Origin of the sequence: Actinopolymorpha sp. B11F2, from assembly GCF_040195635.1 — a bacterium.
Lineage (GTDB): Bacteria > Actinomycetota > Actinomycetes > Propionibacteriales > Actinopolymorphaceae > Thermasporomyces.
Map to the genome: position 1 here is coordinate 57,672 of NZ_JBEFTX010000016.1, position 114,374 is coordinate 172,045.

Annotated in this window: 104 protein-coding genes, 1 tRNA gene, 1 other RNA gene and 2 pseudogenes (1 of these 108 only partly in view); 71 read left to right on the forward strand and 37 right to left on the reverse strand. The window is 68.9% G+C overall.

The genetic code is table 11. The features are described from left to right. Positions 1-111 carry the final stretch of a GlxA family transcriptional regulator gene (locus ABN034_RS25350; protein ID WP_349693481.1) on the forward strand. 1,020 nt of this gene lie to the left of the window's left edge, so only the last 111 of its 1,131 coding nucleotides appear in the window; its start codon lies beyond the left edge, outside the window; it ends in the stop codon at positions 109-111. 132 nt (positions 112-243) lie between these two features. On the opposite strand, the gene ABN034_RS25355 is transcribed toward ABN034_RS25350, so the two are convergent. Next, complete coding sequence (locus ABN034_RS25355) at positions 244-1,263, reverse strand: LacI family DNA-binding transcriptional regulator (RefSeq protein ID WP_349693482.1); 1,020 nt, start codon at positions 1,261-1,263, stop codon at positions 244-246. Positions 1,264-1,454: 191 nt separating this feature from the next. Beyond that, positions 1,455-3,374 (reverse strand): acyl-CoA dehydrogenase family protein, encoded by a 1,920-nt coding sequence (locus ABN034_RS25360; RefSeq protein ID WP_349693483.1) that lies wholly within the window; start codon positions 3,372-3,374, stop codon positions 1,455-1,457. Between the two features lie 257 nt (positions 3,375-3,631). Between ABN034_RS25360 and ABN034_RS25365 the strand changes: the two genes are divergently transcribed. After that, positions 3,632-4,576 carry a hypothetical protein gene (locus tag ABN034_RS25365; RefSeq protein WP_349693484.1) on the forward strand — a complete coding sequence of 315 codons (945 nt, stop codon included), beginning with the start codon at positions 3,632-3,634 and terminating at the stop codon, positions 4,574-4,576. Positions 4,577-4,644: 68 nt separating this feature from the next. On the opposite strand, the gene ABN034_RS25370 is transcribed toward ABN034_RS25365, so the two are convergent. After that, a complete protein-coding gene (locus tag ABN034_RS25370; protein WP_349693485.1) occupies positions 4,645-5,628 on the reverse strand; it encodes a phosphatase PAP2 family protein in 984 nt (327 codons plus the stop codon). A gap of 155 nt (positions 5,629-5,783) precedes the next feature. Here ABN034_RS25370 and ABN034_RS25375 point away from each other — a divergent pair, with 155 nt between their 5' ends. Further along, the gene (locus ABN034_RS25375) at positions 5,784-6,398 is read left to right on the forward strand and encodes a cellulose binding domain-containing protein (RefSeq protein ID WP_349693486.1); all 615 of its coding nucleotides are present in this window, start codon (positions 5,784-5,786) and stop codon (positions 6,396-6,398) included. A gap of 249 nt (positions 6,399-6,647) precedes the next feature. Here the strand turns inward: ABN034_RS25375 and ABN034_RS25380 are convergent, their stop codons facing one another. Next, positions 6,648-9,059, reverse strand: coding sequence for a beta-galactosidase (locus ABN034_RS25380; RefSeq protein WP_349693487.1), 2,412 nt, complete (start codon positions 9,057-9,059; stop codon positions 6,648-6,650). Between the two features lie 132 nt (positions 9,060-9,191). Here ABN034_RS25380 and ABN034_RS25385 point away from each other — a divergent pair, with 132 nt between their 5' ends. The 6 genes from ABN034_RS25385 (at position 9,192) to ssrA (ending at position 16,709) form a co-directional block, all read left to right on the forward strand. Further along, positions 9,192-10,259 (forward strand): LacI family DNA-binding transcriptional regulator, encoded by a 1,068-nt coding sequence (locus tag ABN034_RS25385; protein ID WP_349693488.1) that lies wholly within the window; start codon positions 9,192-9,194, stop codon positions 10,257-10,259. Further along, on the forward strand, positions 10,256-11,941 hold the full coding sequence (locus ABN034_RS25390; RefSeq protein WP_349693489.1) for an ABC transporter substrate-binding protein: 1,686 nt from the start codon (positions 10,256-10,258) through the stop codon (positions 11,939-11,941). The genes ABN034_RS25385 and ABN034_RS25390 overlap by 4 nt, the downstream gene beginning before the upstream one ends. Positions 11,942-12,163: 222 nt before the next feature. Next, positions 12,164-13,159: an ABC transporter permease gene (locus ABN034_RS25395; protein ID WP_349693490.1), complete on the forward strand. Its 996-nt coding sequence runs from the start codon at positions 12,164-12,166 to the stop codon at positions 13,157-13,159. Beyond that, positions 13,156-14,088, forward strand: a complete 933-nt coding sequence (locus tag ABN034_RS25400) for an ABC transporter permease (RefSeq protein ID WP_349693491.1) — start codon at positions 13,156-13,158, stop codon at positions 14,086-14,088. Before ABN034_RS25395 ends, ABN034_RS25400 begins: the two co-directional genes overlap by 4 nt. 5 nt (positions 14,089-14,093) lie before the next feature. Continuing rightward, on the forward strand, positions 14,094-15,956 hold the full coding sequence (locus ABN034_RS25405) for an ABC transporter ATP-binding protein (protein ID WP_349693492.1): 1,863 nt from the start codon (positions 14,094-14,096) through the stop codon (positions 15,954-15,956). A 379-nt stretch (positions 15,957-16,335) separates the two neighbouring features. Then, positions 16,336-16,709, forward strand: a transfer-messenger RNA (tmRNA) gene (gene ssrA / locus ABN034_RS25410). A gap of 73 nt (positions 16,710-16,782) precedes the next feature. Here the strand turns inward: ssrA and ABN034_RS25415 are convergent. Next, complete coding sequence (locus ABN034_RS25415; protein WP_349693493.1) at positions 16,783-17,073, reverse strand: hypothetical protein; 291 nt, start codon at positions 17,071-17,073, stop codon at positions 16,783-16,785. 341 nt (positions 17,074-17,414) lie between these two features. Between ABN034_RS25415 and ABN034_RS25420 the strand changes: the two genes are divergently transcribed. Then, positions 17,415-17,873: a peptidoglycan-binding domain-containing protein gene (locus ABN034_RS25420; protein WP_349693582.1), complete on the forward strand. Its 459-nt coding sequence runs from the start codon at positions 17,415-17,417 to the stop codon at positions 17,871-17,873. Between the two features lie 4 nt (positions 17,874-17,877). Here ABN034_RS25420 and ABN034_RS25425 read toward each other — a convergent pair whose 3' ends face one another. Both ABN034_RS25425 and ABN034_RS25430 read right to left on the reverse strand, forming a co-directional pair. Beyond that, entirely contained in the window at positions 17,878-18,825 is a 948-nt protein-coding gene (locus tag ABN034_RS25425) for an anti-sigma factor RsbA family regulatory protein (RefSeq protein ID WP_349693494.1), read from the reverse strand. Beyond that, entirely contained in the window at positions 18,822-19,652 is an 831-nt protein-coding gene (locus ABN034_RS25430) for an MEDS domain-containing protein (RefSeq protein WP_349693495.1), read from the reverse strand. Before ABN034_RS25430 ends, ABN034_RS25425 begins: the two co-directional genes overlap by 4 nt. A 596-nt stretch (positions 19,653-20,248) precedes the next feature. Between ABN034_RS25430 and ABN034_RS25435 the strand changes: the two genes are divergently transcribed. The 3 genes from ABN034_RS25435 (at position 20,249) to ABN034_RS25445 (ending at position 22,694) form a co-directional block, all read left to right on the forward strand. Beyond that, positions 20,249-20,836, forward strand: a complete 588-nt coding sequence (locus ABN034_RS25435; protein ID WP_349693496.1) for an HdeD family acid-resistance protein — start codon at positions 20,249-20,251, stop codon at positions 20,834-20,836. A 1-nt stretch (position 20,837) separates the two neighbouring features. Further along, positions 20,838-21,398 (forward strand): hypothetical protein, encoded by a 561-nt coding sequence (locus ABN034_RS25440; RefSeq protein ID WP_349693497.1) that lies wholly within the window; start codon positions 20,838-20,840, stop codon positions 21,396-21,398. Between the two features lie 114 nt (positions 21,399-21,512). Further along, complete coding sequence (locus tag ABN034_RS25445; RefSeq protein ID WP_349693498.1) at positions 21,513-22,694, forward strand: esterase-like activity of phytase family protein; 1,182 nt, start codon at positions 21,513-21,515, stop codon at positions 22,692-22,694. On the opposite strand, the gene ABN034_RS25450 is transcribed toward ABN034_RS25445, so the two are convergent. The 3 genes from ABN034_RS25450 to ABN034_RS25460 form a co-directional block, all read right to left on the reverse strand. After that, positions 22,666-24,459, reverse strand: a complete 1,794-nt coding sequence (locus ABN034_RS25450; RefSeq protein WP_349693499.1) for a sulfatase — start codon at positions 24,457-24,459, stop codon at positions 22,666-22,668. The two genes, ABN034_RS25445 and ABN034_RS25450, sit on opposite strands and share 29 nt — an antisense overlap. A 37-nt stretch (positions 24,460-24,496) precedes the next feature. Next, positions 24,497-25,288, reverse strand: coding sequence for an NAD-dependent epimerase/dehydratase family protein (locus tag ABN034_RS25455; RefSeq protein ID WP_349693500.1), 792 nt, complete (start codon positions 25,286-25,288; stop codon positions 24,497-24,499). Between the two features lie 153 nt (positions 25,289-25,441). Beyond that, a complete protein-coding gene (locus tag ABN034_RS25460; protein ID WP_349693501.1) occupies positions 25,442-26,161 on the reverse strand; it encodes a class I SAM-dependent methyltransferase in 720 nt (239 codons plus the stop codon). Between the two features lie 204 nt (positions 26,162-26,365). On the opposite strand from ABN034_RS25460, the gene ABN034_RS25465 reads away from it, so the two are divergent. The 4 genes from ABN034_RS25465 (at position 26,366) to ABN034_RS25480 (ending at position 30,639) form a co-directional block, all read left to right on the forward strand. Then, entirely contained in the window at positions 26,366-27,742 is a 1,377-nt protein-coding gene (locus tag ABN034_RS25465) for a sensor histidine kinase (RefSeq protein WP_349693502.1), read from the forward strand. Further along, on the forward strand, positions 27,739-28,467 hold the full coding sequence (locus tag ABN034_RS25470; RefSeq protein ID WP_349693503.1) for a response regulator: 729 nt from the start codon (positions 27,739-27,741) through the stop codon (positions 28,465-28,467). The genes ABN034_RS25465 and ABN034_RS25470 overlap by 4 nt, the downstream gene beginning before the upstream one ends. A 249-nt stretch (positions 28,468-28,716) precedes the next feature. Beyond that, positions 28,717-29,784, forward strand: a complete 1,068-nt coding sequence (locus ABN034_RS25475) for an alpha/beta hydrolase (RefSeq protein WP_349693504.1) — start codon at positions 28,717-28,719, stop codon at positions 29,782-29,784. Positions 29,785-30,012: 228 nt separating this feature from the next. Then, positions 30,013-30,639 (forward strand): DUF1707 and DUF4870 domain-containing protein, encoded by a 627-nt coding sequence (locus ABN034_RS25480; protein WP_349693505.1) that lies wholly within the window; start codon positions 30,013-30,015, stop codon positions 30,637-30,639. A gap of 34 nt (positions 30,640-30,673) precedes the next feature. On the opposite strand, the gene ABN034_RS25485 is transcribed toward ABN034_RS25480, so the two are convergent. After that, entirely contained in the window at positions 30,674-31,147 is a 474-nt protein-coding gene (locus ABN034_RS25485) for a VOC family protein (protein ID WP_349693506.1), read from the reverse strand. Between the two features lie 157 nt (positions 31,148-31,304). Between ABN034_RS25485 and ABN034_RS25490 the strand changes: the two genes are divergently transcribed. Then, on the forward strand, positions 31,305-32,549 hold the full coding sequence (locus ABN034_RS25490; protein WP_349693583.1) for an MFS transporter: 1,245 nt from the start codon (positions 31,305-31,307) through the stop codon (positions 32,547-32,549). 176 nt (positions 32,550-32,725) lie between these two features. Here the strand turns inward: ABN034_RS25490 and srmL are convergent, their stop codons facing one another. Further along, on the reverse strand, positions 32,726-33,862 hold the full coding sequence (gene srmL / locus ABN034_RS25495) for a PheS-related mystery ligase SrmL (protein ID WP_349693507.1): 1,137 nt from the start codon (positions 33,860-33,862) through the stop codon (positions 32,726-32,728). A 490-nt stretch (positions 33,863-34,352) separates the two neighbouring features. Here srmL and ABN034_RS25500 point away from each other — a divergent pair, with 490 nt between their 5' ends. From ABN034_RS25500 to ABN034_RS25520, 5 genes are all read left to right on the forward strand, one after another. Further along, positions 34,353-35,456 carry an ABC transporter ATP-binding protein gene (locus ABN034_RS25500; protein ID WP_349693508.1) on the forward strand — a complete coding sequence of 368 codons (1,104 nt, stop codon included), beginning with the start codon at positions 34,353-34,355 and terminating at the stop codon, positions 35,454-35,456. Next, positions 35,453-36,250 (forward strand): ABC transporter permease, encoded by a 798-nt coding sequence (locus tag ABN034_RS25505; RefSeq protein WP_349693509.1) that lies wholly within the window; start codon positions 35,453-35,455, stop codon positions 36,248-36,250. The genes ABN034_RS25500 and ABN034_RS25505 overlap by 4 nt, the downstream gene beginning before the upstream one ends. 234 nt (positions 36,251-36,484) lie before the next feature. Continuing rightward, positions 36,485-37,924, forward strand: coding sequence for an NAD-dependent malic enzyme (locus tag ABN034_RS25510; protein ID WP_349693510.1), 1,440 nt, complete (start codon positions 36,485-36,487; stop codon positions 37,922-37,924). Between the two features lie 56 nt (positions 37,925-37,980). Then, positions 37,981-38,544, forward strand: a complete 564-nt coding sequence (locus ABN034_RS25515) for a YqgE/AlgH family protein (RefSeq protein ID WP_349693511.1) — start codon at positions 37,981-37,983, stop codon at positions 38,542-38,544. 64 nt (positions 38,545-38,608) lie between these two features. After that, positions 38,609-38,878, forward strand: coding sequence for a DUF3039 domain-containing protein (locus ABN034_RS25520; RefSeq protein WP_349327193.1), 270 nt, complete (start codon positions 38,609-38,611; stop codon positions 38,876-38,878). A 170-nt stretch (positions 38,879-39,048) separates the two neighbouring features. Here the strand turns inward: ABN034_RS25520 and ABN034_RS25525 are convergent, their stop codons facing one another. Continuing rightward, positions 39,049-39,201: a hypothetical protein gene (locus tag ABN034_RS25525; RefSeq protein WP_349693512.1), complete on the reverse strand. Its 153-nt coding sequence runs from the start codon at positions 39,199-39,201 to the stop codon at positions 39,049-39,051. Positions 39,202-39,454: 253 nt separating this feature from the next. Between ABN034_RS25525 and ABN034_RS25530 the strand changes: the two genes are divergently transcribed. After that, on the forward strand, positions 39,455-39,850 hold the full coding sequence (locus ABN034_RS25530) for a VOC family protein (RefSeq protein WP_349693513.1): 396 nt from the start codon (positions 39,455-39,457) through the stop codon (positions 39,848-39,850). Between the two features lie 143 nt (positions 39,851-39,993). On the opposite strand, the gene ABN034_RS25535 is transcribed toward ABN034_RS25530, so the two are convergent. After that, entirely contained in the window at positions 39,994-40,329 is a 336-nt protein-coding gene (locus ABN034_RS25535) for a hypothetical protein (protein ID WP_349693514.1), read from the reverse strand. A gap of 291 nt (positions 40,330-40,620) precedes the next feature. Here ABN034_RS25535 and ABN034_RS25540 point away from each other — a divergent pair, with 291 nt between their 5' ends. The 6 genes from ABN034_RS25540 to ABN034_RS25565 all read left to right on the forward strand — a co-directional run bounded on the left by ABN034_RS25540 (position 40,621) and on the right by ABN034_RS25565 (position 45,767). Further along, positions 40,621-42,399, forward strand: coding sequence for a DEAD/DEAH box helicase (locus tag ABN034_RS25540; protein ID WP_349693515.1), 1,779 nt, complete (start codon positions 40,621-40,623; stop codon positions 42,397-42,399). Positions 42,400-42,548: 149 nt separating this feature from the next. Then, positions 42,549-43,193: an O-methyltransferase gene (locus ABN034_RS25545; protein ID WP_349693516.1), complete on the forward strand. Its 645-nt coding sequence runs from the start codon at positions 42,549-42,551 to the stop codon at positions 43,191-43,193. Between the two features lie 75 nt (positions 43,194-43,268). Further along, positions 43,269-43,607 carry a hypothetical protein gene (locus ABN034_RS25550; RefSeq protein ID WP_349693517.1) on the forward strand — a complete coding sequence of 113 codons (339 nt, stop codon included), beginning with the start codon at positions 43,269-43,271 and terminating at the stop codon, positions 43,605-43,607. Next, a complete protein-coding gene (locus ABN034_RS25555) occupies positions 43,607-44,614 on the forward strand; it encodes a WXG100-like domain-containing protein (protein ID WP_349693518.1) in 1,008 nt (335 codons plus the stop codon). The genes ABN034_RS25550 and ABN034_RS25555 overlap by 1 nt, the downstream gene beginning before the upstream one ends. Continuing rightward, the gene (locus ABN034_RS25560) at positions 44,614-45,246 is read left to right on the forward strand and encodes a pentapeptide repeat-containing protein (RefSeq protein WP_349693519.1); all 633 of its coding nucleotides are present in this window, start codon (positions 44,614-44,616) and stop codon (positions 45,244-45,246) included. The genes ABN034_RS25555 and ABN034_RS25560 overlap by 1 nt, the downstream gene beginning before the upstream one ends. 29 nt (positions 45,247-45,275) lie before the next feature. Continuing rightward, positions 45,276-45,767 carry a YbaB/EbfC family nucleoid-associated protein gene (locus tag ABN034_RS25565; RefSeq protein WP_349693520.1) on the forward strand — a complete coding sequence of 164 codons (492 nt, stop codon included), beginning with the start codon at positions 45,276-45,278 and terminating at the stop codon, positions 45,765-45,767. 160 nt (positions 45,768-45,927) lie between these two features. Here ABN034_RS25565 and ABN034_RS25570 read toward each other — a convergent pair whose 3' ends face one another. Beyond that, the gene (locus tag ABN034_RS25570) at positions 45,928-46,422 is read right to left on the reverse strand and encodes an Lrp/AsnC family transcriptional regulator (protein ID WP_349693521.1); all 495 of its coding nucleotides are present in this window, start codon (positions 46,420-46,422) and stop codon (positions 45,928-45,930) included. 195 nt (positions 46,423-46,617) lie between these two features. Between ABN034_RS25570 and hppD the strand changes: the two genes are divergently transcribed. From hppD to ABN034_RS25620, 10 genes are all read left to right on the forward strand, one after another. Then, entirely contained in the window at positions 46,618-47,937 is a 1,320-nt protein-coding gene (hppD, locus tag ABN034_RS25575; RefSeq protein WP_349693522.1) for a 4-hydroxyphenylpyruvate dioxygenase, read from the forward strand. Between the two features lie 70 nt (positions 47,938-48,007). Further along, positions 48,008-48,541: a CHRD domain-containing protein gene (locus tag ABN034_RS25580; protein WP_349693523.1), complete on the forward strand. Its 534-nt coding sequence runs from the start codon at positions 48,008-48,010 to the stop codon at positions 48,539-48,541. Between the two features lie 206 nt (positions 48,542-48,747). Further along, positions 48,748-49,710: a quinone oxidoreductase family protein gene (locus tag ABN034_RS25585; protein WP_349693524.1), complete on the forward strand. Its 963-nt coding sequence runs from the start codon at positions 48,748-48,750 to the stop codon at positions 49,708-49,710. 269 nt (positions 49,711-49,979) lie between these two features. Next, positions 49,980-51,374, forward strand: coding sequence for an FAD-binding oxidoreductase (locus tag ABN034_RS25590; protein ID WP_349693525.1), 1,395 nt, complete (start codon positions 49,980-49,982; stop codon positions 51,372-51,374). Positions 51,375-51,726: 352 nt separating this feature from the next. Further along, positions 51,727-53,511, forward strand: coding sequence for an ABC transporter substrate-binding protein (locus ABN034_RS25595; protein ID WP_349693526.1), 1,785 nt, complete (start codon positions 51,727-51,729; stop codon positions 53,509-53,511). A 55-nt stretch (positions 53,512-53,566) separates the two neighbouring features. Continuing rightward, entirely contained in the window at positions 53,567-54,574 is a 1,008-nt protein-coding gene (locus ABN034_RS25600) for an ABC transporter permease (RefSeq protein ID WP_349693527.1), read from the forward strand. Next, positions 54,574-55,608: an ABC transporter permease gene (locus ABN034_RS25605; RefSeq protein WP_349693528.1), complete on the forward strand. Its 1,035-nt coding sequence runs from the start codon at positions 54,574-54,576 to the stop codon at positions 55,606-55,608. The genes ABN034_RS25600 and ABN034_RS25605 overlap by 1 nt, the downstream gene beginning before the upstream one ends. An 8-nt stretch (positions 55,609-55,616) precedes the next feature. Continuing rightward, on the forward strand, positions 55,617-56,630 hold the full coding sequence (locus tag ABN034_RS25610) for an ABC transporter ATP-binding protein (RefSeq protein ID WP_349693529.1): 1,014 nt from the start codon (positions 55,617-55,619) through the stop codon (positions 56,628-56,630). Further along, positions 56,627-57,487: an ABC transporter ATP-binding protein gene (locus ABN034_RS25615; RefSeq protein WP_349327216.1), complete on the forward strand. Its 861-nt coding sequence runs from the start codon at positions 56,627-56,629 to the stop codon at positions 57,485-57,487. The genes ABN034_RS25610 and ABN034_RS25615 overlap by 4 nt, the downstream gene beginning before the upstream one ends. Positions 57,488-57,626: 139 nt before the next feature. Next, positions 57,627-58,904 (forward strand): acyltransferase family protein, encoded by a 1,278-nt coding sequence (locus tag ABN034_RS25620; protein WP_349693530.1) that lies wholly within the window; start codon positions 57,627-57,629, stop codon positions 58,902-58,904. 19 nt (positions 58,905-58,923) lie between these two features. Here the strand turns inward: ABN034_RS25620 and fahA are convergent, their stop codons facing one another. Both fahA and ABN034_RS25630 read right to left on the reverse strand, forming a co-directional pair. Next, positions 58,924-60,180 (reverse strand): fumarylacetoacetase, encoded by a 1,257-nt coding sequence (gene fahA, locus ABN034_RS25625; RefSeq protein WP_349693531.1) that lies wholly within the window; start codon positions 60,178-60,180, stop codon positions 58,924-58,926. Between the two features lie 40 nt (positions 60,181-60,220). Beyond that, entirely contained in the window at positions 60,221-60,457 is a 237-nt protein-coding gene (locus ABN034_RS25630) for a type 2 periplasmic-binding domain-containing protein (protein ID WP_349693532.1), read from the reverse strand. A gap of 516 nt (positions 60,458-60,973) precedes the next feature. On the opposite strand from ABN034_RS25630, the gene ABN034_RS25635 reads away from it, so the two are divergent. Continuing rightward, complete coding sequence (locus tag ABN034_RS25635) at positions 60,974-62,500, forward strand: MFS transporter (protein WP_349693533.1); 1,527 nt, start codon at positions 60,974-60,976, stop codon at positions 62,498-62,500. 263 nt (positions 62,501-62,763) lie between these two features. Continuing rightward, the gene (locus ABN034_RS25640; RefSeq protein WP_349693534.1) at positions 62,764-63,969 is read left to right on the forward strand and encodes a homogentisate 1,2-dioxygenase; all 1,206 of its coding nucleotides are present in this window, start codon (positions 62,764-62,766) and stop codon (positions 63,967-63,969) included. A 7-nt stretch (positions 63,970-63,976) separates the two neighbouring features. Here ABN034_RS25640 and ABN034_RS25645 read toward each other — a convergent pair whose 3' ends face one another. Next, the gene (locus ABN034_RS25645; protein WP_349693535.1) at positions 63,977-64,939 is read right to left on the reverse strand and encodes a lysylphosphatidylglycerol synthase domain-containing protein; all 963 of its coding nucleotides are present in this window, start codon (positions 64,937-64,939) and stop codon (positions 63,977-63,979) included. Positions 64,940-64,984: 45 nt separating this feature from the next. Between ABN034_RS25645 and ABN034_RS25650 the strand changes: the two genes are divergently transcribed. Beyond that, positions 64,985-66,115 carry a glycosyltransferase gene (locus tag ABN034_RS25650; RefSeq protein ID WP_349693536.1) on the forward strand — a complete coding sequence of 377 codons (1,131 nt, stop codon included), beginning with the start codon at positions 64,985-64,987 and terminating at the stop codon, positions 66,113-66,115. Beyond that, positions 66,112-66,855, forward strand: a complete 744-nt coding sequence (locus ABN034_RS25655; RefSeq protein ID WP_349327227.1) for a class I SAM-dependent methyltransferase — start codon at positions 66,112-66,114, stop codon at positions 66,853-66,855. Before ABN034_RS25650 ends, ABN034_RS25655 begins: the two co-directional genes overlap by 4 nt. 35 nt (positions 66,856-66,890) lie before the next feature. On the opposite strand, the gene ABN034_RS25660 is transcribed toward ABN034_RS25655, so the two are convergent. From ABN034_RS25660 to ABN034_RS25685, 6 genes are all read right to left on the reverse strand, one after another. After that, positions 66,891-67,949: an ABC transporter ATP-binding protein gene (locus ABN034_RS25660; protein ID WP_349693537.1), complete on the reverse strand. Its 1,059-nt coding sequence runs from the start codon at positions 67,947-67,949 to the stop codon at positions 66,891-66,893. Continuing rightward, complete coding sequence (locus tag ABN034_RS25665) at positions 67,942-68,991, reverse strand: ABC transporter ATP-binding protein (protein ID WP_349693538.1); 1,050 nt, start codon at positions 68,989-68,991, stop codon at positions 67,942-67,944. Before ABN034_RS25665 ends, ABN034_RS25660 begins: the two co-directional genes overlap by 8 nt. Further along, entirely contained in the window at positions 68,991-69,968 is a 978-nt protein-coding gene (locus ABN034_RS25670; protein WP_349693539.1) for an ABC transporter permease, read from the reverse strand. The genes ABN034_RS25665 and ABN034_RS25670 overlap by 1 nt, the downstream gene beginning before the upstream one ends. Then, positions 69,961-70,884, reverse strand: a complete 924-nt coding sequence (locus ABN034_RS25675; protein ID WP_349327233.1) for an ABC transporter permease — start codon at positions 70,882-70,884, stop codon at positions 69,961-69,963. The genes ABN034_RS25670 and ABN034_RS25675 overlap by 8 nt, the downstream gene beginning before the upstream one ends. 147 nt (positions 70,885-71,031) lie before the next feature. Next, the gene (locus tag ABN034_RS25680) at positions 71,032-72,708 is read right to left on the reverse strand and encodes a peptide ABC transporter substrate-binding protein (RefSeq protein WP_349693540.1); all 1,677 of its coding nucleotides are present in this window, start codon (positions 72,706-72,708) and stop codon (positions 71,032-71,034) included. Positions 72,709-73,023: 315 nt separating this feature from the next. Beyond that, positions 73,024-74,037, reverse strand: a complete 1,014-nt coding sequence (locus ABN034_RS25685; protein WP_349693541.1) for a glycosyltransferase family 2 protein — start codon at positions 74,035-74,037, stop codon at positions 73,024-73,026. A gap of 267 nt (positions 74,038-74,304) precedes the next feature. On the opposite strand from ABN034_RS25685, the gene ABN034_RS25690 reads away from it, so the two are divergent. Both ABN034_RS25690 and ABN034_RS25695 read left to right on the forward strand, forming a co-directional pair. After that, positions 74,305-75,924 carry a hypothetical protein gene (locus tag ABN034_RS25690; RefSeq protein ID WP_349693542.1) on the forward strand — a complete coding sequence of 540 codons (1,620 nt, stop codon included), beginning with the start codon at positions 74,305-74,307 and terminating at the stop codon, positions 75,922-75,924. Between the two features lie 163 nt (positions 75,925-76,087). Then, positions 76,088-76,282 carry a tail-anchor membrane protein gene (locus ABN034_RS25695; RefSeq protein ID WP_349327238.1) on the forward strand — a complete coding sequence of 65 codons (195 nt, stop codon included), beginning with the start codon at positions 76,088-76,090 and terminating at the stop codon, positions 76,280-76,282. Between the two features lie 16 nt (positions 76,283-76,298). Here ABN034_RS25695 and ABN034_RS25700 read toward each other — a convergent pair whose 3' ends face one another. Then, a complete protein-coding gene (locus tag ABN034_RS25700) occupies positions 76,299-77,627 on the reverse strand; it encodes an aminotransferase class I/II-fold pyridoxal phosphate-dependent enzyme (protein ID WP_349693543.1) in 1,329 nt (442 codons plus the stop codon). A 138-nt stretch (positions 77,628-77,765) separates the two neighbouring features. Between ABN034_RS25700 and ABN034_RS25705 the strand changes: the two genes are divergently transcribed. Together ABN034_RS25705 and ABN034_RS25710 are read left to right on the forward strand one after the other, a co-directional pair. Next, positions 77,766-78,584, forward strand: a complete 819-nt coding sequence (locus ABN034_RS25705; RefSeq protein ID WP_349693544.1) for a GNAT family N-acetyltransferase — start codon at positions 77,766-77,768, stop codon at positions 78,582-78,584. Positions 78,585-78,701: 117 nt separating this feature from the next. Further along, entirely contained in the window at positions 78,702-79,358 is a 657-nt protein-coding gene (locus ABN034_RS25710; RefSeq protein WP_349693545.1) for an FMN-binding negative transcriptional regulator, read from the forward strand. A gap of 118 nt (positions 79,359-79,476) precedes the next feature. Here ABN034_RS25710 and ABN034_RS25715 read toward each other — a convergent pair whose 3' ends face one another. Next, positions 79,477-81,366: an ABC transporter ATP-binding protein gene (locus tag ABN034_RS25715; protein WP_349693546.1), complete on the reverse strand. Its 1,890-nt coding sequence runs from the start codon at positions 81,364-81,366 to the stop codon at positions 79,477-79,479. Next, positions 81,359-83,236 carry an ABC transporter ATP-binding protein gene (locus tag ABN034_RS25720; RefSeq protein WP_349693547.1) on the reverse strand — a complete coding sequence of 626 codons (1,878 nt, stop codon included), beginning with the start codon at positions 83,234-83,236 and terminating at the stop codon, positions 81,359-81,361. Before ABN034_RS25720 ends, ABN034_RS25715 begins: the two co-directional genes overlap by 8 nt. A 212-nt stretch (positions 83,237-83,448) precedes the next feature. Between ABN034_RS25720 and ABN034_RS25725 the strand changes: the two genes are divergently transcribed. Next, positions 83,449-83,643 carry a tail-anchor membrane protein gene (locus ABN034_RS25725; RefSeq protein WP_349327248.1) on the forward strand — a complete coding sequence of 65 codons (195 nt, stop codon included), beginning with the start codon at positions 83,449-83,451 and terminating at the stop codon, positions 83,641-83,643. Positions 83,644-83,819: 176 nt separating this feature from the next. Beyond that, a pseudogene (locus tag ABN034_RS34585) lies at positions 83,820-83,969 on the forward strand (methyltransferase domain-containing protein); the annotation flags it as partial. 60 nt (positions 83,970-84,029) lie between these two features. On the opposite strand, the pseudogene ABN034_RS34590 reads toward ABN034_RS34585, so the two are convergent. Continuing rightward, a pseudogene (locus ABN034_RS34590) lies at positions 84,030-84,431 on the reverse strand (pentapeptide repeat-containing protein); the annotation flags it as partial. Between the two features lie 335 nt (positions 84,432-84,766). Between ABN034_RS34590 and ABN034_RS25735 the strand changes: the two are divergent. Continuing rightward, positions 84,767-87,523 carry a molybdopterin cofactor-binding domain-containing protein gene (locus tag ABN034_RS25735; protein ID WP_349693549.1) on the forward strand — a complete coding sequence of 919 codons (2,757 nt, stop codon included), beginning with the start codon at positions 84,767-84,769 and terminating at the stop codon, positions 87,521-87,523. A 14-nt stretch (positions 87,524-87,537) separates the two neighbouring features. Here the strand turns inward: ABN034_RS25735 and ABN034_RS25740 are convergent, their stop codons facing one another. Beyond that, complete coding sequence (locus tag ABN034_RS25740; protein ID WP_349693550.1) at positions 87,538-88,152, reverse strand: isochorismatase family protein; 615 nt, start codon at positions 88,150-88,152, stop codon at positions 87,538-87,540. 24 nt (positions 88,153-88,176) lie between these two features. Beyond that, on the reverse strand, positions 88,177-89,499 hold the full coding sequence (locus ABN034_RS25745) for a nicotinate phosphoribosyltransferase (protein WP_349693551.1): 1,323 nt from the start codon (positions 89,497-89,499) through the stop codon (positions 88,177-88,179). 140 nt (positions 89,500-89,639) lie between these two features. On the opposite strand from ABN034_RS25745, the gene clpS reads away from it, so the two are divergent. From clpS to rdgB, 11 genes are all read left to right on the forward strand, one after another. Beyond that, the gene (clpS, locus tag ABN034_RS25750) at positions 89,640-89,939 is read left to right on the forward strand and encodes an ATP-dependent Clp protease adapter ClpS (RefSeq protein ID WP_349327255.1); all 300 of its coding nucleotides are present in this window, start codon (positions 89,640-89,642) and stop codon (positions 89,937-89,939) included. A 49-nt stretch (positions 89,940-89,988) separates the two neighbouring features. Then, a complete protein-coding gene (locus ABN034_RS25755) occupies positions 89,989-90,546 on the forward strand; it encodes a DUF2017 domain-containing protein (RefSeq protein WP_349327256.1) in 558 nt (185 codons plus the stop codon). A 75-nt stretch (positions 90,547-90,621) separates the two neighbouring features. Continuing rightward, positions 90,622-91,065 (forward strand): M67 family metallopeptidase, encoded by a 444-nt coding sequence (locus ABN034_RS25760; RefSeq protein ID WP_349693552.1) that lies wholly within the window; start codon positions 90,622-90,624, stop codon positions 91,063-91,065. A gap of 170 nt (positions 91,066-91,235) precedes the next feature. Continuing rightward, the gene (locus ABN034_RS25765; protein WP_349693553.1) at positions 91,236-92,198 is read left to right on the forward strand and encodes a putative endonuclease domain-containing protein; all 963 of its coding nucleotides are present in this window, start codon (positions 91,236-91,238) and stop codon (positions 92,196-92,198) included. A gap of 533 nt (positions 92,199-92,731) precedes the next feature. Continuing rightward, positions 92,732-93,004, forward strand: a complete 273-nt coding sequence (locus ABN034_RS25770; protein ID WP_349327259.1) for a MoaD family protein — start codon at positions 92,732-92,734, stop codon at positions 93,002-93,004. A 17-nt stretch (positions 93,005-93,021) separates the two neighbouring features. Beyond that, positions 93,022-93,969, forward strand: coding sequence for a PLP-dependent cysteine synthase family protein (locus tag ABN034_RS25775; protein WP_349327260.1), 948 nt, complete (start codon positions 93,022-93,024; stop codon positions 93,967-93,969). 446 nt (positions 93,970-94,415) lie between these two features. Then, the gene (murI, locus tag ABN034_RS25780; protein WP_349327261.1) at positions 94,416-95,210 is read left to right on the forward strand and encodes a glutamate racemase; all 795 of its coding nucleotides are present in this window, start codon (positions 94,416-94,418) and stop codon (positions 95,208-95,210) included. Between the two features lie 9 nt (positions 95,211-95,219). Further along, entirely contained in the window at positions 95,220-95,981 is a 762-nt protein-coding gene (locus ABN034_RS25785; protein ID WP_349693554.1) for an MBL fold metallo-hydrolase, read from the forward strand. A 146-nt stretch (positions 95,982-96,127) separates the two neighbouring features. Next, positions 96,128-96,931 carry an SGNH/GDSL hydrolase family protein gene (locus ABN034_RS25790; protein WP_349693555.1) on the forward strand — a complete coding sequence of 268 codons (804 nt, stop codon included), beginning with the start codon at positions 96,128-96,130 and terminating at the stop codon, positions 96,929-96,931. Positions 96,932-97,040: 109 nt separating this feature from the next. Continuing rightward, positions 97,041-97,784 carry a ribonuclease PH gene (rph, locus tag ABN034_RS25795; protein ID WP_349693556.1) on the forward strand — a complete coding sequence of 248 codons (744 nt, stop codon included), beginning with the start codon at positions 97,041-97,043 and terminating at the stop codon, positions 97,782-97,784. Between the two features lie 71 nt (positions 97,785-97,855). After that, positions 97,856-98,533 (forward strand): RdgB/HAM1 family non-canonical purine NTP pyrophosphatase, encoded by a 678-nt coding sequence (gene rdgB, locus ABN034_RS25800; RefSeq protein ID WP_349693557.1) that lies wholly within the window; start codon positions 97,856-97,858, stop codon positions 98,531-98,533. A 124-nt stretch (positions 98,534-98,657) separates the two neighbouring features. Here the strand turns inward: rdgB and ABN034_RS25805 are convergent, their stop codons facing one another. The 4 genes from ABN034_RS25805 to bcp all read right to left on the reverse strand — a co-directional run bounded on the left by ABN034_RS25805 (position 98,658) and on the right by bcp (position 101,902). Beyond that, the gene (locus ABN034_RS25805; RefSeq protein ID WP_349693558.1) at positions 98,658-100,325 is read right to left on the reverse strand and encodes a hypothetical protein; all 1,668 of its coding nucleotides are present in this window, start codon (positions 100,323-100,325) and stop codon (positions 98,658-98,660) included. A 65-nt stretch (positions 100,326-100,390) separates the two neighbouring features. Further along, positions 100,391-101,083 carry a glycosyltransferase family 2 protein gene (locus ABN034_RS25810; protein ID WP_349693559.1) on the reverse strand — a complete coding sequence of 231 codons (693 nt, stop codon included), beginning with the start codon at positions 101,081-101,083 and terminating at the stop codon, positions 100,391-100,393. 165 nt (positions 101,084-101,248) lie between these two features. Further along, positions 101,249-101,329: transfer RNA gene (locus ABN034_RS25815), tRNA-Leu, on the reverse strand. A gap of 99 nt (positions 101,330-101,428) precedes the next feature. Then, complete coding sequence (bcp, locus tag ABN034_RS25820; protein WP_349693560.1) at positions 101,429-101,902, reverse strand: thioredoxin-dependent thiol peroxidase; 474 nt, start codon at positions 101,900-101,902, stop codon at positions 101,429-101,431. 166 nt (positions 101,903-102,068) lie between these two features. Between bcp and ABN034_RS25825 the strand changes: the two genes are divergently transcribed. The 5 genes from ABN034_RS25825 to ABN034_RS25845 all read left to right on the forward strand — a co-directional run bounded on the left by ABN034_RS25825 (position 102,069) and on the right by ABN034_RS25845 (position 105,494). Further along, complete coding sequence (locus tag ABN034_RS25825; RefSeq protein WP_349693561.1) at positions 102,069-102,776, forward strand: energy-coupling factor ABC transporter permease; 708 nt, start codon at positions 102,069-102,071, stop codon at positions 102,774-102,776. After that, a complete protein-coding gene (locus tag ABN034_RS25830; RefSeq protein WP_349693562.1) occupies positions 102,773-103,216 on the forward strand; it encodes a PDGLE domain-containing protein in 444 nt (147 codons plus the stop codon). Before ABN034_RS25825 ends, ABN034_RS25830 begins: the two co-directional genes overlap by 4 nt. Positions 103,217-103,219: 3 nt before the next feature. Continuing rightward, entirely contained in the window at positions 103,220-103,990 is a 771-nt protein-coding gene (cbiQ, locus tag ABN034_RS25835) for a cobalt ECF transporter T component CbiQ (protein ID WP_349693563.1), read from the forward strand. After that, positions 103,987-104,775: an energy-coupling factor ABC transporter ATP-binding protein gene (locus ABN034_RS25840; RefSeq protein WP_349693564.1), complete on the forward strand. Its 789-nt coding sequence runs from the start codon at positions 103,987-103,989 to the stop codon at positions 104,773-104,775. The genes cbiQ and ABN034_RS25840 overlap by 4 nt, the downstream gene beginning before the upstream one ends. Before the next feature lie 242 nt (positions 104,776-105,017). After that, the gene (locus ABN034_RS25845) at positions 105,018-105,494 is read left to right on the forward strand and encodes a DUF3618 domain-containing protein (protein ID WP_349693565.1); all 477 of its coding nucleotides are present in this window, start codon (positions 105,018-105,020) and stop codon (positions 105,492-105,494) included. A 34-nt stretch (positions 105,495-105,528) separates the two neighbouring features. Here the strand turns inward: ABN034_RS25845 and ABN034_RS25850 are convergent, their stop codons facing one another. Beyond that, complete coding sequence (locus ABN034_RS25850) at positions 105,529-106,194, reverse strand: hypothetical protein (RefSeq protein ID WP_349693566.1); 666 nt, start codon at positions 106,192-106,194, stop codon at positions 105,529-105,531. 222 nt (positions 106,195-106,416) lie between these two features. Between ABN034_RS25850 and ABN034_RS25855 the strand changes: the two genes are divergently transcribed. Beyond that, the gene (locus ABN034_RS25855) at positions 106,417-106,713 is read left to right on the forward strand and encodes a GroES family chaperonin (protein WP_349327334.1); all 297 of its coding nucleotides are present in this window, start codon (positions 106,417-106,419) and stop codon (positions 106,711-106,713) included. A 77-nt stretch (positions 106,714-106,790) separates the two neighbouring features. After that, positions 106,791-107,945, forward strand: a complete 1,155-nt coding sequence (locus ABN034_RS25860) for an FUSC family protein (RefSeq protein ID WP_349693567.1) — start codon at positions 106,791-106,793, stop codon at positions 107,943-107,945. A gap of 16 nt (positions 107,946-107,961) precedes the next feature. On the opposite strand, the gene ABN034_RS25865 is transcribed toward ABN034_RS25860, so the two are convergent. Continuing rightward, positions 107,962-109,491: a restriction endonuclease gene (locus ABN034_RS25865; RefSeq protein WP_349693568.1), complete on the reverse strand. Its 1,530-nt coding sequence runs from the start codon at positions 109,489-109,491 to the stop codon at positions 107,962-107,964. 609 nt (positions 109,492-110,100) lie between these two features. Here ABN034_RS25865 and ABN034_RS25870 point away from each other — a divergent pair. Further along, positions 110,101-112,038 carry a CocE/NonD family hydrolase gene (locus tag ABN034_RS25870; protein ID WP_349693569.1) on the forward strand — a complete coding sequence of 646 codons (1,938 nt, stop codon included), beginning with the start codon at positions 110,101-110,103 and terminating at the stop codon, positions 112,036-112,038. Between the two features lie 5 nt (positions 112,039-112,043). After that, positions 112,044-113,198 carry a M20 family metallopeptidase gene (locus ABN034_RS25875; protein ID WP_349693570.1) on the forward strand — a complete coding sequence of 385 codons (1,155 nt, stop codon included), beginning with the start codon at positions 112,044-112,046 and terminating at the stop codon, positions 113,196-113,198. A gap of 144 nt (positions 113,199-113,342) precedes the next feature. Here the strand turns inward: ABN034_RS25875 and ABN034_RS25880 are convergent, their stop codons facing one another. Next, the gene (locus tag ABN034_RS25880) at positions 113,343-114,185 is read right to left on the reverse strand and encodes an ANTAR domain-containing protein (protein WP_349693571.1); all 843 of its coding nucleotides are present in this window, start codon (positions 114,183-114,185) and stop codon (positions 113,343-113,345) included. Between the last annotated feature and the right edge of the window lie 189 nt (positions 114,186-114,374).

The window sequence follows — 114,374 nt, forward strand, 5'->3', positions numbered from 1 at the left end:
GTGGCGCGTGACGCCGGATTCGGTACGCCGGCGTCGATGCGTCAGCATCTACGGACGGCGCTCGGTGTGGCACCGCTGGCCTACCGGCGTACCTTCCGCGGCGTTTCATGATCATTCATCACCCATGGCCGTTTTGCGACGCTCGGAAGTACCTCTCGTGACGCATGACCATGGTCGGAACCTGACCACCCGGCGCTTGGTGGAGGCGTCCGGGCGGTAGTCGCGCGGGCCGACGCGTCCGGGTCAAGGGTGGCTTGACGTGGTAGCTGCTCGCTTGAGGGAGCTCGCGCGGACGTGCAGCTCGGTGGGCAGCACGGTGACCGACGGCGCCCGGGTGGGCTCGGCGATCCGGCGCAGCAGCAGCTCCGCCGCGGTCCTGCCGATGTCGTACGTCGGCTGGGTGATGGTCGAGAGCGGGGGCCGGATCAGGGCCGCACAGGGTACGTCGTCGAAGCCGAAGATCCCGACGTCCTCGGGAACCCGGACGCCCCGGTCGGCCAGGCACTCCAGGACGCCGACCGTCATCAGGTTGTTCGTGGGGAACACCGCGTCGGGTCTGGGCGTGTGGTCGAGCAGGTCGGCCATCGCGGTGTAGCCGCCGGTCTCGCGAAAGTCGGCGTACTTCACCAGGCGCGGGTCGACGGCGCGTCCGGCCGCCTCGAGGGCACGGTGGTATCCCTCGAGTCGCTGCCGCGCCGTGCTGATGTCGCGGGGGCCGGTGATGCAGGCGATCCGCACGAAACCCTCGTCGATCAGGTGGGTGGCGGCGAGCTGGGCGGCGCGTTCGTTGTCGACCGTGACGATGTCGACGGAGGCGCCGCGTACCTGCCGATCGATGGCGACGATGGGCACCGAGGCGTCCACCAGGTCGCGGACGTGTTCGCCGTGGCTGGTCGGGGAGATGATGACGCCAGCTATCTGCTCGGCGAGGATCGCGGCGACATAGCCCGCCTCCTTCGCGGGATCCTCGTCGCTGTTGCAGAGCACGACGGAGTACCTCGAGGTCTGGGCGACGTCCTCCACACCGCGCACGAGGGCGGTGAAGAACGGGTTGTTGATGTCGGAGACCAGGACGGCCCAGAGGTTGGTCTGGCTCCGGCGAAGGCTCCGCGCGAGGGCGTTGGGCCGGTAGTCGAGCGCCTCGGCCGCCGCGCGCACCCGATCGGCCAGGGCCTGGTCGACCGTCTGCTTGCCGTTGAGGACGCGGGAGACGGTCGAGGGCGAGACCTGGGCGTGGCGGGCGACATCGTAGATCGTGGGCATCGCAAGGGCAGCGTAAAGCATCCCGCGGGCGCGCACCGCCGCGCCGTCCCTGCTGCCGGGGCGAATGACCACGCTGCCCATGCCCCTGGGGCGAATGACCGCGCTGCCCATGCCTGCGGTACCCCAGCCAGGCGTACACGCCTGTCCTGGGCCCACTGGCATGGGCAGCGTGGTCATTGCCGCCGCCGCCGTCAGATCATCCGGCGGGCGAGGTTCTCCTTCTGCGAGTCTCCCGGTGTCCAGGACGCGATCCACGGTGCGTCGGGATACAGATGGAGTACGCCTTCCTCGAGCCAGGTGTAGCGGCCTTCGAGGATCTGCTTGGCCAGCGCGTCGTCACTGGAGTCGGCGTTGCGCCAAAGCCGCGTCAACAGCTCCTTGACGCGGACCCGTGCCTGGGCGCAGAAGGCGTCCGCCAGCTCGTAGGCCTCCTCACCGCGGGCGGGATCCTCCCGCAGGAGCATCTCGGCGCGTACGCATGCCGCGGTCATGGCGTAGAGCTCCGCCCCGATGTCGACGACCCGCGCGAGGAAGCCCTGGCGGAACTCCAGCTTGCCCTGCCAACGTGCCATTCCGTAGAACGTGTTGCGGGCCAGCTTGCGCGAGGAGCGTTCGACGAACCGCAGGTGCGGTGCCAGCGTCCCGAACTCGTCATAGGAGAGCGGGAACTGCCCCTTTCCGGCGATCAACCGTGGCAGCCACTTCGCGTAGAAGCCGCTCGCCTTCGCCGCCGCCCGGAACTTCGCGTCCGCGTGGGCGTGCGGGTTGGCCAGCTCGCCGGCCGCCTGCAGGTGGGCGTCCACCGCCTCCCGCGCGATGAACAGGTGCATGATCTCGGTCGATCCCTCGAAGATCCGGTTGATCCGCATGTCGCGGAGCATCTGCTCGGCCGGGATGGCACGTTCGCCCCGTGCGGCAAGGGACTCCGCGCTTTCATACCCGCGGCCGCCCCGGATCTGGACGAGTTCGTCGACCATCGTCCAGGCCTTCTCACTTGCGTACAGCTTGGCGATCGCCGCCTCGAGCCGGATGTCGTAGGTTCCGGCGTCGGCCATGTTGGCGGAGAGTTCGAGAATGCTCTCCAAGGCGTACGACGTGGCCGCGATGAACGAGATCTTGTGCGCGACCGCGGCGTGCTGGCCGATCGGTCGTCCCCACTGCTCGCGCTCGGCGGACCACTCACGCGCGATCTTCAGGGCCCACTTGCCGGCGCCGGCGCACAGTGCCGGGATCGAGAGCCGGCCGGTGTTGAGTGTCGTCAGGGCGATCTTGAGGCCCTGGCCCTCCTTGCCCAGCCGGTTCGCGGCAGGCACCCGCACCTGGTGGAAGCGGGTCACGCCGTTCTCGATGCCGCGCAGCCCCATGAAGGCGTTGCGGTTCTCAACGGTGATGCCAGGCGAGTTCGCTTCGACGACGAACGCCGTCACACCACCCCGGTGCCCCTCCCTCTCGGGCACCCGGGCCATGACGACGACCAGTTCGGCGACGACGCCGTTCGTCGTCCAGAGCTTCACGCCGTCCAGCACGTACTCCGAACCGTCCTCGGAGGGAATCGCGGTCATCGACAGCCGGGCCGGGTCGGAACCGACGTCGGGTTCGGTGAGCAGGAACGCGCTGATCGCGCCCCGCGCGCAGCGGGGGAGGAACTCGCGCTTCTGCTCCTCGGTCCCGAACATCTTGACCGGCTCGGGGACCCCGATCGACTGGTGGGCCGAGAGCAGCGCACCGATGCTCGGGTGGACCGAGCCGGCGAGCATGAGGCCCCGGCCGTAGTCGAGCATCGACAGCCCGAGGCCGCCGTACTCCTCGGGAATCTTCATCCCGAAGACGCCCAGCGCGGCCAAGCCCTTGGCGTACTCGTCGGGGATCCGGGACTCGCGCTCGATGACCTGGCCGTCGAGAGTCGCGCAGTACGCCTTGAGGCGTTCGAGGAAGGCCGCTCCCTTCGCCGCCTTGTCCTCCGGAACGCGAGGTGCCGGATGGACGAGGTCGAGGCGAAATCGGCCGAGGTACAGGTCCTTCGCGAAGCTCGGCTTGACCCAGGTGGCCTCGCGGGCCGCCTCGGCGACAGCGCGGGCGTCGACTTCGGAAACGCGGCGGGTCTGGCTCATGGCTTCTCACCCTTTCGCCTGTTGCTACCCACCAGTGTTACTCGCTGGTAGCACGCCGCCAAGCGCTTTCGTCAAACCTCCTGGCGATGCGTGGTGCGTCCGCATGGCGAGACGCTGCGGCAGGCGTCAACCGCGTGAGAGCGTGGTGACAAAGGCCGCCATTGACAGCTCGCCCCCTCTGCCCGATTCTGCCGAGAAGATGGCGGAATCACCGACATGTCTGTCTGACGTCGTAATCGGTGGGTAGGTGAGCAGGCATGGGGTCGCAGGGAACCGAGGGACCTGAGGGGTCGGCCGTGGCGACGATGGTGTCCCATCTCGACCTCGCACCGGGGATGCGTGTGCTCGAGGTGACGGCCGGCCCGACGCACCCAAGCGCGGAGCTGCACGACCATGTTCATCGCGGATCCGTCGACGTGATCCCGGTCGACCATCTCTCGGCCGGCCGCCTGTCGGCGCCGGACCTGGGACCGCCCGAGCGTGCCGGAGGCGGCTCTCCCACCGATCCAGCGTTGCCGGGCTGTACCGACTACGACCGCGTGCTGGTCAGTGTGCCGCTGGCGGTCGTTCCCTACGCTCTGGTCGAGTCCGTCCGCAACGGTGGCACCCTGCTCGTGCCGTGGGCAAACCCGCTTGCCGGACCGAGCCTGGCCAGGCTCACGGTTGAGGACGAACGTGCGTACGGACGGTTCGTCACTCCACTTCCAGCCATGGGCGAGCAGGCGGACGCTCGCGCCGGTGACCGCGCGAGCGACCGCAGAGGTGCGCACTCGGGCGAAGCCACAGCTGGTGAGAGCAACGTGTTCGACGTCCACGCCGACACGTTGCTTTCCGGCGCGCCCGCCTCCTGCGGACTCGACCCGGACGCCCTCTGGTCGGACCGCGATGCCCTGTTCGCGTTGGGAATGCAGCTTCCGGATCTCCGGTTCACCCAGGCCGAGTTCCCGGACGGATCCGGCCGGATCATGCGCTGGGTGTACGACCAGGACGCGTGGGCCGGCGTCAGCGTCTCCGCCGATGGCGGTGACCCGCACTGGGAGCACTACGGCCTCTCCACGTTGTGGGGAATGGTCGAGAAGGCGTACCGCTGGTGGGTCGACAGCGACCGTCCGTCGCCCGACCAGTTCGGTATGACAGTCGCGTCGTACGGACAGTTCGGCTGGCTCCGCGACCGGTACTCCGGCCGGATGTGGCGGCTCTGACGCGCTGCCGGGCCCTGAGACCATGACGCTTCGGCGGCTTCGGCGGCTTCGGCGGCTTCGGCGGAGGATCAGTGCGGGCCTGTCGTGACGGCGTTTCGCCTCGACGGTCCGGGTGGCTGTGACGTGTCCCGGCTCGGCACCACATGGTGCACCGTCGCGAGCACCATCACCATCACCATGCACGCGGTGCCGGCGATCCCCGCGGCTGCTCCGGAGTACGCGGCGAAGAGGCGGCGCCAGCTCAGGTTCTCCGGAGCGGGGTGAGGGGTCTGATCGGTGATGCCGAGCGCGACCGCCGCGACCGTGAGCATGGCCAGGCCGGCGACGAACAGCAGGGTCAGCGCGTACGGATGAGTGCCGTCTGACCAGGACGTCCCTGATGCCGGTGAACAATGCCTTTCCCTGCCGGACGGCGGAGTCGAGCGCTCTGACTCGCGCTCGGTGACGACCAGGACGAAACCGGCAGCCGCGGACCACGCACCGACGACGAGGAACGCGGCGACGGCGTCGCTCGGCCGGTGCCACCCCTCGGCGAGCGTGGCGATTCCGACGAGGGCGGCGTAGCAGGTGCCGGCGAGTGCCACCCCGCCACGGAGCCGCGGCGGTAGGACGAGCACCGCGGCGACCGCCATCGAGGCGGCGACCGTGGTGTGCCCACTGGGCAGGCTGTTGAGGTTGGTCTCCACCCCCTCGACGCCCAGATCCGGTCGTTCGATGACTGAGCGTTTCAGCAGCTGGGTGGTGACGTTGGCGCCCACGATGAGCAGGGTGGCGACGACGGCGAGCCGGTACCGACGTCGGGCGAGCGCGACGAACCCGATGGTGACCGTCGCGGCGATGACGGAGACCACCGTGATGGTGTTGAGGGCCCTGGTGACCAATCCGTCGACCCTGGTCTGTCCGATGGATCTGCCCAACAGGGCCACCGCGTCGAGGGTCTGACCGCCCGCGGTGCGTACGAACACCCACCAGATAACGGCAAGCGCCCCGACCTGGGCGAACGCCAACAAGACCAGCCAGACGGCAAGTGGCCAGCGGGTGCGGGACGGCATACCGCCACGCTAGACGAGCCTGCGCGCGAGAAGTGCCACCATCGACGCCGTGGCACAATCGTCCGTGTTCGGCGCATGCGGGTCCGGCTGGGGGGTTTGGGCCCGGTCAAACGTCTGGCGGAAACCGGCTCTGCCGGTCCAGGGGAGGGACCACCATGGAGCGCCGCAAGGTGCCCACGCTGTCGACGCAGGAGCGCACGATCATTCTCGTGGGCGTGATCGCGGCCGCGATGGCCACGACGTTCGTTCTGGCCGCCGTCTTCGCCAGCAGCGGGTCGAGCACACAGGCACGTCTGGACGCCACGGCGGCGACGCCCACCGCGTCGACCACACGGGCGACACCCGCTGCCGACTCCGCACGTACTCGCAGCACCGCGAGGGCGACCTCACCCTCACCCACCGCGTCCCGTCGGTCCTCCGCGGCAGGTGTCGCACCGGATCGCGGTCGTGACCGGCCCACCGTGACCTTCCGGCCGGCGAGCAGCTGGGACGACGGATACGTGGGCGTCGTCACGATCACCAACACGACCGCGGCACCGTTGACGTGGCAGCTCAGCTTCGAGCTCCACGATGCCGAGATCGACGACGTGTGGCAGGCCACCCTGGACCAGTCCGACTCCGGTGTCGTGGTCGCGCAGGGCCTCGACTACAACGCGGTCGTCGCGCCCGGCGAACGAGTGGAGTTCGGCTTCCGCGCCGAGGGCACCGACCGACCACGGGTCGGTGACTGCACCCTCAACGGCCAGTCCTGCCGCATCCGACGCGGCTGACTGACAGAGCTTTGCTCGCCGGGCAGACGAGCCTCTCCTGAGCGGTGAATGACCACGCTGCCCATGCCTGTACCACCATGCACAGGTGTCGACGCCTGTCTGGATACCGCAGACTCACTCAGCGTGGTCATTTGCGCGGGACAGGCATGGGCAGCGTGGTCATTTGCGCGGGACAGGCATGGGCAGCGTGGTCATTCGCCCGGCTTTGCGGCGGTCAGGCATGGGCAGCGTGGTCATTTGCGGCGGCCGTCAGGTCCAGGTCACGGTCACGCCATCGCCAACCTCCCCGGACGTGGCGCGGACGAGCTGCAGACCGGCTTCCGTCCACACCTCGGCCGGCCCGTCGACGGCGAGCTTCCGGTCGGACTCGAACGCCGCGACAAGAGAGCCTTGACGCGGAGTGAACCGCACCGAATCCCCTTGCAGGGAAGCGATCTCACTCGTGGCATAGGCGAGCCGCGCACCGTCGAACGCCAGGTCGACCGGCAGCATGAGGCCACGCCGTCCCGGCAGCGAAACCTGATGCCCGCCGAACAGCGGCCGGCCGTTCTCGGTCAGCCCGAAGACCGCGTCGTAGCCCTCGAGGTTCAACGCGTGGATGAAGCGCTCGCCGGCGTCGTTCGCGGTCGAGGTGATGAGCAGGCTCGCCCGTTCGGCGTCGTGGCGCAGGGCTGGCGCGCAGCCCAACCGTTCGACGGCACTGCGGTAGAACCCGATGTCGCTACCGGGATAGCTGGTGGTGAGGACGACCGCCCGGCCGTTGCCGACGGGAATGTCGAAGCCGCATCCGTGGCCGGAGTCGTACTCATACACCACGACGTCACCGCGCTCGGCGTCGAAGAGTTGCGCGTAGGAGACCGCCACCTCCGGGCGCGGTGCCGCCCAACCCCTGGCGCAGACCGAGAGGAAGTACGCATGGTCGCCCTGACGGAAACCCTGCGGGACAAGGCCGAGCGCGTCGCGCAGGACCGTGCACTCCCGACCTTCCAGGTCGTACGACGGAACCTCGCCGACGAGCAGCAGCTTCCCGCCACCGGACAGGTACGCCGCGAGCGACTCCTGTACCCGCGCGTCGAGATAGCGCGCGGTCGCGAGCACCAGAACGGGTACGGCCTCCGTCCCGAGGGGTGTGTTCTGCAGGTCGACAGCACCGTGCCGGTAGCCGGCGAGCAGCAGCGCGCGCGCCATCAGCTGGCCCGGTCCGCCGAACCGGTACCGGGAGAGGTTGTCGACGATCTCCCGCATCGCCGTGCCCTGCGGGTAGACCGACTCGGTCATGAAGTAGTCGGGGATGAACCCCATCGCGAGGTCGTCGTGTTCCTCGTCCATCGTGGCGAGCTTCGCCGCGACCGCGCGCACGGCGTGCACGACCTCGGCCGTACGCGGATATGTCAACCCCAGTTGGCCTTCCGGGCCCACCGGCGCTCCCACGCCGTGCCGTTCGCCGGTGAAGCTGATCCGGTCGTTGCCGTCACCGACCGGCATGTCGAGGCGTGGGTTGATGCCGCCTGCGAACAGGTAGTAGTTGATCAGCCGGTTGCCCTGGGCAACGCAGAGCCGGGTCTTGAGGTCGATCGTCGAGGGGTCGTGCAGGTGGGTGAGGTCGCGACCGTAGTCACCGTCCCCGGCTTCGAACTCGAGCGACGTGAGCGGCTGGTCGGAGTCCTGCACGGCGTCGCCGAACGCGTTGATCAGGTAGAGGTCCGCGGCGTTACGGGTCGTGAGGTCGCCGAGGTAGTGGTCGGAACCGGCCAACATGCCGGGTAGCCCGGAGTAGCTGTCCATCAGTTGGCTGATGCCGATCGGGTAGTCCCAGGCGCGTCCGTGTCCGGTGCCATGGATGTTGACGAAGAACGGGACGCCCGTGACGCCTTCGGCCTCGGCGTACTCCCGCAGCGTCGCGAAGTAGCGCGCGAACCGATCGCGCATGTAGGTGCCGAGATCGGCCATCAGGGCGGGTGCGTAGTCCTCGCGCGGCGACCTGATGCCTTCGGCGCGTGCGGCGGCGTCGGTGAGGTCGAAGGGGTAGCGCGCGGCGAGTGCGTCCGCGTCATACCGCTGACCCAACCAGCGGGCGAGGTCGTCCAGCAGGTGGTCGGTGAGGTCGGGGGAGTTCGTCACCCATGACAGCATCCCGACCTCGTTGTCGAGTTGGACGCCGATGATGGGCCCACCGTTCGTCACCAGGCGCGATGCCAGCACCGGCATGACCGCGGCGTACCACTTCCTGGCTTCGGCGAGGTACGCCGGCGCGAGGTAGTCAACAGTGCGGCTCGTCACCCGCGCTCCGTCCCAGGTCACCGGGTGGATCTCGGGGTTCTCGGTGTAGAGCCGGAACGGCAGGCCCTCGTTCTTGAGCTCGGCCATCAGGAACGGCCCGGGACGGGCGAGGAAGTACAACCCGCGTTCGGCGCACATGTCGATGAACGCGCCGAGGTCGAGCTCTGGCCGGGTCCGGCCATCGAGGTCGAAGCTGCCGTCGGGCTTCTCGTGACAGAGCCACGGAATGTACGACGCCGCGGTGTCGCAACCAGCCGCCACGAGCTTGTCGAGTCGGTCCCCCCAGTCCTCGCGGGCCAGGCGGAAGTAGTGCACCTCCCCACCGAGCAGGACGCGAGGTGAACCGTCGATCACGATGCGCTTGCGGCTGATCTCGATCACGAAACGCTCCTTCACAGCCTCTTGCGGGTGCATTGCTCGGTCGTTACGATCCTGAAAACTTTGCACTGCAAACGTTTACCGCAACACGTTACACGGCCGCCTGACCGGCCTGTGAACGTCGACAGGATGGCGATGGGCAAACGAGGTCCGACCTTGCACGAGATCGCGGCGGATGCCGGGGTCTCGATCGCGACCGTGTCGCGGGTCGCGCGAGGAGTGGGCCAGGTGTCACCCGCCACCCGGCGCAAGGTCCAGGAGGCGATCGACAAGTACCACTTCCGGCCGAGCCACGCCGGACGCGCGCTCGTCGAACGTCGGCACTCCGCGCTCGGCATCGTCTTCCCCGGCTTGTCCGGGCCCTACTACTCCGATGTCATCAACGGCTTCGAGGAAGAGGCCATCAACGCCCGAGTGAGTGTCCTCATCATGGGCACACACTTCCTGCGGCAGTCCGTCGACATGGTCCTCGACATGGCCGACCGCGTGGACGGTCTCGCGGTCATGGGCGGAGTGATCCCGGAAAAGGCCGTCCGTCGCCTCACCGACCGCGGTGAACCCGTTGTCCTGTTGGCGAGCGGCCCGATGGTCGGCGTTGCGACCGTACGTACGGAGAACACCGCCGCAATGGCGCGGCTCACCACCCACCTGCTGGCCGACCACGGCTACGAGCAGCTGGTCTTCGTCGGCAACCCCGACGGGTCACCGGACGCCACTGCGAGGTGGCAGGGTTTCCTGCAGGCGCACAGGCGTACCGGGGCCGAACCCCCAGGTGAGCCGATCCGGACGGGACTCCAACAGTCACACGGGTTCATCGCTGTCAGCAGGTTGCTCGACGACGGCGAGCAACCACGCGCGATCGTCTGTGCGAACGACGAAACCGCCCTTGGCGCCGTCGTCGCCGTCATGGACCGCGGGCTGCGGGTGCCCGAGGACATCGCGGTCACCGGGTTCGACGACATCCCGATGGCTGGGCTCATGGCGTCCGGCCTCACCACCGTCCACCAACCCATGCGGGAGCTCGGCGCCGAGACGGCGCGACAACTCCTTCGCCATGTGGAGGGACAGATCGATGCGTCACTCGACCGCGTGCTCGAGACGCAGGTCGTGATCCGCGGCAGCTGCGGCTGCGGTGCGGACGAGTACGGGGATGCACGGCTCCACGGGGGATCGTTAGCAAAGCGATCCAGGAGGACTACGTGAATAGACGAGCTCGGGCACGATGGACGGTCGCCGGCTTGCTGTCACTTGCGGTGACGGTGGCGGGCGCCGCGTGTGCTTCGCCAGGTAGTGAGCAGAAGCCGGAATCGGCCGCCAAAGGCATGATCCCCCAGCTCAGCCTTGGGAAGTTCAGCGAGCTGGAAACCCCGCAGCGCATCTTCAATCCGTATCTACCGACCACGAGCACCACCTCGTGGACCTTCGAGTCGTTGTTCGACATCAACGAAATAAGCTGTGAGGCCAAGCCCCTGCTGGGCACGTCGCACGAGTGGCAGGACCCGGCCACTCTCGTCGTCGAAACCCGATCGGGAGTGAAGTGGTCCGATGGGCAGCCGTTCAGCGCAAAGGACGTCGAGTTCACGTTCAACATGCTCAAGGCCGCGCCGGCGTTCGACTTCCAAGGTCTCTGGCAGAAGCTCGAGAGCGTCACCGCGGACAGCGACAGCCAGGTGACGTTCTCCTTCAAGGATGCCGCGGTACCGACGTTCAACCAGATTGCCGAAGGCGTGCCGATCGTCCCTGAGCACATCTGGTCGAAGCAGGACGACGTGGAGAAGTTCACCAACCCGGATGCCGTCGGGACTGGTGCGTTCAAGGTCAAGAGCATCAACCCACAGCAGCTCATCCTCGAACGCAACCCGGACTACTGGCAGGCGGACAAGATCAAGGTCCAGCAGCTGAAGTTCACCAAGCCGACCGGTAGTGCCGAGGTCGAGAAGCTCCAGCTCAGTCGGGGAGAGTTCGACTGGGCTGCGATGTTCGTACCGGACATCGAGAAGACCTATGTCGCGAAGGATCCCGAGCACAACAAGTACTGGTTCGCCTCGGGCGGCAACATCAGCCTCTACATGAACCTCACCAAGAAGCCGTTCGACGACGTGGAGTTCCGTCGCGCGCTGACCTACGCGATCGACAAGGACGAGATCAAGGAGAAGCCGCAGTTCGGCTATGTCGAGACCGCGAGCCAGACCGGTCTGACCTACTCCCTGCACGACGAGTGGATGGCGCCGGGCATCGAGGACAAGGGCTACGTGCCCTTCGATCCTGAAGAGGCCAAGCGGATTCTCGCCGAAGCGGGATACGAGGCCGGCCCTGGCGGCAAGTTGCTCGGCAAGGACGGCAAGCCGCTGCCCTCCTTCACGTTCAAGGTGCAGGCCGGCTGGGTCGACTGGATCCAGGCGGCGCAGATCATCGAGAAGAACCTCAAGGCCATCGGCATCACCATGAGGGTGCAGAACTCCAACCCCGATGTGGTGGGGGAGGACGTCGGGTCCGGCAACTTCGACATGGCGTTTGGCGTGTTCGGCGGCGACTGCAACCTCTACAGCGCCTACCACGACCCGTTCGCAAGCAGCCAGACCGCGCCGATCGGTAAGCCGGCGCCGACCAACATGATCCGGTGGAAGGACGCCGAAACCGACGAGCTGCTCGACCAGCTCGTCAAGGCCGAAGATGAGGCCGCACAGAAGGAGATCGTGCACGGACTCCAGCAGATGATGGTGGAGAAGGTGCCGACCATCCCGCTCTGGTACGGCGCCAAGTGGTTCGAATACCGCACGGAAAATGCGGTGGGGTGGCCCAGCGAGGAGGATCCGTACGCCGGGTCGGGTGACTCCCTCGAGATCATGACTCACCTGCGTCCCCCGGGAGACAGCGGTAGCTGAGGATCCTGGACATGAGGCCGGGCGGCATCCGGCCGGCCTCATGTCGGTCGCCCAGACACTCGGCCGCTGCGCAGGCGGACCCGAGGCTGTGCTCGTAGCGTTGGGCACAGCTCGGGCCCGCCGCCTGCGAGGTCGTCGTGCGCTCTGGACAACACGCGAATCCCGCGACAGGGCGACCAAGGGAGTGCGAGCTATGAGAGCGCGAGCAATGAGAGGGAGCGCATGCGCTATTTCTTGAGCCGATTGGGCTTCTTCGTCCTGACGTTGTGGGCGGCCGTGACGCTGAACTTCATCATCCCTCGCCTGCAGCCCGGTGACCCCGCGAAGAACATGGTCCAGCGGCTCACCGGTCAGACCGAGGCGGTCGATCCCGCCGCCGTGAAGGCGGTCCAGATCATGCTCGGACTGCCGACCGGCTCCCTTTTCGAGCAGTACATCGAGTACCTCAAAGCCCTCGCTCATCTGGACTTCGGGGTCTCCTACACCTACTTTCCGTACAGCGTGACGCACGTCATCGTCCAGGCGCTGCCCTGGACGATCGTGCTGGTGGGCGTCACCCACGTGCTGGGATTCATCATCGGCACGTTTCTCGGTGCGGCCGCAGCATGGAGGCGCAACACCAAGTTCGACGCCGTGGTCAGCCTGGGCTCGACCTTCCTGGGAACCATTCCGTTCTTCTGGACAGCGCTGATCCTCATCTATGTGTTCGCGTTCTCCGTGCAATGGTTCCCGCCCGTCGGGGGCTACAGCGGAGCGATCGAGCCTTCGCTGTCGTGGCCCTTCCTGTACGACGCCCTCTATCACAGCCTGCTGCCCGGACTCGCGTTGCTCCTCACGGCGCCGATCGGCTGGATCCTGCAGATGCGCAACAACATGGTGCACACGCTCGGGGAGGACTACACGCGGTTGGCCCAGGCAAAAGGGCTCCGGACGCGTCGGGTGATGCTGACCTACAGCGCCAGACTTGCGATTCTGCCCAATGTCACCGGCTTCGCCCTGGGCCTCGGCGCGATTCTCGGCGGCACGCTCATGGTCGAGATGATCTTCGGATATCCCGGCATGGGGCAGCTCTTCTTCACTGCGATCACCAACCGCGACTATCCGCTGATGCAGACCATCTTCCTTTTCACCACGATCGGTGTGCTGCTCGCCAACCTCTTCGCGGACATCCTGTACGGCATCCTCGACCCGCGGGTACGACGGGAGGCACAGGCATGACCACCCCTTTCGGCCAGGTGCAGACGGCTGAGGAGTCCAGCGCCGAGATCGCCCGCGAAGCCGCCGTGGTTCGCGCGTCACGGATGCCTCGGTGGCTCACCATCCTGTGGGCCAACAAGAAGAGTCGGCTCGGTCTCATCGTGTTGGGCATGTTCGTGCTCGTGGCCGTCCTGGCGCCGCTGGTGGCGCCCCACGATCCGCGGGTGAGCGACTTCGCGGGGACCCTTCCGCCCAGCGCGACGCACCCGCTGGGTACGACGGCCAACGGGAACGACATCCTCTCGCAGTTGGTCTACGGTGCTCGCACGTCGATCGTCGTCGGACTCCTTGCCGGCCTTCTGGTCACCCTCATCGCCTTGCTGATCGGACTGACCGCCGGCTATCTGCAAGGCGTTGTCGATGAGGTCCTGTCCTTCCTCATCAACCTTGCGCTGGTCGTGCCCGTGTTGCCCCTGATGGTCACGTTGGCGGCGTACTCACCAGAAGGCGTACGCGGACTCTGGCTGATCATCTTCGTGATCTCGGTGACCGGCTGGGCGTGGGGAGCACGGATCAAGCGAGCACAGATTCTCACCCTCCGGGCACGTGACTACATCACAGCCGCAAAGTTCGCCGGCGAGGGCATGGGTCGGATCGTCTTCGCCGAGATCATGCCGAACATGATGTCGCTCGTGGTGGCGGGATTTCTCGGTGCGGCCGGTGGTGCGATCGGGGCCGAAGCGGGCCTTGCGTTCCTCGGCCTCGGGGATCCGACCACGGTCAGCTGGGGAACCATGCTCTTCTGGGCGAACAACTCCGGAGCCATGTCGACCGGACAGTGGATCTGGTTGGGAGCTCCCGGGCTGGCGATCGCATTCCTGTTGACGTCGTTGACGCTCGTCAACTTCGGTGTGGACGCCCTGAGTAACCCACACTTGCGGGAAGGGTGACACTGGTGACGACAGTCCAGTCGAGGCCGAGCACGTCGAGTCTCATCGACATCCGCGAGCTGTCGGTGTCCTATGGCGCCACCCGAGCGGTGCGGGAGGTCTCGTTCCAGATCGGCGATGGCGAGTTCGTCGGCCTGCTCGGGGAGTCGGGAAGCGGCAAGACCACACTCGGCAACGCAATCCTGCGGCTGCTTCCCGCGCCTGGCACGATCAGTGGCGGCACCATCAGCTTCCTGGGAAACGACATCACCACCGCTTCGCAGGAGGAGTTGCGAAGGCTGCGGTGGCGCGAGATGTCGACCGTGTTCCAGAGCAGCATGAACTCTCTCAACCCGGTGTTGACCATCGAGACGCAGTTCCGCGACGTCATCGAGGAACACACGTCGACCCGCGGGTCGGACGTCCGGCGACGGGTCGCCGAACTGCTCGAGACCGTGATGATCGACCCGTCGTACATGCGGTTCTATCCGCACGAGCTCTCCGGTGGGATGAAGCAGCGGGTCGCGCTCGCGTTGGCCCTCGCGCTGGAACCGCGGTTCGTCCTGCTCGACGAGCCCACCACGGGCCTCGACGTGATCGTGCAACGATCGATCCTGGACAACGTACGAGCCCTGCAACGCAAGCATGGCTTCGCGGTCCTGCTCATCAGCCACGATCTGGGCACGGTGATGGAGGTCTCCGACCGGGTGATGGTGATGTACGCCGGCAAGATCGTCGAGGACCAGACCTCGGCGACGATGCTGGCCGAGCCGATGCATCCGTACACCCGCGGGCTGTTGGGCGCCTACGCCGATCCGCGGTCGGAGACGGTGGAGATCGCCTACATCCCGGGACGGCCGCCGGACCTGTCGCTGCCCGGGAGTGGGTGTCTCTTCGCGCCTCGCTGTCAAGAAGCGATTGACAGGTGCAGCGTCGACGAGCCGGCGCTGCTGGCGATGGGCCCGGGCGAGGCGGCATGCCACGTCGCCGAGGCGGGTTACGCCGGGGGAGACGGGCTGCGTGAGGGCGCACTTCGGGCGGGAGAGATCTTCACCAAGTCAGTCAACCGCGAGGCCCGGATCGACCAGCGTACGCCGATTCTGGAAGTCGACGGCGTGCACAAGCAGTACCGCACCCGGCGTGGGTTCAAGGTCACCACGACCGACGCCTTGATCGACGTGTCGCTCACCCTGCGGGCGGGAACCGTGACGGCGTTGGTCGGCCAGAGCGGTAGCGGAAAGACGACGCTCGCGCGGATGGTCACCGGTGTCGAACGCCCGACGACTGGCACGGTGAGTTTCGGCGACCTGCGGGTCGACCGGCTTCGCGGCCGCGGTCTCCGGGCGTACCGCAAACACATCCAGCTCGTCTTCCAAGATCCGTTCGCCGCCCTGAACCCGACCCACACCGTCGGGTACACCCTGAGTCGCCCGTTGGCGAACTACCGCGACGTTCGACGCCGCGATCTGGCGGGCCGGGTCGCGGACCTGCTGGAGTCCGTCGGGCTCTCGCCGGCCTCGATGTACGTCGACAAGTACCCGCACCAGCTGTCCGGCGGGCAGCAACAGCGGGTCGTGGTGGCGCGGGCGCTCGCGCCGGATCCGGAGATCATCGTCGCCGACGAGCCGATCTCGATGCTCGACGTGTCGATCCGGGCGGAGATTCTGGAGCTTCTCGACGGGCTCGTCCGCGAACGTGGTATCGCGATGCTCTACATCACCCACGACCTGCTCAGTGCGCGGGTGCTGGCTGACGAGGTGTTCGTCCTCCACCAGGGCAAGCTTGTCGAAACCGGACCCACACTGCAGGTGATCCGCGAAGCACGTGACGACTACACCCGCAAGCTGCTCGACGCCATCCCGAACCCGTTCGCCGCACAACGTGGATAGACGTGGCAGGGAAGCGTGGGTACGCGGTGCGGGCCGGCGCACCGCGAGTGCCATGATCAAGCGCGGGAAATCGGGGGATTTGCCGGGACAGATTGCCCGGTATCCCACGCATGATCATGAACCCACTCGCTTGCCGGCCTGCGCCCCCGCCTCCAAGCGCTGGCGGGACTACTACCGCCCTCTGCCGGACGGGCTGGCCACCGCTGCCATACCACGTGCTGAGGCCACGGCCGCGGACATGCCGACCCCGCCCGCTACGGCCTGCCGCCGCGGCTTTGGCGCCGGCGGCGGGAATGCGGGTGATCCTCGGGCGCGTTGACGATATGGTGGGCTCGTCGGAACGGTTCGTCCGTCCTCGGCGGGTTTGACAACTCAACAGGGGGGTGAATGGTTTCGACTTCGCTCGATCGCTTCAGGAGAAGCGGGCCGAGGACCCAGGGTCATCTCGTTAACGATCCTTGGAAACCAATAACTGCCGATTCCAAGCGCAGTGACTTCGCCCTCGCCGCTTAAGGCGAGCTAACGCGAAGGGTCAGCCCGGGGACGCCTCCGACCCGGATCCTGGCCTCATGAAGGAGGCTCACCCGCACGGATCGGCCGCGGGGCCGTGCGGGGACATTCACTGCGGCTGGGCCTGTCGGCGACTTGCCTGCGAGAGCGCCGGGGCCGAGTAACACGACTATGCAGGCTGCGCCCGGAGAAGTCCTGGAACATCGACGAAGGACGCGGGTTCGAATCCCGCCACCTCCACCGTGTGAAAGCCGCGGCCGGCACCTGCCGGCCGCGGCTTTCGCGTGTGCGCCGCTGCTTGCCTGAGCGACGACCGTCAGCTGGCGCAGATCGTGACCGCCGTGAGGTCGTTCGCCGACAGTGACTCGACGTTCTTCGCGGTGATCCTCGTAGACGAGCGGGCCGTACGACCTGGGTCTGCGACCAACTGCGCCAACATCGCTTCGAAGATGACGGTGTGGTCCGTCTCGTCCTGCTTGGAGAAGCCAGCGCAGTGGGCGATCGTGTCGCCGGGGCAGGAGATGATCTTGACGGATGTGGTGCCGGACTGCCGGCTGACCACCTCGTAGCCGTCCGGAGCGACCGCGTACACGGCAACCCCCGGCATCCGTGTCCGTACTCCGGCCCGCCAGCACCAGGTCGGCGACACTGCCGTCGGTCAACCCGGCGGGCACCACGACGGCTGCGACCAGTCCGGCCGCGATGCCGAGCAGGGCCAACCGGGTGACGCTTCGTGCCTTCATGATCTGCTCCCACTCGCTCGAGGCTTGGGTGATGTTCCCCGTACGCCAGAAGTCGTCGAGGGGTTCTCAATCGGGTCGGATCCGCGGGTCCCAGTCGGGCGTAACCGAAACAAGATCAGCCGGACCTGTGGGTGAAACGGTCGTGCACTTTGGCGGGGGGATTATGAGCAATGTCCTGGTAGCGGTCGCCGTGAGCGTCCTCGTCATGCTCGGCGGCTGTTCCGATCGTCAGGACCGGTCGTCGAGTGGGCTTCCTGCGGCGGACCGCACGGCGTCCCCCTCGACGACATCGGCGCCCGCCACAGCCACGCCCGGCCCGCCTTCGCAAGTTCCCCGGACAGGGTCGCCGTCGGCCCGCGGGACGGCGACGCCGCAGTCCGAGCCCGCGCCTCCACGTGTCACTCCGCGGGAGGCAGATCCCAAGCTAGGTGTCGGATCCCTCCGGCGTGGTTCGCAGGGCGAGGCGGTCAAAGGGCTGCAACGTGACCTGAACGCCGTCATGGGATGCGGATGGCTGGCCGTCGACGGCGACTTCGGGCCGCTGACCGAGTCAGCCGTACGGGTCTTCCAACAGACATTCGGGCTTGTCGTCGACGGCGTCTACGGCCCGCAGTCGGCCGCGATGATGACGTTACTGAGAGGCGACGGGCCAGGTTGCCCGTAGCCCGTCATCGTCCGGTGGTCAAACGTACGCAGAATCCTTCGGAGGTACGGGCCGCGTCCACGTGGTCGGAGAGCCGCCGGGCGAGCCAGAGTCCCTGGCCTGGCTCGGCGGCGTCGGAGGAACCGGGCAGGTATCCGGCGAGGGGGTCGTTGAATCCGGTGCCGTGGTCGGTGACGGTGCACAGGAGCCGTTCCGGCGAGGTCCACAGCCGGACCGACACCGGCCTGCGCCCGTGGCGGACGGCATTGGTCGCGACCTCGTTGATGGCGTAGACGAACTCCGCCACGGAGCTCTTCGGAACGGCCGAACCGGCCAGGCAGGCGCGATGGATCCTCCGCCGCGCGTCCGCGAGGTTGGTGAGGTCGGGGATGTGCACGTCCGGTGGAGCGGACGCCAGGGGATCGGGTCCGGGTGGGGGCATGCTGCGCAGGAAGTCGGTGGGGTCCACGTACTGCGGGTTCGCGATCCGCTCCTTCGTCGTCATGAGGTGCGGGTGGGTGCGTTCGCCGGCATGCACGATCTCCTCGGGGAGTACGCGGGTGTCGTACATGCAGACGCCCCACAAGGGATACCGTGCCAACGCCTGGTTGATGACCGACTCGAAGCGCGCCCATTCCGCCCACTGCGCGGGCGTGGGACCGAAGTCGACCTCCCCGACTCCACGCACCTGGCTGATGCCGGCGTCAACCTCGGCTTGCAGGGTCTCCTGGTACCACGCGATCGTTGCGGCGGGTCGGCCGCTGGAACCGGGCCGGGGGAAGCACACGACGCGCGGATCGTCGTCGAGCGCGGTGGTGAGCAACCGGTTGATGTGGTCGCGACATTCCACCAGGACGGTCTCGTCCCGGGCGAGACCTTCTGAAAGGAACGGAACCGCAGCGGTGAGCAACTCGTCGTCAGAGGCGTAGAACAGGGCGTCGTGTACGTAGTTGGACGGCTTGGGCTTGGTCATAGTGCCGCCTCCCCCGCCAGTTCGACGCGGACGCGCCGGTCGACTCCGAGGGCCCGGATGAACCACTCGATGTCGGTAGGTGGCGCGACGAGCAGCACCCTGCCCCCGCAGGCGCGGAAGCCCTGCGTGCCTTCGACGAGGGCACGCGCGGCGACAACGCTGAGGAAGGTGACCCGACTCAGGTCGAGCCTGAGCACACCGGGCGAATCCGTCCCGGCCGCGCGAAGGACCGCGGCGAGCAGGTCGGAGGTCGAGGCATCGAGCTCGCCGGCGAGGACCAGGTGGTCGGACTGGCCACCGGTGTGCAACTGGGACGCGCGGACGCCTCTCACATGGGTGGATGCCACCTCATGGAGACGGTCGTCGGTCAGCATCGCCCGGTCGTACTGGCACAGTGCCGAAACCGGGTGGGTCCGGCACATTTCCTCCATGGCGGATTCCAGTTCGTGGTGCCTCGTCTTGGGAAGAATCGACAGTGCGGCGTTGGCCTCAGCTGACAGCCGAACCGCCCGATAGCCCTCGGCAAGTGCCATTTCGACGAGCGGTAGCTGACCATCGGGTGAATAAAATTCGTGAAGTGGCAGCAATTCGAATTGCTTGCGTCGGAGAGCGCCGTTGATGTTGATGTTCTGGTTCGCCAGCAGCGTCAGAATTGAGCGGGCCGGCGGCTCGTCCTCGAGTTGGGTGTAGATGATTTTCTCGTCGCGCTTCAGGCCATGCCGTACCCACGCGGCGAGTTCGAGATGCCGCTCCGGCTCCGTCTGGTGCAGCAGCAGAAGGTGGCCGTCCCAGCCGAGAGCGCTTTGGAGTTCCTCGCTAAACACCACAGCTTTTACCCGTTTCGTGGCGTGACGCGGAGCCTGTGCCTCACGCTGTCACTAGCATACGACGCTCACCTGAGCGTGACAGTGACTGCCAGGCCCAGCCGATTGGTTCATCGCCTTCGTGCCTGCCGTTACCTCTTCGAATCGTCAGCGGGCTCACCCCGGGTGGATGACATTTTCGCTCCGGAATATCGCCAACCTGAGGGCGCCGATCCGTGAAAATGGATGAGGTTCTTGTCGGATCGACAACGGAGATCTCGTCGTACGCACGCATTCAGTCCGGTCGTACGACCTGAGGGGACGCCAGCAAAGGCGACCCGCACCAAAAGGGGGCGAAAGCGATGCCGTCTGATCCAGTCTCGGGTGGCTCGACCGGATCGGGACGCCCGTCCGAACCGTCCCGGCCCAGCTCGGACGAAGCGCCGCACGGCACCCGCCGTGACATCCCGGAACAGACATCTCCGCAGCAGTCGTCCGGAAGCGAACGACGCGCGGCCGAAGGGGCCATTCCCGCTCAGGACGAACGCGGACGGGAACAGCCGAGAGCGCGGGACCGCAACCGTCGTCCGCCGACGACCGGCCGCGGCCCGAGTCGCGGCATGGCGACCGTGCTGTTGGCGATGGGCGACAGTTGGGGTTCGGTCATGTTCCTCGGCGTCGCGAGCATCGTGCTGGGCGTGCTCGTGATGGTCTGGCCGGGGGCGACGCTCGGCGTGGTCGCGATCCTGGTGGCCCTGCAGATCCTGCTTTTCGGCGTGTACTGCGTGGCGCACGCCATCACCGCGGAAGACGGTGAGGGGGGCGGACGCGTCCTGGCCGCTGTGATGGGTGTGGTGGCCCTCATCGTCGGCGTGCTCGCCCTGCGCGACCTGACCCACACGGTCGTGGCGCTGGCGACTCTCCTCGGGTTGTTCTGGATCGCCGTCGGCGTCATCACCGTCATGTTGGCCTTCTTCGGACGGGCCCGACCAGGGCGTGGCCTCACGGTCCTCTCCGGGTTCCTCGCGATCGCGGCCGGGATCGTCGTCCTCGTCTACCCGAGCCCGTCGTTGGTCGTCCTGACGGTGATCTTCGGCTGCTGGCTGGTGGTGTTCGGTGCGCTCACCGCGGGTGTCGCGTGGCAGATGCGGCGCGTCGGGAGAGGCGACGGCCGGACCCCGAACCAGCACGCGGTAGCTACCGGCTGACGTGGCCGGCTCCGTCCGTACAGGTTCTGTCCGGACCGGTCGCGTCCGGAAGGAGACCGACTACGCCGGTGCCGTCTACGGATCGCTTCTCGCCGCCGCGGTGGTGGTGGGCGCGGGCGCCGATGGCACCCCGCTCGCGCCGACGGATCTGGCGATCGCCCTGGTCGGGACCGGCGTGGTGTTCTGGGCCGCCCACGTCTACGCACGCGTGGTCGGGGAGCGGCCGCGCTCGGGTTCACCAGGCGCCGGTTCGCGGAGTGACTCGCGAACTGAAGCTGTCAGTCTGACCGCGCAGCGAGTGGGTGACGTCGCCCGCAGGGAGTGGCCGATGGTCGAGGCTGCTCTGCCGCCGGCGGCGGTGGCGCTGATCGGCGGTTTCGCCGGCTTCTCGGCCGGGGCGGTGACGTGGGCCGCGCTCGGGATCGCCGTGGCTGGCCAGGTCGGGTGGGCGATGGTCGCGGCGGCGGCCGCGGGAGTACGCAGGCGAGGGGTCGCCGCCTCCGGCGTGGGCAACCTGGTGCTCGGCCTGCTGATCGTCCTGCTGGAGGTGGGCCTGCACTGAGACCTCGTAAGCGCTGCGCCCAAGCGCCGCGAGAGTGTCCGGAGGATGAATGCTGTGACACGTTCGGGCTCGGGTGATGGCCACCTGTCGGCGGGCTCCGGTTGGATGGGAGCCATGAGACTTCGCGTCCCCTTTGCCGTACGAAGACTGGTCGTCGCCGTCGCTGTTGTCGCCGTGACGGCGGTCCTGGCAGCCGTGCCCGCGACCGCGGCTCCGGCGGAGTCCGCGGAACGCCCGGACCGGACGCCCGTCCGCGTCCTCGGCGAGGAGACCATCCCGAAGGGCCTCGCCGTCGACGGGATGCCGATCGGCGAGTTGTCCGGGATCGACTACGACGCCCGCAACGACCTGTGGTATGTCATCTCGGACGACTCCGAGGAAGCACCGGCACGCTTCTACACCGCCGACCTCGACCTCGATGCCCACGGCCTGTCACGGGTGCGCTTCGTCGGCGCCACCCGGATCCTGCGCACGGACGGCACGCCGTTCCCGCCGCTCGCGAGCGACGACTCCGAAGTGGCCGATCCCGAGGCGATCCGGCTCGACCCCCGCAGCCGCACGCTCTACTGGTCGAGCGAGGGCAAGCGGGACGTTCCCACCGACGGCTCACCGGCGGCGCTGGTCGATCCGTGGGTACGCCAGATGACACTCGGCGGGCGGCACCTTCGTGAGTTCGGCCAGCCGTCGCAGTTCACGATGAGCGCCGGGGAGCAGGGCCCTCGCCGGAACGCCGTCCTCGAAGGGCTGACGCTGACCGCCGACCGCCGGGAGCTCGTGGCTTCCCTCGAGGGGCCGTTGTACGACGACGGCCCGCTGCCGACGCCGACGACCGGTGCGGTGAGCCGGTTGACGTGGTACGACAAGCGGAGCGGCGCGCCCGTACGGCAGTTTGGCTACGACATCGATCCGATCCCGGCGGTGCCGGACCCGCCGACGGCCGGAGCGGACAACGGCGTCGTCGAACTGCTCCCGATCGACCAGCACCGGCTGCTCGTGCTGGAGCGGGCGTTCATCTCCGGTGTCGGCAACAGCATCCGGCTCTACGCGATCGACGTGCGGGGCGCGACCAACACCCTCGACGACACCAGCCTCGCCGACGGTGACTACCGACCGGTCCGCAAGCGGCTGGTGGTCGATCTCGCCGACCTGGACCTGTCCCACATCGACAACGTCGAGGGCATGGCGTGGGGCCCGCGCCTCCCGACCGGCGAACGTACCCTGGTCCTCGTGTCCGACGACAACTTCAACTCCCCACAGGTGAGCCAGGTCATCGCTCTGGCTCTGCGCGTGCGCTGACCGACGCCAGTCCGGTGGCGAGCGTACGCAGGCGCACGCCGTCGAGGACGCCTGGTGCCATGGCGGCGACCTCCCGAAGGGACAGGTGGGCGAGCGTCGCCAGCCGGGGGTTGTCGAGCAGGCCGGGAACGGCGGCACGCATCGCGGTGACCGCGTCGGGATCGGCCAGGAGATCCGACACCGGCGTGTGCAGGTCGTAGCGCCCGACCGGCAGGTCGTCGAGGTCGGGGAGGGGCGCGCGCACCTGTGTCACCCGTTCGTACTGCTGCCGCAGCAGTAGGTGCTCGGGACCGACGTCGCCAGTCGCGGGCAGGCCGAGCCGCTCGAACTGGTCGGCCGGTGCGTCGTTGGCCCGCATCAGCGCGACCATGAGCCCGGCCATCCGTAGCTCGACGGCGTCGTCGACCAACGGATGATCCTGGTGCGGGTCGGTCTCGAGGTCGAACAGCATCGACCCGTGTGCGAACGTGTTGACCTGCGGCTGTCCCGCGACCCGCATCAGCCGACAGCCCTTGGTGAAGTCGAACGGCTCGGCGAGCTCGATGTCGCGCAGCTCCTCGGGGGAGAACCGACGCCGCATGTGGGTGGGCATCAGCGTGTGCTCGTAGAGGGGACCGTTGGTCTCGTCGACGCAGGCGCGCATGTAGACGTGGCGGCCGTCGGTGACGTTGACATGACCGCCGAAGCTGCCGAAGAGCCCCGCCTCGCGCACCGGTACGTCGGTGGCGATCGTGTCGCGCAGGGGAACGCCCTGGATGTCAGGCGGGCGTACGACGTCGAAGTAGTCCAGCAGGGTCGGCGCGAGGTCGATCGTCTGCACCAGGCTGCGCCTGCTCTCACCCGCGTGGCCGACCCGGGGATCCCAGACGAACAAGGGGTTGTGGATGTTCTCGTCGTACCACGGTTGGACGTTCTTGGCCCACCAGCCGTGCTCACCGAGCAGGAAACCGTGGTCGGTGCAGACGATCAGCATGGTGTCGTCCCACAGCTCGAGCGCGTCCATCTGGTCGAGCAGCCGGCCGAGGGAGTGGTCGCACATGCTCAGCAGGCTGGCGTACTCGTACCGCACGTGCTCGACGACGTCTGGCCGTTCGGTGACCCGCTTGTAGTCGGGCCAGTCGTGGTGCGGGCCGGCGTAGGCGTGCGGGTAGAGATCCTTGTACTGCTTGTACGTGAAGAACGGCTCGTGCGGGTCGAAGGTCTCCAGGTGCAGGAACCAGTTGTCGTGGCCCGCGTTCGTCCGCAGGAACTCGACCCCCGCATCGAAGGTCCGCGTCTGCGGATGGTCCTCCTCGGTCTGCAGGTAGCCACGGTTGATCCAGTCCTGCCGCCAGGTCTCGCCGCGGGCAAGTTTCACGGCGTCGGGGATGTCCGGGTCGCCGACGTGGCCCTTCCAGGCGTCGCCCTCCTGGCCGCGGAAGAACTCCCAGGAGTTGTAGCGTCCGTGGTAGGTCGCGCCGCCGTCCTCCCAGTAGTGCTGGTGGTCGGTGGCGAGGTGGGTGTAGATCCCCTTGCCACGAAGGAGTTCCGGCATCGAGTCGTCGAAGGGTTCCAGCGGGCCCCAGCCGCGGTGCAGGAAGTTGTAGCGCCCGGTGTGCAGCTCCCGGCGGGCGGGTACGCACGGCATGCTCCCGCCGTAGCAGTTGTCGAACCGCACCGAACGCTGCGCCAGCCGGGCGAAGTTGGGTGCGTGCACCCAGTCGTTGCCGTAGGGCGGGAGATAGCGCCGGTTCAGCGTGTCGAACAACACCAGGATCGCTTTCATGGGATCGCCTTCATCGGTAGTCCTTTCTCGGCGCGTGTCAGGTCGTACGGTCGAGCGGCTGCCAGCCCAGGACCTCGCCTGCCTTGCGGATGGAGACCGTCCGCCCGGCCGCGTCGCCGGAGATGCCGAACGCCTCGAAGCCGTGTCCGCGATACTCCAGCCCGGCGAGGATGGCCGCGGCCGTGTCCCGAGCGGACGTACAGATGGTCTGCCGGATCGGGCTCTCGGTCCGTGGGAACTCGGCGTCGGCCGTCGGATGGCAGAGTCGGAGGGCGACCACGCTCATACCCCAGGCGGCGACCGCGTTGCGACAGACCTCCTCGCCGAGCCGCTTCGCCAGGCCGTAGAAGTCGGTGGCGTCGGGCGGCGTCGACTCGTCCGGATAGCGCGGCAGTCGGGCTGGCGCTCCATCGTTCGTACCGACCGGTTGTCGCTCCTCGGTGCCGTGCGCGTCCGCGTCCGCGTGGCCGTCGTGTCGCAGGGCGAACACCGACATGCTGCTGGTGTAGACGGCGTGGTCGACTCCCGCGTCGTGGGCCGCTGCGAGTGCGGCATAGAGGCCGGGGACCGCGACGTCGAGGTGTGCCTGGGCGTTCTCGGGGCTTCCCCAGCCCGAGAGCGGCCCCATCGCCATGAACACCAGGGCGTCGATCCCGTCGAAGGACCGGCGTACGGCGGCGACGTCGCGCAGGTCACCCGGAAGGTACTCCACCTCGACACCCGCGATCGGTGGCTTCAGATCGAACACGGCCAGGTCGTGATGCTCGGCGAGATAGGGGAGTACGAGACTCCCGACATGGCCCGACCCACCGATGACGAGGACTCGCACAAGGTCTCCCTCCGCCGGTCAAGGCGGACCAGTGGTCCACCGGACGATGATCGCGAACTGCCGACACTCGACCGTACGACGGGACCGACCCCCCGCGACAGGGGCCGTCCCGCGACGGGCTCGTCCCCGCCACGGGCGAACCCCGCGACCTGCTCATCGCGGCGCAGGGGGCCGGACCTGGCCGGCGCGGAAGAACACCATGGGGTTGGCGGTACGTGTGCCGATCGGCTCGACGAGGCCCAGTCGGACCCGGTGCCCGTCCAGTCGGGCCTGGACGTCCGGCGCCTTCGCCCGCGCCGCCGTGAAGAACGGCATCCCTCGGTCGGCGAGCCGCTTGAGCAGCACCGCTCCCTCGCTGAACGGCCAGGGCCTCCTGCCGTGGAACACGTCGTGCACACCCACCGGCGTCTCGGGTGCGATCCGCGGCAGGAGCCGGTCCAGATACCACCGGGCGAACCGACCGCTGTGTGCCGCGTCGATGAACAGGTAGCCGATGTCGTACGGAAGCCGATCGACCTGCCCGCGGACATTACCGTGCACGAACGTCCACCGTCCCGCCGACAGCTCGGGCGGCACATTGCGTACCGCATGGTCGACGCGGTCGTAGGTGTGCAGGTGCCCGCGGCCGCTGTCGCGGAGCGCCCGCAGGATCCAGGTCGTGGACCAGCCGTGCAGGGCGCCGATCTCGACGACGCTGCTCGGCCGGAACTCGCGGAGCAGCAGGTAGGTGATCTCGGCCTCGATGTCGTCGAGTTGGGCCTTCAGGTGGGGCAGCGATGAACGGAGTTCCTGCTGTTCCTTGCGGGCGACCAGCAGCGCGTCGGCGTACTTGTCGTACAACCTGGCGACGAAACTTTCCGTGATCTCCGGCATGGGATCCTCCCGTGGCGTCCAACGGACTCGTCGGTCCGGCTGCCGGGACGCTAGGGCGGTGGTGGGGCCGATCTCGTCGTACGACGGAGGGAAAGAGCACCCCCGACGGGAGGCGGTGCTCACCGTGGCGAGGTGATACCTCGGAGCTACGGGACATCCCCTGGGTGGGGGTTGGGGTTGCCCCCGAGCTCTAGGCTGGCGCCGATGACAAGGCAACGGCGGGCAAGAACGCTGGCCGGTGTGGGATTGACCACGACCGGCTGGTGGCGTCGCCCCCTGCTGACGACCGCCGCGATCGCGTTGACGCTGATCCTCGGTGCCGCCGGGGCGACGTTCACCCGGACCAACTACGAGCTGGTCGGCTATGCGCCGGAGTTCGCGATCTGGTTCGCCGTGTGGCAGGCGATGCCGGTCCTCATCTCACTGTTCCGTCCGTTCGTCGGCTGGTCGGCGTTCATCGCCTCGGTTTTCGTCGTGCCGTTTGCCATCGAGCCGATCGATCGTTCCGAGCCGTGGCCACTGATCCCGACCGCACTGATCGCCTACCTGGTCGTGCAGTACGCCGTCGCGCGTCGCCACGGCCTCCTGGTCACCGTCTCGACCTGGCTCCTGGGCGTCATGTCCGTGATGCTCGCCTCCAGCGCTGGCGGCGGGGCACACCGGCAGGAGGCCAGTCAGGATGTCACGCTGTTCACGCTGTTGTCGGCGTTCGCGCTCGTCGTGGGCACGTCGGTGCGGCTCTGGGAGCGGGCCCAGGTGCGCCTCGCCGAGGAGGAACGCCTCACCGAGGGCGAACGCTCGCGCCGGCTCCTGCTCGAGGAACGCGCCCGCATCGCGCGCGAGATGCACGACATCGTGGCGCACCACATGTCGATGATCGCCGTGCAGTCCTCGACCGCGGAGTACCGCCTGGACGGCCTCACGCCGTCGGCCCGGGAGGAGTTCGCGTCGATCGGTCGGGCGGCGCGGGAGTCGATGACCGAGATGCGCCGGCTCCTGCGGGTCCTCCGCGACGAGGACGACGACCGGCCGCGTACCCCGCAACCCGGGGTCGACGATCTCGCTCAGCTCGTCGACGCGACGATCCGGGCGGGTACGCCGGTGAACCTGGCTGTCGGCTCCCTGCCGCCCGGGCTGCCCGAGCTGGTCGGTCTGACGGCGTACCGCATCGTGCAGGAGGCGCTGAGCAACGTCGTACGACACAGCCCGGGTGCGACGACTCGCGTCGGCATGACATGCGACGACGGTGGGCTGGTCGTCGCCGTCGAGAACGATCAGCCGCCTGACCCGGTCGCCCCCGTGGAGGCGCCCCGGTCCGGTCACGGGCTGGCCGGGATGCGGGAACGTGTCCAGATCCTCGGTGGCGATCTCGAGACCGGCCCGCGCGCGGGCGGCGGTTTCGCCGTCAAGGCGACCTTGCCCCTGCGTCCGGCCGCCGATCGGTCCGTGCTGGCGGACGGAGAGGTCGTGGGGAGCCGAGTTTCCGGCAACGCTGGCGGGACGAGGGCGGTCAACGAGGAGACCAGCTTCCAGCGGGCAACCTCCGGCGGCCGATCCATCGGCGAACGGAGGCGACCGTGAACATCCGGGTACTCGTCGTCGACGACCAGGCGATGGTCAGGGCAGGTTTCGCTGCGCTTCTCGCCGCGCAACCCGACCTCGAGGTGGTCGGAGACGCCGGAGACGGCCGCTCCGGGGTGGCGATGGCGCGACGGCTGCGTCCTGACGTCGTCCTCATGGACGTCCGGATGCCTGAGCTCGACGGGCTCGAGGCGACCCGGCAACTCCTCGACCCTCCCTGTGGCGTCGAGCACCGGCCGCGGGTCCTGATGCTCACGACGTTCGACGTCGACGACTACGTGTACGAGGCGCTTCGGGCTGGCGCGAGTGGGTTCCTGCTCAAGGACGCTCCACCGGCGGACCTCATCGGTGCCGTCCGCGTCGTGGCCGCCGGAGAGGCACTGCTCGCGCCGACGGTGACCCGGCGGCTCATCGAGGAGTTCGCCCGCGCCAGGCCGGCCGTGCGTACCCGCTCGCCGCGGCTCGCCACGCTGACCGCCCGCGAACGGGAGGTGCTCACCCTCATCGCCCGCGGCTGCTCCAACACCGAGATCGCCACTCAACTCGTCGTCGCGGAGCAGACCGTCAAGACACACGTGGGCCGGATCTTCACGAAGCTGGACCTGCGCGACCGGGCGCAGGCGGTCGTCTTCGCGTACGAGAGCGGGCTGGTCGCCCCGGGCGCGGGCGAGGTCGGGACGGGTTCGGCGCGTGGTGTGCGTAGTGTGCGTGGGGTACGTGGCTGACGGCGGCCCCGGCACGATCATCGCCAAGGCGGCGGTTGCCTTGTGGCGATTCGTACCGTATGAGGGGGCGGATCTTGATCATCGGCCGAGCCTGGACGCCGCCCTGGTGGGTGAAGGTGCGGCTGGCCTAACCTTGCGGCGCTACGCCGAAGGCAGCACTCCAGGGGGATTTCTCGGCACCTACCCGGTCCGTACCGTTCCGATGCGGGTCGTACTCGACGGCCGGCAAGGGAACGGAGGACGTAGCCGATGGCCCGGACACGACGAATCGTGATGGCCGCGCTGGCGACGGTGGTACTCGCCAGCGGTGCGGGTCCCAGTGCACAGCCCACGATCTCCGGCGACGTCCTGACCAGCTTCCCGGGAGCCGCGGCGTGGCGTGCGGCGCGCCAGGCGGGCCTGCCGATGCCCGCGGCCGTCAGCGCCTCCCCGGCAGCGGTGGCCGACTTCTTCGACTCGCTGCCACTCACCGAGGGCGGAGCCCTTGCTCGCCGGTTCCCGGCCATCGTCGGAAACCTCGACGGAGCCCCTCCCGGACTCCGGTACGCCGCCAACCAGAAGGAGGCCGCGAGCCACGGAGTCGACCACCGGATCGATCTTCGCGGCCGGCAGTTCCTGGCCCTCGATCCGCGGGATCGCGGCCTGGCGGTGGAGGTCGTCGGTGACCTGCGTACCGCCGACCGCGTTGCCGTCATCGTGCCTGGCGCGGGAGCAGACCTGGACCATCTGGACACCCGCGGCGGGGTCGCCGCCAGTGCGCGTGCGCTGCTGGCCGAGGCGGAACGCCAGGAGCCGGGCACCAACCTCGCGGTGGTCGCGTGGGCGGGTTATCCCACGCCGAACGAGCCGGATCCGTCGGCCATGCAGGGAGATCTCGCCCGTGACGGGGCCAGGCGTCTGCATCGTTTCCTTGCCGGGTTGGCGGCCTACACTCCCGCGCAGATCGGGCTCTTCTGCCACAGCTACGGTTCCGTGGTTTGCGGGATGACCCCGTTGCCGAAGCAGGTCAGCGACATCGTGGTGTACGGAAGTCCCGGCGTACGTCATGCCACCGCGACCGGACTCTCCCGGACCGCACGGGTCTGGGCCGCCCTCGCCGACAGTGACCCGATCCGGTGGCTTCCGGCGATGCGGTTCGGCGACTATGGGCACGGTCCCAACCCGGTCGATCCGGCGTTCGGCGCGCGGGTGATGGCGACATCGGGCGCGCAGGGCCACAGCGGCTACTTCGACATCGGAAGCGAGTCACTTCGCAACTTCGCCCGGATCGCCCTCGACCGGACCACGGAGGTCAGTCTCACGGCGCCCAACCGATGAGCCGCGCTCGGCTGTGCCAATCGCGGAGACGCCAGGAGACCGGCGTCGGCATCCATGATCATCAACGGGTCGCCGCCCGGCAGACCCCTCGACGTCCATGAGCAATGGTGATCCTGCCCGCCGGCGAGGTTCGCCTGCGCCGGGCCGTCCGTCGGTGGTGTCGTGGTCAGGGAAGCGTTCAGGGACTTACCGGATGTCCGCGCGGCCGGTCGCGGCGACGATGGGGGCATGAGCCAGCCTCCACCGTCGCCGAGGCGCGACAATCCACTCGGGCCGACCGCCCAGGCGCTGCGGGTCTCTGACGAGGAACGCGAGCAGGCGGTGCAGATGGTGCAGAACGCCTATGCCGAAGGACGGATCGACCACGCCGAACTGGATCATCGCGTGGGGGAGGCGTTGAACGCGCGCGACCGGTCCGACCTGTCCGGCGCGTTGCGCGGGCTTCCCCCAGCGCCTCAGCGGACGGCTACGCGGAGCGCGGGGGTCCCTGCGCCTGGCCCCGACACTTCCCGGCCCGCTCCGTCGGGGAGCGAACGACTGTGGGCCCTCGCGGCACACTGGTCCGGCATCTTCACGTTGTTTCTCGTACCCGCGTTGATCGCGATGACCAAGGGCAGAACGTCGGAGTTCGTGCGTACGCAGGCATGGGAGGCCACGAACTTCCACCTCACGTTCATCGGCGCCAACATCGCGGTCGGGATGGCGACCGCGTTCACCTTCGGGCTTGCCGGCCTGCTCTTCGTCCCGCTCGCGATGGTGTGGCTCGTCCTCACGGGCATGGGTGGGTTGTCCGCCGCCGTGGGCAACCGCTGGCGCTACCCGTGGAATGTCCGCGTCCTCGGCTCAGGACACTAGACGGTACGCAGAGGCCTCAGCCTCTGCATACCGTCTAGCTTGTCGAGGACTCGCTCTCGCGTCGGCCGGCGTACTGCTCCTCGAACCGCTGGGCATCCGCGCGCAGATCCTCGGACCACCGATCGGCGGGCAGGGGTGAGTTGAGCTCGACGACGTTGCCGTCGGGATCGCGCAGGTGCAGGGTGCGAATGCCCCAGCCTGGTTGATCCTTCGGGCCTGCGATGACCGCCACACCCATGGCGCGCATGGCCTGTGCGGTCCGGTCTACGTCGTCGACGCGGAACACCAGTGCTACCCGGTCGCGATCACCGCCACCGAGCGATCCGCTGACCTCGACCTGGGCCGAACGGCTGAACAACGCGAGGTCGCTACTGCCCTCACCGGCCTTGAAGTCGGCGTAGCCCGAACCTTCCTCGCCCCAGAATGGCCGAAGACCGAGGACGTCGCGGTACCACCGAAAGCAGGCGTCGAACTCATCGACAAGTAAGCGGAGGTGGGTCATGCGCATCGGTGGGACCGTCCTTCCGTGGACCGCCGGCAGGATCACGAGCGCCAAACACGGTGCAGACCGTACGCCTGCCCACCGACAGCCCAGGCCGTGCCGGACCACGGGCAGCCCAGGCCGTGCCGGACCACGGGCAGCGCAAGGTTAGGGTCGCCAGGTGATGCGCGCGACCTCGCCGTCACGTGAGGTACGACGTGCACGCCTCGCGGTGACCGTGACCTTCCTCGTCCACGCGGCGACCTTCGCGACGTGGGCTCCCCGCATCCCGTCCATCAAGCAGGGGCTCGGGCTCGACCACGACGATCTGGGCATCGCGCTCGGTGGGCTCGCGGTGGGCCTGCTCATCGGCACGCGTCTCACCGGCCGGATGGAGAAACGTGGCCGGACGGGTCTGGCGATCCGGATCCTCGTGCCCGCGCAGTCGGCCGCACTGATCGCACCGGCGTACGCCATCGACCTCCTCACCCTGACCGTCGCCCTCGCGTTCCTGGGGCTGCTCGGCGGCATGCTCGACGTCGCCATGAACGCCCACGCCGTTGCGGTCGAACGCCTCTACCGCCGGCCGATCATGTCCGGGTTCCACGGTGCGTGGAGCATCGGATCGATGGTCGGCTCGGCGATCGCCGCGCTCGTGGCCCGCGAGGGCGTCGACGTACGCCTCCACTTCATCGTGGCGGGGGTGCTGGTCGCGGTGGTCAGCGCGCCGTTCCTGACCGGTCTGCTCAAGCCTGATCGCGAGGCCGCCATCACCGGACATGACGTCGCCACCTCGCAGGCGGCCCGGCCGCCGGCCGCGCTGATCGTCGTGATGATGATGGCGGTGATGGGGTTCGGATCGTTCCTCGGCGAGGGCGCGATCGCCGACTGGAGTGCGGTCTACCTGAACGAGAACCTCGGCACGTCGGTGGCATTCGCGGCGCTGGGCCTGTCGGTCTTCTCCGGGGCGATGGCGGCGTCGCGGCTGGTGGCGGACCGGATCGGCACCCGGTTCGGTCCCGTCGTCGTGGCCCGGGCCGGGGCGGCGATCAGCGCCGTGGGCTATGTGGTCTTCCTGCTGTCGCCGTCGCCCGTCCTTGCTCTCATCGGCTTCTCGCTCGCGGGATTCGGTCTCGGACCGGCGGTGCCGGTGGTGTTCAGCGCTGCGGGCAACACGCGGACCAGACGGCGGTCGTCGGTCCTGGGGCCGGTCGTCTCCGCGGGATACGTCGGAGCGGTCGTCGGTCCGGTGGTGATCGGGGTGGTCGCGCAACACGTGGGGCTGGCATGGGCGCTGGCGATTCCGCTGGGATTCGTCGTACTGATCATCGTCGCGGCGGGTCTGCTCCGCGGGGCGGCCGGGGGTGCGGGGACGGAGTCCGCGGACGTCGCGATTCACGCCCACGGCCCGGCGACGACCGACGGCTGAGAATCTGTGTGGCGTCGTCACGGCCGCGATGGAGACATGGTTCGGTCGGCCTCGGTCATGATCATGCACGAGAAACCGGTGGCTGGGGGAGTCGAAACCACCGGTTTCCCGCGCATGATCATGACCGAGGCCACCCCCGGGTCCCCCGCTGGCTCACCTCCGGGTCACCCGCTGGCTCACCTCCGGGCCGCCCACTGGGTGGCCGTGCCTTCGTGGAGGGCGGCGTAGACGCGGTCGCGGAGTTCGTTCGCCTCGGCGTCGGTGAGGGTCCGGTCCAGCGGACGCAGGACCAGCCGGATCAACAGGTTTCGCTGGCCGGGCCCGATTCCGAGGCGTTCCCGCGCCGCCGCCGGCAGGTCGTCGTACCACGTCGCGCTCAGCACCTCGACGGTCTCCGCGGCGTCGGCGTCGCCACCGAGGGCGTCGCGCACGCGGTCGCCGAGCACCTCCTCGTCGACGTCGGGACCGACCACGATCGACAGGTCCCGGCGTACCGGCGGCATGTGCGAGACGGGACGGTACGGCGCGAGGTCGAGCATCTGCGCGGCGACCCGGGGATCGGTCGACCGCAGCAGCCGGATGTCGGGAATCCCCTTGCTCAGCATGAGCAACCGGTCGAGCCCGAGGCCCATCGCGAGGCCCGACCACGGCGGTATGTCGAGGCCGGAACGACGCAGCACGGCAGGTCCCGCCAGCCCGCACTCGCCGATCTCGATCCACTGGTCGTGCCAGCGCACGTCGATCTGCCGCCCGCCTTCGGTGTACGGATGGACCTTCGGAATCGTCTGCCATATCGCTCCAGGCAAGGCGGCATCGACAACGAGCCCGATCATCTCCTCCAGGTCCGCGTCCTCACACCCGGGACCCTGGCGCAGCCGCCACAGGTCCAGCTGCTGCGGGGTTCCCGTGTGTTGCCAGTCGACCGCGTCACGCCGGTAGCAGACGCCGGGGGTCGCGATCAGCAGGTCGCGAGGTGGGGTGGGTTCGGCCGCCAGCGCGCGAAGGGCACCGGGAATGGCGGCCGTGGAATGGCTCCGCAGGACGTGGCCGGCGTCCACGTACCGCGTGTACCGCTCCTCCCGCGTCACCGCGTCAGGGGCGTAGCCGAGGTTGTCGTAGTTGTCCGCCATGGTGACGACCGGACTCGTGCGTACGACGCGAAGATCGCCACGCCACGCCCCGGTGAGGGACGTGACGAGGCTGTCAACGATGGCTTGCATGGCATGGGGGCCGTGCGCCGGGTCGGCGAGGTCGCGGAGGTCGAGACAGCGCCGCAGCTCGGCGGCGGACAGGTGGGCAGGTGAGATCGGCACGGGAATCTCCTTGTGAGGAAGGTGGTCGGCGCACGCGTCGGCGCAGCGTCGGCGCTGGATACGGAGGTGTCGCACACCCCGGTCGGCCGTGGAGATTCCGGTGAGAGAGGACGACGGGCCGCTCGCGAGAAACAGTCTGATCGCGTCCCGGTCCGATCGAGGCCGCGCGGACCACGGCGGCCAGATGGAGGGTCAGACCAGGAGATCGTCAGATCGCAGAGCGCACCAGGCGGCTCACCCCGACGGCACCACTGTGCCGGCCGGGGCGAAGAAATCGCCTGCTTCCTACGTCCACCCGTCCAGTGTAGGGGAGAACGGAAACGACGGCCCCTCCTCCTCAGGGTGGAGAGCCGGCCGGGACAAACTCGGCCTGCCGATCCAGATCCCGGCCCATCGGTACGCATACGGTGAAGGACCCGGGGAAGGCAGGCCGGTCAGAACCGGTACCCGAAACCACAAGGCGGCTGGAGCCGCAACCGGAGGAGACACTGTGGCACGGATCGAGGCGACCAACCTCACCAAGCGGTACGGCTCCAAGCTCGCCGTCGACGGACTTTCCTTCACCGTCGAGCCCGGTGTCGTCACCGGCTTCCTCGGCCCCAACGGCGCGGGCAAGTCGACGACGATGCGGCTCATGCTCGGCCTCGACCACGGGCCGGGTGAGACGACGTTCGACGGCAAGTACTACGGCGACCTGCACCATCCGATGCGTCACGTCGGGGCGGTCCTCGAGGCGAAGGCGTTCCACCCGACCCGTACCGCGCGTAACCATCTCAGGATGCTCGCGGCGGCCAACGGGATCCCGCGTCAGCGGGTCGACGAGGTGCTGGAGTACGTCGGACTCACCGACGTGGCACGCAAGCGACCCAAGACGTTCTCCCTCGGCATGGGGCAACGACTGGGCCTCGCCTGCGCGCTGCTGGGCGACCCGCACACGCTGATCCTCGACGAGCCCGCCAACGGCCTCGACCCGCAGGGGATCACCTGGCTGCGCACCTTCCTCAAGTCCTACGCCTCCGGCGGGAAGACGGTGTTCGTCTCCAGCCACCTGCTCGCCGAGATGGCGTTGATGGCCGACCGGCTCGTCGTGATCGGGCTCGGCCGGTTGATCGCCGAGGGCAGCGTGGACAGCTTCGTCCACTCGGTGTCGAGCAGGTCGGTTCTCGTGCGTACGCCTCAGCCGGAGCAACTGCTCGACGCGCTCAGGAACGTGGCCGCCACAGTGGACCCGCAGCCCGACGGCGCCTACGTGATCAGCGGACCTGACCAGGCCAAGGTGGGCGAACTGGCGTTCTCGGCAGGCGTCGTCCTGCACGAGCTGACGACGAAGACCGCCACGCTGGAGGAGGCGTTCCTCTCCGCGACCGGGGGAGCACAGGAGTACGTTGCCCAGCTCGGCGGACCGCCAGGAGGAGGCCCGCCAGGGGGAGGCCTGCCAGGGGGAGGCGTGCCAGGGGGAGGCCTGCCAGGGGGAGGCGTACCAGGGGCCAGCTTGCCAGGGACCGGTGTTCCGCCGGCCGGCCCGCCGACCGCCCCAGCGGCTGCGCCCGGACGCCACGCCGACGCCGAGACCACCAGGGGAGACGGCCGATGATCGACGCACTGCGATTCGAGTGGGTACGCATGCGTACCCTCCGTTCGACGTACTGGCTCACCGGCCTGGCCCTGCTGCTGAGCGCGGCGGTCGCGGGCATCATCGCCTGGGTCATGCGCGACGACCCGATCGACGCCGGTCAGGCCGGCGTGATTCTCACCGGCGGCACGGCGTTCAGCCCACTGCCGTTCACGGCTGTCTTCATGGGGATCATCGGGGTGTTCGCCTTCGGCCACGAGTATCGCCACGGCACGATCCTGTCGACGCTGACGGCCGCGCCGCGCCGCAGCGCGCTGGTGGTCGCGAAGTGTGTCGTCCTCGCGGTGTGGTCCTTCGTGGCCGCCGTCGTCAGCGTCGGCCTCAACTGGACGGTCGCCCGCGCGCTGGCGGGCCAGTCGCTGCCCGTCACCGACGACCCCGTGGGTCCGGCACTGCTCGGATATCTCGGCTACGTCGTGTTGTGGGCGCTGCTGGGTCTCGGCCTGGGGTCGCTGCTGCGCAACCTCCCGGCCGCGATCGTGATCCTGCTCGTCGTCCCCCTCGTCGTGGAGCCGCTGATCAGCGCGCTCGCTCTCCTGCCGGCGCTCGAGTCGATCCGCGACTTCGTCTACTACCTGCCGTTCACGGCCGGCAACGCGATGTCGCAGTCGGTGGATCCGTCGGCGTTCGGCGGGGGCGCGGAGTCGCCGTTCGGGGACGCGCCGGGACGGGCGACCAGCGCGGTGACGTTCACCGCGTGGGTGGCGGTCATCCTGGCGCCGGCCATTGCCCTCTTCCACCGCCGCGACGCCTGACTCCCGCGCGCCCGACAGCTCCGGGGATGCCGCCCCCGCGGGGGAACCATGCACGCCATTTCTTGGGCGGTGCACGCCGAACTTGCCGTGCATCGTGGGGAATGATCACGCAAACGTGATCATCCCCGTCGCGGCGGCGGGCGGGGGTGACTGGGCTGGAAGGGCGGGCAGTGAGACGATCGGAGCCTCAGCAGACCATCACCTGCGGATCAGCGTTCGTCAGAGAGGACGGCCGTGGCCTCGGTTCCGAGCATCTCGTACTCCATCACCGTACGACTGGAAGTCCCCGCCGGCGGGCGGGCGGTCAGTGAGCTCACGGCCGCCGTCGAGCACGCGGGCGGCAGCGTCACCGCACTCGACGTCACGGCCTCTGGCCACGAACGTCTCCGGATCGACGTCACCTGTGCGGCCACCGACACGGCCCACGCCGACCAGCTCGTCGAGGTCCTGCGTGAGGTCGCCGGCGTCACGATCCACAAGGTCTCCGACCGGACCTTCCTCATGCACCTCGGCGGCAAGATCGAGATGCAGGCGAAGCACCCGATCCGCAACCGTGACGACCTGTCGATGGTCTACACACCCGGCGTCGCCCGGGTTTCCCAGGCGATCGCCCGCAACCCCGACGACGCCCGCCGACTCACCATCAAGCGCAACAGCATCGCCGTGGTGAGCGACGGCTCGGCCGTACTCGGGCTCGGCAACATCGGCCCGCAGGCGGCCCTGCCGGTGATGGAGGGCAAGGCGGCACTGTTCAAGCGGTTCGCCGGGATCGACGCCTGGCCGATCTGTCTCGACACCCAGGACGCCGACACGATCGTCGAGGTCGTCCGGTGCATCGCCCCCGGCTTCGCCGGTATCAACCTCGAGGACATCTCGGCCCCCCGCTGTTTCGAGATCGAACGCCGGCTGCGCGAACAGCTCGACATCCCCGTCTTCCACGACGACCAGCACGGCACGGCGATCGTGGTCCTCGGCGCCCTCACCAACGCCCTGCGCTTCGTCGGCAAGGACATCGCCCAGATCCGCATCGTCATGTCCGGCGCGGGTGCGGCCGGCAGCGCGATCCTGCGCCTGTTGCTCGCAGCGGGGGCGAAGGACGTCATCGTCGCCGACGTCGAGGGGGTGATCCACGCCCGACGCGACGGACTGTCGCCGGAGCTGCGCTGGATCGCCGACCGTACGAACCACGCACAGTATGCCGGCGACGTTCGCGGATCGGTCGCCGAGGCGGACGTCTTCATCGGCGTCTCGGCGCCGAACATCCTCACCGGCGCCGACATCGCGACGATGAACCCGGGCGCGATCGTGTTCGCGCTCGCCAACCCCGATCCCGAGGTCGACCCGGCACAGGCTCGCGAGCACGCGACGGTGGTCGCGACCGGCCGCAGCGACTACCCCAACCAGATCAACAACGTTCTGGCGTTCCCTGGTGTCTTCCGCGGGCTGCTCGACGCGCACAGCCACAAGGTCGACGAGGGCATGCTGCTCGCGGCCGCCCAGGCGATCGCCGCCGTTGTCACCGACGACGAGCTCAACGCCAACTACGTGATCCCGAGCGTCTTCCACCCGGACGTCCACGGTGCAGTGGCGGCGGCGGTGCGCTCTGCCGTCTCCGCGAGTGCGGCGGGCGCGCCAGGTGCCGGTGGGGCGGCGGGCGCGACCGGCGGGAGCTGACGGCGTGGAGCGCAGGTCCGCTCGTCTGACGGCGTCGTACGCGGGATCATGAACCTATGAGCAAGGAGTACTACACCGGGCAGCTCCTGGTCGCCTCCCCGGTCCTGCGCGACCCGAACTTCGCACGGAGCGTCGTTCTCCTGCTGGACCACGACAGCGACGGTGCACTGGGCGTCGTCGTCAACCGGCCCACCGAGCTGCCGGTCACGTCCGTGCTCGAGTCGTGGACGGGCCTGGTCTGCGAACCCGACGTCCTGTTCCAGGGCGGCCCGGTGGCGACGGACTCCGCCCTCGGCCTGGCCGAGTTGCCTGCGGGTCTCGGCGGAGGCCCGGTCGGGTGGAAGCGGCTCTACGACCGCCTCGGGCTGGTCGATCTCGACGCCCCGCCGGAACTACTCGCCGGTGGTCTCGAGGTCCTCCGGGTTTTCGCCGGATACGCCGGGTGGGCGCCTGGCCAGCTCGAGCTCGAGATCAAGGACGGCGGGTGGTACGTCGTGGACGCCGAGCACGGTGACGCGTTCACCGCTGATCCCGCCGGCCTCTGGCGCCGCGTCCTCCGCCGCCAGCGGGACGAGCTGGCCCTGGTCGCGACGTTCCCCGACGACCCGACCATGAACTGACACCCGACCGCCGGGGCCGCGCGACCCGTGATCCCGGTGGCCACCCGTGACTACACTGGCCGGCGTGAGTACGCAGCTGAGCCCCGGTGCACAGACGGTCGAAGAGACGCGCACGGTCCCGTCGCACGGCGACGACGGCGATCACGAGCGCTTCTCCCATTACGTGCCGAAGGACAAGCTCGTCGACGCGATGGTCACCGGAACCCCGGTGATCGCGCTCTGCGGCAAGGTGTGGGTGCCGAGCCGGGACCCGGAGAAGTATCCGGTCTGCCCGGAATGCAAGGAGATCTGGGAAGGCATCCCCAAGGGCGGCGACGGCGACGGCGAGTCCTGAGGTTCCTTCCTCATCCCCAAGAGCTGGCAGCAAGGGTGAGGGCTGACGATCCCGCCTCAGCCCAGAGCCGGCAGCCGCTGTGAGGGCTGAGGTTCCCGCCTCAGATCCCTGCCTCAGCCGAGGGTCACTGCCTCAGCCGAGGGTCACTGCCTCAGCCGAGGGTCACCGCCTCAGCCGAGGGCTGTCGGCGACTCGTCGTTCCACTGCCGGCGGCGTTCGCGGTCGGCACACACGGCCTCCCACGCGTTGCGCCGTGCGGCGCGGGCGTCGAAGCCCGGGAGTCGCACGGCGAGGCCGCCCACGAGACCGCGGGCGGCCGCCATGGCACTTCGCCGCGATGTGACTGCCGGTCTCCGCGTATGGGTGGTTGCGGTCGCGGAACGTGCCATGGCGGCCTTCCTTCCGACGGCGTTTACTGCTGCCCCCATGCTTTCCGCGCTATGTTGCGTCCTGATTGCCGCGCGGTCAAACGTCGTCGACGGCAGGTCGGCAAAACCGTGCCAGGCCAGGGGATTCGGCCGCAGTTCGTACCGGAGATAGCTGGTCGGCATCGGAACTGTGCGACAGGCTTCAGCCATGACTATCCGAATTCAGTGCCTGGTCATCGATTCGGGGGAACCTGCGGCGCTTGCCCGTTTCTGGGCGTCCGCACTTGGCTGGCGGGTGACGTACGAAGACGATGCCGAGTCGGTCGTCGAACCACCGGAGGACAGCGGCCTGGTCGACGTCGTACCCGACCTGCTCTTCGTCAAGGTCGCCGACGAAAAGCGCGGCAAGAACCGGCTGCACCTCGACCTTCGCCCGGCCGACCAGGACGCCGAGGTCGAGCGCCTGCTTGCACTCGGTGCGCGGCACGTGGACATCGGTCAGGCCGAGGCACGCTGGGTGGTGTTGGCCGATCCCGAGGGCAACGAGTTGTGTGTCCTCCCGCCGCGCCAGCCCGAGGCGTCCGCCCAGCGGGAAGGAGCCTGACCACGCGCTCGAGCCGGATACCGACCGAGTTCGTTGGGTGAGGGGCGCCTTCGTACGAAACGCGCTCGCGTGAGGGTGCCCTTGATCCAATCGGCCCCGCCGAACGACAGCGGCGCGAGGTGCCCCCGGACCGACAGGCAGCCTCAGGGTTGGGCTCGGGAACTTGCCTGGCGGTTGGTCCCTCCCGACACCGGCGCGGTCGTACGCCGCCGGGTCGGACGCCTGGTCGAACGGCCGGCGGGAGTCCCTGCCGGGTGTCTGGTCGCGTTGAGGGTGAGTTCGACCACGTCGTTCCACTGCTGGCGGCGTTGCAGGTCGGCGCAGACCGCCTCCCAGGCGTTGCGCTGCGCGGCGTCGCCGTCGAGGCCGGGGAGGCGGGCGACCATCCGTCCGACGACCCTCCGCGCGGTGTCCACGAAGCTTCGTGGTGCGGGTGGTACGGATGTCGCGCCAGACCCCGCTGCGGCATCGTCGGCCATCGTTGCTCCTCAGTGCGTCCCCCCGACATGGCGTGTGCGCCGAGGTCGGTCTCTGCTCCGATATTCCCCACACTCGGTTGCCAGATGATTACAGGTTGGTCAAGCCTCCTCAAGGAAATCGCCGAAGTTCCCGCCGCGTCGCGGAACCACCAGCCATCCACCTACCAGTGCGGCCCGGATATCAAACCGCCGCGACGGCAGGACCGTCCGGGCCCGGCGGGACATGTCCGCGGGCCGGGTTAGGCTCGCGCAGATTCGTCGGTATGTCCTGCTCGATCGGAAGGGACGGGTGTGACAGCGTCCGGGTCGACAAGCCAGCTTCGCCAGACCGCCGTTCCAGGACCGTGGGGACACCTCCGCGGATGGCAACAGGAGGCACTCGAGCGTTACCAGGCGGCCAGCCCGCGCGACTTCCTCACGGTCGCGACGCCAGGCGCGGGCAAGACCGCCTTCGCGTTGACCGTGGCCGCCGACCTGCTCGCCCGCCGGGTGGTCGAACGCCTCATCGTCGTCACCCCGACCGAGCACCTGAAACGCCAGTGGGCCGACGCTGCGACTCGCGGAGGGATCGCGCTCGATCCGGCGTTTTCCGGACGCAAGGGGCGCACCAGCCGCGACTACGCCGGGGTGGTCGTGACCTACGCCGGCGTGGCGGCGGCGACGCTCGCCCTGCGAGTGCGCTGTGAACGGTTCAAGACGCTCGTCATCCTCGACGAGATCCATCACGCGGCCGACGCGCTCACCTGGGGCGACGCGGTGCGGGAGGCGTTCGAGCCCGCGACCAGACGGCTCAGCCTCACCGGCACACCGTTTCGCAGCGACACCAACCCCATTCCGTTCGTCACCTATGTGTCCGACACCGACGGCGCGCCGCGCAGTGCCGCCGACTACAGCTACGGCTATGGGCCGGCACTCGCCGACGGGGTCGTGCGACCGGTTCTGTTCCTTGCGTACTCCGGCGATCTTCGGTGGCGCACCAGCGCCGGCGACGAGGTGGCAGCCAGGCTCGGCACCCCGCTCACCAAGGACATGGCGGCCCAGGCCTGGCGAACCGCGCTCGATCCGGCCGGCGACTGGATCCAGTCCGTCCTGCGAGCCGCCGACACCAGGCTCACCGAAGTACGCCGGCACGTGCCCGACGCCGGCGGCCTGGTGATCGCGACCGACCAGGAGTCGGCCCGCGCCTACGCCAAGATCCTCGGCAAGATCGCCGGTGAACGACCGGTCGTCGTGCTGTCCGACGAACCGAGCGGCAGCAAACGAATCGGGGAGTTCGCCGCCGACGAACGCCGCTGGATGGTCGCCGTGCGCATGGTGAGCGAAGGTGTCGACGTCCCACGCCTCGCCGTCGGCGTCTACGCGACCGCCACCCAGACGCCGCTGTTCTTCGCACAGGCGGTGGGGCGTTTCGTGCGGGCGCGACGACGTGGCGAGACGGCGTCCCTGTTCCTGCCGACGGTCCCGGTGCTGCTGCAGTACGCCGCGGAGATGGAGACCGTCCGCGACCACGTCCTGGGCAAGCCGGTCCATGACGACGACGACATCTTCGCCGCCGAGGAGGCGCTGCTCGCAGAGGCGGCGCGGGGCGACTCCGAGGCCGACCTGCTGGAGGAGAAGCGGTTCCAGGCGCTGGGATCGCAGGCGGCGTTCGACCGGTTGGTCTACGACGGCAACGAGTTCGGGGGAGAGCTGGGCGCGGACGAGACGGAGTTCCTCGGCATTCCCGGGCTGCTGGAGCCGCATCAGGTCAGCGAGCTGCTGCGTCGGCGGCGTACGTCTCCTTCGCCCTCCGCCGACGGGGCGCCGACGACGGGTGGGGCGGCGGCGGGTGGCTCCGCAGGTACGGAGCGCGCCGCGCCCGGTCCGGCGTACGAACAGTTGGGGGTCCTCCGCCGCGAACTCAATGGCCTGGTCGCCGCCTGGCACCATCGCACCGGCCAACCGCACGGCGCCATCCACGCCGAGTTGCGCCGGGTCTGCGGCGGACCGCTCGCGATCCAGGCGTCGGCCGAACAGTTGCAGGACCGGATCGACACGATCAGGTCCTGGGCTACCGCTCGCCGTTCCTGACGCGGGCCGGCCCAGGTGCGGGCCGCCCGGCGGTCCCGGGCTGGTCGGCTCGGGGGCGACCCACGACGCTGGCCAACATCCGCCCACGCCACGTGGTGTCGCACACAGTCGGCCACACCGCACCCACGATCGTGCTGTACTGCGGTCTCATGACCGAGCAGACATCGCAAGCCGCCCTTGACGACTATCTCGCCGGGCGGTTCTGGGCAGAAGACCAGCTCCTGAAGGACCTGCGCGCCGACATCGCCGCGCGTGCGCCGCGGATCAACATCAGCCCCGAGGCCGGCGCGACCCTCGCCACCCTGGTCCACGCCGTCAATGCCACCAGGATCCTCGAGGTCGGCACCCTCTTCGGCTACAGCGGGACCTGGCTCGCCCGCGCGCTCCCTGCAGGGGGCCACCTCGACACTCTCGAACTCTCGCCGGTCCACGCCGAAGCCGCACGGGAGTGGTTCGACCGGGCTGGCGTCGGTGACAAGGTGACCGTCCACCTGGGAGACGCGGGGGAGACGCTCGCGTCGCTGGATGGTGCGTACGACATGGTCTTCATCGACGCCGACAAGGAGGGCTACCCGAGCTATCTCGACCACGCCCTGCGCCTGGTCCGGCCCGGCGGGCTGATCCTTGCCGACAACATCCACCAGCGTGGCCGGCTGGCCGCTGCCGCCGAGGACGACGCCAGCGTGCGTGCCATCCGCACCTACGTCGAACGGATCGCCAGCGACCCGCGGCTGCGTTCGACCGTCCTGCCGCTCGGCGATGGCCTGTCGCTGACCGTCGTCTCCGCAACCTGACCAGGAGCGGCAGTTGTCCACAGCGGCCGTGAGCAAGATCATTGCGGAGCGCGCTGATCTTGTTACGGTTCCGGCATGGCGGAGGTCCATGTACGTCCCGAAAGCATCCACCTTGCGGCGCGCAAGGTGGACGGGGCGGGCCAGGACTGGGGCGAGTCCGTCGAGGGACTGACCTCACACATGGACGCCACCGGGGATCCGTACGGCGGCGACGGGCTCGGGAGTGCGCTCAAGGAGATGTACGAAGCGGCGGGCCCGGCCGCATTGACCTACTTCGCCGAGACCGGATTCTGCGTCGTGGAGACGGCCGTCGCCATGAACCAGCTCGCTGATGCCTACACCAGGGTGGAGGCGGACAACACCGAGCAGGCCACCAGGGTCGAGGCCATCCTGGACGGCCTGGACACTCCCTGATGGGTCTCGAACTTCCGCCCGGTCTCATCCAGGCCCTCCACTACGCCGGCTGCTACTGGCCGGAAGCCGACGAGACCGCGCTGCAGCGCTGCGGTGAGGCCTGGCTCGGCTTCGCCTTCAGCGCCGAGGGAAGCTCTGAGCAGGCGGTGCTCGCCGTCGACGGCATGGCCCGGGAGAACGAGGGACCGGGGATCGACGCGTTCGAGGACTACTGGGAGAAGGTCGCGGGCGAGCGCGGCTACCTCGTCAGCTCCGAGATCGTCGCCATCGGCATCGCGGTCGCGTTCTTCCAGGCGGCGATGCTGGTGCTGGTGCTGAAGCTGCTCGTCATCGTCCAGCTCATTGCCCTCACCATCATCCTCGCCGCCGCGATCGCCGCCGCGTTCTTCACGGTCGGCGCCTCGCTGGCCGTGGCGGCCGAGGCTGCCGTCACGGTGAACCGGGTGATCGTCATCGCCGTCCAACTCACGACCACGCTGGTACGCACGCTCGGTCCCGTGCTCGCACGGCTGGTCCGCGACCTCCTGAACGAACAGGTCCAGCGTCTGGATGGTCGGCCGATCCATGCGTCCGAGCACGGAGTCGATGCGTACGAGACCGGCGAGGAACGCGAAGAAGCGGCCCACGAGTACGAACGTCGCAAGCAGGAGCTCGCCGTCGACCCGGCGATCGGGGGAACGAGTCCTGGAACCGAACGCGAAGCCGAAGTGGCGCTCGGGTTGGAGGCGACGGGAACCATGTCGAAGCCGGTGACACGCGCGGACAACGAGCGAGCCGATTTCACCGAGGGATCGGGACAGGACTGGGACGTCAAGGGGTATCAGACTCGCGAGGAACCCGGCCGCACCTACGATCGAACCAGGGCAGAGACCGGCATCCAGAAGAAACTCGATCGAGATATCCATGTCGCCCTTGACACCAGCAAACTGTCCCGCGAGGACTTCAACGACCTCAAGGCCCTGGTTCAATCGCACCCTGAATGGTCGGGGAAGGTCGTGATCTACTGATGGCGGATGCGTTGTCCCAGGCGGAGTTCGATGCGTTGCACGCAGAACATCTGCGCTGGTACGAACGGCGGGGCGGCAAGGGTCCGATGGTGGTGAACGGCCTTTCGTTGCGTCTACTTGATCTGCGAGGTCGGCAGCTGAGCGAAGCCGAGTTGGTTGATGTCGACCTAGCGGAATCCGATTTGACTGGTGCGCAGTTTGCGCGCGCGAGTTTGATGGGTGCAAACCTGCGCGGTGCCCGGTTGGTTGACGCCGATTTCTACAAGGCCACTCTTGACGATGCCGACCTCACCGATGCCGACCTCACCGGTGCGCGGCTCGCGCGGGTCGACTGCGCAGGCACGGTTCTGGCGCGGGCGACCCTGGATCGCACCAATCTGAGTGCGGCGCTCTTCATGCGTACGGATCTTCGTGGTGCGCGGGTGCGGAATGCTCGAATGGATGCCACCTCGTTCGCCGACGCGCTCATTGGCCAGGCGGACTTCAGCGGGACAACCGGAACCGTCACCAGGAACGATCATGTCATCGTCGAGGACGACGGATCTCCGGTTGACGCGGTAGCGGCGTTGAACGCGGCGGGGGCGCAGGTGAGCGAGTTCGACCCCGACCAACAGCCGGAGAGCGGCGAATGAGCAACTCGTGGCGTGGCGGAGGAAGGCCGATGACGGACCCGTCTCGTGCGTCGCAGGACATCGTGAACCGGCTGCGCGAAGAGCTGGCGCGCCTCGAGCATGCCGCGCCACCGGATCAGCGGGACGCCGACCTGGAGGACGCCGCTGGCGACGCCGGCGCCGATCCAACCGGTGGCGCGGGGACGCCGACCGGCATCGGCGAGGCGCTCGACGGGAAGGTACGGATCACGGTGTCGGCTGGCCACGTCAGCGAGGTCGTATTGGAACCGCGTGCCCTGCGTACGCCGAGCGAGGAGTTGGCCGCGGCGATCCGTGACGCGACCAACGCGGCGATCGATGCGCAGAACGCCGAGGTGACCTCCGGCCTCCCCGGCGTCCCTTCGCTGGCGGATCTCACCAGCACCCTCGACGAGTTCTCCGCCGAGTCGCTCAGGGCGATGGCGGAGTCGAGCCGGGGAATTCGTGACGCGATCGCGACCGTCCAGCGGATCGCTGAGCTCCACCGCCGCCGCCTGACCTAGGGCGTGTCTGATGGATCACGATCGGCTCGCGGCGTCCCGCATCCCGCCTGGCTGCGTTCTCGTCGATCGGCGCACAAGACCAGTGCGCCTTCCTCCTCGGCCTTGCCAGCCGGGCGCGGATACGCCGCTCACTGATCGATCGTGATCCATCAGACACCCCCTAACTGTCGGGCGACGCGGATCCATCCGCGGCCTTCCCGAGCAGCGGTAGAGCGCGCGCGGGCACCTGCGTCGCCAGCGCGATCACGGTGGACGTACGCACCACACCTCCGCCGGCGAGCACCTCGTCGAGTACCCGCTGCAGGTCGGCGTTCGAACGCGCGACGAGCCGGACCATCATGTCGGCGCTCCCGGTGATGGTGTGCGCCTCCAGCACCTCCGGGATCGTCCGAAGGTGCTGGGCGACCACCGAGTGCCCGACGCCTTGTTGGAGCTCCAGCGTCGCGAACGCCGTCACGCCGAACCCGAGCGCTTCGGCGTCGATCTCGGGCCCCCATCCACGCACGACACCGCTGCGCGTGAGCCGGTCGAGCCGGGCCTGCACGGTGCCGCGCGCGACGCCGAGTCGGCGGGAGGCCTCGAGGATGCCGACCCGCGGTTCCCGGGCGAACAGGGCCACGATCTCGGCGTCGAGCCGGTCGACGGGTCCGGGCACGTTGTGCGCCTCCACAGCAAGGTTCCGCGTGAGTCAGGACAAGCCGGCCTGGGAATGGGCACCCTGGACAGTGTGTCGCCTCATTCTGCCGTATGTCTGAACAGTATGACCAGCCAAACCTCAGGCAGTTGCGCAAGTTGCTGACGTCGGACCAGGCTCGCGGCAGGAAGAGGCCAGCGAGAACAGGAGGCCGCCATGTCCGACAGCGACCGTTTCGCCGGTAGCCGTATCCCCAGTGACCGGGGAGACGCCCAGATCGGCGAGGCCACCAGCATCCCCGAGCAGGCCAGCCCGGGCTCCAGCGCGCTGACCCCGCGCGAGCGGTCGGCGGATCTCCGTCTCGACCAACTCCGCGAGCTCGTCGGCCTGGTCGACTATGACGCCTCCCATGATCCTTTCCCGGTGACCGGGATGGACGCCGTGGTCTTCTGCGTCGGCAACGCGACTCAGACCGCGTCCTTTTACCAGCTCGCGTTCGGCATGGACCTGGTGGCCTACGCCGGGCCGGAGACCGGATACACCGACCCCGTGACCGGGCGATCCGATCGCCGGTCGTACGTCTGCGAGTCCGGATCGGCGCGGTTCGTGTTCGAGGGCGGCGCCACTCCGGACAGCCCGCTGCTCGACCACCACCGCAGGCACGGCGATGGCGTCATCGACCTGGCGCTGGAGGTGCCCGACGTCGACAGGTGCATCGCACACGCCCGCGCCCAGGGCGCCACCATCCTGCAGGAGCCGTACGACGACGCCGACGCACACGGAACGGTCCGCCGCGCCGCGATCGCCACCTACGGCGAGACCCGGCACAGTCTCATTGACCGCTCGCGCTACTCGGGCCCCTATCTACCCGGTTACGTCGAACGCCGTACGACCGTGACCCGCCCGCCCGGGCACCCCAGGCGGTTGTTCCAGGCCGTCGACCACTGCGTCGGTAACGTCGAACTCGGCAGGATGGATTACTGGGTCGAGTTCTACCACCGGGTCATGGGGTTCGTGAACATGGCGGAGTTCGTGGGTGACGACATCGCCACCGAGTACTCCGCACTCATGAGCAAGGTCGTCGCCAACGGAAACCACCGGGTGAAGTTTCCCCTCAATGAGCCGGCCGTTGCCCGGAAGAAGAGCCAGATCGACGAATACCTCGAGTTCTACGCGGGGCCCGGATGTCAGCACATCGCCCTGGCAACCAACGACATTCTCCGGGCGGTCGACGTTCTCCGGGCGAACGGCATCGAGTTTCTCGCCACTCCAGCGTCGTACTACGAAGACGAGGAGCTGCGAGCCCGCATCGGTTCCGTACGCGTACCCGTCGAGGAGTTGGCGAGGCGCGGCGTCCTTGTCGACCGCGATGAGGACGGCTACCTTCTCCAGATCTTCACGACGCCGGTCGGTGACCGCCCGACGGTCTTCTACGAGCTGATCGAACGGCACGGCTCGCTCGGATTCGGAAAAGGGAACTTCAAGGCGCTCTTCGAAGCCATCGAACGCGAACAGGAACGCCGCGGAAACCTCTGAGCGCACACCTTTGCGCAGAAAGCTTGAACCTTCTGCCTGGTGGGCACGTGCCCCTCGTGAATGATCCCGGATGGTCCGGGACTCGCGCGAGGAGGAAATGATGCGCGCATGGTGTCTGCGGACAGTGGTGTTTCTCGCCGGCATGGGCGCTGTCCTTGCCGCCGGGGTGGTACCAGCTCAGGCGGCGACAGCGGCGGGGAACGTGGACGCGCGGTCCCATGGGGGAACCGTGCTGGGTGCCGTTCTGACCGGCGCGGCGGAGGTTCCGGGCCCGGGAGACGACGATGGTCGCGGGCTCTTCGTCGGCAAGGTCAAGGGCGACCTGCTCTGCTATGTGCTCGTGGCTCGCAGGATCGAGGAACCGATGGCCGCACACATTCATGTCGCCCCGGAAGGGGCAGCTGGCCCGATCGTGGTGGGCCTCACCGCTCCGGTGGGCGGCTACTCCGCCGACTGCATCCGTGCGGTTCCCGATGACCAGAACTCCACGGCCACGCTGTCGGAGAGCGAACTGGCGTCGATCCGGTCCGACCGGTCCGGCTTCTACGTCAACGTCCACACCGCAAGCTTCCCGGCGGGCGCGATCCGCGGTCAGCTGTTCTGACGCCGGCACCGAGCGTCTGTTCTGACGCCCGTACCCAGCGGCGCGCTGTAGTGTGAATAGGGCCCTTGTCAGCATCCGTGCTCCAGGGGCCCTTTCGCTGCGTACTCCTTGCCCGGCGTACTGCCGAAAGTTTCGGCGCGGGGCGAGGATGCGTCCACGACATGACATGACGATGACATGGCCGACGATCGCAGAGAGGTGATGTGGTGCGCGCAATCCATGTCCGGCAGCACGGTGGACCCGAGGTACTGGTACTCGCCGACCTCCCGTCGCCCAAACCCGGGCCTGGCGAAGTCCTTGTCGACGTCGCGGCCGCCGGCGTCAACTACATCGACACCTACCACCGCAGCGGGCAGTACCACGTCAAGCCGCCGTTCGTCCTGGGCAATGAGGGCGCGGGGACCGTCCGCGCACTCGGCGAGGGCGTCACAGGAGTCAAGGTCAACGACCGGGTGGCCTGGACCGGCGTACTCGGGTCCTACGCCGAGCAGGCCGTCGTTCCTGCCCACAAGCTCGTCCCGCTTCCCAGCGGAGTCTCGGAGGAACTTGCCGCCGCGTCCCTGCTCCAGGGCGCGACCGCCCACTATCTGGTGAAGTCGACGTACGAGATCCAGCCCGGCGACTGGGCGCTCGTCCATGCCGCCGCGGGAGGTGTCGGCCTCCTCCTCACCCAGATGGTGAAGCTGTGCGGCGGGCACGTCCTCGCCACCGTGTCGACGCCGGAGAAGGCCGAGCTGGCCCGTCAGGCCGGTGCCGACGAGGTGGCCAGCTACGACGAGTTCGTGAACCGGGCCCGGGAGTTGACAGGCGGCGAAGGCTTCCCGGTCGTCTACGACGGCGTGGGCCGCAGCACTTTCGACGGAAGCCTCGACGCGCTCCGGCCGCGGGGAATGATGGTCCTGTACGGCGCGTCGAGTGGGCAGGTCCCCCCGCTCGACCTGCAGCTGCTCAACACCAAGGGCTCGCTCTACGTCACCCGCCCGACCCTCGCCCACTACACCCGCGACCGCGACGAGTTGCTCGACCGGGTGGGCGAGGTCTTCAGCTGGATCGGCACCGGACTCCTCTCCGTCCGGATCGGCGGGCGCTATCCGCTCACCCACGCGCGGCGCGCGCACGAGGACCTGCACAGCCGGCGTACGACGGGGAAACTCGTGCTCGTGCCCTGACCACCGAACGCCCACAGGGCGACCTGCCCAGCGCCCGACTCACCGCCTGGCCCAGCGCCCGACTCACCGCCTGGCCCAGCGCCCGACCCGTCGCCCGGCCCAGCGCCCGGCCCGTCGCCCGGCCCGTCGCCCGGCCCGTTGCCCGCCGCGAATGACCACGCTGAGCAGGCCTGTGGTACCTGGAACAGGCGTCGACACCTGTCTGGCGTACACAGGCCTGCTCAGCGTGGTCATTCGCGGCCGGCTGCGTCGCCCGTACGGTGGGTCCTATGACCCAGGAGGCTCCGTTCACCGATCTTGTCGCCGAGCTGTCCGGCCGCCTGCCGGCTGAGGTGGTCGTGACCGACCACGACCGGCTCACCTCGTACCAGCGGGACATGGCGTCGTTCTGCCCAGCGGGAAAGCCGGTCGCCGCGGTGCTGGCCAGGGAGGTCGCTCATGTGCAGCACGTTCTCGCGGTGGCGTCCCGGCACGGCGTACCGGTAGTTCCCCAGGGTGGCCGGACCGGTCTCTCCGGCGGCGCCAACGCGATCGACGGGTGCATCACCCTCTCGCTCGAACGCATGGACCGGATCGTCGAGATCGACCCGGCGAACCGGATCGCCGTCGTCCAACCGGGGGTGAAGAACGCCGTCCTGTCCCGGGCGGTCGCCGAGCACGGGCTCTTCTATCCGCCCGATCCGTCCAGCTGGGAGATCTCCACGATCGGCGGCAACCTCGCGACGAATGCAGGTGGCCTGTGCTGTGTGAAGTACGGCGTCACCAGCGACTTCGTACGTTCGCTCGAGGTGGTGCTCGCGAGCGGCGAGGTCCTGCGGACCGGCCGGCGTACCGCGAAGGGTGTCGCGGGCTACGACCTGACCCGGTTGTTCGTGGGCTCGGAGGGAACGCTCGGCGTCATCACCGAGGCGACTCTCGCCCTGCGACCGGCAAGCCACGAGCCGCGCACCGTGGCGGCGCTGTTCCCCACGGTGGCGGCCGCAGGTGATGCCGTGGCGCGGGTGGTGGCGGGGCGCCATGTGCCGAGCCTGCTGGAGTTCATGGACCAGGCGTCTCTGCGGGCCGCGAACGCCTATCGCCCCATGGGCCTGCCCGAGCATGCCGCGGCCATGCTGATCGCCCAGTCCGACGCGGCCGGCGACCAGGCGGGTGCGGACATCGCAGCCACGGCGAGCGTCTTCGCCGACGCCGGCGGGTTCGATGTGGTCGAGGCCGACGACGCGGCTGAGGGAGAACTGCTGCTGGCGGCCCGCAGGGAGATGCATTTCGCGCTCGAAGAGCTGAGCACCGGCCGCCTCATCGACGACGTGTGCGTCCCGGTCAGCCGGTTGGCCGAGTTCGTCCAGCACGTGGAGAAGGTCTCGGCCGACGTCGATCTCACGATCGCGGTCGTCGGCCACGCGGGCGACGGGAACGTCCATCCCAATGTCGTCTTCGAAGCCGGCGACGAGGACCAGGTGCGCCGGGCGCGTCAGGCGTTCGACGAGATCATGCGGCTCGGACTGGCGATGGGCGGCACGGTGACGGGGGAGCACGGCGTGGGGATGCTGAAGCGGGACTGGCTCGCTCAGGAGCTCGGTCCGGTGTCATTACGGGTGCATCACGACCTCAAGCGGATGTTCGACCCGGCGGGCATCCTCAATCCCGGGAAGGTCCTCGCCTGAGGACGCGCAAGTCGGTGGAAATCCTGGGCCCGTGAAATCCCGGACGACGGGCGTGTCCCCTGTCCAGAGACGGTTCGGACGACACGGGTGCGCGTTCATGCCTTGACATCAATTCTGGCCGCATCCGGTCGCCAAATACCGACGGCGATTGTGCGAATTCAATTCGTAGCCAAAGGCAGTCGAAGTACAAGACTTGTCTCCGTGTCTCGAACGCAACGAAAGGATTTCGTTGCGGCGTAGTTCTGGTTTCCCAAACTCGTTGGCCGTAACCTGCTGGGCATCCAGCACCCGATGACTGCGCGTGAGGTTTCTCGCGTCGCGAAGGCCAGGGTTTCCGAAGGGACGTGCAACGATGTCTGAGTTCGGTATGGCGCGGCGGTCGCGCCGCCAGTTCCTGCGCGGCGCAGTGCTGGCCAGTGCTGCGGCGGGGATCGGGGGCAGTGCGCTGGCGGCCTGCGGCCAGGGTGGCGCCGGAGGCGGCGACTCGACGGGGCGGGCGGGCGAAGAAGGCGAGATCCTCTTCATCGCGGGCTTCCAGTGGGGTCCACAGAGCCACTTCAATCCCTTGGGGCAGGCGACCGCCTGGCCGTGCGGGCAGAACAACATGCAGCTCATCTACGAAACCCTTGTCCGCTTCAACCTGCTCACCGGAAGCCTGGAGCCGGGCCTGGGCACGGAGCTTCAAGAGCCCGACGAGAACACCTTCGTCGTCCCGCTCCAAGAAGGAACCACGTGGCAGGACGGCAAGCCACTTACTGCCGATGACGTCGTCTACACCTTTGAGCTGGCCAAGCAGCACACCGAGTTGTCCTATGCGTCGTTCTGGGACTACGTCGACGCCGTCGAGGCCAGCGATCCCGCCACGGTGACGGTCAGGCTCAGTCAGAAGACCTACAACCCCGCCCTGGTCAAGAACAACCTCGCGACGACCTACATCCTGCCCAAGCATGTCTGGGAGCCCTTGGAGAAGCAGGGCAAGCCGATGGGCGAGCACGAGAACCTCGAGCCGGTCGGATCCGGACCCTACAAGCTCGGCGCCTACAACCAGCAGCAGACCTCGCTGGATCGTTTTGACGACTACTGGGGCAAGACTGTCAACGGCGGACTGCCCAAGCCGAAGCGAATCATCCACCCGATCTTCAAGGGAAACCAGGACGGCGACATCTCGTTCGAGCGCGGTGGCGTCGACGTGATGCAGCAGTTCACTCCGCGCATCTGGAAGATGTGGGAAGACAAGGACCTCGCGGTCTCCACGTGGTTCAAAAAGGAGCCCTACCACGTTCCCGGCGGCATTCCCATGCTGGTCATCAACACCACCAAGAAAGGCCTGAACGACCCACAGGTTCGCCGAGCTCTCGCCTTCGCGATCAATTACGCCGATATCGCTGACAAGGCGATGTCGCGGTATTCCCAGCCGGCGAACTCCAGCGTCATCCTTCCGGTCGGCGCGGAGGAGAAGTTCTTCAACCAGGAAAACGTCGACGCCAATGGCTGGACATACGACCCGGAGCAGACCAGGAAGATTCTCGAAGACGACCTGGGCGCCAAGAAGGGATCGGACGGCATCTACGTGCTGCCCGACGGCACCCGCCTCGGACCGTGGACGGCGCAGTGCCCGACGGGATGGAGCGACTGGCAGCAGGCGCTGCGGATCGTCGCGGCCAACGCGAAGGAAGCTGGCATCGAGATCCGTACGAAGTTCCCGCAGGCACCGGCCGTCACGACCGCCGTGCAGGCTGGCGACTTCGACGTCGCTCTGTGGGGCGTCGCCGCCACGAGTGCCGGTACGCCGTGGCAGCGCTTCCGCGATGTCCTCGACGATCGCGGCGTCGCCAAGCTCGGCCAGCCGGCGTTCTGGAACTACGGCCGGTTCTCCGATCCCGCGGTGGCGAAGTTGCTCGACCAGGCAGCGGCAGCAGACGAGGCTGAGGTCGGCGACATCTACACCGAGCTCGACACGATCTTCATGCAGAACGCGCCGATGGTCCCGCTGATGTACCGGCCATTGGAGTTCTTCGAGTTCAACGAGGTCAACTGGACCAACTTCCCGAGCGAGGACAACGACTACGCGCCACCGATGTTCCAGGGTGCCGGTGTGTCGTGGCTCTACAAGATCAAGCGCCTGTCGGAGGCGTGAGTCGTCGCCGGAAGCTCACGCCCATGACACCTGCCCGCGGACGTGAAGGAGCGCAATGCGGCTGCGGAACTACCTGGTAGGCAAGACGCTCTGGTACGTCGGCGCGCTCCTCGTGGCGATCGTGCTGAACTTCCTGCTGCCTCGCCTGGTACCCGGCAACCCGGTCGACGCGATCGTCGCGCAGCTCGGCCGGTCGGGCACCCAGGCGGAGGCACTCAAGCGGATCCATGAGCACTACGTCGCGGAGTTCGGCCTCAATGACCCGATGTGGCAGCAGTTCATCACCTACGTGGTCAACCTCCTGCACTTCGACATGGGTACGTCGTTCGCGCTGTACCCAGCGAAGGTCGAGGGCCTGATCCTCGAGGCGTTGCCGTGGAGCATCGGGCTCCAGCTGCCGGCCATCCTCATCGGCTGGCTGGTGGGCAACGCGCTCGGCGCGATCGCGGCGTTCAAGGGCGGATGGTTCGACCGCGGTGCGTTTCTCGGCTCGCTGTTTCTGTCGAGCATGCCGTACTACTGCCTGGCGATCCTGCTGCTCTACGGCTTCGCTGTCGCGCTGCCGATGCTGCCGCCCGGCGGCGGATACGAACCCATCCACACCCCAGCGCTGACATTCGCCTTCATCATCGACGTGCTTCGACACTATTGGTTGCCGTTCTTCTCGCTCGTCATCATCTTCGTCGGCGGGCAGGCGGTGGGCATGCGGTCGATGGCGATCTACGAGCTGAACTCCGACTACGTCAACTACGGTCGTGGGCTAGGACTGCCCGACAAGCGAATCGTGCGCTACATCTTCCGCAACGCGATGCTGCCGCAGGTGACGGGTCTGGCGCTGTCGATCGGCACCCTGGTCGGTGGCTCTCTGATCACCGAGATCGTCTTCTCCTATCCAGGGATCGGTTATCTGTTGTTCAGCGCGATCGGACAGAACGACTATCCGGTGATCCAGGCGATCACCCTGATCGTGGTCGTTGCGGTGTTGGTCGCCAACTTCCTCGTCGAGGTGGCCTACGGCTTCGTCGATCCACGGATCCGGGCGGCACAGGCAGGTGAGCGCTGATGCGGATGGTCCGGTTCACACCGCGGTTCTGGATCTCGGGGCTGTTCTTCCTCCTCGTGGTGGCGTTCGGCATTCTCGGCCCGATGTTCTTCGGCGGAAAGATCGGTGAAAGCGTCGGAGGTCAGTACGAACCACCGTCAGCGCAGGCATGGCTCGGCCTCGACGATCTCGGGCACGACATCTTCACCAGCCTGATGTTCGGGACCCGCACCTCGCTCATCATCGGCCTCGTGTCAGGAGCGGTGGCGACGTTCATCGGCGTCGCCATCGGTCTCTTCGCCGGTTACCACGGTGGCGTCCTCGAAGAAGCGCTGATGGGTGTCACCAACGTCGCGCTCGCGATTCCCTCGATCGTCGTCCTGATCCTGCTCTCGGTCGCTCTGGACTTCCGGTCGATCTTCGCGATGGCCATCGTGATTGCCATTACCAGCTGGCCGTGGACCGCGCGGGCCGTGCGGGCCCAGGCGAGCAGCGTCAGGACCCGCGAGCACCTCGACGTCGCCCGGTTGTCGGGAGCAGGCACCTGGAACATCCTGCTGTGGGACGTCCTCCCGTACCTCATGTCCTACATCGCCATGGCGTTCGTCCTCCAGGTGTCGAGCGCGATCCTCGCCGAGGCAGGGCTGTCGCTGCTGGGACTCGGCCCGAGCGACGGTGTCTCGCTCGGCATCATGCTCAACTGGGCGCTGGTCGGTGAGTCCCTGCGCACCGGGGCATGGTGGGCCTTCGTACCTCCCACGCTGCTGCTCACCCTGGTGGCGTTCACCCTTCTGATGCTGCAGTCGAGCCTCGACGAGGTCTTCAACCCGCGGCTGCGGCGGGGGCAGAGCCTTCGCCGGACCGGCGGCGGTGCGGGTGCCGCACTGGCGCAGGTGGGAGTCGTGGGTGAGAGTGCGCTACCACCGGAACCGGAGCCGGAACCGGTCGCTCTCGACGCCGGCGATCTGCCAGGACCCGGAGCCGACGATGGATCGCCCGGGCCGAGCAGGTCGGCGTCCGCGGCCGGCTCGAACGAAGGGGCGAGCAGAGGATGAGCGATCTGATGACGACGTCCACTCAGTCGCTGCTTCGGGCGAGCGGCCTCCGCGCCGCCTACAGCATCGGTGGCGGTCAGGTGGTGGCGGTCGACGACGTGTCGATCGACGTCCGCAGGGGCGAGGTCCTCGGCGTGGCGGGGGAGTCGGGGTGTGGCAAGTCCACGCTCGGCGCGGTCCTGTCGCTGACGGTCCGCCCGCCGTTGTTCGTGCTCGGCGGCGAGCTCGAGGTCGACGGTCAACAACTCGACCTCGGTCCCGACCGGAACCCGCCACGGGAGTGGCGCGGTGAGGTCGTGTCACTGCTGCCGCAGGGAGCCATGAACTCCCTCAGCCCGACCCTCCGGATCCGAGACTTCGTCTACGACGTGACCCGGGCACACCGACCTGGCGTCAAGCGGGACGAGGCCATCGACCGGGCCCGCCAGCGGCTGGAGCAGCTCGACCTGCCCGCCCGCGTGCTCGACTACTACCCGCACCAGCTCAGCGGCGGCATGAAGCAGCGCGTCGTCACGGTGGTGTCGGCCCTGCTCGACCCGCGCCTGCTCATCGCCGACGAACCCACCTCCGCTCTCGACGTGTCGTCCCAGCGCGTCCTCATCGAGATGTTGCGGGAGATGTTGAGCCAGGGGATCATCGGCGGCGTCATCTTCATCACCCACGACCTGCCCGTGCTCAACACCATCGCCGACCGGATCGCCATCATGTACGCCGGCCAGATCGCCGAGGTCGGCTACACCAGCGAGATCATCAACCGCCCGAGGCATCCGTACAGCGCGGCGCTCCTGTCCTCCGTCCTCGTCCCGGAGCCGCAGATGCGACGCACGAGGGTCCGGGGCATCCCCGGCGCGCCGCCCAGCCTCGCGAGCCCGCCGAGTGGCTGCCGGTTCCATCCCCGGTGCGGCATGGTGATGGACGTCTGCCGTACGGACGAGCCGCCCCAGGTGGGCGCGGGGCTGCGCTTCTCGCGGTGCTGGTGGGCTGACCAACATCCCGACGAGTCGGTGGAGGTGGGAGGGTGACCTCGCAGGACGGATCCACCGGCACGGCGGTCGACCAGTCGCGCGGCGTTGCGCGAGGAACGGCCGGCGACAAGGCACCGTTGCTCGAAGCCCGTGGCCTCAGCCGGACGTTCGGTCACGGCGCCAGTCTCGTCCGGGCTGTCGACGACGTGTCGTTCACCCTGGGACGGCAGGAAGTCGTCACCATCGTGGGGGAGAGCGGCAGCGGCAAGTCGACCCTGGCGCGGCTGCTGCTGCGCCTGCTCGACCCGACGGCCGGCACCGTGCACCTCGACGGCCAGGACGTCACAGCGCTGACGGGCCGGCGGCTGCGGACGTACTGGCGTGACGTGCAGGCGGTCTTCCAGGACCCGTTCAGTGCGTTCAACCAGTTCTTCACCGTACGTAGGTTGCTCCGCCGGTCGCTGTCCCTCGCCTCCGAAGCCGCCGGCGACGATGCCGAGGCGCAGATGGCGCGGGCACTCGAGCACGTCGGCATGTCGGCGGCCGAGGTGCTCGACAAGTGGCCGCACCAGTTGTCCGGCGGACAGCGGCAGCGGGTGATGATCGCCCGGGCCCTGATGTTGCAGCCGCGCATTCTCGTCGCCGACGAGGCCACCTCGATGCTGGACGCCTCGCTGCGGGCGAACATCCTCAACGTGCTCGGTGACCTGCGTACCGACTACGACTTGACGATCCTGTTCATCACCCACGACATCGGTCAGGCCTGCTACGTGAGCGACCGGGTGCTCGTCATGTGTCAGGGTGAGCTTGTCGAGCAGGGGCCGACCGACGACGTGATCTTCAACCCGCAGCACGAGTACACCCAGCGGTTGCTCGCCGACGTCCCCCGCCTGCACGAGAACATCCTCGACTGAGTGCGGGCCCTCGGGTCCCTGGAGAGTGACCCTGGGGCCGATATTGTCCTGCGGTAGCGGGAATCCCCGGGTGACCCCGGCACGCTTTCGGGGGCGTTCCGGATGGGAGCGGCGGTGAATTCTTCCTAGCGTCGCTGGTATGACCGATGTCGTCGCGGATCAGCCCGCTGCCGCGCCGGCTCCGCAACCACAGCCGCCCCAACGTTCGTGGCGTGGGGAGTCGTTCCGCGCCCGGATCGCTGCCGCGACACCGCCCAAGCGTGACCGGGCCATCGACGGTTTGCGCGCCCTGGCGACTCTCGGCGTGATCGTCGGCCACTGGCTGGTGGGCGCGCTGGTGGTCCAGCCGGACGGCGCGTTGCAGATCTCGAGTCCGCTGCAGACCCTCGGCTGGCTCGGCCCGGCTAGTTGGATCCTGCAGATGCTCGGCCTGTTCTTCCTGGTCGGCGGCTATTCGGCAGTCGCGAGCCAGGCGCGCGCGCAGTCGCGCGGCGAGTCCTATCGCGGCTGGATGCTGCGGCGGTTCGTCCGGCTCGGACGTCCCGTGGTGGCGGCCATTTCGGTGTCGGCGGCGTGTCTCCTGGTGCTCGGCGCGGTCGGGGTACCCACCGGGACGCTGCGTACCTGGGTCGTACTCCTGGTCCAGCCGTTCTGGTTCGTCCTCGTCTACGCGGCCCTGACGGCGTTGACCAGGTACGCCGTCGCCGCCGACCGCCGTCTGGGCGCGTGGGCGGCACTCCCGCTCTTCGCCATCGTCGCGGCCGGCGACCTGCTGCGTTACGGACCGTGGCAGGACGCGGTGCCAAGCTGGGTCGGCCTGGTGAACCTGTTGCCTGGTTGGCTCTTCGCCTATCAGCTCGGCGTTTCCTGGGCGCGCGGACGCCTCGTGCGACATGGCTGGTGGCTGCTCCTCGGTGGCGGGACAGTGGCGTTCGCGGTGCTGGTTCTTGCGTTCGACTATCCGCTCAGCATGGTGGGCGTCCCCGGTGCCGAACGGACGAACTCCCATCCACCGTCGTTGCTTGTGCCCGCACTTGCCGCAATCCAGTCCGGGGCGGCGATCGCGTTGCACGGATGGCTCAACCGGCTTTTGCGGGCGCCTGGGCTCTGGGCCGGGGTCGCGGTCGTCAACCTCGCGGCCATGACGATCTTCTGCTGGCACCAGGTGCCGATGGTGCTCGTGTCCATGGGTGGGGCGGTGAGCGGCGAGATTCCGGGGTTGACCGCGGCGCCTGAGGATCTGGGATGGGTGCTGGCGCGGCTCGCCTGGATCCCGGTGATGGCGGTCCTCCTCGCCGGAATCGCTCTGCTGACAAGGAGATTCGAGGGACCATGGGGCGGGCTCGCTCGCGGCTACCGGCTGCTGGCCGCGATCCTGGCCGTCGTGTTCGCGGGTTTCGCCGTCGCGTTGTACTGACGCGTCCACCCGGCAGGTGTCAGGTCTGTGCGCCGCCAGGCGGGCTGACGCGATATGCCGGTGCCGTTGCCGGACAGACGGTTCCGGTCACCTCACCGAACCCGAGCCGCTGGGTCTCGCCCGCTGGTGCGGTCGCTTCGATCGTGACCGTGTCGCCGTCGAGGAGGAACGTCCGCTGCGATCCGTCCGCCAGCGTGACCGGTCGCGTGCCTCCGTCGGTCAGTTCGATGAGGGAGCCGCAGGTGTCCTCACGCGGGCCGGAGACCGTGCCGGACGCGAAGAGATCGCCGGTACGCAAGGCAGCGCCGTTGGCGGTGAGGTGGGCGAGCTTCTGGCCGGGCGTCCAGTACATGTCGGCGTAGCGGGGCCGGGACAGGACCGTCCCGTTGAGGCTGACGGTGAGCTCGAGGTCGAGGCCGAAGTCATGCGTTCCACGGAGGTAGGCCAGCGGTTCGGGAACCTGGGTCGGTGGCGTGAACATGGCGGGTTCGAGCGCGTCGAGGGGGACGACCCAGGGCGAGATCGATGTCAGGAAGGACTTGCCGAGGAACGGTCCCAACGGTCGCGCCTCCCACGCCTGCAGGTCGCGAGCGGACCAGTCGTTGACGAGGACGACGCCGAAGACGTGGTCGCGTACGTCGTCGACACTCACCTGGCTGCCCGGCTCGGTCGGCGTACCGATCACGAACCCCACCTCGGCCTCGATGTCCAGCCGGCTGGTGGGACCGAACTCGGGCGCGGCGGCGTCGGCGGGGCGGAACTGCCCGGACGGGCGCCGCACCGGAGTGCCCGAGACGACGACCGTGCCGGCCCGGCCGTGGTAGCCGACCGGCAGATGCTTCCAGTTGGGGTTGAGCGGCGGTTCACCCGGCCGGAGGATCTGGCCAAGACGGGTGGCGTGGTGTTCGGAGGCGTAGAAGTCGACGAAGTCGGCCACTGTGAACGGCATGTGCAGGCGTACCTGGTCGCGGGGAACCAGTTCGGGTTCGACGAGGGGGCGGTGGCTCTCGTCGGTCAGGCGTTCGGTCAGCCAGTGTCGGACCGCGCGCCACGCGCGGCGACCGAGGGCCATGAAAGGGTTGAGCGTCGGCTCCTGGAACACGCTCGCGAAGTCCGCTCCCTCGCTCGCCGCGAGCGGTGCGAGGTCGAGTACGTAGCGGCCGATGGCCACGCAGACCCGTGGGTCCTCCTCGCCGTGGGAGAAGACGCCGTAGGGGAGGTTCTCCACCGGGAACGGCGAACCGTGGGCGACCGGGACCCAGCTCGAGAGCGACACGGGTCAATCCTGCAGGAACCCGCATCCTCGCAGGGTCGAATCACCGGGAGGTCGCGTACCCGGAACCCTGGTGGGCGCCGTCGTGGGAGGCGGCGACGCACGCCGCCGCCCGCACCAGCGTGGCGAGGGCCCGAGACCGGCTGCCCTCCGGCCATGCCAGGACGAGCGTGGTTGGCTCGGCGTCGATGACGGGCACGTGGACAAGGTCGTGGCGCAGATGGTCGCGTACGGACTCGGGCAGGGCCGCGATCACCTGGCCCAGCGCGATGAGCTGCATCAACTGGCCCCGTCCCGGAGCTCTGGTAGACCGGCGTCGGTTTCGTCAGGTGCGCCACGGACCTGAACAAGGACCTCGACTTCGTACCGCCGCGTACGGCCGCACAGGGAGCGGCGATCGCGGTCAAGCTGGCAACACTCGGGAACGACGGCCCGACGGGTGGGTTCTTCAGCGACGACAGGGCGGCGGCCTGGTAGACCGGCCGGTGATCATGAGTCCGACCATGAAGGAACCCGGCCATGATCATGATCCAACCGCCGCGGCGAAGCGATCGGCGAGGTAGCCGAACCATGATCATGAACCGATCGGCGAGGTGACCGAACCATGATCATGAACCGATCGATGAAGGGAAACCGGGCCATGCGCACGCAGATCCTTCATGATCACGATCATGATCACCGAGGGCCGGCGGCACCGGAGGGCTGACGAGGCCGGCGGGGGACAGGGGCGCGCGGATCCAGGCCTATCCGGGCCTCGACGGGTGGTCCAGGCCGAGGATGCTGGTTGGATGTGCGCGTGACGAGCGCTGGCCAGACCTCCCGGCTCCGGGGGACTGCAGGGCACCGCGTCTACAGCGTCGTCGTCTTCCTCATTCTTGCCTCCGTCGACAACGTGGCAGCCGTGCTCGTTCCACCCCTCTACAGCCCGATCGCGCGGGACTTCGGCGTCCGCGAGGGTGCGGTTGGGTTCGTGACGGCGATCTGCTTCCTGGTCGCCGCGATCGCCGCCGTGGCCTGGGCGTACGCCGGCGACCGGACGCAACGCAAACCGGTCCTCATGATCGGCACGCTCGTCTGGGCGGCAGGAACGGCCGGGACGGCCCTGTCCGGCAGCTTCCTCGGCTTCTTCGCCGCCCAGGTGGTCGCCGCGGTGGGCATCGGTGCGGTCGCGTCGGTCGGATTCTCGGTCGTCAGCGACCTGATCGCGCCCCGACGGCGAGGCTTGGTGATGAGCTTCTGGGGGCTCTCCCAGGGGGTCGGCACCCTCCTCGGGACCCTGCTCTCCGGCGTCCTCGGTGCATACGACTGGCGGCGACCCTTCTGGGTGCTGACCGTCGCCGGCGTCGTCGCCACGGTCGCGTATCTGTTCACCTACGACGTACGCCGTGGCCAGAGCGAGCCGGAGCTGGCAGCGATCTTCGCCGCCGGTAAGGAGTATCCCCACCGGATCGGTCTCGCGGAGGTACCCCGCATCCTGGTCCGGCGGACCAACCTCTGGTTGGTGATGCAGGGCTTCACGGCGCAGTTCGTGTTCGGGTCGCTGGTGTGGTTGCCGCGGCTGTTCCAGGCGAAGGCCGAGGCGGAGGGATACGCGGAGTCGACCGCGATCGTCATCGGCGCGCTGTTTGCGACCCTGTTCCAGTTCGGTGCGGTCCTGTCGATCGTCGGCGGTCTGATCGGTGACCGGCTGCAGCGGCGTACGTTGCGTGGGCGGGCCCTCGTCGCCACGGTCGGCATTCTCGGTGGCATCCCGTTCTATGTCGTGCTGTTCTTCCTTCCCCTGCGGGTCGATGTCGTGGCAGGGGGCGGCACCAGCGACATCGTCGCGGCTGTGCTGAGGAGCGTCGTGAGTGAGCCGACCGTCGGGATCAGCTTCCTGGTGGCCTTCCTCGCGCTCGCCCTGACCTCGGCGAACGCCCCGAACTGGTACGCCCTGCTCGTCGACGTCAACCCGCCCGAGCACCGCGGGACGGTGTTCAGCACGGGCAACCTCGTCAACGGCGCCGGGCGCGCGCTCGGCAACGGGCTCGTCGGACTCGTGTTCCGGGCCTTGCAGGTGTCGTTCCCGCCGCCGCTGAACTACGCGCTGGGGCTCGCGGCGTTCCAGCTCTTCTTCCTACCCACCGGTCTGATGTACTGGCTCGCCTCCCGCAGTTCGCCTGGAGACATCGAGTCGGTACGCACGACCCTCCGGGCACGCGCGGACGCCGGTGCCGTGGCGGCTCAGCCGGCGGACATGGGCCAGCCGGCGGACATGGGCCAGCCGGCGGACATGGGCCGGCCGGCGGACACCGCCCAGGGAGGCGGGCGCCCGACACCCTGAGATCCGGCGTTGCGTCCGTGAATGACCACGTTGAGCATGCCTGTGGTCCGACACCAGGTATCCACACATGGTCCGGGTCCCACAGGCATGCTCAACGTGGTCATTCGTGTCATCTCAAACCTGGATGCCTGCACGGGAAAATCGGCGGCCGGATTCGTGCTGCCGACCGTCCGGAGTCGGGCGTACGGTCAAAGACACGCCAGTTCGGGGGCCTCTGGCCGCGCGGCCGCCGCCCGCCCGTGGAGGATGGTGAGGAGTACGACATGCCCTACTACCGCAGCGTCGGCGACGTTCCGCCCAAGCGCCACACGCAGTTCCGGCAGCCCGACGGCACCCTCTACCGCGAGGAGCTGATGGGGGAGGAGGGCTTCTCCTCCGACTCGTCGCTGCTCTACCACTCCGGCGTGCCCTCCGCGATCGTGGACGCCCAGGTGTGGGAGCCCGGAGACCTCGCGACCCAGCCGAACCATCCCCTGACCCCGCGGCATCTGAAGCTGCACGGGCTGTTCGAGAACCAGGACTGGAAGGCGTACGACCCGGTGACCGGCCGTCGGTTGCTGCTCGGCAACGCCGATGTCCGGATCTCCTACGTCTGGGCCGGCGAGGAGTCTCCGCTGTACCGCAACGCCGTCGGGGACGAGTGCGTCTACGTCGAGGCGGGGGCAGCCCGCGTCGAGACCGTGTTCGGCGTGCTCGACGCGCGGCAGGGCGACTACGTGATGATCCCTCGGGCGATGACACACCGGTGGATCCCGCAGGGCGACGCACCACTTCAGGCGTACTGCATCGAGGCCAACTCCCACATCGGCCCCCCGGCGAAGTACCTCTCCCGCTACGGGCAGTTCCTCGAGCACGCGCCCTACTGCGAGCGGGACCTGCACGGCCCGGCCGAGCCGTACGTCCAGACGGGCACGGATGTCGAGGTCCTGGTCAAGCACCGCGGGCCTGGTCCGGCGGGCGTCGTGGGCACCCGGATGGTCTACGCCACGCACCCGTTCGACGTGGTGGGCTGGGACGGCTGCCTGTATCCGTACACGTTCAACGTCGAGGACTTCGAGCCGATCACCGGGCGGGTGCACCAGCCGCCACCGGTTCACCAGGTGTGGGCGGGGACGAATTTCGTGGTGTGCACGTTCTGCCCGCGCAAAGTCGACTACCACCCGCTGGCGATCCCGGTGCCCTACTACCACTCGAACGTCGACAGCGACGAGGTGATGTTCTACGTCGGCGGGGACTACGGCGCCCGCAAGGGGTCGGGCATCGGGCTCGGCTCGATCTCGCTGCACCCGGGCGGATACGCGCACGGCCCGCAGCCTGCGGCGATCGAGGCGGCGCTGGGGGTCCAGGAGGTCGACGAGTTGGCCGTCATGGTCGACACGTTCCGGCCCCTCGAGCTGGGTGAAGCGGGTCTCGCGAGCGACGACGGGGTGTACGCCTGGACCTGGGCCGGCCGCCGTGCCGACACCTGATCACCGGTCAGCGGACGGGGGCCTCGTCGACCGGCGGGCGGATCGTCCGCATCGACAGCGTGCCGGCACCGGCCAGGAGCAGGTCGGCCACCGTGATCAGCACCCGCGACGCGAGCGCGACCACGATCGCGTCGGCTCGGTCGAGCACGGGCAGCAGGATCGCCACCAGCGCCACCTCCCGGACGCCCAGCCCGGCCGGTGTGATCACCCCGAGGTAGCCGATGCACCAGGCCAGAGCGAATCCGCCGATCGCGAGCGGCGCCAGGGCCGCCGGATCCGCACCGAGGGCCACACCCAGGATCCACACGTGCAGCCCGTAGATCAGCCACTGCGTCACGCCGGCGGCCGCCGCGCGCGCCGAGACCGCGAGCGTCAGGGGCGTCTCCAGCGGGGGCCGCTTGACCAGCCGCAGCAGCCGGTCGAGCAGGGGGTTGAGCACCTTCGGATAGAGCAGGACGACGACCAGCGGTGTCAGCGCGAACGCCCACCGGAACGCCGGTGGCGCCGTCCCACCCGCCAGCGGCAGCGTGCCGGTCGCGACGACCAGCCCGCTGGCGAACGTGTACAGCATCAGTAGAACGAAAACCGTCACGGAGCGTCGTCGCGGCACCCCGTGGTCGCGCCCGAGCTCCATCTGCGCGACCATCGGCCACACAGTCCCCGGGATGTACTTGCCGAGCTGACCGACATAGAGCACCCGCGCCGCCACCCGGTACGGCAGCGGTGAGCCGAGGCCGGCCAGCAGCAGGCGCCACAGCACCATGCTGGTGAACAGCGACGCGAGGACCACCAGGAGCGCGGCGCCCAGCACCGGAGGGTGTAGCTGGACCATCGCCTGGTTGATCCCGTCCCACTCGCGGGCGATCGCCACCACGCCGAGTGCCGCAGCCACGACGACGAACCCGACCCGCAGCGCGCGACTGGAAAGTACGCGGAGGACGGCTGTAGTTATCGATCGGTACGCCAACACGTTACGGAAGCGTACGGTACGCAGGGCAACGCGCTGTTACGCTCCATGTCCGTGCGGGTGTTGGTCTTCGGAACATATGACGTACGCAGCCATCCGCGGGTGGGAATTCTCGCCGATGGCCTGCGGCGTCGTGGCCTCGACGTGGCCGAGTGCAATGTGCCGCTCGGGCTCGACACCGCTGAGCGCGTCGAGATCCTCAAGCGGCCCGCGCTGCTGCCGACTCTGCTGGTCAGGCTCGTGCGCTGCTGGTACGCCCTGGCTCGCCGGGCCCGCCGGCAGCCGCGCCCTGACGTGGTGCTGGTCGGGTATCTCGGTCATTTCGACGTCCTGCTGGCCAAGCTGTTGTTCAGGCGTACGCCCATTGTTCTTGATCATTTGATCTTCGCCGCTGACACCGCCCGTGACCGGGGTGAGACAGGTGGCATCAAGCAGGCCCTGTTGCGGGGCGTCGACCGGATGGCGCTCCGATCGGCCGACGTGATCGTCGTCGACACCGAGGAGCACCGCGAGCTCGTGCCGGACCGACATCGCGCCCGGGCGGTCGTGGCCGCCGTGGGCGCCGCCGACGAGTGGTTCGAGGTGGCACGCCCGGCGGACGAGGTCAGCCAGGACCGGCTGCGGGTGGTGTTCTTCGGCGTCTACACGCCGTTGCACGGCGCGCCGGTGATCGGCCACGCGCTGACCGAACTCGCCGGTGAGTCGATCGACGTCACCATGATCGGATCCGGGCAGGACGACGCGGAGACTCGCGCAGCCGCCCGGGCCAACGACCGGGTGACCTGGGTGGACTGGGTGGCCCCTGACGAGCTCCCGAAGGTCGTCGCCGACCACGACGTCTGCCTGGGCGTGTTCGGCACGACCATGAAGGCGTTGAACGTCGTACCCAACAAGGTCTTCCAGGGAGCCGCTGCCGGCTGCGCCGTCGTGACATCGGGCACCTCTCCCCAGCGGAGGACCCTCGGCACCGCCGCCCTTTTCGTACCACCTGGCGACTCGGCGGCACTGGCCTCGGCGCTACGCCGGCTCGCCTGGGACAGTAGGTACCTCACCCGGATGCGCACCGCCGCTGCCCGGCTGGCCGTGGAGCGTTTCGCACCCGACCAGATCGTCGGACCCCTCCTTGACCACCTCCAGGATCATCTCCACACAGTGACGAAAGCGCGGGACTCATCGTGACCTTGCCTCCTCTCAGCCCGAACGCCTGGCTGCGCTGGGACCTCGTTTCCCGGCTCCTGCCCGAAGGTGCGTACGCCGCGCTGGAAGTGGGCTGCGGGCAGGGTGGCTTCGGCGCCAGGCTGGCCCAGCGGTACCGCTACGTCGGGCTCGAGCCTGACCCCGAGTCCTACCGCGTGGCGTGCGAACGGCTCGCGGCCGCCGGCGGAGACGGTGAGGTACGCAACGGCGACCTGTCAGCGCTGCGCCTGGAGGAGACCTTCGACGTGGTGTGTGCGTTCGAGGTGATCGAGCACATCGAGCACGACGACAAGGCACTGGCCGAGTGGGCGGGCCGGCTGCGCCCCGGTGGGTGGATGGTGCTGAGCACACCGGCCTTCCAGCACCGGTTCGGTCCGGCTGACGTCATGGCCGGACACTTCCGGCGGTACGACCCAGCGATCATGGCCCGGCTCCTGCGCGAGACCGGGTTGGAGAACGTCGAGATCCACCAGTTCGGCGGGCCACTCGGCTACGTGCTCGAGGCCGGCCGCAACCAGATCGGTAAGCGACGGGTCGCCGCGCAGGCGAGAGCGGACGCGTCGATGGCCGACAAGACCAGTGGCAGCGGCCGGCTGCTCCAGCCGAAGTCGGGCGTGCAGGCGGCCACCACGAAGTTCGGGACGCTGCCCTTCCGGTGGCTGCAGCGCCGGTTCCCCGGGCACGGGCCGGGTCTGGTGGCGCGGGCGCAACTTCCGGCCTAGGCCCTTGGGCCTGACCCGTTCGCCAGGGTCGACGCTCAGCTGGAGGTGGGGGTGTGCACGATCTCGAGGCTCTCGGCGAAGTAGCAGGCGGACGGATGGCCCTGGCCCCGGTCGATGAGTGCGGGGACCTCACTGGCGCAGATGTCCTGAGCCTTCCAGCAGCGCGTACGAAACCGGCAGCCGGAGGGCGGGTTGGCCGGCGACGGCACGTCTCCGGTCAGGACGATCCGTTCCTTGGCGCCACGCAGGCCCGGGTCACGTACCGGCACCGCTGACAACAATGCCTGCGTGTACGGATGCGCCGGCTGGTCATAGACCTCGGCGTGACTACCCGACTCCACGATCCGGCCCAGGTACATCACGGCCACCCGGTCACTCAGGTGACGCACGACCGAAAGGTCGTGGGCGATGAAGAGGTACGACAGCGCGAAGTCGTCCTGCAGGTCCTCGAGCAGGTTCATCACCTGCGCCTGCACCGAGACATCCAGGGCGGACACCGGTTCGTCACAGACGATGACCTTCGGCCGCAACGCCAGAGCGCGCGCCACGCCGATGCGCTGGCGCTGACCGCCGGAGAACTGGTGCGGGTAGCGATTGGCATAGTCCGGGTTCAACCCGACGCGCTCGAGCAGCTCCCGCACCTGGCGCGGCCGGTCCTTGGACGGAACCACATCGGGATGGATCTCCCACGGCTCGGCCACGATGTTCCCGACGGTCATCCGCGGGTTCAGCGACGTGTAGGGGTCCTGGAAGACGATCTGTACCTGCCGGCGATAGCGCCGCAGCTGGCGATTGTTCATGGCGGCGACGTCTTGTCCCTCGAAGAGGATCTGGCCGGATGTCGGCCGCTCCAAGGCCATGACGAGCTTGGCAACCGTGGACTTCCCGCAGCCCGACTCGCCAACAAGGCCCACTGTCTCGCCGGGGTGGAGTTCCAACGAGACACCATCGACCGCCTGGACCTGGCCGATCGTCCGATGGAACACGATGCCCTGGGTCAGCGGGAAGTGCTTGACCAGATCCTTGATCACCAGAACCGGCTCGGCACCCGGAGAGCCGTGGCGCGCCTCGGAGCCCTGTGGTTGATCAGGCACGGTGGAGCTCCTCGCTGTAGTGGCACGCGCTCGCCCGGCCCAGACCGAACTCCCGCAGCGTCGGGACATCCACCCGGCAGTCGCGTCCCTCCTGGGCCGCGGCGTCGAACCTCGCATGGGGGCAACGCGGGTGGAACGCACAGCCAGGAGGTATCGCGGCGAGGTTCGGTGGCTGGCCGCTGATCGGATGCAACCGGACGCCCTTGGACTCGGCGTGCGGGACCGACGCCATCAAGCCGTTGGTGTACGGATGGGTGGGCGAGGTGAACACCTCGTCGATCGTCCCCGACTCGACGATCTTGCCGGCGTACATGACGACCACGCGGTCGGCGACCTCGTTGACCACCCCGAGGTCGTGGGTGATCAGGATCAGGCCCATTCCCGTCTCTGTCTGGAGGTCGCTCAGCAGCTCCATGATCTGGGCCTGCACTGTGACGTCCAGCGCGGTCGTCGGCTCGTCGGCGATCAGGATCTCCGGACCCAGCGCGAGTGCCATCGCGATCATGACGCGTTGCCGCATCCCGCCGGAGAACTGGTGGGGGTAGTCGTTGACCCGATCCCGGGCTGCCGGAATCCGGACGCGCTCCATGAGCTCGATGGCCCGGGCCTTGGCCTCCTTCCGGGACGTCCCCACGTGCGCGGTGTACATCTCCGCGATCTGGTGGCCCACCGTGAAGACCGGATTCAGTGCCGACAGCGCGTCCTGGAAGATCATGGCCATGCCCGGACCGCGGACCAGCCGTTGTTGCTCGGCGGTCATGGACAGCATGTCGTTGCCGTGAAACCTGATCGAGCCGCCCGTGACGAATCCGGGTGGCGTGTCCAGGATGCCCATGACCGCCTGGACGTTGACGCTCTTGCCTGAGCCGGACTCTCCCAGGATGGCGAGGGTCTCGCCTTGGCTGACCTCGTAGCTGATGCCGTTGACCGCTTGGACCACGCCGTACGGAGTTCGGAACTCGACGTGCAGGTCGTCGACTTCGAGGACCGGCGTGTTCGGGGGTCCGGCCGCGAAGTGGGAGGTGATCGTCGTCTCAGTCATCAGCGCAGCTTCGGGTCGAGGGCGTCACGGAGTGCGTCTCCCATCAAGATGAACGAAAGAACGGTCAATGACAGGAACAAGCTCGGGAAGAAGACCAGGAAGCCCGAGTCCCGTATTCGCTGCAGTCCGGAGTTGATCTGCAGACCCCAGGAGATCTCAGGAAGCTTCAGGCCGATACCGATGAACGACAGCGTCGCCTCCGCGGCGATGATCAGGCCGACGGTGATCGTCGCGTACACGAGTACGGGTGCCACGGCGTTCGGCAGGATGTGGCGCACCAGTATCCGCCACGTGGACGCTCCAAGGGCCCGCGCCGCCTGCACGTAGTCTGCGTCCTTGACCGACACGATGGTCGCGCGTACCAGCCGCATCGGGTTCATCCAGGCGAAGAGCATGATCGCAAGTGACACCTGAACGATGCCGCGGTCACGAAGGGCCGACAGCAGCACGACCGTGGCTCCGAGAATCAGTGGCAGTCCGTAGAAGACGTCGGTGATCCGGGCCAGCAGTGCATCGAGCCAGCCGCCGTAGTAACCCGCCAACGACCCGATCACCACACCGATGAGGAGAATCCCGAGGGTGGTGAAGAATCCCACCGCCATCGAGACTCGTGCGCCGTAGACGACGTTGGCGAAATAGTCGCGCCCCTGGATGTCGTATCCGAACCATGCTTCGCTGCTGGGTGGCTTCGTCGACAACGAGAGGTCGGCCGCGCGCGGGTCGGCGTCGGTGAACAGCCCGGGCGCGATCGCCATGACCGCAAAGACCACGAACAGCCCGGCGCCCAGCAGAAACACCGGGTTGCGACGCAGCTGCCGCCACGCGTCTGACCACAGGGTCGCCTGGCGTAGCTCGCCGCCGGCCTGGGCCACCGTCGTGTCGGCCGCCTTCTGGTCCTGGACGGCTCCAGCCCCGGTGAAGGGATGGGCTCCGCCGAGGTCCGGTGCCGTTTCTCGGGCTGGCGCTTGCTCAGTCATAGCGGATCCTCGGATCGATGACGGCGTACAGGATGTCGACGATCAGGTTGAAGAAGATGTAGAAGAACACGAAGATCGTGACGATGCCGACGACGACGAAGCCCTCCTGTCGTTGGACGGACTCGAAGACAGCACGGCCCAGGCCCGGAATGTTGAAGACCGTCTCCGTCACGATCGCGCCCGCCAGCAGACTCCCCAGGTCGGCGCCGATGAACGTCACGACCGGAATCAGGCTGTTTCGCAGCGTGTGTTTGCCGACGACGACGGACGGTTTGAGTCCCTTGGCACGCGCGGTGCGGACGTAGTCCTGGCGGAGATTCTCCGCCAGGCTGGTGCGGGTCAACCGCGCGATGTACGCGAGCGAGGTGGAGGCGAGGACCACCCCGGGGAGGATGTAGCTGAGGAGACCTTCGTTGAGTCCGGCGATCGGCAGCCAGCCCAGCCGCAGCCCGAAGATCGACTGCCCCAGGAATCCCAGCACGAAGACGGGGATCGACACGGCGATGGTCGTCGACACGAGGACCAGGTTGTCCATGTAGGACCCCCGGCGAATGCCGGCCAGGATGCCGGCGATGAGCCCGATGACGACCTCGACGACAAGGGCAACGATCGCCAGACGTACGGTGATCGGCAGCCGCTGGGTGATCGTGTCGAGCACCGGCCGGCCGGCGAAGTCCTGGCCGAGATCGCCCTGGAACAACCCGATGACGTACTTGCCGTACTGCACCAGAAGTGGGTCGCCGAGGTTGTACTCGTCCTGAATGGCCGCGCGGGTCGCATCCGAGATCGGCCGGTCACCGCCGAGGGCGCGGATCGGGTCACCCGGTAGCGCGTACACCATCCAGAAGATCAGCAGCGACGCGCCGATCAACACCGGGACGGTCATCAGGATCCGGCGCGCGATGTAGTGGCCCATGTCCCTTCCTCACCTGTCTCTACCGGCGAAGCGGTCGTTGGGGTGCACCGCGGACAGTGGGGCGTTCGACGCCCGGGCAGACTGTACGTGCCCGGGCGTCGAACACCACCGCGGTACACCCCAACGACCGTTGTCCACGGAGCTGGGCTACTGCTTGACCGTCACCTGCGCCAGCTCGATCCGGCCGAAGGCGTTGAAGACCACGTTGTCCACCTTCTCCGAATGCACGAGCTGGTTCTTGCCGTAGAAGAGCGGAGCCTGCGGCATGTCCTCGCACAGGATCTTTTCCGCGTCCTGGTAGGCCGCGATCGCCTGCTCCGGTGTTCCGGCGGAGTCGCCCTCGGCCACGAGCGCGTCGAACTCCTCGTTGGCGTAGTACGTGTCGTTGGACCCGGCCGGAGGCTGGGCCGCCTCGGTGAAGATCGGCGCAAGGAAGTTCTGGATGTGTGGATAGTCCATGATCCAGCCGGCGCGGTAGGGGCCGGTGATCTTCTTGCTGTCCCGCAGCGGAAGGTACTCCGCGAAGTCGAGACTCTCGAGCTTGTAGTCGACGATGCCGAGGTTGTCCTTCAGCTGGTTACCGACGGCTTCCATCCACTCCTCGTGCCCCGCACCGGAGTTGAACCACAACGAGACCGGCTTGCTCGTGTCGAAGCCCGACTCGGAAAGGAGTGCCTTGGCCTTCTCGGGGTTGAACTCCGTGGTCTCGGCACACGCGTTGTCGTTGTATCCCTCGACCACAGGGGACGCGAAGGAGTGTGCCGGAAGACGGGAGCCGAGGAAGATCGACTTCGTGATGGCGTCACGGTCGATCGCCATGGAGAACGCCTGCCGTACGCGCACGTCCGCGAATCGCTTGTCGTAGAGCGGGAACGCGAGCGGCGTCATGTCGCCACGCGGGCCTTCGACCCAGCGCTCACCGAACTCGTCGGGGCCGCTGCTCAATGCGCTCTGTGGCAGCGTGTCGCTGATGTCGAGGTTGCCTGCTTGGACATCGGTGTAGCCGGTGTTCGCGTCGGCGTAGACGCGTAGCTCCACCCGGTCCGCCTGCGCCTTGTCCTGGCCGGCGTAGTCCTTGTACTTGTCGAGCGTGATGCCGACGCCTGGCTCGAACGGTTCGTTCGCCATCCACGGGCCGTTGCCGACCGGCTGCTTGCCGAACGCCTCGGGGTCGTCGAAGAAGACCTTGGGGAGCGGGAAGAACGCGGTGTATCCCAGCGTCGTCGGGAAGATCGAGAACGCCCCGGAGAGCTTGACCGTGAACGTCAGGTCGTCAACCACCTGCAGCCCGGACAGCTTCTCCGACTCCGGCTCCTTGACGACCTTCGTCACGTTGCCGTCGTCGTCGGTCTCGACCTCGCCCTGCGTGGCGTCGTAGCCGTCGATGTTGGCGAAGAAGTAGGAGTTGCCCGCGCCGTTGGGGCCGTAGGCGTTCCAGTTCCAGGCGTCGACGAACGACTGGGCGTCCACCGGCGTCCCGTCGTGGAACGTCCAGCCCTCATTCAACGTGATGGTCCACGTCTGTTGGTCGTCGGACTCGATCGACTTGGCGACCCCGGTGAACTCGGGCTCGTTGGTCTTGGCGTCGTACTGGACGAGTCCGGTCCACAGCGAGTCGACGACCTGGCCGCCCTCGGTTTCGTTGGTGTTGCCGGGAATCAGCGGGTTCTCGGGCTCGCCGATGTAGCTACTGAACTCGCCCCCCGTGGATGCGGCGCCACCGCCACCCCCGCCACCCTCGTCGTCCGGACCACCACACGCGGATAAAGCAAGCGCGAGCGCCGCGACAGTCGCGACCGCTGCCTGACGTGCGGGGATGTGCATAGACCCCTCCTGCATGAATTCCCTCGGGCACCCTGACCGTGGCTTTTGTAGGCGTTGCCCCGGGGTTTAACAACCTGTGAGGGCTGACCAGCCCATTCCGCAACCAAGTTGTGACGTCATGGCTGACGGAGGGCAACGTCGCGGGACAGCAGTTCACCAAGCGTGTCGAGGGCATTGCCATCGATGCTCTGCGGAACGGAGGTGTTCTGTGCGGCCCGGACGACGGGCGGCTCAAGCGGCGACGGCGCGTGAGGGTGTGCGACGGCGGGACGGCGCGCCGTCAAAGCGGCCACCGGCGGCGGTCAGGTGTGCCGTCTAGCGCGTGTCGTTGCGGGAACGCACGATCAGGTCGGCCAGCAACGCGAGGGACGTGATGATCATCCCGGTGAGGATGATCAGGACCGTGTTCGTCGCCAGGCGTACTGGATGGGCCACCACGTCATAGATCGCCTTGCCGAACCCGATCGCGATCAGCCACAGCGCCGGCGGCATCAGCACCTTGAGCGGGTTGAAGTACATCACCATCCGGAGCACCTGGAGGATGTACCGGTAGGCGTCCTTCACGAAGTGGAACTTCGACCTGCCTGCCCGCTTGGCGTAGCCGATCGGCAGGTAGCGCATGCCGTGCTGGTTGTGCAGGAACGCGATCGTGATCGTCGTGACGCAGGAGAACCCGGGCGGCAGCAGCCGGAGGTAGGGCAACGCGACCTCCCGGCGGAACGCCCGGAGCCCGGAGTTGAGGTCGGGGATCCGCGTGTTCGTGAGGTACTCCGCGATCTTGCGGATCAGCCACTTCGCCGGCACGCGCAGGAGTCGGTGCGAGCCCTGTTCACTGGTGCGAGCGCCCACCACCTGGTCGAGCCCGGGATCGGCGTTGAGCAGCTCGATGAACTCCGGGATCCTGTCGTTGGGATAGCTCATGTCGGCGTCGGTCCACACGACGAAGCGCCCGCGCGCCTGCTGCGTACCGATCCGGCGTGCCGTGCCCGAGCCGCCGTTGCGGTCGAACGCCAACACCCGCAGGTGGGGGAAGCGCGGTGCCGCCTCCTCGAGTACCTCGCGGGTCCGGTCGGTGGAGGCGTCGTCGATGGCGAGCAGCTCGTAGCTGTAGGGCGTGTCGTCCAGCGTCTTGGTGATCCGTTCGACCTCCGCGATCACATGGTCCTGCTCGTTGTAGCAGGGCAGGACGACGGTCACGTCGAGAACGTCGGCCGCGGCGTCGGGACGGACAGCAACCGGGGCTTGCGTGGCGGTCGCGCCCGCGGTGCCTGGCGCCGTCGCGGCCCATGGGGAGGTGCTGGTCGATGTCCTGTGCGCGGTCGCGCTCATGCCCTGGAACTCCCGGATCACTGGCCGGGTTGGCTCCGACAACCGTGACGCGATGTTGCCGAGAGCCGCCTTCCGGCTACGGTCAGATATCTGCGGGACGTTACTCCTTCCAGGCGAACAGCGTCTTACGAACAGTCGACGTGTCTGAGTCTTGCCTACGCTCCGTGTTGGTGACGGGTGTCGAGAGTCTGGCCACTGACGTCGCTCGGAGGTTCGTCCCGCGCCTCGCGCCGGGCTTAGGCTTCCGCCGATGCGCCCCTTCCGCCGATGCCCCAGCTGCCGCTGCCCGTTCCGCTGATGGCCCTTCCGCCGGTGACAGTGCCAGGAGGGACCAACGGAGCGCGTGGGACGGCACTGCTGGGTGGTGCGCTCGTCCTCGTGACTGCCGCGTTCGAGCTGGCTCACCTGCCGCTGCCCTATCCGTCGGACCAGATCAACTACTTCGACGCGGCGGGTGACTTCCCGTATCCGGCGGCGGGAACGCCGATGCACCAGTTCACCCGCTTCGGCCTCACGTTGCCGCTCCGCGGCGCGATCGAGCTGCTCGGCTACTCCGAGGCGGCGTACCACGTCGTGCCCGTGCTGGCTGGGCTCCTCCTCGTGGTGTCCGTCTACCTGCTCGGAACGATGCTCTTCGCCAGGTCGGTCGGTGTAGCGGCGGCCGCACTCACGATTGCCAACAACCTGATCTTCTTCGACCTGCTCGCGCCGTTGCCGGACGTCCTGGCGACGGCGCTGTTCTGTGCGGCCGTGGTGCTGGCCGTGGCAGTCCACCAGGAACGCCGGCTGGTCGCGGTCTCCGCCCGGCGTCAGGCCGTCGCGGTCCTGGTCATCGGAGCGCTTCTCGGCTGGAGCTACCTCACCCGGGAGTACGTCGTCTTCGCCTGGCCGCTCATCCCGCTCCTCGTCGTACCCAGGGTGGGCTGGCGACGGGCGAGCCTGGCTGTCGTCCCGCTGGTGGTTACCGCGGTGACGGAGCTCGGCCTGTGCCAGCTGACGTACGGCGATCCGCTGGCGCGGGTGCGCGCGGTGACCGGGCACGGCAGCGGTCCGGTACCACCGGAGGCGGCGGCGACGTACCAGGAAATGCCGCGCTGGTGGTACCTCATCCGGCTCCCCGCCGGCCTCGCCGACGTACCGGAAGGGCCGTGGCTCCTGGCGGCGCTGGCCGGCGTGGTGGCCGGCGGGATCCTCGCCCGCCGGCGGGTCGGCGTCCTGGTCGGCTGGCTGGCCCTGATCTCCGTGCCACTGGTACTGCTCGGCGGCGTGGTTGATCCGTCGGCTCCGAGGCTGCGGCTGTTCCTGATGCGGTACTGGTTCCCTGCGTTTCCGGCATACATCCTGGGTGGTCTTGGCGCCGCCTGGCTGCTCACCGGCTGGGCGCTGACCAGGCCGTGGGCGAGCGTGCGGCAGGCGGACCCGCGACGGGGGATCGCGGCGGCGGTGGTGCTGTGCCTCGCCACTGGTGCCGTGGCCACGGCTGCACCGGGATGGACGGTGGACCGGGGATACCGGGTGACGGGATCCGATCCGCTGGGTGCGTTCCGGGACTGGCTCACCGCCCATCACTCGGACGTACGCGTCCTCTGGAGCGACGGGCGTACGGTCCGGGTGTTGCCGATCTACCACACCACGCGGTTCGGCCGGACGATCTGGTCCGGCGAGCTGCGGACCCTCGCACCGGCGGGTGAGCAGCCCGGTCCGGGCGAGTACGTCGTCCTCTACGGCACGGAAGGAGAGATTCCCTGCGCGCACTGCGGGGACGCCGCGCGGTTGGCGCTGGGGGACCCACTCCGCATTCCGCCGAGCTGGCGACAGGTCTATGCGACCAGGGACAATGCCGTGCGGGTCTACCGCGTCGACGCCGCGCACAGCCCGCCCGGGTAGGCCGGGTATAGGCCCGCCTCGTCCGCTCGGGAGGGCGGGCCGTCCGTTCGGGATCTTCGGTGAGGGTGGCCCGTTCAGCGGTCTCCTCTGAGGGCTGGCCATCCGGGGGATCTCCGGGTGATGCCCGAGGGCTGGACGGATTCCACGAGCAACCATGGGTGTCATGTCGAACCGTACGAAATATGTGCTGGGCGGTGCGGGTGTCGCACTCCTCGCCCTGTGGCTGCTGCCGAACTGGCTCGCCCTGCTGATCATCTTCGCCGTCGTCGCCGCGCCCGTCGTGGGCTACTTCATGCTGGACGAGTCGCAGCGTCGCCGGATCACGCGGCTCCGCGGCCGGGGGCAGCTGCCTCGCTGACCGCCACCGTTGTCCGCTAGACCGTGGCGAGGGGGCGGCCCGGGGCCAAGGCCCTGGCCACGGCATCGGCAAGGACGTCGACGTCGCGTCCGACCTGCAGGGTGCTGGCGGTGATGCGTACGCCCTCGCCACTCGAGACCCGGTACATCCGGCCCGGAGCCACCACCCACCCCGCCTCCATCAGCCGCGCACACACGGCCGTCTCGTCCTCGACGGGTACCCACACGTTGAGGCCCGAGCGCCCGTTGGCGCGTACTCCCCGGCGGCCAAGGGCTGTCACCAGCGCCATCCGCCGTTCGTCGTACCGCTCTCCGGCCCGCGTGACCAGTGCCTCGACCGTCGGGTCACGCCACAGCTCCACCACCAGGGCCTGGAGGACCGTCGAGACCCAGCGGGCGGCGAGCCACTGCCGTCCCTCGACCCGGCCGACGGTCTCGTCGTCGCCGGCCAGGATGGCGCAGCGCAGATCCGGGCCGAGGGGTTTGGACACCGAACGCACCATCGCCCAGTGACGCGTCGTGCCGGCCAAGGCGTGCAGCGGCTCGGTCGCGAGCTCGGCGGCGTGGTCGTCCTCGACGACGAGCGTGTCGGGGTGCGCGGTGAGGATCGCGCGCAACCGGGTGGCTCGGGCCGCGCTGACGCTTGCTCCCCACGGGTTCTGGGCCCGGCTGGTGACGACGATCGCACGTGCACCGTGGCGGATCGCGGCCTCGACGCTGACGGGATCCGGGCCGTCGTCGTCGACGGGCACGGGGATGACCGGATGGTCCATGGCGGCGAGCAGGTCCAGCAGGTTCGACCAGCCGGGATCCTCGACGGCCACGCTGGCTCCGGTACGCAGATGGGCACCGAGGACTCGTTCGACGGCATCGAGGCAGCCGCTGGTGACCGTGACGGACTCGGCCGGCACGCCGTCGGCGGACAGCCGTTCTCTTGCCAGTGCGGCCAACTCGGGGACCGGTCCCGCCCTCCCGTAGAGCACAGGGTCGGGAGCGAGTCGCCGCAGTCTCGGGCCGAGTGCGGGCAGCAGGGCCGGATCGGGGTTGCCGCTGGCGAGGTCGCGGGCGCCTGGCGGGGTGGGTAGGCGGCCGCCACTGCGCGGTGAGATCGGCGGCTTCGCGCGTACGCGGGTGCCCCGGCGCCCGTCGGTCTCGACGATTCCCCGTTGCCGCAGGGTGCGATAGGCCGACGCGATCGTGCCCGGACTCAGGGCGAGTTGGGTCGCGAGCGCGCGGACAGGCGGGAGTGCGGTGCCCGGCTCCAGGGCGCCCGAGCGCACACCGGACTCGACGCTGGCCGCAATCTCGCTCGACGTCGTACCGGTGATGGAATATTGTAGAGGCACAACAACCACTTTGTACTATAACGAACTTGCCGCGCAAGGTCCCGGGTGACCAGGGTCGCGACCGGACCCGGCTCTCGAGGGGTGGGGGCTCGGGGCTGTGACCTTCGGCGTGGCGATGCCGGTGAAGGAGTGCCCTCCGTGTCCGAGACCGCGAGCCCCGCGACCCCGACCGCAGCCAGCCCGACCGCGGCCGGCCGGACCGCAGCCGGTCCGACCGGAACGAGCCCGACCGGAACGAGCCCGACCGGAACGAACGCCTCAGCAACGAGCCCGTCGACCGCGGACCAGGGAAGGGCCGCGAACCGGGGGAGCGCCGGGGATCTGGGGAGTGCAGGGGATCAGGAAAGTGCCGCGGACCAAGGCATCGAGGCGTGGTTCGCCGCGCCGGTGCTGACCGGAGCGCTCGTACGCCTCGAACCCATGGCTCTCGACCACGTGGACGGTTTCCTGGCGGCCGCCGACGACGAGGTCCTGCGCCACCTGTCGATTCCGCCGCTGCGTACCCGCGACGACGTCGTGCAGTGGGTCGGACGGGTCTTCGCCGCCCGGGACGACCGGGTCCTCGTGCCGTGGACGCAGGTCGACTCGCGAACGGGTGAGGTCGCCGGAACAACCTCGTACTACGAAGTCTCACCGGTCACCCGGTCGGTCGCGATCGGGTACACCTGGCTCGGCCAGCGGTGGTGGCGTACCGGCGTCAACACCGAAGCGAAGCTGCTGCTCCTGCAGCGCGCGTTCGAGGAGCTTGGTGCGGTGCGGGTCGTGTGGCACACCGACATCCGCAATGACCGTTCGCAGGCGGCGATCGCCCGGCTCGGTGCGGAGCGCGAGGGGGTGTTGCGCAAGCACAAGCCGCGCCGCGACGGATCGTGGCGCGACACCGTGCAGTACGCGATGACCGACGACGACTGGCCCGGCGTTCGGGACCGGCTGCGGGCGCGGTTGGCAGCGGCCTGACGGCCAGCTTTCGAAAGGCGCGGCGGCGACGCGCCCGACCGTTGTCAGGGGGCGTTGGCGGCGGACGGACGGCGAGCGGTGCGGTGCGGTGGCGAGGCGATCAGCGAGGAGGACTCTGTGCTCATTCATCCCTGGGACGCGGCGACTGACGAGGAGTGGCGGAGCTGGCTGGCAGAACACAGCTTCGGTCAACTCATCGCGCCCGGCTGTCGCGGCGGTGACGATGGCGACGGACGTGATCTGCCGATCGTGGTCGCCACCCACTTCGTCTTCGACGGAGCGTCGACCGTCTGGCTGCACCTCGCCAGACCCAACCCGATCTGGCCTCTGCTCGAGGAGCATCCCCGTGCACTGTTGTGCGTGATCGACGACTATGTGTACGCGCCATCGGCCTGGCAGGCGCTGCCGGGTACCCCGCCCGAGCTGGGCATCCCGACGTCGTACTACACCACTGTCCAGATGGAGTGCGACGTCCGCATCATCGACGACCCGGCGGAGAAGGCAGTGCTGCTCAATCGGCAGTTGGGCCGGTTGGAGCCGGGATCGGGTCGGGTCCCGGTCTCGTCGGTCGACGACCCCGATCGCCGGCAGCTGCCGGGTATCCGCGGGATCGAGCTGACGGTGACGGGCGTACGCGCGAAGGTCAAGTACGCAGGCTCCAAAGAGCCCGACCATCGCCGGGAGATCGCCGACCGGCTGGCTGAGCGTGGCGGCCGATCCGACGCCGCCGCCCGTGCCCATCTCCTCCGCCGCCTCGACCAGCAGAGCTCCTGATACCGCAGCGGCACTTGTGACGCTACGTTCTGCCGCGGGGATTCTTGTGGCGGGTCGCTGCGGCGGGGTCTCTGGGGTGCGGTCGCTGGGGTGCGGGAGCCGGGTGCGGGTGCGTCGGTCAGCGGTACGACTTGGCCTGGAGTTCGAAGAGTTCTGCGTAGAGGCCGCCCTGCCGGGTCACCAGGTCGGCATGGCTACCGGTCTCGACGACCCGGCCACGGTCGAGGACGACGATCAGGTCGGCCATGCGTACTGTCGAGAACCGGTGCGACACCAGCACCGTCACCCCGCCAGTCGAACGACGGACCGCGGCCGCCGCGGCGGTCCAGCGTTCGAAGAGCCGGTGCTCGGTCTCGGCGTCGAGGGCCGCGGTGGGTTCGTCCAGCAGAAGGAGAAGCGGCGACGTCCGCATCATCGCCCGCCCGATCGCGAGCTTCTGCCACTGGCCGCCGGACAGGTCGATCCCGTCGGGCCACGTCGGTCCGAGCTGGGTCCGCAGACCCGCGGGCAGGGAGTCGAGCAGGTCATCGGCGCCAGCCCGCTCCAGTGCCCCGGTCACCGCCCCGGTCACCGCTCCACCGTCGACACCGGCTTCATCGTCGACACCCGCTCCGAGAGCGGAGAGATCACCGATCCCGACCGCCTCACCCACGCTGAACTCCCACCGCGCATGGTCCTGGAACGCGGCCGACACCCGCTCCCGCCAGCGGTCGGGATCCAATGTCGCGAGGTCGGTGCTGTCGACGACGATATGCCCGCTCGTGGGCACGTACAGCCCGGCCAGCAGCTTCACCAGCGTGGTCTTCCCCGCACCGTTGTCGCCGACGATCGCGACCGTCGATCCGGCGGGAAGTCGGAGGCTGACCTCCTGCAGGACGTCGTGACTTCCGAGCGGATAGCGGTACGACACGGAGTCGAGCACGATCCCCGTGTCCAGCCGCTCGGGTACGCCGGCGGTCACGTCCACCCGTTGCCGTGCCCGCGTCGCCACATCCTCGAGGTAGACGAACCGGCTCGCGGCCGTGAGGGTACGCAGGACCCACAGCACGATCTCGCCGGACCCGTCCACGATGCCGAGCACCTGCCCGGCGAGCACCGCCGTCAGCAGGACGTCGCCCACGCTCGCCCGTCCGCGTACCGCCTCGTTGACGACGAAGACGATCGCGCCGAAATACCCCACCAGGAAGACGAGTCGCGCGGCGAACCCGATGCTCGAGCCGTGCAGTTGGAGCCGTACGTTCGTCCGCCGGATCTCGCGGTGTGCAGCGTGGAAGCGCCGCAGGATCTCGGGGGCCAACCGGAAGAGCCGAATCTCCTTCGCCGCTCCGGCCGTCGTGGCGAGATCCCACAGGTCTCCCGCTCGCCGGCTGGGTGCTGCGGAGAGTTCGATGCCGAGGTTGAACAATCCGTTCGTACGCCGGCTCAACACCAGCATCGGCACCCCGAACAGTGGCAGCGCCAGCAGCAGTGGATGCACGCTCAGCAGCAGGGCCACCGACGCGGCGGCCTGGATCATGACGTTCGTCAGCTGCACGAGGGACGGGATCGCGTCTCCGAACTCCCACTCCTCGTTCGACAGTAGTTCCAGCTGGGTGAGGTGCTCCGGCGTCTCGTGGATCTCGAGTGTCGGCACGTGCCCGACAGTTTCCGCGAGCCGGCGCTCGATCAGATGCTGGGCGCGTTCGTTCAGGGCCATCCGGACGCGGGAACCGGCGTAGTCGAGAGCGCTCCCGGCCGCGATCGACACTCCGATGGTGACGGCTGCCAGCGCGGTCCGGGTGGAGTCGCCGTCGGCGAGCCCGTCGAGGAGCAGCTTCAACCACCACGCGAAGCCCGCGGTGACGAGCGCCTGCACCGTGAAGATCCCGAACGCGAGCACCGAACGGCGCCGGTCCGCCCGCCACGCGAAGCCGAGCATCACCCGGGCGGCGCGGAGCCGGCTCGCTGGAGCGTGCGTGCCGGTCGACCCGGTCGGGCCATTCACGTCTGTGGGTGCCGCGTCAGGCATCACGGACCCCCGCCTCTACCGCGGTGTCTCGATCCTCGCCGTGATAGCGCATCGCCTGCGTACGGAAGAGGCTGGAATACCGCCCACCCGCCGCCACCAGTTCGTCGTGCGTACCGTCCTCGGTGATCCGTCCGCCGTCGAGGACGACGATCCGGTCGGCCCGGCGTACCGTCGAGAACCGGTGGCTGATCACGATCGACGTGAGTCCGTGGGTGAGGTCGAGGAACCGGTCGTAGAGGTCCGCCTCCGCGCGGACGTCGAGATGTGCCGTGGGTTCGTCCAGGACGAGCACGCGGGCGCCGGCGCTCACCGCGGCCATCGCGCGTGCCAGCGCGATCCGTTGCCACTGGCCGCCGGACAGGTCGACGCCGCCGTCGTGGCGCCGGGACAGCACGGTGTCGAGCCCCGTCGGGAGACGTTCGATGATCGTGTCGGCGCCGGCCCTGCCCGCAGCGGCGAGGACGCGCGCGTCGACGTCAGGCGTGCGCAACTCCTCGACGGACCCGAACCCGATGTTGTCCCGGGCCGGCAGCTGGTAGTGGATGAAATCCTGGAAGATCGCCGCGACGCTCCGCCGCCAGCTGGTGGGATCGAGGTCGGCCAGGTCGATGCCGTCGACGGTGATCCGGCCGTCCTGGGGGTGGAGCAGGCCGGTGAGGAGTTTGATCAGCGTGGTCTTGCCGGCGCCGTTGAGGCCGACGACCGCGAGGGACCGCCCGGCCTCGATGGTGAGGTCGAGGCCGTCGTACACCGGCCGGTCGCGGCTCGGATAGCTGAACCGGACGCCCTCGAACGAGATCCCCCGCGCTGGCAGGCCGGTCGCCGAGCGCGCCGTGGGGTCGGGCGCCGGAGTGATGGCGGTGGCGGCACGTTCGTGGACGAGGACGTCCGGCACCGGGATCGCGCCGTTCTCGATCCAGATGTCGCCGTCCTGCGAGGCGAGCATCGCCATCGCGAAGAGTCCCTGCACGAGGACCGTCAGCGTGGCCAGCTCGAGGTCGCCGCGAAGCGCCGCACGCGCGGCCAGGACCATCACCACGATGTTGGCAGCGAGGATCACGGCCGTGAGCAACGTCGTGGTGCGGTAGCCGACCCGGCGGGTACGCCAGAGCTCGGCCATCACCTGCTGCCACTCCGTACTGAACTCGTCGACGATCCAACCGGTCAACCCGAAGATGCGGAGCTCTTTCGCCCAGTCGGGCAGGTAGGTGAGCCGGTTGAGATACACCGCCCGGCGCAGCGGGTCGGTCCAGAACGGGTTCGCTCGGTAGAAGTCGGCCTGCAGGTGCTGGCTGACGACGAGCCAGAGGACGAGCAGGCATCCCGCCGCCACCGGCCAGATGGTGGCGACCAGGATGGTCGCGGCGAGCCCGCGCGACAGGCTCGTCCAGCGGTACGACAGGCCGCTGATCAGTTCACCGGGCCCATAGCGGGCGACACTCGCGGCACGGTTGGTGGCCGCGGCGAGCTCGGGATCCTCGAAGAGCTCGAGGCCCGGAACGGCCATCGTGGTCGTCATCACGCGAGCCAGGAGGTACTCGTCCATCCGCTTCTGGAGATCGGTCGTCGCGAGCAGCCGCAGCAGACTGACGGCCTCCTGCACCACCAGGACGGTGCCTATCAGCACGAGTGTCGTGACGACACGGCGTCCTTCCGCCGAGTCGAATCCGCCCGTCACCACGTCGGGCAGCTGGCCGACCAGGCGGCCGACGAGGAGCGCGAAGAGGGCCGCCGGTGCCCCGGAGAGCAGGGCGAGGAGTGCCAGGATTGTCGTACGACCAGGGAACGCGCGGATGAGCACTCCCAGCGCGGCACGGCGGGCGGAGGATCGGCGACGTTCGGACGAGTCCTGCTGGCGCTCAGACGACACGATCACCGAGCATGGCACCGCACCATGGGCGGGGTCATCCCGGTTTTTGGTCGGCGCCGGCCCAGGTGCTGCACCGCTTGGCGGTCGGTTTGGTGCCATAAGTCCGGCCTGGGTCGGGAACGGGTGACACCATACGGACCGGTCGACCGTTCTCATGACGGACAATGGAACGACTGGGTGGTGCACGCCTCAGAGCGGTTGAGAGGGACGACATGTCGAATCGCACGTGGTGGATCGTCGGCGGCGTAGGTGTCAGCCTGCTCGCCTGGATTCTGCTTCCCTGGTGGGCGACCCTGCTGATCGTGCTGGCTGTGGTCGGCGCGCCGATCGCCGGTTACCTGATGCTCGACGACTCGCAGCGCCGGCGGCTTCGCCGGATCCGGGACCGGCGGCAGCTCGGACGGTGAGGGCACCGGGCCGGGGGTTTCTCGACGGGTATCCGGCCGACCTCGCCGAGTGGCAGGACGACGAACGGCTGGTGAGTCGCGGCTTCGTCCACGGCTGGCGTTCCCAGGTGGCGCCGGGCAACGGCGAAGCCTTCTTCGATGCGCTTGTCCGGTCGCTGGTGCGCCCCGACTCCGTCGTGGCCGACATCGGCTGCGGACATGGGGGGTACGCCCAGACGTTGGCCCCGCTGTGCAGGCACGTGATCGGGGTCGACGGCGATCCCGACGTCATCGACCTGGCCCGGCAACTTGCCACCGAACGCGGCGTGGCCAACATCGACTTTCGCGTCCTCCGCCTCGATGAGGGTGCCCGTGAGAACGGTGCCCGTGAGAACGGTGCCGGTGAGAACCGTGCCGGTGAGAACGGTGCCGGTGAGAACGGTGCCGGTGAGAACGGTGCCGGTGAGAACGGTGCCGGTGAGAACGGTGCCGGTGAGAACGGTGCCGGTGAGAACGGTGCCGGCAGCGGGGTGAGGGACGTTGACGCGGGCGTCGGCGTGCCGGACGCGAGCGTGGACGTGTTCGTCTGCCGGCGCGGGCCGATCCTCGCGAAGTGGCTCGACCCCTCGCTCCGGGCGGCGCGTCCCGGTGCGGTCGCCGTCGGCATGCACCCGACCGGCCCGGCGGGCGCCGTCCCGCCATGGAACGCCGACCTGCCCGAGCCGCTGCGAATCGAGCGCGTCTTCGGCTACGACGAGGTACGCGGATGGGTGACCTCCGGCATCGACCAGGCAGCGGGGCGGATCCACCTCGACGGGTGCTGGTGGCTCGACGTGGCGGAGACCTTCGATGGACCCGCGGAGCTCTACGCCAAGCTCGCTGGGCGTCGCGGGGGCGTTCCGTCATGGCCGGCTGTCAAGGAAGGTTTGACACGTGTCTTCACGGCGTACGGCGGGACCCTCGAACTCCGACACTGCCGCCTCGTGTGGCAGGCGTCCTTCCGCTGACCCGAACCAGTGGGGTTGGACTCCGTGACGCGCACGTCGTTGGATGAGGGCCGCCGTGCAACGAAGGAGGCCTGGATGAAGGCGCCCCTGTCGCCACAGAGGCGCGGACCCGTTCGACGCCCTAAGAGGTGAGCCACATGTCTGGCCCGGAACCGACCGCGTTCGTCGTCAACGACACCCCCACCGTCGTCGACGCCGACCGGGAGACGCCGCTGGTCTACGTACTCCGGCACGATCTCGCTCTCTACGGCGTACGCCCCGGCTGCGCGGTCGGAGAGTGCGGCGCCTGCGTCGTCCTCGTCGACGGCCGGCCGGAGCGCTCCTGCCAGCTCTCTCTCGGCGCCGCCGAAGGGACGAGGATCACTACACCGGAGGGGCTCGGCACACCCGACGAGCCACACGAGATCCAGCAGGCGTTCCTCGACGAACAGGCGGCCCAGTGCGGCTACTGCCTCAACGGCATCATCATGTCGACGGCCGGCCTGCTGGCCCGCGAGCCCAGTCCCGACGAGGCCGCCATCCAGGAAGCCCTCGAAGGTCACCTGTGCCGGTGCGGTACGCATCACCGGATCCTCCGGGCTGTACGCAAGCTCGCCGGTCAGACGCTCCCGCCGTGCGCTGCCGTCGTACGACCGGACTCCACCCTGCTCACCGATCCACGCGGACTCGCGGCCGCCGGGCCCGCCGACGTGGACCTTCCGGGCGCGCTACGTGGCGCCCCGAACGTCGAGGACTGGCTCAGACCACTCCCCGACGGTCGGATCGAGGCTCGCAGCGGCCGGGCGGAACTCGGCCAAGGTGTACGTACTGCTCTCGCCCAGGTCGTCGCCGCCGAGCTCGACGTACCGGTGGACCGGATCGTCGTCCGCCAGGCCGCGACCGACGCGACCCCGGACGAGGGCTACACGGCCGGCAGCGCCTCACTCGAGCAGGGCGGTACGGCGCTGGCGATGGCGGCCGCGGCGTTCCGCCGGCTTCGGGCCGAAGGCTGCCCGCCGCTAGGGCCTATCCGCCCGGACGACTGCCCGCGCTGGACCAGCCCATCCGCGGCGGGTGAAAGTGCGGGCGGTGTTCCTTCGGGCGGTGTTCCTGCAGGCGCTGCACCTGCGTCCCGCGCGACCGCACCAGGGGGAGCCGTGGGCCAGCCGGTCCACCGCATCGACCTGACCGCGAAGCTCACCGGCGCGCCGGCCTACGTCCACGATCTGGCACTGCCCGGACTCCTGCACGCCCGCGCGCTCCTCCCGCCGACCTACGAGGCGGCGTTGACCAGCGTGGACGTGCACGCCGCACAGACGATGCCCGGCGTGCGGGCCGTGGTCCACGACGGCCGCCTCGTCGTCGTGGTGGCCGACCGCGAGGAGCAGGCCGTCGCCGGCGTACGACGTCTCGCCCGGTCCGCACGCTGGGAACCCGCGCCGCTGGTCGACGGCGGCGACGCCTCCGAGGACACACGGCAAGCGCAGCCCGTACGCCAGTCCGTTGTCGAGGAGCCCGGCGTGACCGAGGCACTCGCCACCGGGCGGCAGGTCCACGCGTCGTACGCCAAACCGCACGAGGCCCACGCCTCCATCGCGCCGTCCGCTGCCGTCGCCCTCGCCGCTGTGGAGCCGGTCCCAGGGGCCGAGCCGGGCGCCGGGGTTGGGCCGGGCGCCGGGGTTGGGCCGGGTGCCGGGGTTGAACCGGGCCCCGTGCCCGAACCGGTCGCGCTCACGGTGTGGACGCACAGCCAGGGCGTCTATCCGCTGCGGCGGGAGCTGGCGGCGCTGCTCGGCGTCGACGCCGACACCCTCACCGTCCGCCACGTCGACGGCCCCGGCTGCTACGGGCACAACGGCGCCGACGACGCGGCCGGTTTCGCGGCGCTGGCAGCCCGGGCGGTGCCCGGCAGGCCGGTGCGGTTCCAGTTCTCGGTGCGGGACGAGTTCACCTGGGAGCCGTACGGACCGGCGATGCAGGCCGACCTCGACGCCAGCATCGACACCTCCGGAAGGATCACCGGCTGGCGGCACCACATCCGTACCGGTGCACACACCTCCCGACCGCACGGCACAGGCGACCGCCTGATGGTGGCGTGGCTGCGCGCGGGCGGTCCGGCGCGGCCGTGGGCGGGCGGCGGGGAAGGGGGAGTACGCAGCGCCCTTCCGGCGTACGACATCCCCGCCCGCGAGATCGTCGGCGACTACGTGAAGGGGCCGTTGCGGACATCGGCGCTACGCAGCCTCGGCGCCTACTTCAACACGTTCGCGATCGAGTCGTTCATGGACGAGCTCGCCGAGGCCGCCGGCAAGGATCCCGTCGAGTTCCGGCTCGCCCACCTCTCGGATCCGCGGGCGCGCGCGGTACTGGAGACCGCCGCCGAACGCGCCGGCTGGCAGACGCGGACCGGCCCGAGCGGACGCGGCCAAGGCGTGGCGGTGGCGAGGTACAAGGGGTCGAAGGCCTACGCCGCGCTCGTCGTCGACGCGGGCGTGGACACGACGACGGCAGCCGTGACCGTGCACCGCGTGGTGGCCGCCTGCGACGCTGGCGTCATCGTCAACCCCGACGGCCTCGCGAACCAGATCGAGGGCGGCATCGTGCAGGGCCTCAGCCGGGCGCTCCACGAGGAGGTGCGCCACGGCACAGACGGGATCGAGAGCGTCGACTGGACGAGCTACCCGATACTTCCGTTCTCCGGCGTACCCACCCTCGATCTCGTCCTGCTCGACCGCCCCGGCCTGCCACCGCTCGGCGCGGGGGAGGCGTCCACGCCAGTGGCACCCGCCGCCCTCGCCAACGCGGTCGACGATGCTGTCGGCATCCGGATGCGTACCCTCCCGATCACACCGGATCGGCTCCGCGCCCGGCTGGAGGAACTGACCGACGACGAGCTTGCCCGCGTCCTCGCCTGACATACCTACGACAGTCAGCTCGGCTGCGGATAGCCCTCGTGGACGACCGGGGTGCCGACGAGTTCGACGCCGGCCTCTCGCATCTCGCGCACCGCGGCCTGCGTCGTGTCCGCGCGAACGCCCGCCGTCATGTCGAGGAGTACGCGGGTACGAAAGCCCTCCCGCGCCGCGTCCACGGCAGTGGCCCGTACGCAGTGATCGGTGGCGATCCCGACGAGATCCACCTGGTCGACGTCGTGGGACCGGAGCCACTCAGCCAGCCCCTTCCCCTCGATCGACCTCCCCTCGAAGGCGGAGTATCCGTGGGAGTACTCGCCACAGTTGAAGACCGCGTCGAACGGCTGTGGGTCGATGTTCGGGTGGAAGCCGGCCCCGTCGGTCCCCGCGACGCAGTGCGGCGGCCAGCTCGTCACATAGTCGGGCTCGGTGGAGAAATGCTCACCCGGATCGATGTGGTGGTCCCGGGTCGCGATCACATGGTCGTAGGCCCTGTCCCGCTCGTCGGCATCGTGCCAGGCGCGGAGGACCTCGCCGATCGCGAAGGCCACCTCGGCCCCGCCATGCACAGGCAGGCTGCCTCCTTCACAGAAGTCGTTCTGGACATCGACGACGATCAGCGCCCGTGTCATCGCACCTCTCCTCCTTCCAGGACCTCATTCCCGCGCATGTTCTTCGTACGCCGTCGGAATCGCCGGCTCGCCGCGAGACAGCTGCAGCGCGGCCGGCGGCAACTCGCCCCGGCTGCGCTGGTGACGCTCGCGGGCGGCGTCGAGTGGTTCGCGGCCGACAACCTCGCCGTTCTTCACCAGGGGGATCAACAGCGGCCGGCCCAACCGCTCGTCCTCCGGCCATGTCGACACGACCTCGGCGACGGCGATCCCGTTGTCGAGTTGGCGTACGGCCCACTTGCGTCCCTTGTGGGTCGGCTTTCCGGTCGACGCCTTCGCGACGCCGATCAGGGGAGCGTCCGCGTCAGCGGTCGTGGAACGGGCGACCAGCTTGTAGACGAACTCCGCGGTCGGGTAGCCGCTGCCGGTGACCAGCGCGGTGCCGACGCCGTACGCATCGGCGGGCGCGGCGGCCAGCCCGGCCAGGGCGTACTCGTCCAGGTCGCCGCTCACCAGGATCCTGGTCTCCGTCGCGCCCAGCTCGTCCAGCTGGGCCCGTACCTCGTGGGCGAGCACCGGGAGGTCGCCGGAGTCGATCCGGACGGCGCCGAGTCGGGTGCCGGCCGCCTCGACGGCCCTTCGCACGGCGGCACGGACGTCGAACGTGTCGACGAGCAGCGTCGTGCTCGCGCCGAGCGCGGCCACCTGGGCGTCGAACGCCGCGCGCTCCGAGTCGAACAGCAGTGTGAACGCGTGCGCGCTGGTACCCCTGGTGGGGATGCCGTAGGTGCGACCGGCCACGAGGTTGGACGTCGCCGCGAAGCCCGCGAGGTAGGCGGCGCGGGCGGCCGCCACCGCCGCCACCTCATGCGTACGTCGCGAACCCATCTCGACGATCGGGCGGGACCCGGCGGCCGTCGTCATCCGTGACGCCGCCGACGCGATCGCCGAGTCGTGGTTCAGGATCGACAGCGAGACGGTCTCGAGCAGGACCGCCTCGGCGAAGGTCGACTCCACCACCAGGATCGGCGAACCCGGAAAGTAGCACTCTCCCTCTGCATAGCCCCAGATGTCACCAGAGAACCGGTACGACGCCAGCCAGTCGGCGGTTCGCTCGTCGATGACGTCGTTGCGGGTGAGGTGGTCGAGGGTGTCGTCATCGAACCGGAACCGCTCCAACGCCTCGAGGAACCGCCCCGTCCCGCCGACCACGCCGTAGCGACGACCGTCCGGGAGTCGGCGGGCGAACACCTCGAACACGGCACGCCGATGCGCGGTGCCGTCGGCGAGGGCGGACCGGAGCATGGTGAGCTCGTACCGGTCGGTGAACAGCGCCGTCGAGGAGGTGCCGGTGGACATCTCGTCCATAGGGCGAGCCTAGACCGGGGCGCGCCAACGCCGTTCAGCCTTCACGCCCTGGCGGCTCGTTGTGGTGGGCCACGCGCCGTTCGGACCGTTCTGGGGGGTGCGAGGAGAGGGGAACGCCCGACAGATGCCACGATGGGACGGTGAGCGGGACCGCACCAGTGGAGCTCGAACGGCCGGACATCGAGGACGTCGTCCGCCCGGACACGCCGTGGGTGACCATTGTCTGGAATGACCCGGTCAACCTCATGTCGTACGTCACGTACGTCTTCCAGTCCTACTTCGGCTACCAGCGGAAGAAGGCGGAGAAGCTCATGATGGACGTCCATGAGAAGGGCAAGGCCGTCGTCTCCAACGGCACGCGGGAAGAGATGGAACGCGATGTCGAAGCGATGCACTCCTACGGTCTGTGGGCGACCCTGCAGAAGAGTGGTGACACATGAGGTGTGACGCCGCTGGCAATGCGGCCGGCCAGACGACGACTGGGGACACATGACGACCGGATTTCGGGCCCGACACGGAGTGGTGTCGGCGACGTTCGTCGCGGAGGAGGCGCACATCCTCCGTGGACTGGTCGGTGAGCTGGTGGAGTTGATCCGCGACGAGGCGCCGTCGTCGACACCGCCCGCGGACAGCCTCGCCGCCCTCGTCGGCCATCTGGGCTCGACCGAACCACCCGACGACGAGGTGCTCGCGCGGCTCTTCCCGAATGCGTACGCCGATGACGAGGAAGCGGCGGGGGAGTTCCGGCGGTTCACCGAACACGGCCTGCGCGACGGCAAGGTCAAGAACGCCGAAGCCGTCCTGGAGTCGCTCGGCGACCCGGCGTACTCCGACCAGGTGACCGTCTCGATCAACCCCGACGAGATCCAGGCCTGGCTGCGTACGCTCACCGACCTCCGGCTCGCCCTCGCCACCCGGCTGGGGGTCGAGCAGGACGACGAGGCCCGCTGGGAGGCGCTGCCCGAGGACGATCGCCGGCGCCAGGTGTACGGCGTCTACATCTGGCTGGGGTGGCTCCAGGAGTCGCTGGTCTCGGCGATCAGCTGAGCCTGCCTTCCGCGACCGGCCGCCGGCCACGGTCGGCGGGACGGTGCGGTTGGGTCGGCTGGATAGGGTCGGGCTGTGCTGACCATCGACCAGGCCACCCACGACAAGATCGTCGCCCACGCCCGCGCTGACCATCCCGACGAGGCGTGTGGCGTGGTCGCCGGGCCCGCAGGCTCCAACCGGCCCGAACGCTTCGTACCCATGGTCAATGCGGAGCGCTCGCCGACGTTCTTCCGGTTCGACCCGCAGGAGCAGTTCAGAGTGTGGCGGGAGATGGACGACCGCGACGAGGAACCGATCGTGATCTACCACTCGCACACCGCCACCGAGGCCTACCCGTCGCGTACCGACATCTCCTACGCGGCGGAGCCGGATGCCCACTATGTCGTCGTGTCGACCAGGGACGGTGCCGATGCGGGTGGCGAGGTCGAGTTCCGGTCCTACCGCATCATCGACGGCGAGGTCACCGAAGAGAAGGTCCAGGTGGTCCCGGCCTACGACTGCCGCGCGAACAACTAGCGGTTCGGCCATCTTCCGCCTAGCTCCCGCCAGATGTGTCCGGGTCTCGTTCATTGCGAAGTTGTGGTGAACCAGGTCGGCGGTCCGTTCACCGTTTCTTCGCAATGAACGCGGCCGGTCCCCTGTGGATACCTGAGACGGGCCGGTGCGTGACCCGGCAAGCTGTCCGGATGCCCGCTCCGTCCGACCTTCCTTCTGAGTTGCTGTCCGGGCCGTTCACCGTGTCGTACGCCGAGAGCCTCGGGATCTCGCGGACAGTCCTGCGTGGTCGGCGATTCCGGCGGCCATTCCGGGGAGTCCGAGTGCCGGCGCACCTGCCCGACACGGTCGCGCTCAGGGCAGATGCCGCGCGGCTCGTGCTCCCCGCCCAAGCGGCGTTCAGCCACTTCACGGCCGCGCTCTTGCGGGACATGCCCGTCCGGGACGACGGGATGGTCCATGTGACGGTTCCGGTGCCCACCTCGCGTCCCAAGGTCCACGGCATCGTCTGCCATGCCACGAGCGACGGTGAGGCGGTCACGCTCGTCGAGGGGCGAGCAGTGGTGACGCCTGAGCGCAATTTCACCGAGCTTGCGGCTCATCTGTCGCTGGTGGATCTCCTGATCCTCGGCGACGCCCTGGTACGCCACGGTTGGACGAGTCGCGAGGCGTTGATCCGGTCGGCGGACACCTCTCCTCGACGCACTGGGCTGCGGCTGGCCCGGGCGACCGCGAGGTTGGTCAGGCCACGGGTCGACTCGCCAATGGAGACGAGGACCCGGCTGCTGCTCCTCCTCGCGGGCCTGCCGTGCCCTGAACCAGGATGGGAGATCCACGACGAGTTCGGCCAGTGGGTGGCGACGGCAGACCTGCAGTACCCCGAGCAGAAGATCGCCCTGGAGTACGACGGTGACCTCCACCGCACGCTCAAGCGGAAGTGGCGAAACGACGTTCGCGCCCGCGAGGAACTCCGCGACCTGGGCTGGATCGTCATCGTCCTCACAGCCGACGACATCACCGTCCGGCCGGAGGACTTGCTCTGGCGGGTCCAGAAGGCGCTGCTCGACCGGGACCATCCGGATGTACCTCAGGTCCTGAATCCGCAGTGGCAGGCGTTGTTCCCGCCCAACCGGTCGTACTCGGAAGGCTGGTGAGACGGGTGCGGCCTGATGGTGTGCGTGGGGCGGATGCCGACGTTCATTGCGACGTTGTGGTTGAACCCGAGGCGGTCCGGTCGACCACAACGTCGCAATGAAACACCCGAGCCCCATTGCGGGTGTCTGGACGTCGATCGCGCTGGCCAGCCTGCCGGAGTTTGCGCCGCCGATCATGATCGGCACCACCCTGTGATGCAGCAGGTGGTTGCGCGGGTTGGCCAGCGCTCCCGCGGCGAGGCGATCCGCCGGACCTCCCACCTGAGGTGAGACCGTAGACTCCAAGGCGTGGAGCTCTTCCTCCTCGGGCACACGGCCCCCGTCGTCGTCTACGACTGTTCGGGCCACTGATCCCGACTGCCGAGATCATCGCCGGCTCGGCTGCCGGAGGTCCCGGACGCTCGATCAATCCGGAATCGGCCGTCCATCCCCTGTCGGAATCCCCTGTCGGAATCCCCTGTCGGAATCCCCGTGCGGCAGCCCGTGTTGTGGCACTTGGCGCGTATGACGACGAGCGAAGGAGTACATCACCGATGGCTATCGAGGTCCGTATCCCGACGATTCTCCGTACCCACACCGGGGGCGCCAAGACCGTCGAGGGCGCTGGCGCGACGTTGCAGGAGCTGCTCGACGACCTGGAGGCCCGCCACGCCGGGCTGAAGTCCCGGTTGGTCGACGAGGGTGATCTTCGCAAGTTCGTCAACGTCTACGTCAACGACGAGGACGTCCGCTTCCGGGGTGGCCTCGGCGCGTCCGTCGAGGACGGCGATGTCGTGACGGTCCTTCCCGCCGTCGCGGGCGGCTGAGCCGGGGGCCGTCAGCCATGCGTTACGCCTCGCATCTGGACGCCGTGGGCCAGACCCCGCTGGTCGGACTGCCGCGCATGTCTCCGACCTCGGACGTACGCCTGTGGGCCAAGCTCGAGGATCGGAACCCCACGGGTTCGGTCAAGGACCGCGCGGCCCTCCGGATGATCGTCGAGGCCGAGAAGGACGGACTCCTGCGTCCCGGAGCCACCATTCTCGAGCCGACGTCGGGCAACACCGGCATCTCCCTGGCGATGGCGGCGAAGCTCAAGGGCTACCGCCTCGTCTGCGTCATGCCGGAGAACACCTCGGCCGAGCGCCGGCAGCTGCTGCGCATGTGGGGCGCCGAGATCGTCTCCTCGCCGGCGGCCGGCGGGTCCAACGAGGCAGTCCGCGTCGCCAAGCAGCTGGCCGAGGAGCATCCGGACTGGGTGATGCTCTACCAGTACGGCAATCCGGCCAACGCGCTTGCCCACTACGAAGGCACCGCACCGGAGATCCTGGCCGACCTGCCGAGCGTCACCCACGTCGTCGCGGGCCTCGGCACGACCGGGACACTCATGGGCGTCGGCAGGTTCTTCCACGAGCACAAGCCGGACGTCACGATCGTCGCGGCCGAACCGAGGTACGGCGAGCTGGTCTACGGCCTGCGCAACCTCGACGAGGGATTCGTTCCGGAGCTGTACGACGCTCGCATGATCGACTCCCGCTTCTCGGTCGGCCCGCGCGACGCGGTACGCCGGGTGAGGGAACTGCTCGACCTCGAGGGCATCTTCGCCGGCATCTCGACCGGTGCCGTCCTGCACGCCGCGATCGCCCAGGCCCATCAGGCCGTCAAGGCGGGCAGGAGCGCCGACATCGTGGCGATCGTCGCCGATGGCGGATGGAAGTACCTCTCCACAGGTGCGTACGAAGGAACTCTCGACGAGGCCGAGGAGACTCTCGACTGCCAGCTGTGGGCGTGACGGAGCACGGTGAGGCCTCTGACGAACACACCGGGTCACGGAACACACCCCGGGGCTCGATGACCGAGGTTGGCCGGTTTGTCGAGACTTGAGAGTGGATGCAACCACATGAGCGGTTCGTGGGTTTGCATTCCATGACGCGCCCGGGACGGCGGACCGGGGAGGTTCGGGGAACACTCAGGCACGCGCGGTCGGACGGAGGACACATGCTCGATCCAGGGTCACCTGGAGCGGGCTGGTGGGAGGAACCGACTGTCGTGCTGACGAGCCGCCGACAGGTGGGGCGCCGAGGGGGCTCGGCCTGGCCGACGGACGCAGCCCAGGTGCGTTCGCGGGCCTAGGCCGAGCCCCGTAAGACTTGTGCGGGTTTCTCCCCGCGACGGCGAAGTCTGGACGGGTGCGAATAGCTGCCCCGGTCCAGGGTTGGTGCCCGTAGGCTGGCGGCCGTGTCAGACTCGCCGATCGGCATCTTCGACTCGGGTTTCGGCGGCCTCACCGTCGCCCGGGCGGTCATGGACCAGCTCCCGCACGAATCCGTCCTCTACCTCGCCGACACCGCGCGCTACCCGTACGGCGAGAAGGGCATCGCCGACGTCCGCAAGATCGCCCTCGAATCCCTCGACCACCTGGTCGACCAGGGCGTCAAGCTGCTCGTGATCGCCTGTAACTCGGCAAGTGCCGCCGTGCTCCGTGACGCGCGGGAACGCTACTCGGTCCCGGTCGTCGAGGTGATCCTTCCGGCCACGCGGCGGGCCGTGTCCGCGACGAGGACCGGCCAGGTCGGCGTCATCTGCACCCGGGCCACCGCGACCTCCCAGGCCTACGACGATGCGTTTGCCGCGGCTCCCCACGTCACGTTGCACACCCGGGCGTGCCCACGGTTCGTGGAGTTCGTCGAACGCGGCCTGACCAGCGGTCCGGAACTCCTCGCCGAGGCGCACCGCTACCTCGATCCGCTCGCGGCGGCCAAGATCGACACGCTGGTCCTCGGGTGCACCCACTACCCTCTCCTGACGGGAGTGATCTCGTACGTCATGGGCTCTGCGGTCACTCTGGTGTCGAGTGCCGAGGAGACGGCGAACGACGTGTACGCACGACTGGTCGGCGGGGGCCTGGCGCGGGACGACGCCCTGTCGCCGCCGAAGCACCGGTTCCTCACGACCGGGGATCCGGAGGCGTTCATGGCGATCGGTGGGCGGTTCCTCGGTCCCGAGATCGCGTTCGTCGAGGAAGTGGCCTAAGGAGTGGGCATGCGGCTCACCGTCGTGGGATGCTCCGGGTCGTTTCCCGGGCCGGATTCGCCGGCGTCGTGCTACCTGGTCGAGGTTCCCCATGGTGGGCGTACCTTCCGGCTGGTCCTCGATCTCGGCAACGGCGCGTTCGGTGCCCTGCAACGCCACGTCGACCCGTACACCGTGGACGTGGTGGGACTCTCTCACCTGCATGCGGACCACTGCCTGGACCTGTGTTCGTACTACGTCGCCCGGAAGTACCATCCGGGTGGTCCACGGACCGTGATCCCGGTCTACGGCCCGTTCGGTACGGCCGACCGGCTGGCCGTCGCCTACGGCCTCCCGCTCGAGCCCGGTATGCGGGACGTGTTCGACTTCCGGGCCTGGCTGACCGGAGGCGCACGGCAGATCGGGCCGATGGACGTTTCGGTGGCGCCGGCCTGCCACCCGGTCGAGGCCTACCTCATCAGGCTGGAGCATCAGGGTCGTTCGCTCGTCTACACCGGCGACACGGGCCCGACCGACGCGCTCGTGGAACTCGCCCGCGGAGCCGACGTCCTGGTGAGTGAGGCGACGTTCCGTGACGGCGACTCGAACCCGCCGGACGTCCACCTGACCGGCCGACAGGCGGGGGAGTACGCCCATCGCGCCGGCGTCGGTCGGCTCGTGATCACGCACGTGCCGCCGTGGTACGCACCCGAGGACCTTGCCGCTGAGGCGCGCGCCGCCTACGACGGGCCGGTGGAGATCGCCCACGCTGGCGCGGCGTACGACATCTGAGCCCGGGGGAATGATCACGCATGCGTGATCTTGGTCATTGCCTTGTAAGGCGGTAGCGCCCGGCCGGGCAAGAGTTTGCGGGACGTTCGACCGGCGGTCACGTCGGGTGCGGGCAACCTCCTACCGGCTGACCCAGCCTGGTCGCCGTGACCTGTGCGACGCGGGAGCTGCGGTACGTCGCTCTCGGCGACAGCCTGACCCTCGGGATCGGCGACCTCACGACATCCGGATGGCGGGGGTGGGCGGCGCTCCTTGCGGAGTCGCTGACGTCGACGTACGACCTCACGTTCCACAACCTCGCCCACGCCGGCGCGACCACCACGCACGTCCGCGACCGGCAACTGCCCGAGGCACTGGCCCTGCGGCCCCAGCTGGCGTCGGTGATCGTCGGCGTCAACGACACGATGCGGTCGAGCTTCGACGCGGACCGGGTGCGCGCCGACCTCTTCGGGACCGCCGAGAAGCTCACCCGGGCGGGGGCCGACCTCCTGATGGTGCGGTTCCACGACCACAGCCGGGTCTTCGGGTTGCCGAGGCTGCTGGCCGGACCGATGGCCCGGCGAATCGAGGCGGTGAACGGGGTGTACGACGAGATCCACGCCGCCTTCGGTGGTGCGTACATCGATCTCGCCGCCTCGCCCGCCGTCTACGCGCGCGAGGCCTGGAGCGTCGACCGACTCCATCCGTCGGAGCTGGGGCACCGGCTGCTCGCGCGTACGTGTGCCGAGGGGCTCGGTGCTGTGGGTGTGCGGTCGTCGCCCACGGGCCTCGAACGCGGCGGCGGAATCGTCTTGTCCCGTAGGGCGGAGCTGGCCTGGCTGGCGACCAAGGGCGTGCCGTGGTTGGGTCGCAGGACCCGCGACCTGGCACCGTGGGCGGCCCGGCTTGCCGTCGGCGAGGTGGCGGCGATGCTGCGCCGCCGCGGTGCGCCCGCGACGAGTGGTTCCTGAGCGTCGCCCAGCCGTTCGGTCTGCCGCCGCCCGCCCACCCCCGCGGAGGCGGCGCAGCAGCAGGCGCCGCTGCACGGGATGCGGTGGTGCCGCCGGTAGGGTCATACGCATGGTGAGAGTCGACGACCGCTCCGCGGATCAGCTGCGTCCTGTCCAGATCACCCGCGGGTGGCTCGACCATGCCGAAGGGTCGGCTCTGGTGGAGTTCGGGCGTACCCGCGTGCTGTGTGCGGCCAGCGTGACGGAGAGCGTCCCCCGCTGGCGCCGGGACTCCGGCCTCGGCTGGGTCACCGCCGAGTACTCGATGCTGCCGCGTTCGACCAACACCCGAAGCGACCGCGAGTCGGTGAAGGGACGGCTGGGTGGACGCACGATGGAGATCTCCCGGCTCATCGGCAGGTCTCTGCGCGCGGTCATCGACTTCAAGGCGCTCGGCGAGAACACCATCGTGCTCGACTGCGACGTCCTGCAGGCCGACGGCGGCACCCGCACCGCGGCGATCACCGGCGCCTACGTCGCACTCGTCGACGCCGTGCGCTATCTCGATGGCCGCGGCTCGCTCCGGGGCGACGCCCTCACGGACTCGGTGTCGGCGGTGTCGGTCGGCATCGTCGACGACGGGGCCCTGCTCGACCTCTGTTACGAAGAGGACGTCCGCGCCCAGACCGACATGAACGTCGTGATGACCGGCGACGGGCGTTTCGTCGAGGTGCAGGGGACGGCCGAGGGCGACCCGTTCGACCGCAAACTGCTCGACGAACTGCTGGAGCTGGCCGGCGTCGGATGCGCGGAGCTGGCGCACATCCAGGCAGAGGTTCTTGCCAAGGAGCTGCCGCCGAGGTCCGGTCAGTGACGCGCGCCCGCGACGCGGTTGCGCCCGAATCGGTGACGCGGTCGGGTGACACGGTTGAGGGGGAGTCGGTGGTGCGGTCGCGTGACACGGTTGAGGCGGGATCGGTGACGAGTACGGGTACGCCGGTGGACCGGTCGGTCCGGCCGAAGGTTCTGCTCGCCACCCACAACCGCGGCAAGCTCGTCGAGATGGCCCGGATCCTCACGCCGCTGGTGTCCGCTGTCGAGGTCCTCAGCCTTGACGACGTTCCTGCCTACGACGAGCCCGCCGAGACCGAGCCGACCTTCGAAGGAAATGCCAGGCTCAAGGCGCACACTGCGCTCGCCCACTCGGGTCTGCCGTCCGTCGCGGACGACAGCGGCCTGTGCGTCGACGCGCTGAACGGCATGCCGGGCGTCCTCTCCGCGCGTTGGGCCGGTCGGGGAGAGAACCGACCGCGTGGGTACGAACTCCTGCTCGACCAACTGGCCGAGGTGCCTGACGAGCGCCGTGGAGCGTACTTCGTGGCCTGCATGGTGCTGGTCCTGCCCGACGGCACAGAGCACGTCGTCGAGGGCCGGATGCCCGGGAGGATCGCGCGGGAGCCGGCGGGAGACGGCGGGTTCGGCTACGACCCCGTGTTCGTTCCCGACGGCGAAACGCGGACCGCCGCCCAGCTTCCGCCGGCCGAGAAGGACGCCCTGAGCCACCGGGGCAAGGCGGTCCGCGCCATGGCGCCCCTCATCGCCGCCGCCCTGACTCAGCGCTGACGCTCACTGTCCCCGCACCCTCGCCGGCCTGCAGTGAGATCATGAAGTGAAAACGGACCATGAAGGCTTTCGGGGCCATAGCTCCGCAGCACCTTCATGATCACGGTCATGATCACGGTCATGATCACGGGAGGGCGGGGGAGCCTGCGGGGCCGACGGGGGCGTAGTCGAGGCACCTGGTCGGTCGGGCGTCGGGCGTCGAACCCGGTATGACGGCCTGCACAGTGACCAGTCCCTTGTCCTGGAACCACACCACCCGGAACCGCGACAGCAGCGGTGACACGAGGGCGTACCTGCTCGGCACACCGTCGTACAGCGGGACGACATCACCGGTCACCAGCCAGATCCGCCGCGCGGCCGCCAGTTCGCGCGGCAGGGGACAGTCCGCCCGCGGGGTGGTCGTCCCGGTCGGTATCGCACGGTACGCCCGGTCCAGCGGCAGGTGCAGCCGTGGGGCATACACCCGTACCGCCGCCCGGTCGCCGTTGCCGACGAGCAGGACATCGCCGGGCTCCCACTTCGCGGCCACGAAGCTCAACGCACCGCGGTAGTCGTCGACGCCGTACAGGTAGGTCAGGTCGTGAACGAGCCGCGTCGGCGGCGTCCAGCACAAGGCGAGGACGGCCGCCGCGGTCGTGGTCCCGGCGACGGCCGCCACCATCCGGTCACCGACCGCCGGCCAGCCACTCGGTCCCCCCGACCTCGCCGTCCACCCGCGAACCACGCGGACTGCCCGTCCCGCCACGGCGTCGACCAGGATGCCGAGGCAGAGCAGCAGCGAAGGTACGCAGAAGAGCACCAGCCGCCGCCCGAACGGATAGAGCCCCAGCACCCCCACGGTGTACGCCGCCACCAGTGGCAGGACCAGCAGCATCGCGATGGCGGCACCGCGGCGGAACGCGATCAGTGCCCCGACGACGACCAGCACGGCCGCCCACGTCGTCGGGAAGCCGAGCTCGCGGACGGCGAACTCACCGAACACGAACCTGTGCCAGTCCCACCAGCCGCCCAGGCCTCCACCGTGCGTGGTGTGACCGCTCGGTCCGAGAAACGCCGCCCAGTACGTCAGGAAGTCGGGCGCCTGGCTCGTCAGATGCCGCGCGTAGAGTGCCGCCGCCAGGACGGAGACTGCCGGCGCGACGAGCCAGCCCGCAGCGCGGCGCAGCGTCAGTTCGCCACGCCACATCCGCACGAGCGTCACCCAGCCAGCGACCAACGGCGCCGCCAGCATGAACGCGTGGGACAGCCACGGCAGGACGACGAGCGACGCGTACCACCACAGATCGGTCCGCCGGAAGCCGCTGTGCCGGGCGCTGACACCAACCCCGTCACCGGCCTCCCCGCCCTGAGCGACGGTCGGCTCGGCGCCACGCGCCAGCAGCAGTACGCCGAGCAGCACCAACCAGGTCACGGCCAACGCGTCCGTGGCGTACTGCTTGGTCTGCACGGTGTAGAAGACCAGTTCAGAGAGGGTCGCGAGCAGGATCAGCGGCACCACGATGGCCCAGCGGTAGCGGACCAGACGGATTCCGAGCAACGCCACGAGCACCAGCAGGGCACAGCCTGACCCGAGCGTCACCAGCCGGTAGGTGCGTTCGCCGTCGCCGGCGACCGCCGTCACCGCGCGGACCACGAGGAGCCACAGCGGCGGCGCGGACTGCGTGTCGGCCAGCCGCCCGAGCAGTGCCGCGGCCGGGTAGGCGTCGAGGCTCTGGACCAGGCCGAGTTCGTCACGCCAGAACGCGCGGTCCTGCCACCACAACCCGAGCCGTACCGCGATGCCCGCGGCCACGGCCAAGGAGACGGCGGCGGTCGCGGGGTGCGGGGACCGCCAGAGTCTTTCCCCTGGACGGAGCCTCAGCGCCGGCCGCCGGAGAGTCGGGTACGCGCCAGGATCCACAACGCCTCGACCCCGTCGCGCCAGGTGAGCTTCTTACCCTGCGCCCGGGTGCGAGCGCGGTAGGAGATCGGCACTTCGTACGGCCGATAGCCCCGACGCAGCAGCTTGCCGGTGATCTCGGCCTCCATGCCGAAGCCTGCCGAACGGATGTCGAGTTCGCGGTAGAGCGTGAGCGGCATCAGTTTGAAACAGGTCTCGAGGTCGCGGATGTAACAGTTGAAGAGCACGTTGGCGAACGTCGTGACGGCCCTGTTGCCGAGGACGAACCAGAAGGAGTACGAGGTGTGGCTCGAGAACGTCCTGGTGCCGTAGACCACCTCGGCGTCCTGGGAGATGACGGGAACAAGCAGCCTCGGGATGTCGGCCGGGTCGTATTCGAGGTCGGCGTCACAGACCACGATGAAGTCGCCGGTCGCGATGCTGGCGGCCGTACGGATGGCGGCACCCTTGCCGCGGTTGACGGTGTGCCGGTGGACAACGACCCGCTGGTCGTCGATCTGGTCGAGGAGTTCAGGGGTGGCGTCGCGGCTGCCGTCATCGACGACGATGACCTCCACCTCGCACGGGTAGTCGACGTCGAGGACCCGTTTGAGGACCCGGCTGAGCGTCGCTCCCTCGTTGTAGACAGGTACGAGGATGGAGAGCTGCACCGGGCATTCCCCCACGAGACGTCGATGCGAGAAGAGGAGCGAGGACATCAGCTCCGGCGAGTAGCCCCGCCCGAGGCTGACAGGAGGATTGACGTCCCCGTGCCAGCGGGTCGGCGTGACCACCGGAGGTGGATCCGGCCGCGGCGCCCAGCGTCGTCGGCCGCGTGCGAGAGAAGGGAGTCGAACCCTCACGCCCGAAGGCACCGGATCCTAAGTCCGGCGCGTCTGCCATTCCGCCACTCTCGCGCCGGGGCGTACCTGCGGCAGCCCATCAGCGGCGGCTCAGTCTACGGTCTCGGCCGCCACCCGCCGACGACCTCCTGCCGGGACCCGCCGCCGAGGGCGTCAGACGCCGAGTTCGCGGCGAAGCTTGGCGACGTGGCCGGTGGCCCTGACGCCGTACTGCGCGACCTCGATCCGGCCGTCCTCGCCGACGACGAACGTGGACCGGATCACACCGGTGACGGTCTTGCCGTACATCTGCTTCTCGCCGTACGCACCCCACGCGGTCAGCATCTGCCGGTCGGGGTCGGAGAGCAGCGGAAACGTCAGACCCTCCTTCTCGCGGAACTTCGCGAGGGCCGCCGGCTTGTCCGGCGAGATCCCGAGCACGGCATATCCCGCCGCGGCCAGCGAGTCCAGCGAGTCGCGGAAGTCGCAGGCCTGCTTGGTGCAGCCGGGAGTCATGGCGGCCGGGTAGGCGTAGACGATCACCTTCTGGCCACGGTGGTCGGCGAGGGCGACGCTCTTGCCGTCGGCGTCGTCGAGGGTGAAGTCGGGTGCCGGGTCGCCCGGGCTGAGTCGAGGTGCGGGGGCCACTGGTCCTCCAGGTCGGACGGAATGAGACGGGGGGTCTTGTTGCAAGTTGTTTGCATGTAAGAATGACCTGCGAAATGTGATCAGTCCAGGATTGCCATCCTCTCAAGGTGGAGCATCTCCCAGATCGGAGACATCCGCCCAGACCTCCCAGTCCCGAGGAGGACCAGTGCACGTACCCGACGGCTTCCTCGACGCGCCCACGTCGGTCGCGACCGGCGTCGCCGCGGCCGCGGTCGTGGGCGTCGCCCTCCGCGGGGCGCGCCGCGAGCTCGACGACCGGACGGCACCTCTGACCGGACTGGTCGCGGCGTTCGTGTTCGCGGTCCAGATGCTCAACTTCCCGGTCGGGGCAGGTACCAGCGGGCACCTGCTCGGCGGCGCCCTCGCCGCGGTCCTCGTCGGGCCCTGGACGGCGGTGCTGTGTCTGACCGTCGTCCTGGCGGTCCAGGCACTCTTCTTCGCCGACGGCGGGATCACGGCGCTGGGCACCAACATCACCCTGATGGGCGTCGTGACGGTCATTGCCGGATGGGTGATCTTCACGCTCGTCCTCCGGCTGCTGCCGAGGCGGCCCGGTTCGGCGGCGCCGGCAGCGTTCGCGGCCGCGCTGGTCTCGGTGCCGGTCTCCGCACTGTGTTTCGTCGGCCTCTACGCCGTCGGCGGAACGGCCGAGATCTCGCTCGGCGCGCTCATGGCCGCCATGCTCGGCTGGCACGTCCTGATCGGGATCGGCGAGGCCGCCATCACCGCCGCGACCGTGGCCAGCATCGTGGCGGTCCGGCCCGACCTGGTCCACGGCGCCCGAGGCCTGCTCGCCGGGCAGGCCCTCCTCATCCGTACGTCCCACGCCACGTCGAAGGAGGCCGCCTCATGAGCGAACGCGTCGACGCCGGTACGCAACCGAGCCTGAGCCAGCCGAGCCCGACCCGCCCGCCCCGGGTACGGACGAAGGTGGTCGTGCTCGTCGGCATCGTGGTCGCGCTCCTGCTCGCGGGCGGGGTGAGCTACTTCGCCTCCGGCAGCCCGGACGGGCTCAACCGGGTCGCCGAGGACCTCGGGTTCGGCGATCGGGCCCGCGACAGCGCCACCGCCGGTTCACCGCTCGCCGACTACGGCGTCAGGGGTGTGGACCATCCGGTCCTGTCCGGTGGGATCGCGGGAGTCGCGGGCGTCCTGGTCGTTCTCGCCCTGGGGAGTGGCCTGGCCTACGCCGTGCGCCGGCGGACCCGGACACCCCAACCCTCGACGACCTCCACCGACCGTGCCACCGGCGCTACCACCGTCGAGGCCACCAGCCGCTCCACCGACGGCTGACAGATGGGCGCGGTCCATACGCACCGGCTCTACGTCCACGGCCATTCGGTCGTGCACCGGCTCCCGCCGCACTGCAAGCTCGTCGCGCTCGTCGCCTTCGTCCTCGTGGTCGTCGCGACGCCGCGCACCGCGTTCTGGGCGTTCGGGTGCTATGCCGCGCTCCTGATCGCCGTCGCCCTGCTCGCCCAGGTGCCGCTGCCGTTCGTCGCCACGCGCATGGTGGTCGAGGCGCCGGTGATCGTGTTCGCGGTGCTCCTGCCGTTCATCGCGCAGGGGCCGCGCATGGACGTGCTCGGCGTGTCCGTGTCGGAGGCTGGCCTGCTGTCGGGCTGGAACGTCCTGGCCAAGGCCACCCTCGGCGTTGTCACGTCGATCCTGTTCGCGGCGACGACCGACCAGCGCGACCTGCTGGTCGGAATGCAGCGGCTGCGCGTGCCGGGTCAGCTCGTCCAGATCATGGCGTTCATGGTGCGCTACCTCGACGTGGTCACCGACCAGATGAGGCGGATGCGTACGGCGAGGGCTGCCCGGGCATTCACCCCGCGCGGACCGCGGGCGTGGCCCGTCCTCGCCCAGTCGGCCGGAGCGTTGTTCATCCGTTCCTACGAACGCGGTGAACGTGTCCACCTCGCGATGCTTTCCCGCGGCTACTCCGGTCAGCTGCCGGACCTGCCCGGAGCCCCGGCGTACCCCTCACGCCGGGCATGGCTTCTCGCCCTGACACTCCCGGCGACCGCGCTGGCGGTGGCGTTCGTAGCCTGGTGGACACCATGACCGCCGCGCCGCCGCAGACCGAGCACAACGGCTCGAGCGCGCCCGTCCTCGAACTCCGTGGCCTGGCATACGCCTATCCCGACGGCCACCAGGCGCTCTACGGCGTCGAGCTCACGGTCACCCGAGGCGAGCGGGTCGCCGTCCTCGGCCCCAACGGCGCGGGCAAGACCACGCTCGTTCTGCACCTCAACGGCATCCTCGTCCCGGGATTGGGATCGGTACGCATCGACGGTATGCAGGTCGGTGCGGAGACGATCCGGGAGGTACGCCGGCGGGTCGGCGTCGTCTTCCAGGACCCCGACGACCAGCTGTTCATGCCGAGTGTGCGCGACGACGTGGCGTTCGGCCCGGCCAACCTCGGCCTGCGCGGCGGAGAGCTCGACGCCCGGGTCGACGAGGCGCTGCGGCAGGTCGGGATGGGCGACTACGCCGATCGCCCGCCTCACCACCTGTCCTTCGGCCAGCGGCGTCGGGTCGCGGTGGCGACCGTTCTCGCGATGCGGCCGTCGATCCTCGTCCTCGACGAGCCGTCCAGCAACCTGGACCCGGCCAGCCGCCGGGAGCTGGCGGAGATCCTCCGCCGGTTGGACGTGACCGTGCTCATGGTGACCCACGATCTTCCGTACGCCCTGGAACTCTGTGAACGCTCGGTCATCCTCGACGGCGGCACCATCGTCGCCGACGGACCGACTCCCCGCGTCCTCGGTGACGCCGACCTGATGGCGGCGCACCGGCTGGAACTTCCGTACGGCTTCGACCCGCACCTGGCGGATCGCACCCGCTGAGCTGGCTGGGCCCGCGCGCTGACTGGCCCGCACGTTCCGCCATGGCTCGGGCTTTTGTGGTCAGAGCGCTCGTTTGGGGTAACCCCGCGAAGATCTGAGGCGCACATGAGCGATCTGCCACACTGAAGTGATCACCGCGATCGTGAGGTTCGGAGGCGAGCGAGGTGACGTGATCGTGACGATCGTGCCGGCCTGTGGCGCCGGGAACCTTTCATGATCACCAGACGATCGGAGGGCCGAGAGTGAGCGACCGGACGAGGCAGCGCTTACCCGCCCAGAAGGAACAACCGGGCGCGAGCGCGAGCCGGGAGGTTGCCGAGAAGCGAACCGCCGGCGAGAAGGCGTCCCTTGGTGAGCGGCAAGCCGCGGGCAACCGGTCCGCTGCCGAGATCGAGCAGGAGCTCACGGCCACCCGCGAACGCCTGGCCACCACGATCGACACCCTGACCGAACGCATGCAGCCGAAGCAGATGGTCTCCCGCGGTGCGGCGAAGGCGAAGCTCGTGGTCATGACCCCCGACGGGCGGTTCCGTACCGGCCGGGTCGTGACGGCCGTGGTCGCCGCGGCCGCCGTGTTCGGTGCGCTGAAGCTGCTCCGCGGCCGGCTGCACGACGGCCCGACCGGTGGTGCCCGTCCGCGTACGCAGCGGCTCGGCCAGCCGCGTGGCCGGCGGCCACGTGGCCCGCGGCACCATCGCCGGCAGGAGAAGCGTCGCTGAGTGTCGCCCGACCACACGGAGTCGGCGGCGGGGCTCATCCGTGCAGCTTCAGCCAGCCGACGACCGCCGCGACGACGGCACCGATCGCGCCGAGTCCGACCATGAGCAGGGTGGACACCCCGCCGTCGCTCTCGGCCGGCTGTTCCGTCGAGCTGGCCGGCATGATCGGTCCTTCGGGCGCCTGCGCAGCCAGCGAACGCTCGACCTCGGTAGTGAGCGGTTGGCTGCCGTCACACAGGCCGGCGGCGTACTGGTCGCGCTCGGCGTCGATGTGAGAGCTGTCGTGGGTGGCATAGATCACGAACGGTCCGGAGCCGTCCAGTTCCAGACCGCAGGACGCCCCGGAGTCCATCGTGACGATTTCCTGCCGGCGCTGTACCTCGCCCTTGTAGATCCTGTCCACCTCGAAGGTCCACACCGCCACACCCGTGCGTTCCCACGGGAACCGGTCTTTCGAGGCCCGGTCCACGACCCGCCCGACGAAAACGGCGTCGGCCCGCGCGAACGCCTCCGCCGGCGTGGTCGCAGCGCACGAGCACGCGCACGCGGGTCCGGGCGCGAGGACCACACCGCCGAGAGTGAGGAACGCGGCGACCATGCCGACGCCCAGAGCCCGTACGAGCAGAGCCCGTACGAGCGGGATCCGTACGAGCAGGGTCCGTACGAAGAGAGCCTTCCGGGGCGCTGTGAAGCGGGACATCGGAGCCTCCAGGGTCGGAATGATCTCTGGACGCTCTCCTTGCTCCGGTGGTTGCCCGGCTGGCCCAGGTCGGGAAGGAGGCCGCCGTCGGGTGGTGTCCAGGCGGCCGGCGTCCACGCGGAGCCCGGGCCGTTGGCGATCGGCGGGCGAGGCGCCGTAATCTCTCACACCGTGACCGACACGTCGAACGGCCGGCTCCGCGCCGACAAGCTGCCGATCCGGATGCTGCACGACCGCGTCCTCGTCGTCCTGGACGCCGAGAGCGGCGAGCGCCGCTCGTCCGCGGGGATCGTGATTCCGGCGACCGCCAAGATGGGTAAGCGTCTTGCCTGGGCGAAGGTCGTGGCGATCGGACCACACGTCCGGTCGGTCGTCATCGACGACCGGGTCCTGTTCGATCCCGAGGACCGCGCGGAGATCGAGCTGCACGCCGAGGAGTACATCCTGCTGCGCGAACGTGACATCCACGCGGTTGCCTCCGAACGGCTCGAGGACGACCAGACCGGCCTCTACCTGTAGGGGACCGCCGGCCTGGGTGCGTACGTCCTGCGAGCGACCGGCGGCCCGGGACAACCAGTGGGTGAGTCGAGGGTGTGATGACGGGCCGACGGCCGGTGGCGGCCCTGGTACGCCGGGGCGAGGCGATCCTCGACGACGTGGCGCAGCGTTCCCGTGAGTCGCTCGGCACCCGCGTCCGACGGCTCGGGCGCACCCTGCTCCCGATCGTCCAGTCGGCGGTGGCGGCCGGTCTCGCGTGGTACGTCGCGACCCGCTTCGTCGGTCATCCGCAACCGTTCTTCGCCCCTATCGCGGCCGTGCTGTCGTTGGGAGTGTCCCTCGGCCAGCGGCTGCGCCGGTCCCTCGAGCTCGTGGTCGGCGTGGCCCTCGGCGTCCTCGTCGCCGAACTCCTCATCGGGGCGATCGGTCGCGGCGCCTGGCAGATCGGGCTGGTGGTGCTGCTCGCGATGGCGGCCGCCGTCCTCACCGGAGGCGGTCCGCTGCTCGTCAACCAGGGCGCCGCGTCGGCGATCCTCGTCGTCGCACTCGTGCCGGCGACCAGCACCGCGATGGCCGCCACGACCCGCTTCGTGGACGCCCTCGTCGGAGGTGCCATCGGCCTGCTGGTCAACGCGATTCTGCTGCCCGTCAACCCTGTCGTCGTGGCACGGCGCGCCGCGGGTCGGATGCTGGAGGAGCTGGCCAGCACCCTTGACGACCTGGCATCGGCGCTCAACGCGAAGGACCGGTCCGCCGCCAACGCCGCCCTGGCTCGTGCCCGTCTCATCGAGGGTTCGTTCGGCGACTTTCGCGAGGCGCTCAGCGCCGGGAGAGAGATCGCCCGCATCGCACCCGTGCGCTGGCGTGCCCGCGGTCATCTCACGTCGTACGTCGATGCTGTGACCGACCTCGACCATGCCGTACGCAACACCCGGGTCCTCGCCCGGCGCGTCATCGTGGTCATCCGGGACGACGAGCCGGTCCCACCCAACCTGGTGGCATCGGTACGCCGGCTCGCGGAGTCCGTGCGTACTCTCCGCAACGAACTCGCCAGGGGAGTCGAACCGCGGGCGGCGAGGCGCGGCCTGGTCGACGCGGCCGAGTTGGCGACGTCGGCGGTCGACGCGTGCGGGTTCTCCGGCAAGGTCGTGGTCGCACAGGTACGGTCCTGCGTCCACGACCTGTTGCATGCCTCGGGGCTCGACCGCGCCGACGTCGACGAGATCCTCGCCGGTATCGACGACGTGGGATGAGGGCGCCCAGGGGGCGTCAGCGGTCGACGCCGGACGGAGTGCGGTCGTGGCGCTGCTCGGGTACGCCTGAGCCTTCCGCAGGTCCCGCCTCGGAGGAGGGGGCCGGCTCGATCCGTACGGGTAGGCCGTGCTGCTGGCACAGGGCGAGGACGTTGTGCCCGTCGTAGAGCCGTAACGGCCGCCGGTGTGCGTAGTCGTACGCCTGCGGGTCGAGCCCGCCGGTCGTCAGGAGCATGCCGCCGTCGGCGCGCTCGCGGCGTACGGCGGAGGCAAGCCCGCGGACCTCCGAGGTCTCCAACCGGCCCTCTCCGCGGCGGACATGCACGACCTTGCGGCAGGCTTCGGCGCCCGAGGAGGACGCGAGGTAGCTGCCGGCCGCTCCGTCGAGCGCGACGACGGAGTAGCCCATGCGTTCCAGGAGCCGTTCGACGAGGCGCCAGAACTCCTCGATCGGTGCCGTCGCGAGGTTGGGTGCGCGGGTGGCCTCGGCCGGAGTCACGGACGGATCGGCGAGGTCGTAGGTGAGAATCGGCGTCACGCCGGCAAGCTCTTCCGGATAGGGGGAAACGTCTGCCCCGCACTGCTTGCGGACGAGCTCCAGCGGGTCGCTGAGGTTGTCGAGATTGAGTCGGCTGAAGCGTCGTCGCGAGGTGCTCATGGTGATGAGGCACGCACTCGTGCCGTCCTCCGTGGTCACCATGCCGTTGAAGACGACGGTCTCCACGAGTCCCGCCGGGTCCGCGCCGAATGCGGTGTTGGCCGCGCGGAGCGCCATCTGGGCCAGCAGGTCGTGGTAGACATCGCGGAGTTCGCCGACCGAACGCCACTTGTAGACGCCCACCGAGTCGGTGGCCTTGTTGAAGCGGAACTCCTTCTCCCGCGGCACGATGTCGGTGCTCGGAAGCTGCCACTCGATCAGCAGGAGTTTGGATTCGGGAACGTAGGCGAACCGCCGGTCGCGGGGAAAGCTGGACCGGTCCACGATGGTCGCGAACACCCGGGAGAAGTACTCGCTCACCCGGACACGGTCACCGGCGAGTACCGCGTCGCGGAACTCGTCGATGGACGCGTTGTGGGCAAGCGTTTTCTCGAGCACGGTGGCGTGTGTGTCGGCGTGGGAACGCTGCAGCTCCTCGATCCGGCGTTGCCGCTCCGCCTCGTCGGCACGGTAGCGCTCCAGGGCGCTGGCGTACGCCGTCTCCGCCTCCGCCTCGGTCGTCCGCCGGGACGCGCGGGTCAGCAGTCGGGTGAGAAAGTTCGCCGGTCTGGGTGCGTACTCCTCCCAGTGCGGGAGGGGGTGGGGATCGGCGTCAGTGCCGAGATCGACGGTCGGTACGGACTTCTTCAACTGCTCGAAGTCGACGGGTTCGACCGGACGGGACAACGAGGCGTGCAGCAGGATCTTGAGGCGCTGCACCCGTTGCTCGGACTTCTCCGAGCGTACGACCGCGTCTTCGCTCATCTGCTGGATGTGGAGCTCTTCGCGGTGACGTTCCTGCGCCGTGAGCCGGCGTTTCGACTGGGTTCGCTGCCAACGTTTCACCATCGCGCGGCCCCCTCAGTAGGGAGAGACGGTCTTGTCACTTCGGTCGTGGCAGTGGGTCGCGTCAGCCGAGCGGTGGGCCGGGTACGGCCGGGGAAACGCGTGCGTACGGCACCGGAAAGGGCGGACGGTGTGCGGGCTGGTAAGTGCCCGCCGGCGTCGTCCGTGGTCGCCGTGTCGACGTGCCGGCCACTGTGGTGGCGCTGGCGTCTCATCGGGTCGCCCTCCGGGTTGCCTCGGCGTCCGATCACGCTGTGTTCGTCTCTTGTAACATGCCGCTCCAACGTAGGCCAAGAGTCCGTATCGCGAGGTGAACGCCGCCCACTTGCGAGGGTTGTGACGAGTTTGCTCCGCCGTTGGTTCCAGAATGTGAGCACTGGTGTTTGTGTCCCACTATCGACCAGGTTCTGGCGGGCAAAGTTCACCCATCGAGGGCTTGTGGGGGATGCCGGGTCGTGGGCGCATCGCCGGGCCGATGTGCATGCCGGTGCCGAACGCGGTCATCCGCGGCACCCGGGTCTGGTCTCGATGAGGGTGCCTTTCGTCTCATAGGTTCGGAGGAAGGGGTTCCGCATTCCGACCTGGACCCCTCCCATCTCCCGAGGAGTCGACGTGGCTGACTGGCGAGGGCAACCGGAGTCGCCGAGCGAGTTCGGCGTACTGCTGGCGAGTGACGTGCGGTTGGCGATGCGCGACGGCGTCGGGCTCGCCACGGACCTGTTCTTTCCGGCGGATCCCGCCGCGCCTGACTCCCGGGCGACCGGGGCGTATCCGGTTGTCCTCGTACGTACGCCGTACAACAAGCGGACCGCTGCCATGCGCGAGCTGGGGGAGTACTTCGCCCGCCGTGGCTACGTGACGGCGATCCAGGACTGCCGGGGACGGTACGCCTCGGAGGGCACGTTCGACTTCCTCGTCCAGGAACCCGAGGACGGGTACGACACGATCGAGTGGCTCGGTGTCCAAGCCTGGTCGACCGGCGCGGTAGGCACGATGGGCACGTCGTACTCCGGATGGACCCAGACGGCGGCCGCCGCGCTGAACCCACCCCACCTCGCCGCGATGGTGGTCAACCAGTCCGGATCGAACGCCTATACCAGTTCCGTACGCCACAACGGCGCAATGGAGTTGCGCTTTCTCAGTTGGGCGTTCATGGAGGCGGCGACGACGCCGGCGAACGCGCGCAACCCCGAGTTGACAGCCGCGCAGACCGCGGTCTCGGCGGCGGAGTGGCTGCGTCGGCTGCCGCTGCGTCCAGGCCTGACGCCGCTCGCCCACTCGCCGTCGATCGAGCGCTGGGCGCTGGATCTCTACACCCGCGGGGACTATGAGGAGTTCTGGGAGCAGCCCGGCTTCCACGTCATGAAGCACTGGGACGACTTCGCCGACGTGCCGGTCCTGTTGTGCGGCGCATGGTACGACTCCTACACCCGCGCGACGATCGAGAACTTCACCGGGCTCTCACGGCGCAAGAAGGGCCCCGTCCACCTCGTCATGGGCCCGTGGACGCACGGTTCGACGACGGTGGACACGACGTTCGCCGGTGACGTCGAGTTCGGGGAAGCGGGCGCCCTCGCCGGTAATCTTGCGGACGACTTCCCGCACCTCCACCTCCGGTGGTTCGACCGCTGGCTGAAGGGCCTCGACAACGGCGTGGACCGGGAGGACCCCGTCCGGCTGTTCGTCATGGGCGCGGGTGACGGTTCACGGTCGCGCGAGGGGCGGCTCCGCCGCGGTGGCGAATGGCGTGGCGAGAAACAGTTCCCGCCGGCGGGCGTGGCCGAGGTCACGTACCACCTGCGGGGCGACGGGTCTCTCGGCACCGAGCCTCCGGAGCCGACGTCCGGTGGCATCGCGGCCACAGCGGAAAGCACGACGTTCTGCTACGACCCGGCCGATCCGGTGCCGACGATCGGCGGGAACATCTCGTCGCTCTCTGACCAGGTGCCGGTGCCGGACGCGCTCGCGGACCGCATCCCGTACGAAGAACGATGGGCGTCCATCGTCAAGGTCGGTGGACAGGACCAGCGCACCGGGCCGGACGTGCTCGGCGCCCGGCCGCCCTACCTCCCACTGGCCGCGCGCGCGGACGTGGTGGTGTTCCAGACCGAGCCGCTCGCCGCCGACGTGACGGTGATCGGCCCGCTGGCGGCGGTGCTGTACGTCTCCTCGTCCGCGCCCGACACCGACTTCACGGTCAAGCTCGTCGACGTCTTTCCGCCTTCGGCGGACTACCCGCGCGGGTACGCCGTGAACATCTCCGACTCGATCTTCCGGTGCCGTTACCGCAACGATCCCGCGCAACCGGAGCCGATGGTTCCCGGGGAGGTCTACCAGCTGCGTATCCCGATGTACGGCACCGGCGCGGTCTTCGGCAAGGGACACCGGATCCGGGTCGACGTGTCGTCGAGCAACTTCCCGCGGTTCGACCCCAACCCCAACACCGGCGAACCGATCGGGCGTCACCACCGGCACCAGGTGGCGGACAACACCGTCCACCACAGCGCCGCTCACCCCTCGCACGTCGTACTCCCCGTCCTGGCAGACTGACGGGCATGGGCGGATCGATCGCGGGGGAGATCCGCGCGCGGCTGGAGGCGCGGCGCCAGGAGATGGTCGACCTGCTCGCCGAGTGGGTCAGCATCGAGTCCGGTTCGGACGATCCGGCGGGCCTTGCGGAGATGGCTGGCCGGCTCGAGCAGCGGTTCGGCGAGCTCGGAACTCTGACCCGTCACCCGCTCGGGCCTGAGGGGGCGCCCCACCTCTCGCTCACGGTGCCGGGCGCGGAGCCCGAATCCGCACCCGTCGTCGTCCTCGGCCACTACGACACGGTGTGGGCACGCGGCACGCTCTCCCGGATGCCGCTGCGGATCGAGGACGGCATCCTCACCGGTCCGGGAAGTTTCGACATGAAGAGTGGCCTGGTGCTGCTGCTGTACGCGCTCCGCGAGCTCGAGGCACAGGGACGCGCCCCACGGCGTCAGGTGCGGATTCTCCTCAGCTGCGACGAAGAGGTCAGCAGCCGGACGTCACGGGAGTTGATCGAAACCGCCGCGACCGGTGCCGCTGCCGCCTTCGTCCTCGAGTCGCCCCTGCCAGGTGGCGCGCTCAAGACCGTGCGGAAGGGCATCGCCACGTACCGGTTGGCGATCGGCGGTCGCGCCGCCCACGCGGGGATCGAACCCGACAAGGGAGCGAGCGCGATCGTCGAGCTGGCCCACCAGGTGCAGGCGCTCCACCGGCTGAACGATCGCGAGCGCGGCACCACCGTCAACGTCGGCGTGGTCCGCGGCGGCAGCCGTCCCAACGTCGTCGCGGCCCACGCGGAGGCCGAGATCGACGTCCGGGTCGCCACCGCGGCCGAAGCCAGCCGCGTCGAACAGGCGATCACCGGGCTGTTCCCGGCAGTGACCGGTACGACACTGACGGTGCGGGTCGAGGCGTCCCGCCCGCCGATGGAGTCGACTCCCGCCAGCCGACAGCTCTTCGCCCACGCCCGCGCGATCGCGGCCGGCATGGGAGCCGGCGACCTCGGGGAGGGCTCGACCGGTGGAGCCAGTGACGCCAACCTCGTCGCCGCCATGGGCGTACCCACCCTCGACGGCCTCGGCCCGGAGGGTGGCGGCGCGCATGCCGACCATGAGCACGTCCTGATCGAGAGCATGCCGCGCCGTGCCGCGCTCATCGCCGGTCTGCTGTCCGAGGTGTGAGCGGCGCTCGGCATCGGAGCAGTGGGAGCGGCGCTCAGCGGACGAGCATCACCATCACCCAGACGACGCCGAGTGCCGCGAACAGCACGAATTCGATCGCCTTCCAGCCGGCTTGCCGCACGATGGTCCCCCGAATCTTCCGCGTCAGTGTCCCGCCGGTGGGCCGGAGCCCCCTCGTCTCGGTGTGTCTGGCCGGCTGGGACGTGGCGAGCCCGAGGGACGGATCGGCCTCGTGACCTGCGTCGGCCGTGCGGCGGTCGTCGACAGGGAGTCCAGGATGACGGTGGGATCGCCCGTGCCGTCGACGACCTGCTGGGCGAGTTCGGCCAGCCTGAGCCGGTTGCTGCGGGCGTGGTGCCGGAGCGCGTTGAACGCCTGGTCGACGCTCAGACCGCTGCGCTGGGCCAGCATTCCCTTGGCCTGCTCGATGATGACGCGGCTGTCGAGGGCCCCCTGCAGTTGGCCGGCGACCTTGTGTGCCCGTCCCGCGGAGCTCTGGTGGAGTACGCCGATCGTCGCCAGGTCGGCCAGCGCCGTCGCGAGCCGCTGGTCGTCGTCGGAGAGGGGCTTCGGTTCGGCGCTGACGAACCCGAGCGCGCCGACCGTCAGCGTGCCCACCTTGAGCGGGAACGCATGAACCGCACGGGCGCCGGCCTCCCGCGCGCACAGTGCGTACTGCGGCCAGCGGGTAGGCGCAGCATCGAGATCGGTCTCGCTGACCGGCTCCTGAGTCTGGTAACTCTCCGTACAGGGTCCGCCTTCTGACTCCAGCTCGAAGAGGCGGGTCAGGGCATCGGACGTGGCACTGGTGGCCGCCGTCTGGAGTCGGCCGTACCGGTCGGCGAGCATCACGCCGCTGGCGGCGATGTCCATCAGCGACATGCAGTGGTGGATCACGGCTCCGAGCGGGTCGAGTGAGCTCACGTCGATTCCGGCGGAGTCGGCAAGCTCGATGGCCGCCTCGGCCACGGGTTGCTCTCCGGTCATGCTCTCGTCCCTTTCGCCTGCGCCATCGCAGTCGCACCTGGCAACGCGATGGGGCAGGCGACCGGCGCGCGGAGGGCCGGGCGACGCCGTGCGTGATCACTGCCGCTCATGCGTACCGGCCAAAAGCACGAGGTCCGGGCGCTCTGGTGCTGGTGGACGTGGTGGCGTTTCGTCGCTGAGGTCGTGTCT

Excerpts from the sequence above, each read along its gene's own strand:
- ABN034_RS25670 (WP_349693539.1), bottom strand. The coding sequence starts at position 69,968 with ATGACTGAGCAAGCGCCAGCCCGAGAAACGGCACCGGACCTCGGCGGA.
- ABN034_RS25680 (WP_349693540.1), bottom strand. The coding sequence starts at position 72,708 with ATGCACATCCCCGCACGTCAGGCAGCGGTCGCGACTGTCGCGGCGCTC.
- cbiQ (WP_349693563.1), top strand. The coding sequence starts at position 103,220 with ATGGGCGCGGTCCATACGCACCGGCTCTACGTCCACGGCCATTCGGTC.
- ABN034_RS25420 (WP_349693582.1), top strand. The coding sequence starts at position 17,415 with ATGCTCGGCGGCTGTTCCGATCGTCAGGACCGGTCGTCGAGTGGGCTT.
- ABN034_RS25595 (WP_349693526.1), top strand. The coding sequence starts at position 51,727 with ATGTCTGAGTTCGGTATGGCGCGGCGGTCGCGCCGCCAGTTCCTGCGC.
- ABN034_RS25375 (WP_349693486.1), top strand. The coding sequence starts at position 5,784 with ATGGAGCGCCGCAAGGTGCCCACGCTGTCGACGCAGGAGCGCACGATC.
- ABN034_RS25545 (WP_349693516.1), top strand. The coding sequence starts at position 42,549 with ATGACCGAGCAGACATCGCAAGCCGCCCTTGACGACTATCTCGCCGGG.
- ABN034_RS25530 (WP_349693513.1), top strand. The coding sequence starts at position 39,455 with ATGACTATCCGAATTCAGTGCCTGGTCATCGATTCGGGGGAACCTGCG.
- ABN034_RS25465 (WP_349693502.1), top strand. The coding sequence starts at position 26,366 with ATGACAAGGCAACGGCGGGCAAGAACGCTGGCCGGTGTGGGATTGACC.
- ABN034_RS25830 (WP_349693562.1), top strand. The coding sequence starts at position 102,773 with ATGAGCGAACGCGTCGACGCCGGTACGCAACCGAGCCTGAGCCAGCCG.
- ABN034_RS25565 (WP_349693520.1), top strand. The coding sequence starts at position 45,276 with ATGACGGACCCGTCTCGTGCGTCGCAGGACATCGTGAACCGGCTGCGC.
- ABN034_RS25860 (WP_349693567.1), top strand. The coding sequence starts at position 106,791 with ATGACGGGCCGACGGCCGGTGGCGGCCCTGGTACGCCGGGGCGAGGCG.
- ABN034_RS25435 (WP_349693496.1), top strand. The coding sequence starts at position 20,249 with ATGGCGACCGTGCTGTTGGCGATGGGCGACAGTTGGGGTTCGGTCATG.
- ABN034_RS25740 (WP_349693550.1), bottom strand. The coding sequence starts at position 88,152 with ATGACACGGGCGCTGATCGTCGTCGATGTCCAGAACGACTTCTGTGAA.
- ABN034_RS25445 (WP_349693498.1), top strand. The coding sequence starts at position 21,513 with ATGAGACTTCGCGTCCCCTTTGCCGTACGAAGACTGGTCGTCGCCGTC.
- ABN034_RS25560 (WP_349693519.1), top strand. The coding sequence starts at position 44,614 with ATGGCGGATGCGTTGTCCCAGGCGGAGTTCGATGCGTTGCACGCAGAA.
- ABN034_RS25580 (WP_349693523.1), top strand. The coding sequence starts at position 48,008 with ATGGTCCGGGACTCGCGCGAGGAGGAAATGATGCGCGCATGGTGTCTG.
- ABN034_RS25620 (WP_349693530.1), top strand. The coding sequence starts at position 57,627 with ATGACCGATGTCGTCGCGGATCAGCCCGCTGCCGCGCCGGCTCCGCAA.
- ABN034_RS25850 (WP_349693566.1), bottom strand. The coding sequence starts at position 106,194 with ATGTCCCGCTTCACAGCGCCCCGGAAGGCTCTCTTCGTACGGACCCTG.
- ABN034_RS25365 (WP_349693484.1), top strand. The coding sequence starts at position 3,632 with ATGGGGTCGCAGGGAACCGAGGGACCTGAGGGGTCGGCCGTGGCGACG.
- ABN034_RS25485 (WP_349693506.1), bottom strand. The coding sequence starts at position 31,147 with ATGCGCATGACCCACCTCCGCTTACTTGTCGATGAGTTCGACGCCTGC.
- ABN034_RS25865 (WP_349693568.1), bottom strand. The coding sequence starts at position 109,491 with ATGGTGAAACGTTGGCAGCGAACCCAGTCGAAACGCCGGCTCACGGCG.
- ABN034_RS25855 (WP_349327334.1), top strand. The coding sequence starts at position 106,417 with ATGCTGCACGACCGCGTCCTCGTCGTCCTGGACGCCGAGAGCGGCGAG.
- ABN034_RS25715 (WP_349693546.1), bottom strand. The coding sequence starts at position 81,366 with ATGCCTGACGCGGCACCCACAGACGTGAATGGCCCGACCGGGTCGACC.
- ABN034_RS25355 (WP_349693482.1), bottom strand. The coding sequence starts at position 1,263 with ATGCCCACGATCTACGATGTCGCCCGCCACGCCCAGGTCTCGCCCTCG.
- ABN034_RS25555 (WP_349693518.1), top strand. The coding sequence starts at position 43,607 with ATGGGTCTCGAACTTCCGCCCGGTCTCATCCAGGCCCTCCACTACGCC.
- ABN034_RS25610 (WP_349693529.1), top strand. The coding sequence starts at position 55,617 with ATGACGACGTCCACTCAGTCGCTGCTTCGGGCGAGCGGCCTCCGCGCC.
- ABN034_RS25425 (WP_349693494.1), bottom strand. The coding sequence starts at position 18,825 with ATGACCAAGCCCAAGCCGTCCAACTACGTACACGACGCCCTGTTCTAC.
- ABN034_RS25685 (WP_349693541.1), bottom strand. The coding sequence starts at position 74,037 with ATGAGCGCGACCGCGCACAGGACATCGACCAGCACCTCCCCATGGGCC.
- ABN034_RS25515 (WP_349693511.1), top strand. The coding sequence starts at position 37,981 with ATGAGCAAGGAGTACTACACCGGGCAGCTCCTGGTCGCCTCCCCGGTC.
- ABN034_RS25370 (WP_349693485.1), bottom strand. The coding sequence starts at position 5,628 with ATGCCGTCCCGCACCCGCTGGCCACTTGCCGTCTGGCTGGTCTTGTTG.
- ABN034_RS25735 (WP_349693549.1), top strand. The coding sequence starts at position 84,767 with ATGTCTGGCCCGGAACCGACCGCGTTCGTCGTCAACGACACCCCCACC.
- ABN034_RS25475 (WP_349693504.1), top strand. The coding sequence starts at position 28,717 with ATGGCCCGGACACGACGAATCGTGATGGCCGCGCTGGCGACGGTGGTA.
- ABN034_RS25665 (WP_349693538.1), bottom strand. The coding sequence starts at position 68,991 with ATGACTGAGACGACGATCACCTCCCACTTCGCGGCCGGACCCCCGAAC.
- ABN034_RS25535 (WP_349693514.1), bottom strand. The coding sequence starts at position 40,329 with ATGGCCGACGATGCCGCAGCGGGGTCTGGCGCGACATCCGTACCACCC.
- ABN034_RS25775 (WP_349327260.1), top strand. The coding sequence starts at position 93,022 with ATGCGTTACGCCTCGCATCTGGACGCCGTGGGCCAGACCCCGCTGGTC.
- ABN034_RS25415 (WP_349693493.1), bottom strand. The coding sequence starts at position 17,073 with ATGCCGGGGGTTGCCGTGTACGCGGTCGCTCCGGACGGCTACGAGGTG.
- rph (WP_349693556.1), top strand. The coding sequence starts at position 97,041 with ATGGTGAGAGTCGACGACCGCTCCGCGGATCAGCTGCGTCCTGTCCAG.
- ABN034_RS25360 (WP_349693483.1), bottom strand. The coding sequence starts at position 3,374 with ATGAGCCAGACCCGCCGCGTTTCCGAAGTCGACGCCCGCGCTGTCGCC.
- ABN034_RS25460 (WP_349693501.1), bottom strand. The coding sequence starts at position 26,161 with ATGCCGGAGATCACGGAAAGTTTCGTCGCCAGGTTGTACGACAAGTAC.
- ABN034_RS25840 (WP_349693564.1), top strand. The coding sequence starts at position 103,987 with ATGACCGCCGCGCCGCCGCAGACCGAGCACAACGGCTCGAGCGCGCCC.
- ABN034_RS25770 (WP_349327259.1), top strand. The coding sequence starts at position 92,732 with ATGGCTATCGAGGTCCGTATCCCGACGATTCTCCGTACCCACACCGGG.
- ABN034_RS25725 (WP_349327248.1), top strand. The coding sequence starts at position 83,449 with ATGTCGAATCGCACGTGGTGGATCGTCGGCGGCGTAGGTGTCAGCCTG.
- ABN034_RS25605 (WP_349693528.1), top strand. The coding sequence starts at position 54,574 with ATGCGGATGGTCCGGTTCACACCGCGGTTCTGGATCTCGGGGCTGTTC.
- ABN034_RS25675 (WP_349327233.1), bottom strand. The coding sequence starts at position 70,884 with ATGGGCCACTACATCGCGCGCCGGATCCTGATGACCGTCCCGGTGTTG.
- ABN034_RS25695 (WP_349327238.1), top strand. The coding sequence starts at position 76,088 with ATGTCGAACCGTACGAAATATGTGCTGGGCGGTGCGGGTGTCGCACTC.
- ABN034_RS25650 (WP_349693536.1), top strand. The coding sequence starts at position 64,985 with ATGTCCGTGCGGGTGTTGGTCTTCGGAACATATGACGTACGCAGCCAT.
- ABN034_RS25755 (WP_349327256.1), top strand. The coding sequence starts at position 89,989 with ATGACGACCGGATTTCGGGCCCGACACGGAGTGGTGTCGGCGACGTTC.
- ABN034_RS25600 (WP_349693527.1), top strand. The coding sequence starts at position 53,567 with ATGCGGCTGCGGAACTACCTGGTAGGCAAGACGCTCTGGTACGTCGGC.
- ABN034_RS25765 (WP_349693553.1), top strand. The coding sequence starts at position 91,236 with ATGCCCGCTCCGTCCGACCTTCCTTCTGAGTTGCTGTCCGGGCCGTTC.
- hppD (WP_349693522.1), top strand. The coding sequence starts at position 46,618 with ATGTCCGACAGCGACCGTTTCGCCGGTAGCCGTATCCCCAGTGACCGG.
- ABN034_RS25385 (WP_349693488.1), top strand. The coding sequence starts at position 9,192 with ATGGGCAAACGAGGTCCGACCTTGCACGAGATCGCGGCGGATGCCGGG.
- ABN034_RS25875 (WP_349693570.1), top strand. The coding sequence starts at position 112,044 with ATGGGCGGATCGATCGCGGGGGAGATCCGCGCGCGGCTGGAGGCGCGG.
- ABN034_RS25505 (WP_349693509.1), top strand. The coding sequence starts at position 35,453 with ATGATCGACGCACTGCGATTCGAGTGGGTACGCATGCGTACCCTCCGT.
- ABN034_RS25395 (WP_349693490.1), top strand. The coding sequence starts at position 12,164 with ATGCGCTATTTCTTGAGCCGATTGGGCTTCTTCGTCCTGACGTTGTGG.
- ABN034_RS25690 (WP_349693542.1), top strand. The coding sequence starts at position 74,305 with ATGCCCCAGCTGCCGCTGCCCGTTCCGCTGATGGCCCTTCCGCCGGTG.
- ABN034_RS25525 (WP_349693512.1), bottom strand. The coding sequence starts at position 39,201 with ATGGCGGCCGCCCGCGGTCTCGTGGGCGGCCTCGCCGTGCGACTCCCG.
- ABN034_RS25450 (WP_349693499.1), bottom strand. The coding sequence starts at position 24,459 with ATGAAAGCGATCCTGGTGTTGTTCGACACGCTGAACCGGCGCTATCTC.
- ABN034_RS25640 (WP_349693534.1), top strand. The coding sequence starts at position 62,764 with ATGCCCTACTACCGCAGCGTCGGCGACGTTCCGCCCAAGCGCCACACG.
- ABN034_RS25880 (WP_349693571.1), bottom strand. The coding sequence starts at position 114,185 with ATGACCGGAGAGCAACCCGTGGCCGAGGCGGCCATCGAGCTTGCCGAC.
- ABN034_RS25550 (WP_349693517.1), top strand. The coding sequence starts at position 43,269 with ATGGCGGAGGTCCATGTACGTCCCGAAAGCATCCACCTTGCGGCGCGC.
- ABN034_RS25630 (WP_349693532.1), bottom strand. The coding sequence starts at position 60,457 with ATGCAGCTCATCGCGCTGGGCCAGGTGATCGCGGCCCTGCCCGAGTCC.
- ABN034_RS25480 (WP_349693505.1), top strand. The coding sequence starts at position 30,013 with ATGAGCCAGCCTCCACCGTCGCCGAGGCGCGACAATCCACTCGGGCCG.
- ABN034_RS25490 (WP_349693583.1), top strand. The coding sequence starts at position 31,305 with ATGCGCGCGACCTCGCCGTCACGTGAGGTACGACGTGCACGCCTCGCG.
- ABN034_RS25785 (WP_349693554.1), top strand. The coding sequence starts at position 95,220 with ATGCGGCTCACCGTCGTGGGATGCTCCGGGTCGTTTCCCGGGCCGGAT.
- ABN034_RS25590 (WP_349693525.1), top strand. The coding sequence starts at position 49,980 with ATGACCCAGGAGGCTCCGTTCACCGATCTTGTCGCCGAGCTGTCCGGC.
- ABN034_RS25745 (WP_349693551.1), bottom strand. The coding sequence starts at position 89,499 with ATGGACGAGATGTCCACCGGCACCTCCTCGACGGCGCTGTTCACCGAC.
- ABN034_RS25400 (WP_349693491.1), top strand. The coding sequence starts at position 13,156 with ATGACCACCCCTTTCGGCCAGGTGCAGACGGCTGAGGAGTCCAGCGCC.